Annotated in this window: 75 protein-coding genes and 5 pseudogenes; 40 read left to right on the forward strand and 40 right to left on the reverse strand. The window is 70.2% G+C overall.

The window, feature by feature from the left end; genetic code table 11:
* The 5 genes and pseudogenes from BBK14_RS40250 to BBK14_RS18335 all read right to left on the reverse strand — a co-directional run.
* Positions 1-157: pseudogene (locus BBK14_RS40250) on the reverse strand (crotonyl-CoA carboxylase/reductase); the annotation flags it as partial.
* Between the two features lie 18 nt (positions 158-175).
* A complete protein-coding gene (locus tag BBK14_RS18320) occupies positions 176-1327 on the reverse strand; it encodes an acyl-CoA dehydrogenase family protein (RefSeq protein ID WP_071064181.1) in 1152 nt (383 codons plus the stop codon).
* Positions 1328-1379: 52 nt separating this feature from the next.
* Positions 1380-3464, reverse strand: coding sequence for an ATP-binding protein (locus BBK14_RS18325; protein WP_071064183.1), 2085 nt, complete (start codon positions 3462-3464; stop codon positions 1380-1382).
* 6 nt (positions 3465-3470) lie between these two features.
* Positions 3471-5132: a carboxyl transferase domain-containing protein gene (locus BBK14_RS18330; protein WP_198541331.1), complete on the reverse strand. Its 1662-nt coding sequence runs from the start codon at positions 5130-5132 to the stop codon at positions 3471-3473.
* 409 nt (positions 5133-5541) lie between these two features.
* Positions 5542-6303 carry an IclR family transcriptional regulator gene (locus BBK14_RS18335; protein ID WP_071064185.1) on the reverse strand — a complete coding sequence of 254 codons (762 nt, stop codon included), beginning with the start codon at positions 6301-6303 and terminating at the stop codon, positions 5542-5544.
* Positions 6304-6660: 357 nt separating this feature from the next.
* On the opposite strand from BBK14_RS18335, the gene BBK14_RS18340 reads away from it, so the two are divergent.
* Together BBK14_RS18340 and BBK14_RS18345 are read left to right on the forward strand one after the other, a co-directional pair.
* Positions 6661-7056, forward strand: a complete 396-nt coding sequence (locus tag BBK14_RS18340; protein WP_071064187.1) for a hypothetical protein — start codon at positions 6661-6663, stop codon at positions 7054-7056.
* A 5-nt stretch (positions 7057-7061) separates the two neighbouring features.
* The gene (locus BBK14_RS18345; protein WP_071064189.1) at positions 7062-7403 is read left to right on the forward strand and encodes a DUF1036 domain-containing protein; all 342 of its coding nucleotides are present in this window, start codon (positions 7062-7064) and stop codon (positions 7401-7403) included.
* 200 nt (positions 7404-7603) lie between these two features.
* On the opposite strand, the gene BBK14_RS18350 is transcribed toward BBK14_RS18345, so the two are convergent.
* Together BBK14_RS18350 and BBK14_RS18355 are read right to left on the reverse strand one after the other, a co-directional pair.
* Entirely contained in the window at positions 7604-8272 is a 669-nt protein-coding gene (locus tag BBK14_RS18350) for a TetR/AcrR family transcriptional regulator (RefSeq protein WP_071064192.1), read from the reverse strand.
* A 50-nt stretch (positions 8273-8322) separates the two neighbouring features.
* Positions 8323-9058, reverse strand: a pseudogene (locus tag BBK14_RS18355) (SDR family oxidoreductase).
* Positions 9059-9572: 514 nt separating this feature from the next.
* On the opposite strand from BBK14_RS18355, the gene BBK14_RS18360 reads away from it, so the two are divergent.
* Entirely contained in the window at positions 9573-10259 is a 687-nt protein-coding gene (locus tag BBK14_RS18360; protein WP_071064194.1) for a TetR/AcrR family transcriptional regulator, read from the forward strand.
* A gap of 188 nt (positions 10260-10447) precedes the next feature.
* Positions 10448-11050, forward strand: coding sequence for a DUF899 family protein (locus tag BBK14_RS18365; RefSeq protein WP_071064196.1), 603 nt, complete (start codon positions 10448-10450; stop codon positions 11048-11050).
* Between the two features lie 112 nt (positions 11051-11162).
* On the opposite strand, the gene BBK14_RS18370 is transcribed toward BBK14_RS18365, so the two are convergent.
* From BBK14_RS18370 to BBK14_RS18420, 11 genes are all read right to left on the reverse strand, one after another.
* The gene (locus BBK14_RS18370) at positions 11163-11873 is read right to left on the reverse strand and encodes an ABC transporter ATP-binding protein (RefSeq protein ID WP_071064198.1); all 711 of its coding nucleotides are present in this window, start codon (positions 11871-11873) and stop codon (positions 11163-11165) included.
* Positions 11870-12640, reverse strand: a complete 771-nt coding sequence (locus tag BBK14_RS18375; RefSeq protein ID WP_071064200.1) for an ABC transporter ATP-binding protein — start codon at positions 12638-12640, stop codon at positions 11870-11872. Before BBK14_RS18375 ends, BBK14_RS18370 begins: the two co-directional genes overlap by 4 nt.
* The gene (locus BBK14_RS18380; RefSeq protein ID WP_241831635.1) at positions 12637-14907 is read right to left on the reverse strand and encodes an ABC transporter permease; all 2271 of its coding nucleotides are present in this window, start codon (positions 14905-14907) and stop codon (positions 12637-12639) included. Before BBK14_RS18380 ends, BBK14_RS18375 begins: the two co-directional genes overlap by 4 nt.
* 292 nt (positions 14908-15199) lie before the next feature.
* On the reverse strand, positions 15200-16393 hold the full coding sequence (locus BBK14_RS18385) for a thiolase family protein (protein WP_071064205.1): 1194 nt from the start codon (positions 16391-16393) through the stop codon (positions 15200-15202).
* Positions 16394-16908: 515 nt separating this feature from the next.
* The gene (locus tag BBK14_RS18390; protein WP_071064207.1) at positions 16909-17775 is read right to left on the reverse strand and encodes an acyl-CoA thioesterase; all 867 of its coding nucleotides are present in this window, start codon (positions 17773-17775) and stop codon (positions 16909-16911) included.
* Positions 17776-17778: 3 nt separating this feature from the next.
* Positions 17779-18552, reverse strand: a complete 774-nt coding sequence (locus tag BBK14_RS18395; RefSeq protein ID WP_071064209.1) for an SDR family NAD(P)-dependent oxidoreductase — start codon at positions 18550-18552, stop codon at positions 17779-17781.
* Positions 18553-18843: 291 nt separating this feature from the next.
* Complete coding sequence (locus BBK14_RS18400) at positions 18844-20034, reverse strand: amidohydrolase family protein (protein ID WP_071064211.1); 1191 nt, start codon at positions 20032-20034, stop codon at positions 18844-18846.
* A gap of 189 nt (positions 20035-20223) precedes the next feature.
* On the reverse strand, positions 20224-21045 hold the full coding sequence (locus BBK14_RS18405; protein WP_071064213.1) for a crotonase/enoyl-CoA hydratase family protein: 822 nt from the start codon (positions 21043-21045) through the stop codon (positions 20224-20226).
* 70 nt (positions 21046-21115) lie between these two features.
* Complete coding sequence (locus BBK14_RS18410) at positions 21116-21622, reverse strand: MaoC family dehydratase (RefSeq protein ID WP_071064215.1); 507 nt, start codon at positions 21620-21622, stop codon at positions 21116-21118.
* Positions 21623-21755: 133 nt separating this feature from the next.
* Complete coding sequence (locus BBK14_RS18415; RefSeq protein WP_071064217.1) at positions 21756-22955, reverse strand: acyl-CoA dehydrogenase family protein; 1200 nt, start codon at positions 22953-22955, stop codon at positions 21756-21758.
* Positions 22956-23006: 51 nt separating this feature from the next.
* The gene (locus BBK14_RS18420; protein WP_020461552.1) at positions 23007-23957 is read right to left on the reverse strand and encodes an HpcH/HpaI aldolase/citrate lyase family protein; all 951 of its coding nucleotides are present in this window, start codon (positions 23955-23957) and stop codon (positions 23007-23009) included.
* A gap of 491 nt (positions 23958-24448) precedes the next feature.
* On the opposite strand from BBK14_RS18420, the gene BBK14_RS18425 reads away from it, so the two are divergent.
* Complete coding sequence (locus BBK14_RS18425; protein WP_071064219.1) at positions 24449-25645, forward strand: cytochrome P450; 1197 nt, start codon at positions 24449-24451, stop codon at positions 25643-25645.
* A 293-nt stretch (positions 25646-25938) separates the two neighbouring features.
* Positions 25939-26961 carry an NAD(P)H-dependent amine dehydrogenase family protein gene (locus tag BBK14_RS18430; protein WP_071064221.1) on the forward strand — a complete coding sequence of 341 codons (1023 nt, stop codon included), beginning with the start codon at positions 25939-25941 and terminating at the stop codon, positions 26959-26961.
* Positions 26962-27034: 73 nt separating this feature from the next.
* On the opposite strand, the gene BBK14_RS18435 is transcribed toward BBK14_RS18430, so the two are convergent.
* Positions 27035-28498 carry a class I adenylate-forming enzyme family protein gene (locus tag BBK14_RS18435; RefSeq protein WP_071064223.1) on the reverse strand — a complete coding sequence of 488 codons (1464 nt, stop codon included), beginning with the start codon at positions 28496-28498 and terminating at the stop codon, positions 27035-27037.
* A gap of 303 nt (positions 28499-28801) precedes the next feature.
* Here BBK14_RS18435 and BBK14_RS18440 point away from each other — a divergent pair, with 303 nt between their 5' ends.
* On the forward strand, positions 28802-29551 hold the full coding sequence (locus tag BBK14_RS18440) for an SDR family oxidoreductase (protein ID WP_071064225.1): 750 nt from the start codon (positions 28802-28804) through the stop codon (positions 29549-29551).
* 21 nt (positions 29552-29572) lie between these two features.
* Entirely contained in the window at positions 29573-30205 is a 633-nt protein-coding gene (locus BBK14_RS18445) for an alpha/beta fold hydrolase (RefSeq protein ID WP_241831636.1), read from the forward strand.
* Here the strand turns inward: BBK14_RS18445 and BBK14_RS35500 are convergent.
* From BBK14_RS35500 to BBK14_RS18475, 8 genes are all read right to left on the reverse strand, one after another.
* Positions 30123-30686 carry a DUF3558 domain-containing protein gene (locus BBK14_RS35500; protein ID WP_241831637.1) on the reverse strand — a complete coding sequence of 188 codons (564 nt, stop codon included), beginning with the start codon at positions 30684-30686 and terminating at the stop codon, positions 30123-30125. The genes BBK14_RS18445 and BBK14_RS35500 overlap by 83 nt on opposite strands.
* Before the next feature lie 115 nt (positions 30687-30801).
* On the reverse strand, positions 30802-31329 hold the full coding sequence (locus BBK14_RS18450; RefSeq protein WP_241831638.1) for a PH domain-containing protein: 528 nt from the start codon (positions 31327-31329) through the stop codon (positions 30802-30804).
* A gap of 394 nt (positions 31330-31723) precedes the next feature.
* Complete coding sequence (locus tag BBK14_RS18455) at positions 31724-34981, reverse strand: ATP-binding protein (RefSeq protein WP_083391055.1); 3258 nt, start codon at positions 34979-34981, stop codon at positions 31724-31726.
* Positions 34982-35372: 391 nt separating this feature from the next.
* The gene (locus BBK14_RS18460) at positions 35373-36062 is read right to left on the reverse strand and encodes a DNA alkylation repair protein (RefSeq protein WP_071064227.1); all 690 of its coding nucleotides are present in this window, start codon (positions 36060-36062) and stop codon (positions 35373-35375) included.
* A 94-nt stretch (positions 36063-36156) separates the two neighbouring features.
* Positions 36157-36318, reverse strand: a complete 162-nt coding sequence (locus tag BBK14_RS42885) for a hypothetical protein (RefSeq protein ID WP_235014069.1) — start codon at positions 36316-36318, stop codon at positions 36157-36159.
* Positions 36315-38342 (reverse strand): alpha-amylase family protein, encoded by a 2028-nt coding sequence (locus BBK14_RS18465; RefSeq protein ID WP_241831639.1) that lies wholly within the window; start codon positions 38340-38342, stop codon positions 36315-36317. Before BBK14_RS18465 ends, BBK14_RS42885 begins: the two co-directional genes overlap by 4 nt.
* Before the next feature lie 173 nt (positions 38343-38515).
* Positions 38516-40495 carry a pyruvate kinase gene (locus BBK14_RS18470; protein WP_241831640.1) on the reverse strand — a complete coding sequence of 660 codons (1980 nt, stop codon included), beginning with the start codon at positions 40493-40495 and terminating at the stop codon, positions 38516-38518.
* Positions 40496-40613: 118 nt separating this feature from the next.
* Positions 40614-41198, reverse strand: coding sequence for a SixA phosphatase family protein (locus BBK14_RS18475; protein WP_083391056.1), 585 nt, complete (start codon positions 41196-41198; stop codon positions 40614-40616).
* A 57-nt stretch (positions 41199-41255) separates the two neighbouring features.
* On the opposite strand from BBK14_RS18475, the gene BBK14_RS38410 reads away from it, so the two are divergent.
* The gene (locus BBK14_RS38410; protein ID WP_157904293.1) at positions 41256-41405 is read left to right on the forward strand and encodes a hypothetical protein; all 150 of its coding nucleotides are present in this window, start codon (positions 41256-41258) and stop codon (positions 41403-41405) included.
* Between the two features lie 443 nt (positions 41406-41848).
* On the opposite strand, the gene surE is transcribed toward BBK14_RS38410, so the two are convergent.
* Positions 41849-42613: a 5'/3'-nucleotidase SurE gene (gene surE, locus BBK14_RS18480; RefSeq protein WP_071064231.1), complete on the reverse strand. Its 765-nt coding sequence runs from the start codon at positions 42611-42613 to the stop codon at positions 41849-41851.
* Positions 42613-43536, reverse strand: a complete 924-nt coding sequence (locus BBK14_RS18485) for a PfkB family carbohydrate kinase (protein WP_083391057.1) — start codon at positions 43534-43536, stop codon at positions 42613-42615. Before BBK14_RS18485 ends, surE begins: the two co-directional genes overlap by 1 nt.
* A 427-nt stretch (positions 43537-43963) precedes the next feature.
* On the opposite strand from BBK14_RS18485, the gene gvpO reads away from it, so the two are divergent.
* From gvpO to BBK14_RS18530, 9 genes are all read left to right on the forward strand, one after another.
* On the forward strand, positions 43964-44224 hold the full coding sequence (gene gvpO / locus BBK14_RS35510; RefSeq protein ID WP_083788288.1) for a gas vesicle protein GvpO: 261 nt from the start codon (positions 43964-43966) through the stop codon (positions 44222-44224).
* Positions 44225-44294: 70 nt separating this feature from the next.
* Entirely contained in the window at positions 44295-44819 is a 525-nt protein-coding gene (gene gvpJ, locus BBK14_RS18495) for a gas vesicle protein (protein ID WP_020461535.1), read from the forward strand.
* The gene (locus BBK14_RS18500) at positions 44794-46137 is read left to right on the forward strand and encodes a GvpL/GvpF family gas vesicle protein (RefSeq protein ID WP_241831641.1); all 1344 of its coding nucleotides are present in this window, start codon (positions 44794-44796) and stop codon (positions 46135-46137) included. The genes gvpJ (BBK14_RS18495) and BBK14_RS18500 overlap by 26 nt, the downstream gene beginning before the upstream one ends.
* A complete protein-coding gene (gene gvpJ, locus BBK14_RS18505) occupies positions 46130-46402 on the forward strand; it encodes a gas vesicle protein GvpJ (RefSeq protein ID WP_071064235.1) in 273 nt (90 codons plus the stop codon). Before BBK14_RS18500 ends, gvpJ (BBK14_RS18505) begins: the two co-directional genes overlap by 8 nt.
* A complete protein-coding gene (locus tag BBK14_RS18510; protein WP_071064238.1) occupies positions 46399-46893 on the forward strand; it encodes a gas vesicle protein K in 495 nt (164 codons plus the stop codon). The genes gvpJ (BBK14_RS18505) and BBK14_RS18510 overlap by 4 nt, the downstream gene beginning before the upstream one ends.
* The gene (locus tag BBK14_RS18515) at positions 46890-47321 is read left to right on the forward strand and encodes a gas vesicle structural protein GvpA (RefSeq protein ID WP_071064240.1); all 432 of its coding nucleotides are present in this window, start codon (positions 46890-46892) and stop codon (positions 47319-47321) included. Before BBK14_RS18510 ends, BBK14_RS18515 begins: the two co-directional genes overlap by 4 nt.
* A 3-nt stretch (positions 47322-47324) precedes the next feature.
* Positions 47325-48182 (forward strand): GvpL/GvpF family gas vesicle protein, encoded by an 858-nt coding sequence (locus BBK14_RS18520; RefSeq protein WP_071064242.1) that lies wholly within the window; start codon positions 47325-47327, stop codon positions 48180-48182.
* Positions 48179-48868 carry a hypothetical protein gene (locus tag BBK14_RS18525; RefSeq protein WP_071064244.1) on the forward strand — a complete coding sequence of 230 codons (690 nt, stop codon included), beginning with the start codon at positions 48179-48181 and terminating at the stop codon, positions 48866-48868. Before BBK14_RS18520 ends, BBK14_RS18525 begins: the two co-directional genes overlap by 4 nt.
* Positions 48865-49881 carry an SRPBCC family protein gene (locus BBK14_RS18530; protein WP_071064246.1) on the forward strand — a complete coding sequence of 339 codons (1017 nt, stop codon included), beginning with the start codon at positions 48865-48867 and terminating at the stop codon, positions 49879-49881. The genes BBK14_RS18525 and BBK14_RS18530 overlap by 4 nt, the downstream gene beginning before the upstream one ends.
* Before the next feature lie 81 nt (positions 49882-49962).
* On the opposite strand, the gene BBK14_RS42890 is transcribed toward BBK14_RS18530, so the two are convergent.
* The 4 genes and pseudogenes from BBK14_RS42890 to BBK14_RS18545 all read right to left on the reverse strand — a co-directional run bounded on the left by BBK14_RS42890 (position 49963) and on the right by BBK14_RS18545 (position 52773).
* Complete coding sequence (locus BBK14_RS42890) at positions 49963-50598, reverse strand: Orn/Lys/Arg family decarboxylase (RefSeq protein WP_338045481.1); 636 nt, start codon at positions 50596-50598, stop codon at positions 49963-49965.
* Positions 50581-51410 (reverse strand): annotated as a pseudogene (locus BBK14_RS42895) (aminotransferase class I/II-fold pyridoxal phosphate-dependent enzyme); the annotation flags it as partial. The pseudogene BBK14_RS42895 and the gene BBK14_RS42890, both read right to left, overlap by 18 nt.
* 63 nt (positions 51411-51473) lie before the next feature.
* Positions 51474-51791 (reverse strand): hypothetical protein, encoded by a 318-nt coding sequence (locus tag BBK14_RS37810; protein WP_131627578.1) that lies wholly within the window; start codon positions 51789-51791, stop codon positions 51474-51476.
* A gap of 481 nt (positions 51792-52272) precedes the next feature.
* Positions 52273-52773, reverse strand: a complete 501-nt coding sequence (locus BBK14_RS18545; RefSeq protein ID WP_071064250.1) for a hemerythrin domain-containing protein — start codon at positions 52771-52773, stop codon at positions 52273-52275.
* An 892-nt stretch (positions 52774-53665) separates the two neighbouring features.
* Between BBK14_RS18545 and BBK14_RS18550 the strand changes: the two genes are divergently transcribed.
* The 3 genes and pseudogenes from BBK14_RS18550 to BBK14_RS40270 all read left to right on the forward strand — a co-directional run.
* Positions 53666-54628, forward strand: coding sequence for a Rieske (2Fe-2S) protein (locus BBK14_RS18550; RefSeq protein ID WP_071064252.1), 963 nt, complete (start codon positions 53666-53668; stop codon positions 54626-54628).
* Positions 54629-54935: 307 nt separating this feature from the next.
* Positions 54936-55349 (forward strand): DUF2267 domain-containing protein, encoded by a 414-nt coding sequence (locus BBK14_RS18555; protein ID WP_020461522.1) that lies wholly within the window; start codon positions 54936-54938, stop codon positions 55347-55349.
* Between the two features lie 586 nt (positions 55350-55935).
* A pseudogene (locus BBK14_RS40270) lies at positions 55936-56127 on the forward strand (IS3 family transposase); the annotation flags it as partial.
* A 42-nt stretch (positions 56128-56169) separates the two neighbouring features.
* Here the strand turns inward: BBK14_RS40270 and BBK14_RS18560 are convergent.
* The 4 genes from BBK14_RS18560 to BBK14_RS18575 form a co-directional block, all read right to left on the reverse strand.
* A complete protein-coding gene (locus BBK14_RS18560) occupies positions 56170-56706 on the reverse strand; it encodes an FHA domain-containing protein (RefSeq protein ID WP_071064254.1) in 537 nt (178 codons plus the stop codon).
* Between the two features lie 65 nt (positions 56707-56771).
* Positions 56772-57239 carry a Rieske (2Fe-2S) protein gene (locus tag BBK14_RS18565; RefSeq protein WP_071064256.1) on the reverse strand — a complete coding sequence of 156 codons (468 nt, stop codon included), beginning with the start codon at positions 57237-57239 and terminating at the stop codon, positions 56772-56774.
* A gap of 84 nt (positions 57240-57323) precedes the next feature.
* Positions 57324-57893 carry a DUF6529 family protein gene (locus BBK14_RS18570; RefSeq protein WP_071064259.1) on the reverse strand — a complete coding sequence of 190 codons (570 nt, stop codon included), beginning with the start codon at positions 57891-57893 and terminating at the stop codon, positions 57324-57326.
* Between the two features lie 140 nt (positions 57894-58033).
* The gene (locus tag BBK14_RS18575) at positions 58034-58294 is read right to left on the reverse strand and encodes a hypothetical protein (RefSeq protein WP_071064261.1); all 261 of its coding nucleotides are present in this window, start codon (positions 58292-58294) and stop codon (positions 58034-58036) included.
* A gap of 129 nt (positions 58295-58423) precedes the next feature.
* Between BBK14_RS18575 and BBK14_RS41355 the strand changes: the two genes are divergently transcribed.
* From BBK14_RS41355 to BBK14_RS37155, 10 genes and pseudogenes are all read left to right on the forward strand, one after another.
* Positions 58424-58717 carry an AAA family ATPase gene (locus BBK14_RS41355; protein WP_275078500.1) on the forward strand — a complete coding sequence of 98 codons (294 nt, stop codon included), beginning with the start codon at positions 58424-58426 and terminating at the stop codon, positions 58715-58717.
* On the forward strand, positions 58671-61508 hold the full coding sequence (locus BBK14_RS41360; protein ID WP_275078501.1) for a helix-turn-helix transcriptional regulator: 2838 nt from the start codon (positions 58671-58673) through the stop codon (positions 61506-61508). Before BBK14_RS41355 ends, BBK14_RS41360 begins: the two co-directional genes overlap by 47 nt.
* Before the next feature lie 131 nt (positions 61509-61639).
* The gene (locus tag BBK14_RS18585) at positions 61640-62542 is read left to right on the forward strand and encodes a tetratricopeptide repeat protein (protein ID WP_241831642.1); all 903 of its coding nucleotides are present in this window, start codon (positions 61640-61642) and stop codon (positions 62540-62542) included.
* A complete protein-coding gene (locus BBK14_RS18590; RefSeq protein WP_071064265.1) occupies positions 62539-63495 on the forward strand; it encodes an MbnB/TglH/ChrH family RiPP precursor modification enzyme in 957 nt (318 codons plus the stop codon). Before BBK14_RS18585 ends, BBK14_RS18590 begins: the two co-directional genes overlap by 4 nt.
* On the forward strand, positions 63461-63754 hold the full coding sequence (locus tag BBK14_RS18595; RefSeq protein ID WP_235014073.1) for an Os1348 family NHLP clan protein: 294 nt from the start codon (positions 63461-63463) through the stop codon (positions 63752-63754). Before BBK14_RS18590 ends, BBK14_RS18595 begins: the two co-directional genes overlap by 35 nt.
* A complete protein-coding gene (locus BBK14_RS18600) occupies positions 63751-64854 on the forward strand; it encodes an MvdC/MvdD family ATP grasp protein (RefSeq protein ID WP_071064269.1) in 1104 nt (367 codons plus the stop codon). Before BBK14_RS18595 ends, BBK14_RS18600 begins: the two co-directional genes overlap by 4 nt.
* Positions 64851-67703, forward strand: a complete 2853-nt coding sequence (locus BBK14_RS18605; RefSeq protein ID WP_071064271.1) for a cyclic nucleotide-binding domain-containing protein — start codon at positions 64851-64853, stop codon at positions 67701-67703. Before BBK14_RS18600 ends, BBK14_RS18605 begins: the two co-directional genes overlap by 4 nt.
* Positions 67704-67783: 80 nt before the next feature.
* Positions 67784-67948, forward strand: coding sequence for a hypothetical protein (locus tag BBK14_RS35520; RefSeq protein WP_198541332.1), 165 nt, complete (start codon positions 67784-67786; stop codon positions 67946-67948).
* Positions 67945-68850: a hypothetical protein gene (locus BBK14_RS18610; RefSeq protein ID WP_071064273.1), complete on the forward strand. Its 906-nt coding sequence runs from the start codon at positions 67945-67947 to the stop codon at positions 68848-68850. Before BBK14_RS35520 ends, BBK14_RS18610 begins: the two co-directional genes overlap by 4 nt.
* Before the next feature lie 152 nt (positions 68851-69002).
* Positions 69003-69080: pseudogene (locus BBK14_RS37155) on the forward strand (IS6 family transposase); the annotation flags it as partial.
* A gap of 352 nt (positions 69081-69432) precedes the next feature.
* Here the strand turns inward: BBK14_RS37155 and BBK14_RS18615 are convergent.
* Together BBK14_RS18615 and BBK14_RS18620 are read right to left on the reverse strand one after the other, a co-directional pair.
* The gene (locus BBK14_RS18615; protein WP_235014074.1) at positions 69433-70227 is read right to left on the reverse strand and encodes a recombinase zinc ribbon domain-containing protein; all 795 of its coding nucleotides are present in this window, start codon (positions 70225-70227) and stop codon (positions 69433-69435) included.
* Positions 70228-70464: 237 nt separating this feature from the next.
* The gene (locus tag BBK14_RS18620; RefSeq protein WP_241831643.1) at positions 70465-71979 is read right to left on the reverse strand and encodes an AraC family transcriptional regulator; all 1515 of its coding nucleotides are present in this window, start codon (positions 71977-71979) and stop codon (positions 70465-70467) included.
* A gap of 192 nt (positions 71980-72171) precedes the next feature.
* On the opposite strand from BBK14_RS18620, the gene BBK14_RS18625 reads away from it, so the two are divergent.
* The 8 genes from BBK14_RS18625 to BBK14_RS18660 all read left to right on the forward strand — a co-directional run bounded on the left by BBK14_RS18625 (position 72172) and on the right by BBK14_RS18660 (position 82205).
* Positions 72172-74037 carry a siderophore-interacting protein gene (locus BBK14_RS18625; protein WP_071064277.1) on the forward strand — a complete coding sequence of 622 codons (1866 nt, stop codon included), beginning with the start codon at positions 72172-72174 and terminating at the stop codon, positions 74035-74037.
* Positions 74038-74108: 71 nt separating this feature from the next.
* Positions 74109-74399: a transposase gene (locus BBK14_RS18630; protein ID WP_083391062.1), complete on the forward strand. Its 291-nt coding sequence runs from the start codon at positions 74109-74111 to the stop codon at positions 74397-74399.
* Positions 74396-75691: an ABC transporter substrate-binding protein gene (locus BBK14_RS18635; protein ID WP_241831644.1), complete on the forward strand. Its 1296-nt coding sequence runs from the start codon at positions 74396-74398 to the stop codon at positions 75689-75691. The genes BBK14_RS18630 and BBK14_RS18635 overlap by 4 nt, the downstream gene beginning before the upstream one ends.
* On the forward strand, positions 75688-76734 hold the full coding sequence (locus tag BBK14_RS18640; protein ID WP_083391063.1) for a FecCD family ABC transporter permease: 1047 nt from the start codon (positions 75688-75690) through the stop codon (positions 76732-76734). The genes BBK14_RS18635 and BBK14_RS18640 overlap by 4 nt, the downstream gene beginning before the upstream one ends.
* 152 nt (positions 76735-76886) lie before the next feature.
* A complete protein-coding gene (locus BBK14_RS18645; RefSeq protein ID WP_241831645.1) occupies positions 76887-77840 on the forward strand; it encodes a FecCD family ABC transporter permease in 954 nt (317 codons plus the stop codon).
* The gene (locus tag BBK14_RS18650) at positions 77837-78715 is read left to right on the forward strand and encodes an ABC transporter ATP-binding protein (protein WP_071064281.1); all 879 of its coding nucleotides are present in this window, start codon (positions 77837-77839) and stop codon (positions 78713-78715) included. The genes BBK14_RS18645 and BBK14_RS18650 overlap by 4 nt, the downstream gene beginning before the upstream one ends.
* Positions 78715-80469 (forward strand): ABC transporter ATP-binding protein, encoded by a 1755-nt coding sequence (locus BBK14_RS18655; protein WP_071064283.1) that lies wholly within the window; start codon positions 78715-78717, stop codon positions 80467-80469. The genes BBK14_RS18650 and BBK14_RS18655 overlap by 1 nt, the downstream gene beginning before the upstream one ends.
* A gap of 65 nt (positions 80470-80534) precedes the next feature.
* Positions 80535-82205, forward strand: a complete 1671-nt coding sequence (locus BBK14_RS18660; protein ID WP_241831648.1) for an ABC transporter ATP-binding protein — start codon at positions 80535-80537, stop codon at positions 82203-82205.
* A 13-nt stretch (positions 82206-82218) separates the two neighbouring features.
* Here the strand turns inward: BBK14_RS18660 and BBK14_RS18665 are convergent, their stop codons facing one another.
* Positions 82219-82401 carry a hypothetical protein gene (locus tag BBK14_RS18665; RefSeq protein ID WP_020460611.1) on the reverse strand — a complete coding sequence of 61 codons (183 nt, stop codon included), beginning with the start codon at positions 82399-82401 and terminating at the stop codon, positions 82219-82221.
* A gap of 195 nt (positions 82402-82596) precedes the next feature.
* Between BBK14_RS18665 and BBK14_RS37815 the strand changes: the two genes are divergently transcribed.
* Positions 82597-84583: AMP-binding protein (locus BBK14_RS37815; protein WP_157904295.1), on the forward strand; the 1987-nt coding region annotated here is incomplete at its 3' end.

An 84583-nucleotide genomic window follows, 5' to 3' on the forward strand; every position in this document is an offset into this window, starting at 1 on the left:
CCTTCTCCCGCGACACCCGCCCCTCGAACATCCCCACCTCGTCCTTGCGCACCACCACACCCCGGTACGACTCCGGCACCGCCAACGCCCCAAACTCCGCCCGCCGCTCCGGCGAACGCGCGTCGCCGGCCATGATCGCTTCGACAATCCGCTTCACAGCTGGCTGCTCCGTCCGTCAGACGCCGAGGTGGCGCGCGATCAGCATCTTCTGCACCTCGCTGGTGCCCTCACCGATTTCGAGAATCTTGGAGTCGCGCCAGTGCCGTGCCACCGGGTACTCGTTCATGAATCCGTACCCGCCGTGGATCTGGGTCGCCTCGCGGGCGTTCGTCACCGCCGCCTCGGAGGAGAACAGCTTCGCCATCGCCGCCTCCTTCTTGAAAGGCAGGCCGGCGAGCATCCGCCACGCGGCGTCGTAATAGGCCGTCCGGGCTACGTAGGTCCGGGTCTCCATCTCGGCGAGCTTGAACGCGATGGCCTGGTTTCGGGCGATCGGCGCGCCGAACGCCTCCCGTTCCTTGGCGTACTTCACGCTCTCGTCCACGCAGGCCTGCGCCAGGCCGACGGAAAGCGCCGAGATGGCGATGCGGCCCTCGTCGAGAATGGACAGGAAGTTCGCGTATCCGCGGCCCCGCTCACCGAGCAGGTTCTCCGCCGGGACCCGCACGTCCTGGAACGACAGCGGCCGGGTGTCCGAGGCGTGCCAGCCGACCTTCGAGTAGGGCGCGCCCGCGCTGAAGCCCGGCGTCGGCACCGGGACGATGATCGAGGAGATCTGCGGCCGGCCGTTCACCGGCTCCCCGGTCACCGCGGTCACCGTCACCACCCGGGTGATGTCCGTCCCGGAGTTCGTGATGAACGCCTTCGACCCGTTGATCACCCATTCGTCACCGACGAGCTGGGCCGTGGTGCGGGTGCCGCCGGCGTCGCTGCCGGCGCCCGGCTCGGTCAGCCCGAAGGCACCCAGCGCGCGGCCGCTGGCCAGTACCGGCAGCCACTCCTCGCGCTGCGCCTCGGTACCGAACCGGTAGATCGGCATCGCACCCAGGCCCACCCCGGCCTCGAGGGTGATCGCCACCGACGAGTCGGCCCGTGCCAGCTCCTCGATCGCCAGGCAGAGCGCGAAGTAGTCGGCGCCCTGGCCGCCGTAGGACTCCGGGAACGGCAGGCCGAACAGGCCCATCTCGGCCATCTGCGCGATGATCTCGTACGGGAAGGTCTTCGCCTCGTCGTGCCCGGCGGCCGCCGGGGCGACCACCTCCCGTGCGAACTCCTCGACCGTCTTGCGCAGGGTCTCGTGTTCTTCACTCAGCCGGTTGTCAGACATGGCCCGTCTCCTTCTCGTGCTTCACTACATCCGTTCGACGGGTCAGGGCGGATCAGAGGCGGGGCGGGCCGGAGTCCGCGGCCTCGTCCGCCGTACCGTCGGGGGCCGGCTCGACGACCGCGAGCAGCGCGTCCAGCGCGACCGAGTCGCCGACCCGGACGAGGACGTCCTTCACCTGGCCGGCGACCGCCGCGACCACGGTGTGTTCCATCTTCATGGCCTCGACGACGACCAGCGGGGCACCGGGCTCGACGACGTCGCCGGGGGCCGCCCGCACGTCGACGACGGTGCCCGGCATCGGGCTGCGCGCCTCGCCGCTGTGCTCGCCGGCCGCCGCGTCGGCGCCGCTCTCCGCCCGCCGCTCCGCGAGCGCCCAGGTGAACCCGTCGGCGCCCACCCAGATCGTGCTCCCGCTCGCGGCCACCTGCCACCGCCTGGTCCGGCCGTCGACCGTGACCAGCGCGTCCGCGGGCTGACCCGGGGTGGGCGCGGGCAGCCAGTCGAGCTCGGCCGCGCGTGGCCCGCCGCCGTCCAGGCGGACCAGCAGCCGGCCGTCGGCGGCGCGTTGCACCGCGACCTCGCGTGCCGGCGAACCCCCGGCCCCGCCGGGAGCGGCGACCGACCAGCGCGACCAGGCCCGCTCGCCCAGCCGCCAGCCCGACGGCACGTCCCAGGGGTCGACGACCGATCCGGTCGGCACCATCCCGACCGCGCCGACCAGCCCGAACACCTCCAGGGCGTCGTCCGCCGTGGGCTCGCCGGGCAGGGCGTGCCCGGCGGGATCAGTGAGTGCTTCGAGGTGCCTCTCGACCAGACCGGTGTCGAGGCGGCCGGAACGGGTGTCGGGATGGCCGATCAGGCGGCGCAGGAAGCCGATGTTCGTGGTGACGCCCAGCAGCGTGGTGCCCGCGAGCGCGGCGTCGAGGCGGGCCAGCGCACCCGCCCGGTCCGGCGCCCAGGCGACGATTTTGGCCAGCATCGGGTCGTAGGTGGCGGCGACCTCCGTGCCCGCCCGCAGGCCCGAGTCCGTGCGTACCCCCGCGCCCGTCGGCTCCCGCAGGACGAGGACGTCCCCGCCGGTGGGCAGGAAGCCGCGGGCCGGGTCCTCGGCGTACACCCGGGCCTCCACGGCGTGACCGGTCAGGCGCACCTCGTCCTGGGTGATCCGCAGCGGCTCGCCGGCGGCGACCCGCAGCTGCTCGGCGACCAGGTCGACGCCGGTGACCAGCTCGGTCACCGGGTGCTCGACCTGCAGCCGGGTGTTCATCTCCATGAAGAAGAACTCGTCAGGCCGGTCGGTGCCCACGACGAACTCGACCGTGCCGGCGCCGACATACCCGACGGCGGCGGCGACGTCGACGGCCGCACCGCCGATGCGCGCCCGGGTCGCGGCGTCGAGCAGCACCGACGGCGCCTCCTCGACGATCTTCTGGTGACGGCGCTGCAGGCTGCACTCCCGCTCGCCGAGGTGGATCACGTTGCCGTGTGTGTCGGCGAGGATCTGCACCTCGATGTGCCGGGGGGTGTCGACGAACCGCTCGACGAACAGCGTGTCGTCGCCGAAGGACGCGGCGGCCTCCCGGCGGGCCGAGCGCAGCGCCTCGGCGAGCGCGGCGGGCTCGCGGACGAGCCGCATGCCCTTGCCACCGCCTCCGGCGGCCGGCTTGACCAGCACCGGGTAGCCGATCTCGGTCGAGGCCGCGACCAGGTCGGCGTCGGACATCCCCGGCTCGACGCGGCCGGGCACGACCGGGACGCCGGCCGCGGCGACGGTGCGCTTGGCCGCGATCTTGTTGCCCATCAGCTCGACGACCCGCGCGGACGGGCCCACGAACACCACACCGGCATCGGCGCAGGCCTGCGCGAACACCGGGTTCTCGGCGAGGAAGCCGTAGCCGGGGTGCACCGCCTGCGCCCCGGTCGCCGCCGCGGCGGCGAGCACCCGCTCGATGTTGAGGTAGGAGTCGAGCGCGCGGGCCGGGCCGAGGCGCACCGCGACGTCCGCCTCGGTCACGTGGCGGGCGCCCGCGTCGGCGTCGGAGAACACCGCCACCGAGCGGACGCCGAGCTCACGCAGGGTCCGGATGACCCGGACCGCGATCTCACCCCGGTTGGCGACGAGCACCGTGTGGAACATCGACCCTCACATCCGGAAGACGCCGTAGCCGACCGGTTCCAGCGGCGCGTTCGCCGCCGCCGAGAGCGCCAGGCCCAGCACGGTGCGGGTGTCCGCCGGGTCGATGACGCCGTCGTCCCAGAGCCGGGCGGTGGCGTAATAGGGGTTGCCCTGCTGTTCGTACTGCTCGCGGATCGGCGCCTCGAAGGCCGCCTGCTCGTCGGCGGACCACTCGCCGCCGCGGGCCTCGACGGCGTCGCGGCGGACGGTCGAGAGCACGGCGGCCGCCTGGTCGCCGCCCATCACCGAGATCCGGGCGTTCGGCCACGTCCACAGGAAGCGCGGCGAGTAGGCCCGGCCGCACATCGAGTAGTTGCCGGCGCCGAACGATCCGCCGATCACCACGGTGAACTTCGGCACCCGGGCGCAGGCCACCGCGGTGACCATCTTCGCGCCGTGCTTGGCGATGCCGCCGGCCTCGTAGTCCCGGCCGACCATGAAGCCGGTGATGTTCTGCAGGAACAGCAGCGGGATGCTCCGGCGGTCGCACAGCTCGATGAAGTGGGCGCCCTTGAGCGCCGACTCGCCGAACAGCACCCCGTTGTTGGCGATGATGCCGACCGGATGCCCGTGCAGCCGGGCGACCCCGGTGACCAGCGTCGAGCCGTACTCCTTCTTGAACTCCGCGAACCTGCTGCCGTCCACCAGGCGGGCGATCACCTCGCGGACGTCGTAGGGCGTGCGCGGGTCCGCCGGCACCACCGAGTACAGCTCGGAGGTCGGGTACAGCGGCTCCTCGGTCGGGGTGACGTCCCACGGGCGCGGCGCGCGGGGCCCGAGGCCGGCGACGATGCGCCGCACGATCGTCAGTGCGTCGGTGTCGTCGGCGGCCAGGTGGTCGGTGACGCCGGACTTCCGCGAGTGCAGCAGGCCGCCGCCGAGGTCCTCCGCGCTGACGACCTCGCCGGTCGCCGCCTTCACCAGCGGCGGGCCACCGAGGAAGATCGTCCCCTGGTTGCGGACGATCACCGCCTCGTCGCTCATCGCCGGGACGTACGCCCCGCCGGCGGTGCACGACCCGAGCACGGCGGCGATCTGGGCGATGCCCCGTGCCGACATGGTCGCCTGGTTGAAGAAGATCCGACCGAAGTGCTCGCGGTCCGGGAACACCTCGTCCTGCCGGGGCAGGAACGCGCCACCGGAGTCGACCAGGTAGACGCACGGCAGCTGGTTGTGCAGCGCGACCTCCTGGGCGCGCAGGTGCTTCTTCACCGTAGTCGGGTAGTAGGTGCCGCCCTTGACGGTGGCGTCGTTGACCACCACGACGCACTCGCGGCCCGAGACGCGGCCGACCCCGGTGATGATTCCCGCGCCCGGCGCCTCGCCGTCGTACATCCCGTCGGCGGCCAGCGGGGAGAGCTCGAGGAACGGGCTGCCGCGGTCGAGCAGCGTGTCGAGACGGTCGCGGGGCAGCAGCTTGCCGCGCTCGACATGCCGGCGGCGGGCAGCCTCGGACCCGCCCAGCGCCGTGCTGGCCAGCCGGCCCCGCAGTTCCTCGACGAGGTCCGCGAACGCGGCGGCGTTGTGACGGGCGGGATCGCCCTTGGCATCGACCAACGTCCGGAGCGGCTCGGCGGGCTCCGCGCGCCCCCCGGGCACCGGGCGGTCGATGTTAGCGTCGACTAACATGCGACGGAGGCTAGCGGTCGTGAGCCCCCCTGTCGAGCGGTGCCGACTTCCGCAGCTTTGACGGCCCGTTCCGGGGGACGACGGCAGCCGAGGCGAGTTGTCTCAACCCCCCGATATGCGGCTCTTCGCTGTTGAGCGGATGCCGTGTTTGGTGGCCGACTGCCCGCGATGACCTGTGGTGACGTTGCGTAGTCGCCGGTCGGGTTTCGGAAACCTCCTGGTCGGTCCGGCCCTGCGCCGACATCTTCGTCGTCGCAACGGTGAGCCGGGACGGCGACGACGGCCCGCACCTGCGTCGGGCTCGTCCTGACCCTGACCGGCCTCGGCTGACACTGAGGCGCCCCCAGGGCGCCGCACTCGCCGAATGGAGTCGTCAGGTGCGCCGGCACCACCCGTGGGGCGGGACCGTTCAGGAGCAGCCGGCGCTGGTGGCCAGTTCCCGAGACAGGTCGGCCGCTGCGGCGGCGAGGGGGCGGGTCAGCCGCGGAGCAGCCAGGGTGGCGGTGCGGCCGGTGATGCCGATCACCCCGACCAGCGACCCATCCCGTCCGCGCAGGCCGGCCGCGACGCAGCTGTGCCCGAGAGAGCACTGCTCGTGCTCGACCGCCGTTCCGGTGTCCCGGACGGCGGCGATGTCCGCCGCGATCCGCGGCCACGAGGTGACGGTGCGCCTGGTCAGCGGCGGCAGCCGGCGCCCGCGCAGCCGCGCGGCGAGATCGGGCCGGTCGGCCAGCAGGATCCGGCCGGCGGCCGTGGTGAGGAAGGCGGGGCTGTGGACGTCCATCGACCAGCTTCCGCGCCGCATGTCCTGCGCCCGGTTGGCGCCGAACACGTGGTCGATGATCGCGACCGAGTTCCTGGCGAGCGCCATGACCCAGACTATTTCTCCGCTGCGGGCGAAGAGATCCTGCACGTAGGGAGTCGCGATGTGGCGCAGGCCGTGGTGCGCGGCCGCGCGTGTGCCCAGCTCCAGGAGGCGGCAGCCGAGCCGGAAACCGTTGTCTCCCCTCTCCAGCAGGTGGCGGGCGACAAGGTCCGCCGTGATGCGACGCACCGTCGGCTTGGGGATGCCGGTGCTGCGGGTCAGCTCCGCCAGGGTCACGGCGCCGTTCCCGGCTGCGACGGCGTCGAGGACGGCGACGACCCGCCCGGTGACAGTGTGGTCATCCATACGGTCCATGGTCCCGCCGGGCGGCGGAAAAGTTCACGGGACGCGGAAGAGAAACGTATGTCTCGGCGGCGGTTGTTGCTCATCAGCAGTAAAGGGTGCTCATCGGGTCGGCAGCGGCGTCCGTCGCAGCTGCACGGGGCGCCTGGCCGGAAATCCGCTATCGGCGGTGACGGCGGCGCCATCAAGTGAGTGGGCGGGCGGGTCACTCAGTGACACGGAGAGCTGGAAAACGCGACCATTGCCGTCCATCGTGGTCATGGCGAAGCCATCACTTTTCCGTTGTTTCCGCGGCTTTCTCGACGCCTGCGTGTCCTTTTCCCGGAGGGCTGCGGCCCACGCTCATGAGGAGGACGAAGAGTGAACGAACCTGTTGACCCGGTCGACGGTGAACCCGAGGGGGAGTCGGTGGACCGCCGCTGGCTGCTGCGTACAAGTGGGCTGCTGGGCGTGGCGGCGGGTGTGGTTGCCGCCGGGGCCGCGGGCACGGCTGCCGGCGCCGCCACCCCCGCCGCGCCGGCCGGTGGGCCTGACGCCCCGGGCGCCTTCGGCCGCCCGCCCGCCGCACGGGCGGCCCGCAGCGTCGGCGCCGGTGTGGCCGGGCAGAGCAGCTCGCAGGTCAGGCCGGGTGTCGCGACGGGACCGGAGGCGTCCACCGGTGCGGGTGCGCGGCTGACTCCGAGCAAGGCGGCCATCGATACCACTCCACTGGCCCGGCGGACCTCCGGCGGCGAGATCTGGGCGACGGAGGGCTGAGCGCGATGCAGCTGAATTTCCGCAACAGCTACGGCCCACGCATCTGGGTCGCCATCATGTTCTACGACCCGTCCGGCTGCGGCGCGTACGGTTCCTGGGGAACCCGGGGATGGTGGGCGATCGACTACGGTGCGAGCGCCTACGTGCTCAACACCAACAACAGATACGCGTACTACTACGCCGAGGCGGCGGACGGGGCGGTCTGGGCCGGTTCATACGGCCCGATCTACGTGCCGCAGACCGCCTTCAGCTCATGTCTCGGCATCGGCCAGACCAACGCCCGGATAGTCGGACTCCGGGAGGTCTACATCGCCAGCGACAACCACACCGTCAACCTGACCCCGTAGACCGTCCCCGCGGCCGCGCGGCAGGCAGACCACGCGGCTGCGGGTTGGGTCGGGCGGCCCGTGGGGTTGGGTCGGCGTAACCGGCGGCGGATGACCGAGGAGGACCGGATGCGGCGCCCGTCGGTGGTGGAGGTCCAGCATGCCCGGGGACAGGTGGTTCGTCGCGAGACGTACGTCAAGGTCGCCTGCCGGTGGGGACGTCAGTCCGGGCGCAGGCTGCGAAGGAAGAGGCGGACCGCGACCTGGGTGTGGCGCTCCAGCAGCGCGGGGTCGCGGACGATGCCGAACGAGGCCAACCGGGCCGGTGCCGCGGAGACCATGCCGAGGAAATGCTCGGCGAGGATCTCGGGGTCGTCCGCGGCGATCGCTCCGGTGGCCGCGTGCCGGTTCAGCAGCTCGGCCACGAGCCGCCGGCGCGGGAAGGCGCCGGCGGCGTGGGTGCGGCGGGCGAGCTCGGGGAACCGGGAGGCGTGGGCGATGGCGATCCGCCCGAGCCTGACCATCGACGGGTCGAGGGCGCGACTCAGCGCGGTCTGCGCGATCGCCGTCAGCGCCCCCTCCAGGTCGTCGAGGTCCGGCGGTTCCGGGTCCGGCGTCGGCCAGTCACGGCGCAGCGTCGCCCACTCGAGGACCGAGCAGAAGACCTCTTCCTTGCTGGTGAAGCGGGCGTAGAGCGAGGCCTTGGTCGTGCCGGCCGCGCGGGCGATCGCGTCCATCGAGGTGCCCTCGTAGCCGTGCTCAAGAAACAGCCGCAGGGCGCTGTCGCGGACGGCGTCGTCGAGCCTCGCCGTCTCGTCGAGGGTGGGCCTGCCACCGCGGCGCGGCCGTGCCGGGCCGGCGGGCTGGGTCTCGGAACGGACCGGCGGCATGGGGAAAGTCTGCCAGATCCCGACGCGGGCGGGCAGCCGGCGGGCGGCTGTCAGCGGAGGGCCGCCACGACCGAGGGGACTCTTGTGGCGTCCCCGTTGCGCAGCACGGCGTGTACGACGCGGACGAGTTCGTCGGGGGCAGCAGGGGTCGGGTAGCCGTGGGCAACCCAGACCGGATGCATCTCGGCCGCGAGGCCGCGTTCCCACCGGAGGAGAACTCCGTCATCGAATTTCCCTCGCCGCCGGAGCAGTTTCCGACGACGACCCGGGTGAATCCGACCGCGGGATGCTCGACCCGCCAAGCCTCGACCACTTGTCGAGCGCCGTCTTGCTCACCGCGTAGGAGCCCAGACCCGGCCATGGATCCGTCGACGAGGCGCTCACCGTCGAAAGATACGCCGCCGTTCCGCCGGACTCGGCGAGACAGGGAATCGCCGCGGCGGTGATCCGCGCCGCGCCGATCACATTCGTGTCGAAAGCGCGCCGCCAGGTCTCGGCATCGACATCGGTGAGCCGGGCGAGCGGGCCCACAGCCGGTGTGTAGACCAGGGCGTCGATACCGCCGAGGCCCTTTGCCGCCTCAGTGCTCGCCTCCTGGCAGGACTCCTCCCGCGTCACGTCACACTCGATGGCGAGCGTTCCCGGACCCGCCTCCTCGGCGGCTTCGACGAGCCGGCCGCGGCGCCTGGCGAGTAAGGCCGTCCGCTCGCCGCGCTACGCAAGACCGATGCCGATGCCGATGCACCGGCCCAGCCCACTCGACGCTCCGACAACGACTGTTCGCATCGCTGCACTCCCGGCTCGGTCGACGACGTGGCAGGTGCCGCCACCAGGGCGGACGGTGTAGCAGTGGCCTCACGCGGACCTGCCGTCCGGCGCCAGCCGGCACCGGGCCCGGCCCCGGCCCCGGACCGCCCGGGCGCGCCGGCGCCCCGCCGTCCGGTGGACGGGCCGCCGGACGCCCAGTGGGTGGGCCGGAAGCCGCTCAGCAGACCCACGCCCCCGAGGCCGGCGGGCGGAGGGGACACACTCCGGTACACACCGGTTGATCGACGGAACAGGCTCTATAGCCGATCACCGGCTAGTATGGTCGGCACGCCTGGCCACCACGCATACCTCCGAGACCGTTACGACACCCCGCCATACAACATCCCGTCATACAGCACCCCGCGCAACATCCCGCCGATACAGCAAGCGCCGATACGGCACCGCGCCGAAACAGCACCGACACGGTCGGGCCGCCCGAATATCGCTCMGGTATACCACACGGGCACGGATACCGCACGAATAGGAGAAGGAATTGTCGACGGCCGCGCCGGTTGATCGCGAGAAGCCGAACGGGCCTCGCTCGCGCAAGGGCGCCGCGACGCGCGCACGGCTGCTCGACGCGGCCAAGGCCGTCTTCGAGAAGGACGGATTCCTCGAGGCCCGGATCTCGGACATCGCCGAGCAGGCCGGGCTTTCCCACGGATCGTTCTACCACTACTTCGACTCCAAGGAGCAGATCTTCCGCGAGGTCGCCATGGAGATGACGGACCTGCTGAACGCTCCGCTGAGCACGTCGATCTTCCTGCCGTCCTCGACCGCGGTCCCCCGGGAGCGGATCAGGGCGGGCATCCGCACCTACCTCGAGAGTTACCGCGCGGAGGCGCAGATCATCGGGGTGATCGAGCAGGTGTCCCGCTACGACGCCCATCTCACCGACGAGCGGTTCGAGCACCAGCAGCGCGACCGGGAGCGCGTCGTCGGCTCGATCCGGCAGCTACAGCTCCTCGGCCTGGCGGATCCGGACGTCGACCCCGCGATCGCCGCACACGCGCTCGGCGCGATGATCTCCCGGTTCGCCGAGATGTGGTTCGTCCAGGGGTTGGTCGACTGCGACTTCGACGAGGCCACCGACCAGCTCGCCAGACTTTTCGCGAGCGCGCTGCGGCTGCGCGACCGGCCGGACGAGGACGGCCGGCCCTCCCCCGCTTCCACGGAGTAAGAGCTGCTTTCAGTTTGCGAGGTGCGTTCAGCCTGCGGGTGCGCTCGGGTCGTCAGGGGCTCGCAGCCCGCGAGTGTTCCTCGGCCGAGGGCCCCCGCCGCGATGAGTTCCGGCCGGGTCGCGGGTCTGTTCTCGTGTCGTAGGACGTCGTACGACGCTGCCCGGCACGAGACACCACGGAGGACACCATGACGACCACGCCGGACGACCCGACCACCGCGCTGCCCGGCCGCCCGCCCGTCGTTGACCTAGCCACCTGGCAGACCGCCCGTGACGAGCTCCTGGTCCGCGAGAAGGCCCACACCCGCGAGGGCGACGCCCTCGCCGCGGCCCGCCGCCGGCTGCCGATGGTGGAGCTCGACGGGACGGTCGAGGTCGTCGGACCCGACGGCCCGGTCCCGTTCCTGGACCTGTTCCAGGGCCGCGACGAGCTCGTGGTCTACAAGCACATGTGGTACGACGGCGCGCCGCACCAGGGGCAGTGCGAGGGCTGCACCACCACGGCCTGGCACCTGAAGGACGCTGTCTACCTCAACGCCCGCGGCGTCTCGTTCGCCATCCTGACCACGGGCCGGTGGGACGAGGTGGTCGACATGACACCCTACGGCCGCGGCGAGGCGTGGGAGGACAACCCCGAGGGCTGGCCCGAGGGGCGCAGCTCGTGCTGGTTCTGGCGCTCGGACGCGGACGGGAACGCCACCTGGGGCCCGACCAGCCGCCCCGTGCCGCAGTGGACCCGCCACGGCGCGACCCCCGTGGAGTCCCTCGGCCGGCACGGCCACCGCCGCTGACGCACCTTCGTCGACGGCATCGGCAAAGTGGTGATCGGGCTGTTGGAACCGGCCGTCTGAGGACCAGAGCGGGCTGCCGGACACGACCCCGCGCACGGCAGCCCCTTCGGGGTCAGTGCACCGGGTCGAAGGCCTGCGTGACCACTCCCGTGGCCTCGGCGCTGCTGCCCGTCCAGGAGACCGAGCCGTGGTCGAGGACGATCACCCGGTCACACAGGTCCAGCGCGTGGCCGACCTGCTGCTCGACGATGAGCAGCGACGTCCCCTCCCCGCGCAGCCGGCGAAGGGTGTCGTAGAGCTCGGCGACGATGATCGGCGCGAGGCCCAGCGACAGCTCGTCGGCCACGAGGACCTTCGGGATCTCCACCATGACCCGGGCCATCGACAGCATCCGCTGCTCGCCACCGGACATGCTGCCCGCGAGCTGCCCGCGGCGCCGGCCGAGCACCGGGAACATCTCGTAGGCCAGCTCGAGGCCGCTGCGGACACCACGGCGGCCGCGGACCCGCCGGAACGACAGCGAGAGGTTCTCCTCCACCGTCAGCGTCGCGAACACCGAGCGGCCCTCGGTGGCGTGCGCGACGCCGGCCCGGGCGAACCGGTACGGCTTTGAGCCGGTCATGTCCCTGCCGGCGACGAGAACGGATCCCTCGGTGGGGACCACCAGGCCGGAGGCGACCCGGGCGACGGTCGTCTTGCCCACCCCGTTGGAGCCGACGAGGGCGAGCGCCTCGCCGGGCGCCAGGGTGTACGAGACACCGAACAGTGCCCGGAACGGRCCGTAGGCAGCGGTGACGGACCGGAACTCCAGTACTGGTGTCATTGGGCCACCTCGAAGTTGCCGAGGTAGGCGTCCCGGACCTCGCTGCTCGCCATGACCTCGCGCGTCGGGCCCTGCGCGATCAGCCGTCCGAAGTCGAGGACGTAGGAGCGGGTCGTGAAGCTGGTGACCAGCTCGACGTCATGCTCGACCAGCAGGATGGCGAACCCCTGGGTGCTCTGGACCTCCTCCAGGGTCTTCGCCAGCGCCGTGGTCTCGGACCGGTCGAGGCCGGACGACGGCTCGTCGAGGAGGAGGAGCTTCGGTTCGGTCATCAGCGCCCGCCCGACCTCGACGAGGCGGCCCTGGCCGAGGCTGAGCCGTTCGATGGGCTCCTCGGCCAGTTCGACGAGGCCGAGCAGCTCGAGCACCTCGTCGCAGCGGGCGACCTCGGCCGGCCGGGGCCGGCCGAGCCCGATGATGTCCTTCCACAGCCGGCCGTCGCCGCGCCGGATCCGCTCGGCGATGACGAGATGGTCCCGGACGGTGCAGTCCGGGAACAGCTCGATCCGCTGGAACGTCCGGCCGATTCCCGCCTTGGCCCGCCGGTAGGCCGGCGCGCCCGTGACGTCCCTGCCGGCGATCTCCACCGTGCCGCCGTCGGTCTGCAGCACGCCGAGCAGGCAGTTGAAGAACGTGGTCTTGCCCGCTCCGTTCGGCCCGATCAGGCCGACGCGCTCACCCTCGTCGATCTCCATGGTGACCTCGTCAAGGGCGGTGATGCCGGCGAACCGCTTGGTGACGCCCTGTGCCTTCAGTACCCGATTCACGAGACCGCGTCCTCCGTCCGCGCGGGCGAGGAGGCCGCCGGGCGCTCAGACCCTCCGTTGGCCGCGGCCTTCGGCGACCCGTCGCCGGCCGCGGGTTCAGCTGTGGCAACCGGGGCGGCGGGCTGCGCCGCCGCCTTCGCCGAGGTGCCCGTGGGTGGGGTGGTGTCCGGCTCGGGAGCCGATCCCGCCGCGCCCGCGCCGACGGCCACCGGCACCGCGGCCGGGGTCGCGGGGCGGGCCAGTGCCACCAGCTTGGTGATGAACTTCGGCATGCTCGCCGGCCGCTCCACCAGGCCCTCCGGATGCCGGGCGAACTGGATGGCCGCCAGGCCGAACAACACGTAGACCCACTTGCCGGAGATCGGGAAGAAGTCCGGGATGGCGGTCGGGCTGCGCAGGATCCAGGCGAACACCGTCCCCTTGAGGATCAGCTGGTCGAACACCGCGAAGGACGCGGCAGCGTTCAGCGCGCCGCGCACCGTGCGCGAGCCGAGCGTCACCACGATCACCACCCAGAACAGGGCGGTGAAGGGAACGAAGTTCGTGCCGTAGTTGACGTTCTCCTGCTGGATCGCCAGCAGCGCGCCACCGAGTCCCGCGATGAACGCGGAGACCGCGAAGGCGACCAGGCGGGCCCGGCCGGCGGAGATGCCGATCGACTCGGCGCCGACCTCGCTGCCGCGCAGGGCGACGAGGGTGCGGCCGAAGGTACCCTTGCGGAGCTGGAGGACGACCATGGCGACCACGATGAGGATCACCGAGGCGAACACCAGGTAGTACTTGTCGTCCGCCAGGTCCCAGGGCCCGATGACCGGGCGCGGCACGGCGGTGCCCTGCAGCAGCGCGGAGTCCCCGCCACCGATCCAGGAGAGCTTCACCAACACGGCGTCGAAGAAGTAGGCGAACGCCAGGGTCGCGATCGCCGTCCAGATGCCGCCCAGCTTGCGGATGGGCAGCGACAGGACCGCGCCGACCACGGCCGCGACGGCGGCGCCGATCAGCGCCGCCATCAGGACCGAGAGGTTGTAGCGGTCGACGAGCTGGAAGACCGTGAACGCCCCGATGGCGGCGAACGTCCCCTGGCACAGCGAGATCTGCCCGGCCATGCCGGTGATCACGGTGATCGACAGGAAGATGATGCCGATCACCACGGCCTGCGTCACCAGGAAGACCCACAGCTGGTCGCCGCGGGCCAGCACCACGATGGCGACGACGCCGAGCGCGGCGAAGCCGATCAGCCTCGTGATCAGGGCCCGGCGCGGGTCGCGCACCTCGCCGCCGAGCGACGGCGGCGGCGGCTCGACCCCGGCCAGCGGGTCACCGGTCTCCCGGGAGCGCCGGATGCTCGGGACGAGCACGACGACGCCGAAGAGCACCACGAACGGCACCGACGGCGTCAGGTTGTCCTGGATCGTCGAGACCCAGGCGTGGTCGTCGGACCAGCGCGGGAGGAAGGTGTTGAGCTGGGCGATGATGATGCCGAGCAGCAGGCCGCCGGCCATCGCCTTCGGCAGGCTCGTCAGCCGGCCCACCGCGGCCGCGGCGATCGCGACCACCATGAGGCTGAAGAAGTCCGCGGCCGCGAGCGTGTTGAAGCGGGGCGCGATGAGCACGCCGGCGACACCGGCGAACAGCGACGACAGCGCCCACGACAGGGCCGAGACCCGGTCGGCGGGGATACCGTTGAGCTCGGTCATCTTCGGGCTCTCGACCACCGCGCGCATGCGGACGCCGATGGCGCTGAAGCGGAACAGCGCGACCAGCCCGGCCATCGCGACCAGGGCGACGCCCATGCTGACGAGTTCGTTGCGGCTGTACGCGTAGACCCCGAACGGGTCGTAGAAGACGTTGGCGCCGTCGGGAACGACACCGACCGGCGTCACGCCGGCGACCGCGGTGAAGTCGGCCAGGATGTCGAACAGGTAGGGAATCGCGACCGCGAGGCCGGCGGCCACGACGAGCCGCGCCACCGCCGGTGCCGTCCGCAGCGGCCGGAAGATCAGCCGTTCGAGGATCAGCCCGATCAGCGGGGCCATCACGAAGACCGCGAGGATGACCGACGGGACGGTCGGCCACTCCCAGATGACCCGGGCCTTGAAGTACATGGCTGCCGAGACATAGGCCTGGGCGCCGAAGGCGAGGTTGAAAACACCCGAGGTCTTGTACGTCAGGACGAAGCCCAACGCGACGAGGGCATAGACCGCTCCCGGCGGTACTCCCTGAAGGAGGGCCTGGAAGAAGTCATGTGAGACGGAGGTCTGGTTCAAGTCAGCAGCCGCCCGTCTGCTGGGCGACAAAGCCGACGGGCCTTGGATCAGGGCGCACCGGAGCCCCGTGTCCGGCCGGCGCCGTCGGGCATGCTAATCGCCAGTAACAGATACCCTGATGCATCACTGTATGCGCCATTCCGTTGGCTTCAACGTGCCAGAAATGCATGTCGCCACCCGCGATCCCGGTGGCAACCGTTTATTCATTTGTTTTCCGGCCGCTCACGGCGGCCGAAAAGAAGACCACCGCCGAGGCCCGGTGGGCGCCCACCGGGCCTCGGCGGTGCGAACCTCAGCTCGAGCGCGGAGCGGGAACCTCCAGCACGAGGGCGCTTGCCATGCCCCCGCCGGCGCACATCGCCGACACCGCCACTCCGCCGCCGCGACGGCGCAGCTCGTGGATCAGCGTGATGATCTGCCGCGCGCCGGTCGTCGCGATCGGGTGCCCGAGGCTGCAGCCGCTACCCAGGAAGTTGACGCGGCTGTCGTCGATCTCCAGGAGCTTGGACGCCGCGACCGCCACGGACGCGAACGCCTCGTTGATCTCCCACAGGTCGACGTCGGCCACGGTGAGGCCGGCGCGCTTGAGGGCCTTCGGGATCGCCAGCGTGGGGGCGATGCCGGTCTCGGCCGGGGGCACCCCGACCGACGCCCAGGCCCGGACGATGCCCAGCGGCTCCAGGCCGTGCTCCGCGGCGTAGCCGCCGTCAGTGATGACCATGGCGGCGGCGCCGTCGTTCGCACCCGCCGCGTTGCCGGCCGTGATGCTGAAGCCCTCGATCTCGGGGTGCAGCGGCTTGAGCGAGGCCAGCTTCTCCAGGCTGGTGGAGCGCCGCGGGTGCTCGTCCACGGCGAAGGTGAAGCTCGTGCCGTCCCGCCGGGGCACCTCGATCGGGAAGATCTCGTCGGTGAAGCTGCCCGCGTCGATACCGGCGATGGCCCGCTGGTGCGAGCGCAGCGCCCACGCGTCCATCTCCTCGCGGCTGACGCCGGCCTTGACGGCCGCGTTCCACCCGACGGTGATGGACATGTCGAAGTTCGGGGCCTCGGCGGTGTTCCGGTGGGTCGGGGAGTACCAGTCCTCGACCTCGTCGGTGCCGGGCCGGCGCCGCTTCGCCCGTGGCGAGGTGGAGGAGGAGTTCGTCCCGCCCGCGACGACGACACGGTCCATCCCGGAGATGATCGAGGCGGCGGCGGTCTGCACCGCGACGAGCCCCGACGCGCAGTGCCGGTTGTGCGCGACGCCGGCGGCGTTCGCGAAACCAGCCTCGATGGCCGCGTAACGCGCGATGTCGCCGCCGCCGTAAAGCGATTCACCCAGGACGACGTCATCAATGTCCGCGCTGTCGATACCGGACCGCCGAACTGCCTCCGCGACGGCCTGCGTACCCAGCTCGAAAGCGTCGACGTCGACGAGGGAACCCTTGCCCGCGGTGCCGATCGCCGTCCGTGCGGTCGAGACGATTACCGCTTCATGCTCCGACAAGTTCGCTCCTCTGATGGGTACCACGAACCTCGCATGGCCGGAGCACACGTCCCGCCGCTGTGAGGTGCCTCATATTACTGAGGTCGACGTCGGAGTCAAGGCATGCAAAGACTCGCGACGTCGACCCACCTCGAGCCCTGCAGGTGAAGGAGTCCGGGCCGAAATCGACGCCAGCGCCGGCGTTGACAGAAATCCGGCGCCCACCATCGAAGTCTCCCGTTCCGCGACCACATCCTCACCCTGCGTTGCCGGGCGAGGGGCGGTCAGCGACGCCCGGCACGCGCTGCCTGATCCAGGACGCCGGTCGCTCACCGCCACCATGCGAAATTCTCTCAGAAGGGGCTCGAAGGTGTCGACACATGTGTTATCGCCTGGCGAGAGGCCCAGATCCCCCTGGGGAGAACACCTGGCCCACCGCATCGCGCCCTGAACGGGGAGGACCGGGCCGCCCGGGGACCACTGGTCCCGGGGCGGCCCGGTCGATCACGACGACCGGGGGTGGATCACGCCTCGGCTCACAGGTGACGGCTGCCAGAGGCCGCCATCGCCCTGATCATGTTGTCCTGGACGAAGGACGCCACGAGAGCGCCCCCGCCGCGGTACGCGCTGCCCTGGCCGTAGCTGCGGCCGTGCCCCGCGTACGGGCTGCGGTGCGACAGCAGCACCCATTCCGACGCCGGTCCGGGCTGGTGGAAGGTGATCGTGTGGCTGAGCACCCCGGTCGACAGTGACACGTGGGCCAGCGCCTGGCCGACACCGGGGTGCGGCCGCATCGCGGTCCCGATGAGGAAGCTGTCAGTGGACAACGCCAACAGCGCCTGCGAGGTCACCCGGTCATCGGACGCCCCGGGCCAGCGGATCCAGACGTCGAGCTCGGGCGGGCCCACCGCGTCGGGGTCGCTGATGTCCACGTCGCCGACGACGCGCACCTGCCAGCCGCCGGAGCCGTTCGCCGCGCCCGCCGTGCCGTTCGCGCCCTCGGCGCCCGCCGGCTCGGTCGGCGGGACAGGAGGCGGCGCCGGGTGGGTCTCGGCGTAGCTGATGAAGTCGGGCTCGTCGCCGGTGAGCAGCACCTGCGACTGCACGCAGAGCCGCCCGCCCTGGCTGATCGACACCGCGCTGGCCGCCAGGCTCCGCCCGGAGTGCTGGCGGGTCACCGCGATGTCGAGCGGCGTGTCCGGCCGCGCCGCCCGCGCGAACACGGTGTGCAGGGTCTTGACCTTCTTGCCCTCCTGGCCGACCAGCGCCGCCACCAGGGACTGCGCCAGGAGCTGCCCGCCGTGCGCCACCGGGCCGCCGAGCTGGATGCTGCCGGCGCGGTAGCGGTCGGTGTCGACCGTTTCGAGCTCGAGGGACGCGAGGACCGAGTCGAGGGAGAACATCGTCTACCGGGGGCCGAAGCGCAGAGCGCCGTCGAGGCGGATGTTCTCGCCATTGAGATAGGAGTTGCGGGCGATCGACTCGACCAGCAGCGCGAACTCCTCGGGCTTGCCGAGCCGGCGCGGGAAGATGATGTCCTGGACGAACTTCTCCCGCATCTGCTCCGGCACGCCCATCATCCGCGGGGTCCCCATGGTCCCCGGCGCGATGGCGCAGACCCGCACGCCGATCGGGGCCAGGTCACGGGCCATCGGCAGGGTCATGCCGAGGATGGCCGCCTTGGCCGCGCTGTAGGAGACCTGGCCGATCTGGCCCTCGATCCCGGCGATCGAGGCCGTGTTCACCACGACCCCCCGCGCGCCGTCCGCGTCCGGCTCGTTGCCGGCCATCGCGGCGGCGGCCAGCCGGGTCACGTTGAAGGTGCCGAACGCGTTCATCTCCATGGTCTTGATGAACGCCGGCTTGTCGTGCGGCGTCGCGTCGCGCCCGACGGTGCGCCCGGCTCCCTTGACGCCACCGCCGGCCACGTTCGCGACGACGGACAGCGGGCCGCCCGCCTGCGCGGCCTCGATCGCGGCCTGCACGTCCTCGTCGCTGTTGACGTCACCACCGACGGCGGAGGCCGAGTCACCGAGCTCCTTGGCCAGGGTTGCCGCGGCCGTGTCGTCCTGGTCGAAGATCACGACGTGCATGCCGACCTCGGCCAGGTGGCGCACCGTCGCGGCGCCGAGGCCGCCGGCACCGCCCGTCACTATCGCTGAACGTCCGCTCAGRTCCAACGGTCATCACCTTTCGTCGACGCGGAACTGACAACTCTGTCCACCGGCCGGCCGTTCACTGCCGGTCCGGTCTTTCTACCGCCGGGCCGACGACCGCTCTGTCTGCGGATGTCTCGAGGTTCCCTGGGTGGGGCGCCGCGGGCCGTCTCCCCCGTCCCGGACGGGTTGCGCATGTCACCTGAGGACCTGTCCCAGCATGGCCGTAACAGGTCCGCACTGTCGACCGCTCCGCGACGGGGCACACCCGCCGGCCCCTGCCGGGCAGGGCCAAGCCGAGCAGGGGCCGAAACGTCAGACCGGGACGGCGATTCCGGTGAGACGGGCGAGGTTCTCGCCCATGATCTTCCTGACGTCCTCCTCCGGCATGCCGGCCGGCAGGTGGTCGACGTAGCTGCACGGCTCGGCGAGACCCTCCGGGTGCGGATAGTCAGAGCCGAAGAGGACGCGGTCCACACCGATGGCCTCGACGAGCTTCTCGATGTTGTCCTCGTGGAACGGGCTGATGTAGATGTTGCGCCGGAACGCCTCCACCGGGTCCTCGTCGAAACCGTGCGGCATCTTCGTGTAGGCGTCGGCGAGGTGCTCGAGCAGCGGCACCACCCAGTCCCCGCCGGCCTCGATCGAGGCGACCCGCAGCTTCGGGAACCTGGCGAAGACGCCGCCGCAGACGAACGCCGTCATCGAGTCCTCGGCCGGCCGGTGCCCCATCGTGACCATGCGGAACGGGTCCGGGCGGAACGGCAGCATCTCCTGCGGGCCGGTCCAGTCACTCTGGTACCGCGAGTAGCCGCTGTCGGAGGAGTGCATCGCCACCAGGATGTCGGCGTCCACCACCGCCTGCCAGAACGGGTCGAACTCGGGGAGCGCGAACGAGCGCGAGCCGCGCAGGCCCGGCACCGGCGCCGGGCGGATCAGGACGGCCCGCGCGCCGCGCTCGGCCGCCCACTCCAGCTCCGCGATCGCCTTCTCGACGATGGGCAGGGTGATCACCGGAGTGGTGAAGATGCGGTTCTCGTAGTTGAACGACCAGACCTCGTGAATCCACTCGTTGAGCGAGTGGACCACGGCATGGGTCAGGTCCGGGTCGTCCCGCATGCGCTCCTCGAGGAGGCTCGCGAGCGTCGGGAACATCAGCGCACGGTCGACGCCGAGCTCGTCCATGAGCTGGATGCGCGGCGCCGGCTCACGGAACGCCGGAATGCTGYGCATCGGGTCCCCGACGATCTCGCGGTAGGACTTCCCCTCGGGGTTCCCGACACGGAAGTACTCCTCCTGAGCGCCGGGCCGCGCCACCACGTCGAACGTCGGATTCGGGATGTAATCGCTGATCTGGCCACGGATGGCGATCTTCGTCCGGCCGCGGACCTCGACATAGTCGACGGCGCCGCGGTAACGGTCCGGGAGATGCCGGGTGAAGGCGTCACGTGTCTCGTAGAGATGGTTGTCCGCGTCGAACACCGGGAAGGTCAGTCTCTTGGCCATGTCAGCATGTTAGTCAGTATTGATACTGACGTCAATATTGGTTTGGGGGGTGAGCCGGAGCCGGGCGGGGCACGGCGTGCCAGGTCAGGGCACATGCCGCGGCACGGCACGACCAGGTCCGGACATGACGAAGCCTCCGCCCTGCGGAGGGCGGAGGCTTCGTCTACTGCTGGTGGTGGTGGTGCCGGGTTACTGGCCGGTCCAGCGCGGCGGGCGCTTCTCGGCGAACGCCACGGCACCCTCCTTGGCATCCGCCGAGGTGCGCACCACCGCGACGTACTCCTCCTGGCGCTCGAACGCCTCCTCGAGCGGCCAGTCGACCGATCGTGACAGCACCTGCTTGGAGGCCGCGAGCGCCAGCGGCGCGTTCGCGGAGATCTCCTCGGCGAGCTCGAGCGCGACCCCGAGCGCCGCGCCCGGCTCGGTGAGCCGGTTGACGAGGTGGACCTCGGCCGCCTCGGTCGCCGGCCACATCCGGCCGGTCAGGACGAGTTCCATCGCCAGGTGGTAGGGGATGCGGCGCTGCAGCCGCAGCAGTCCGCCGGCCGCCGCCGCCAGGCCGCGCTTCACCTCGGGCAGGCCGAACTTGGCGTCCCGCGCGGCGACGATCAGGTCGCAGGAGAGCACGATCTCGAACCCGCCGGCGAGCGCGTAGCCCTCGACCGCTGCGATCAGCGGCTTGCGGGGAGGCTGGCGGACCAGCCCGGCGAAGCCGCGCCCGGGCACGATCGGACGCTCGCCGCGGGCGAAGCCCTTCAGGTCCATCCCGGCGCAGAACGTCTTGTTCGCGCCGGTGATGATGCCGATGCTCAGGTCGTCACGGGCGTCGAGCTGCTCGAGCGCGGCCGCGATCGCGGTCGCCAGGCTCAGCGACATGGCGTTGCGCGCCGCCGGCCGGTTCATGGTGAGGACGAGCACCCGGCCGTGCTCGGTCAGGACGAGCTCGTCGGACGCGCCGGGAGGGGCGTCCTGCAGGGAGCCGTCCGGACGGGAGGTCTGCAGATCAGCCATGATGCTCTCTCTGGTGATCGGGTCAGGGGCCGCGGAGTCGGTCGCCGCGGCAGCGGACGGACGGGGTGGGTCAGGAGGTCCGGGGCTCGGGCCGGCCGGGCTGTTCTCCCCCGCGGGCCTCGCCGTAGGACCGCTTGGGGACCATCACCTTGCGCCGGTAGACGCAGACCAGGGTGCCGTCCTGGTTGAGGCCGCGGGTCTCGACCGTCACGATGCCGCGGTCGTCCTTGCTCTTCGACTCCACCTTGTCCAGCACCGTCGACTCGCCGTAGATCGTGTCCCCGTGGAAGACCGGCGCCACGTGCCGCAGCGACTCGACCTCCAGGTTGGCGATCGCCTTGCCGGAGACGTCGGCGACGGACATCCCGAGCAGCAGCGAGTAGACGTAGTTCCCGACGACCACGTTGCGCTTGAACTGGGTGTTGTGCTCGGCGTAGTTGGCGTCCAGGTGCAGCGGGTGGTGGTTCATCGTGAGCAGGCAGAACAGATGGTCGTCGTACTCCGTGACCGTCTTGCCAGGCCAGTGCCTGTAGACCGCACCGACCTCGAACTCCTCGTAGTACYGGCCGAACTGCATGACGACCCCTGTTCCTTCCCGCGAGCGCCCCTGGCGGGCGGATCCGTCCACGTACACCACCCGCACGCGCGCGGGGCCCCACCTGGCGGCCAGCCGTCCCGGCCGGGCCGCCGACTCAGCCGCAGCCGCAGCCTCAGCCTCGCAGCTTGTACTCCTTGAGCAGGGCGCGGCTGATGATGCGCTTCTGCACCTCGGACGTCCCCTCGCCGATGAGCATGAACGGGGCCTCCCGGTAGAGGCGCTCGATCTCGTACTCCTTGGAGTACCCGTAGCCACCGTGGATCCGGAACGACTCGGTGGTCACCTCATGGCAGTACTCACTGGCGAGGTACTTGGCCATCCCGGCCTCGACGTCGTTGCGCTGCCCGCTGTCCTTCTTACGCGCGGCGTTGACCATCATGAGATGACCCGCCTCGACCTTGGTCGCCATGTCCGCGAGCTTGAACGCGATCGCCTGATGATCGGCGATCTGATGGCCGAACGTCCGCCGCTGCTGCGCGTAGGCGATCGCCAGCTCGAACGCCCGGATCATGATCCCGCAGGCGCGGGCCGCGACGTTGACCCGCCCGACCTCCACCCCGTCCATCATCTGGTAGAAACCACGACCCGCCGCCCCGGGACCACCGAGGATCGAACCCGCCGACGCCCGATGACCATCCAGGATCATCTCCGTGGTCTCGACACCCTTGTACCCGAGCTTCTCCAGCTTGCCCGGAATCGTGATACCACCGTCGGTACCAAACCCCGGCTCCTTCTCCAACAGGAACGTCGTCATGTTCCGATAGACCGACTCCGCACCCTCATCCGTCTTCACCAACGTCGCGACCAGACCGGCACGGGCACCGTTGGTCAGCCACATCTTCTGCCCGGTGATCGTGTACTCGTCGCCGTCACGGTCAGCCCGGGTCGTGATCGCCGACACATCCGAACCACACCCCGGCTCACTCATCGAGAACGCCCCACGCAGCTCACCGGTCGCCATCCGCGGCAACAACCGCTCCCGCTGCTCATCGGTACCGTGCTGCAGCACCAGATACGCCACGATGAAATGAGTGTTGATCACCCCGGACACACTCATCCACCCACGGGCGATCTCCTCCACCACCAGCGCGTACGTCAGCAACGACTCACCGAGACCGCCGTACTGCTCCGGGATCGTGATCCCGAACAGGCCCATCTCCTTCATCGCCTCGACGATCGCCTCGGGATACTCGTCCTTACGCTCAAGATCACCCGCGTTCGGCAGGATCTCCTTGTCCACGAACGACCGCACCGCCGCGAGGATGTCGGACTGCACCTCGGTCAGCCCGTCGGTCTGCGCGATCCTGCCCATAGCGGCTCCTGTGTCCTTGAGGTCTCGACGGGGAAAACAGCCAGACCGGGGTCAGCCGGCCGGCGGCTCGAAGGCCGCGGTGCGCGCCATACCCGCGGCACGACCCTTGCCCGCGATCACCTCGGCCATCTTCCGGCTCGCCTCATCGATCATCTCGTCCCCGAGCATCACCGCGCCCCGCAGCCCACCCTCATCCGAGGTGTGCCAGGCATAGGCGTCCAGGATCAGCTCGGCGTGGTCGTAATCCTCCTGCCGGGGGGCGTACACCTCGTTCGCGGCGTCGATCTGCCCCGGATGCAGCACCCACTTACCGTCATAACCCAACGCCGCGGACTTCTTCGCCACCCCACGGAACGCCTCCACATCCCGGATCTGCAGGAACGGCCCGTCGATCGCCTGCACCCCCCGCGCCCGCGCCGCCTCCAGGATCTTGAACAGCACGTAGTGGAACGGGTCCCCCGGATAATCCGGGTTCAGCGCACCCACCACCAGCGACGGCATGTTCATCGACGCCATGAAATCCGCCGGACCAAAGATGATCGTCTCGATCCGCGGGCTGGCGAACGCGATCTCCTTCACGTTCGACAGACCCAGCGCGTTCTCGATCTGCGCCTCGATACCGATCCGCCCGACCTCGAAACCCATGACCTCCTCGATCTGCGTCAACAGCAGATCCAGCCACTGCACCTGCGCGGCGGTCTGCACCTTCGGCAGCATCACACAGTCCAGGTTCGCCCCCGCGCCCTCGACCACGGTCACGACATCACGGTAGGTCCACTTCGTCGTCAGATCATTCACCCGCACGACCCGGGTCTTACCCGCCCAGTCACCCTCGTTCAACACCGACACGACGTTCCCCCGCGCCGACTCCTTCGCCCCCGGAGCGACCGAGTCCTCCAGATCACAGAAGATCTGGTCGGCAGGAAGCCCCTGCGCCTTACCCAACATCTTCACGTTCGAAGCCGGAACAGCCAGACACGACCGGCGAGCACGCAGAGGCATTCTGGTCAGAAACTCCTTCGTCGGGCCGGCTCTCCGAGGCGGCTGGAGAACCGGTGGTCATGGCTGGTCGGGCAGCGCCCGGGCCGGCGCGGCGAGTGGCCTCGCCACGGTAGTCCATGGCGGCTGGGCATCCATGTCGATCGTCACCGACGTGGGACGGGGCACCCGCCGGCCGGGAACAGCCGACGGACCGCCGGCGGCACCGGCACCCGCGGCTCGCTCCACACGAAAGCAGGACATCCAAGCACCGTCGTCTCGGTGTGCGGGCAGTCACAGAGCCGGCGGAGATCGCCGGGAGCGGGCACCGAGCCGGCGGTGGAGCGGCGCACGTTGTCGACGGGGCACCCTCGGCACCGGCCGACCTGCCGTGTCGCATCCCGCCGGCGGCGAGCGTGGGCGGTCGCCCCGGTACGGTCGGTAGCAGTGGTGGCAGGGCTCACACGCGCGGCGGCGCGCCGGGCGCGTCGTTCGATCGCACGGAGGAGTGGAACATGCCGTTAACCAGCCCCAGCGACGTCTACTACGATCCCTACGACGCCCAGATCGACGCCGACCCCTACCCGGTCTGGCGGCGCATGCGCGACGAGGCACCTCTCTACTACAACGAGAAGTACGACTTCTACGCCCTCAGCCGCTTCGAGGACGTCGAGCCCTGCCTGAGTGACTGGAACACCTACCGGTCCGGCCGGGGATCCATCCTGGAGCTCATCAAGGCCAACATCGAGCTGCCCTCGGGAATCATTCTCTTCGAGGACCCGCCGATCCACGACATTCACCGCAGCCTGCTCGCCCGGGTCTTCACCCCGCGGAAGATGAACGCGCTGGAGCCGAAAATCCGCGAGTTCTGCGCGCGTTCCCTCGATCCCCTTGTCGGGACCGAGCGCTTCGATTTCATCCGGGACCTCGGCGCGCAGATGCCGATGCGCACGATCGGCTTTCTCCTGGGAATCCCGGAATCCGACCAGGAGGCGATCCGGGACCGTCTCGACGAGGGCCTGCAGCTGCGCGAGGGTGAAGAGCTCTCGGTCTCGGCCGAGGACTTCAACTCCGACGAGTTCGGCGCCTACATCGACTGGCGGGCCGAGCATCCCTCCGACGACCTGATGACGGAGCTCCTGAACGCCGAGTTCGAGGACGAGACGGGCACCGTCCGCAAGCTCCATCGAGAGGAAGTGCTCACTTACGTCACGATGCTCGCCGGGGCCGGGAACGAGACGACCACGCGGCTCATCGGCTGGACCGGAAAGATTCTCGCCGAGAACCCCGATCAGCGGCGCGAACTCGTCGCGGACCGCTCGCTCATTCCGAACGCGATCGAGGAGCTGCTGCGTTTCGAGGCGCCCTCACCGGTGCAGGCGCGCCATGTCGCCCGCGACGTCGAACACCACGGCCACACCGTGCCCGAGGGCAGCATCATGGTGCTGCTGAACGGCTCGGCGAACCGGGACGAGCGCCGCTTCGCCGACCCTGACCGCTTCGACGTCCACCGCGACGTCGGCCGCCACCTCAGCTTCGGCTATGGCATCCACCACTGCCTCGGGGCCGCGCTGGCCCGACTCGAGGGCCGGGTCGCCCTGGACGAGGTCCTCAACCGGTTCCCGACCTGGGAGATCGACTGGGACAACGCCGTCCAGGCCCGCACCTCGACGGTCCGCGGCTGGGAGACGATGCCCGCCTTCGTCCGGTAGGCCCCGCCGCCATCGACTAGGGAATTGGCAACATTAGACTGCCTTCAACATGGACGATGATTTAGCGAAGGCAGATGATTTAGCGGCGGTATGCGCCGCTGGGTCTTTTCCGTCCTCCCCCGTGCCAGACCCGCCCGTGTCAGCGCGTGACCGGTCCCGCCGACCCCGGCCGGAGGCTGAGGGTATGCACGCGCTCGACGGCGTCCGGATCTACGTGACCCGCGACGGCTGGCGGCGGAAGGACGACCACCACTTCGCCGTCCAGTGCGGCCACCCAGCGATCGGAGAAGAGCATGAGCATTCGAGTCGTCCAGTGGACCACCGGAGGTGTCGCGCGCAGCGCGGTGCGCGCCGTCCTCGCGCATCCGCGCCTGGAACTCGTGGGCTGTTTCGCGTGGAGCGACGAGAAGGACGGCAAGGACGTCGGTGAGCTGTGCGGCTTACCGCCGCTCGGCGTCCAGGCCACCAGCAGCTTCGACGCGATCATCGCGCTGCGGCCCGACGTCGTGCTCTACATGCCGTTGCTGTGGGACGTCGACGACATGGTGCGGCTGCTCGAGGCCGGCATCAACGTCATCTCCACGGCGAACTTCCTCACCGGTCGGTCCTACGGCGAGAAGGACATGAACCGCCTGCACGAGGCCGCGCGGCGCGGCGGCGTGTCCCTGTACGGAACCGGGATCAACCCTGGCCTGGCCGGCGTCGTGGGCCTCACCGCGGCCGCGCTGTGCCGCGAGGTGGAGAAGATATCGATCTTCGAGGCGGCCGACTGCACCCACTACGCGTCGGCCGAGACGTGGCAGGCGCTCGGCTTCGGGTCACCGCCGGACACCCCGGGGCTGGCCGACGCGGCGAAGCAGCGCCAGCTCGTCTTCCAGGACGCGGTCGAGGTGATCGCGAAGGCCCTCGGCGCCGATCTCGACGAGGTGCGCTACGCACCCGAGTTCGGGCTGGCGACCAGGGACCTCGACCTCGGCTACATGACGATCCCGCGGGGCACCGTGTGCGGGCTGAAAGGCCGCTGGCAGGGCATCGTGCGGGGCCGGCCGCTGATCGAGCTGGGCCTGCTGTGGCGGCTGGGCAACGCCATGGAGCCCGACTGGCCGATCGAGGAGGGGTACGTCATGGAGATCCGCGGGCACCCCAACGTGCGGCTCCGCTACGAGTTCGAGTACTCCGCGGACGCCGTGGACCGCGACGCGCACACCGCCAACCCGGCGGTGAACGCCGTTCCGGCCGTGGTGGCCGCGCCCCCCGGCCTGGTCACGGCGGACGACCTCCCACTCGTGACGGCCGGATCCATCGCCGCACCGTGATCTCACCCCGGCCTCGGCGGCGCCCTCGCCGCCGAGGCCGGCACCGGGGCCGGGGCCCTTCGCCCTGGCGGGGTCAGCCGCCGCGGGCCTCGACGAGCGCGCCACGGTTGATCTTCGTCGCCTCGCTGCGCGGGAGCGCCTTGACGATCTCGATCGTCTTGGGCACCTTGTAGGCGGCGAGCCGGCTCTTCGCGTAGGCGATGACCTCCGCGGACGACGGAGGCTGGGCCGGGTCGGCAGGCTGCACGACGGCGTGCACCCGCCGGCCCCACTCCGGGTCCCGCAGCCCGATGACGACGATGTCAGCGATCTTGGGATGGTCGATGAGCGCCGTCTCGACCTCGGCCGGGAAGACGTTCGCCCCGCCGGTGATGATCACGTCGACCCGGCGGTCCACCAGGTACAGGAAGCCGTCGGCGTCGAGGTAACCGAGGTCGCCCACGGTCTCGAAGCCGTCGTCGGTGCGGCGCAGCCGCGGGGCCTGGCCGAGGTAGGTGTAGCCGCCGTAGCTCGATCGCGGCGCGCGCAGGTAGATCTCGCCGATCTCACCGGTCGGCGCCGGTTCGCCGTCGGCGCCCAGGATCCGGACCTCGGTGCCCCGGAAGCCACGTCCCACGCTGCCCTGCCTGGACATCCACTCGTCGCCGCGCAGCGCGGTGATGCCGAGTGCCTCGGTCATCCCGTAGGCCATCACGATGCGCTCGGCGCCGATCAGCCCGGCCCACCGGTGCACCAGCGACGGCGGCATCGGCGCCGCACCCTGCATGATCCACTCGATGCTGGACAGGTCGCGGCCGTCGACGTCCGGCAGGTCGCCGATGCGCTGCAGCATGGTCGGGGTGGCGGTGAACGTGCTGATCCGGTGGCGCTCGATCACGCCGACGACCCGGGCGGCGTCGAACTTCTCCATCACCACCAGCCTGTCCCCCGCCAGCAGGTTGTACAGGGTGGAGAACCCGTTGGCGTGGTACATCGGGGCGAGTACCAGGATCACCTGCGGCCGCGGTACCGGGCTCCACTGGTCGACGAACGGCGCGGTGGCACGGGCGTCGAAGACGGCCGGCCGCGCGTTGAGAATCACCTTCGGCGTGCCCGTCGAGCCGCTGCTGCAGATGCCGTTGGTCTGCGGCGACGTCGCGTCGGGCAGGTCCGGGACGGCGAGGTCGGCCGTCGCGTCGATCCACGGGATGTCCTCGGGTCCGAGGAACACCGGCGCGTCGACGGTCTCCCGCAGCCGGGTGAACTCCCAGTCCGGCAGGTCCCAGCGCACCGGCACCGGCACGGCGCCCAGCTTCCAGGCCGCCAGCGCGCTGAACACGAACTGCGGCGAGTTGCGCAGCCCCAGCCCGAGCAGGTCGCCGGGGCCGAGCCCGCGGGCCGCGAGGGCACCGGCGAGCTGGCCCGAGCGCCGGTCGAGCTCGGCCCAGGTGAACGCCGGTTCGGTGCCGTCCAGCGCGATGTGGCGTAACGCGATCTCGTCGGGGCGCTCACCGACGAGCTCTCGAATCCGCCGTGCGTAGCTGACCGTGTCGTCCACGGCGTGTCCCTCCGTAGGTCCCGCCGGCTCCCACGGAGGGACGAGTCCGAAACCGACTCCAATAATTAACCGTGTCCGGCGTCGGGCGAAACCGTTGGACGCGATCCGGCCCGTTTCACGGTCCCGGGAGCGCCGCCCGGGCCCGGGTCCGGCTGCCTCCCGCGCGTCGTCGCGGGTACGCGCCAGCGGACGTCCAGGCTGGGTGCGCGGCGGTGGCCCCGACCGGACGGAGCCGGGCCCGGGGCCCGCGGCCGGATCGGGCGAGTCGGAACTCGGCGCTCGGAACATCGCGAGAGGGTCATCATGAAGATCGTTGTGATCGGTGGCGGCGGGCTCGTCGGCTCCCGGGTCGTGGCCCGGCTGGCCGGGATCGGGCACCAGACGGTGGCCGCCTCGCCCCGGACGGGCGTCAACACCCTCACCGGCGAGGGCCTGGCGGCCGCTCTCGACGGCGCCGCCGTGCTCGTCGACGTGTCGAACTCACCGTCGTTCGAGGACGACGCGGTGCTGCGCTTCTTCGAGACCTCGACCGCCAACCTGCTCGCCGCCGAGGCGGCCGCCGGGGTCGGGCACCACGTGGTGCTCTCGGTGGTCGGCACCGAACGCCTCGCCGCCAGCGGGTACTTTCGCGCGAAGAGCGCCCAGGAGGCACTGGTCGCGGCCGGCCCGATCCCCTACTCCGTCGTCCGCGCCACCCAGTTCTTCGAGTTCGTCGGCGGCATCGCCGACGCGGGCACCGAGGCCGGCACCGTGCACGTCCCCCCGGTGCGCATTCAGCCGATCGCGGCGGACGACGTCGCCGCCGGGGTCAGCGGCGCCGCGCTCGGGACACCGACGAACGGCGTCACGGAGATCGCGGGCCCGGAGCGGTTCCGGCTCGACGACCTCGTCCGCACGGTGCTGTCCGCCCGCGACGACCCTCGCCCCGTCGTCGCCGACCCCCGGGCACGCTATTTCGGCGCGCCGCTGGATGATGAAACCCTGGTGCCCGGCGACGACGCCGCGCTCAGCGAGACCCACCTCGTCGACTGGCTGAAGGAGTCGACTGGCTGAAGGAACGGTAGGTACCACCCGGTGACGACCTTCGCGCTCATCCCCGGCGCCGGCGGCGCCGCGTGGTACTGGCACCGCGTCATCCCGCTGCTGACGTCGCGGGGCCACCAGGCCGTCGCCGTGGACCTGCCGGGCGACGACGAGTCCGCCGGGCTGCCGGAGTACACCGCCCTCGTCCTCGACGCGGTGCGCGGGCAGGACGACGTGGTCGTCGTCGCCCAGTCGCTCGGCGGGTTCACCGCGCCGCTCGTCGCCGCGCGGACACCGGTGCGCGGCGTCGTCCTGGTGAACGCGATGGTCCCCGCGCCGGGTGAGACACCGGGCGACTGGTGGGGCAACACCGGCGCCGAGGAGGCGCGGGCCGCCACGGCGCGGGCGGCCGGGTACGGCACCGAGTTCGATCTGGAGGTGTACTTCCTGCACGATCTGCCGCGCCAGGTCGCGGCCGACGGTGAGGCCCACCAGCGGGCCGAGAGCGCCGCGGTGTTCGCCTCGACGTGTGACCTCGACGCCTGGCCCGACGTCCCGACCCGGGTCGCCGCCGGCGCCGACGACCGGTTGTCCCGGGTGGTCAGATCCGGTCGGAAACCGTGCGCGCCAGGTCCTCGAGTGGCCCGTTGTTTTCCGCCGGGTCGTTGCTGCGCACCAGTTTGACCGATACCCAGCGGCCAGCCTTGTTGACAAAGATCCCCCCATCCTCGATATATGCCTCGTCGCCGACTCCTGACAACGGGCGGAGATCGTGGCCTATGCCACGCTCGGCGGTAAGATAATTCTTGGCGGTTTCCCCGACGAAGACCTCAACCTGGGCCGTTGGCCCGCTGGGTGGCGCTGTGTAGGTGCACGTCTCGGCCAGCAAAACGGGGCTGTTGAGCGACGTGCCGGCAAGTTTCTCGGCCTCCGGCCTGGACACGAGCGCGCAGGGGTTCGCTCCCACGCCGGCCGACGGCAGCGCCGGTTCCGCAGGCTTGTTTCCGCTGGTGGCCGGCGTGCGCTGTTGCCCGGGTGCGGGCGAAGGCGTCGCCTCCGCGCCCGGGGTACCGCACCCGGACAAGCCGAGCGTCACGAGGACCGCGAGTAGGGGCAGCACCGCGCGGCCTCCGACGTAAATACGATTCAGTACAGGAAGATCCACGCTGGCCCCCATTTGTCGGCGCCCGCCCCCGGGAAGCAGCGGCCCGAAATCCGATAGCGACATTCGCGGGGGATCTTCGAGTTCCTCCCCCGCGAGGCTGTCATCGACGCGGGCCTCACCCGGGTCGGAGCAGGCGGGCCATCTTGCCCTCGAACTCCTCACGGGTGAGAACGCCTGCTTCTCGCAGCTCACCGAGCCTGCGCAGCCGATCATTGAGGTCCGGATCGTCAGGCGGAACGGCGACGGGAGTCGGAGCGGGTGACGCCAGGCCAAGACGGTTCCGGATCAGATCCGCGATCTCCCTGCCGGCACGCTTGTTCACGTTCGTGATCTCCGCCTGGCCATCCGATGCGAGGACGACAATTTTTCCCAGTACCAGCCCGGCAGCCCACTCCACCGAGGAGACGTTCCTCAGCGGGAATTCCTCGCTGGCCCTCCGCTTCCGACCTTCCAAAACGAACAGCAGGCGGCGATCAGTAAGTACCACAAGTCCACCGCCCTTACCGCACGAGCCCCTGGCCAGGCGCTCGACGCGTTCACCCTCCCACAGGTGTTCCGCAAGGTATTTGATCTCTCGGCTGCTCCTGCTCCTGAGCCGCATCTTCTGTTTGGCCTGCTCGATGTCCTCACGCAGCTGCGACATGCCCGGATCCCCCTGACCGACACGTTATGATTCCTCACCCTCCGCGACAGCGTGAGGAAAGCCGACCAGTGGGCAGCGCGGGCCCCCGTCGGCGAGTTCCGTCCCGCGGACGAGACTGGGCTCGGGTAAGGGCCCGAGCCGACGTTGGTTCATGGGGACATGGTGGCTGTCGTTCGTTCTGTCCGGCGATCTCACCGGACGCATCCGCCGTGAGAGACCGTCCGGAACCGCCGGGGGGCTTGACGGCCGTCAGCAGGAGTGTCCGGCGCGGCCGGACGCCGGGCGGGCCAACTCGTGGGGCACCGTGTCGTATTGCGTCAGGCCGAACCTCAGCGGCCTTCTGCGCCACGGCCGACAGGTGGCGGGTCAACGCAGACGGGAGGGAACAGCCCGATCAGTCGGGCTGGACGAGACCCGCATCGGCGTGGTCCGGCTGGGAGACGCCGCCGGCGGCGAGGAGCCTGCTGGCCAGCTGGGTCCGCGCCGTCACGTGCAGCTTCCCGAACACGGCGCGCAGGTGGTGTTCGACGGTCTTCTCACTGAGGACGAGCTCCCGGGCAACCTGACGGTTGGTGAGACCCGCGGCGACCAACTTCGCGACGGCGAGCTCCAGCGTGGTCAACCGGGATGCGTCCCGTTCCCGGCGACGGCCCTCCCGAGGTGTCCATCCGCATGCGACCAGTTCGCTCTCGCAGCGGTCCAGATATGGACGGGCATCCAACAGGGTGAAGGTGTCGTGGGCGGCCTGTAGCTGCCTGACCGAGTCCGCGGGGCGGCCTGCCCCGCGTAGGAAGCTGCCGTAGGAGTGGCGGAGCAGCGCCCGTTCAAAGGGCAGCTCGATCTGCTCTGCCTCTGCGAGGCCCGCGCGAAAGGCTGCGTCGGCCGCGCCCGGGTTGTCGCGGAGCGCTTCCAGGTTGCCGCGGTTGCGGGCAGCGGCTGCCATCGCGGAGCGGCGCCCTCGCCGCCTGGCCGCCGTCTCGAACCGGATCAGAACCTGCTCGGCCCGGTGGAGGTCGCCGACCTCCACCAGCGCGTCGACAAGGATGTCCTGCCATCCGGATATGCCAGGCTCGGCATCGAGGTCCAGTAGCCCGGACCGGACCGGTGGTTCGAGGACGGCGACGATCTCGGCGGACCGGCCACGGGCCCGTGCCAGGTGTGCCATAGCGATGGCCGCGCTCGCGATGAGGTGGGGAAACCCGCTTTCGGCGAAGACCTGCGTTGTCCCGACGTGTTTCTCAGCCTGTTCCCACTGGCCGCGGGCTGCGGGAACCAGGACGCCGATCTGGTGGCAGTACGGGACCAGCGCGCCGTCGTCGGAGTCGGCCATCAGCGACAGCGCGAGATCGCAGTGGATCGCGGCGTCGTCCCAGAGCCCCGCCCGGTACTCGGCCTGAGCGAGTGTGGTCGTGACCAGTACCCGGAACAGCAGCGAGCGGCCCCGGCTGGCAGCCAGGACTCCGCCGAGATCCCGGCGGGCGTCGGCGAGATTGTCGACCAGGGCGTAGATCTGTCCCCGGCCGGCGAGCACGTCCAGCTCGGCCACGGAGGCGACAGCGGGGTCCGGCAGGTCGGCGACCGACTCAAGCACCGCGTCGAGCTGCCCGCTCGCTGCCAGCCCGCTCATCCGCATCTGCCCGATGAGGTCGAACGCCGCGTGGCCGGAACTCAGCTCCAGCGCCCGCCCGGCCCACTCGGCGGACTCGGCGCCACGGAGTTTCGTCGAGTAGAGAGCGGCAAGCCATCCGGCGACCCGAGCACCAAGCAGCGGGTCGACGTCGGTCCCGCTGTCGGGGGCACAGCGCTTCCAGGCGTTCCGCAGCAGCGTCTCGGCCTCGTCCGCATCACCGCGTTGGAAGGCGAAGCGGGCCAGCAGGTAGTCGCGCCAGGCGGTCGGCCGGAAACCGCGGACCTCGGCCTCCTTCCCGAAGAGATCAGGCAGGTCACCCGTAAGCAGTTGACAGTCCGCCGCCTCCAACATCAGCTGCTCGTACTCGGTACGCGCCGGAGCGAGCCGCGCAGCGGTGGACAGATGGCCCGCGGCGGCGGCCCAGGCCCCCGCGGTCGCCTCCTCCCGGCCCAACCAGGCCAGCTCCGTGGCCAGCGCGCCGTCCGGTCCGGTGGCGGCACGGGCCAGGTGGTGCAGCCGCAGGGCCTCCTCTTCCACGAGAGCCGCCGCACGGGTGTGCAGCTCGGCCCGCCGCGCCGGTCCCGCCTGCTCGTAGATGGCGGCGTGCACCAGGGGATGCGGGAACCGCAGTCCCCGCGCGGCCGGCTGCTCCACCAGCAGCCCCGCCTCGATCGCCTGCTCCAGAGCACGCAGCGGCTCGTCCAGCCCGCCGACCGCCGCGGCCTGGGACAACGTGGGATGCGCGCCGAGAACGCTGGCGGCGGTCGCCAGCTCCCGGCCCTGGACCGGTGCCGCCGCGAGCCTCGCCACGACGAGCATCGCGAACGAGCGCGGCACCGGAAGCGGCGCCTCGAGATTGTCGAAGGCCTCGGCCGGGACCTGTTCGAGCAGCGCACGGGCGTGCAGCGGATTGCCCCCCGTGTGGGCCCGCAGGCGGACGCACGCCCGCCAGGACAGCGGCCCGGTGGCGTGCGCGGAGCTCAGGGCCCGCAGCTCGGTGTCGTCCAACCCTTCGAGCAGGATCCGGACAGTCCGCTCGTCCATCAGCAGCCGGCGGAGCCCGTCCGGCAGCTGCGCGTCCACCAGATCCCGGACCATCAGCACGGCGAAAACCCGGTCGGCCCGCAGCCGCCGCAGAGCGAACGTCAGCGCCTGCAGGGACGGCCGGTCGGCCCAGTGCGCGTCGTCGACGACCAGCACGACCGGACCGGAGCGCTGCAACTCGCCGAGCAGGTCGACCAGAGCCTCGCCGGCGACCAGCGGGTCGGGCGACGGGACCCGGCCGGCGGCCACCGGCCCGCCCGGGAAAACCGGATCCGGCCCGACGACCCTGGCCGCTTCGGCCGTCAGCTGGTCGAGCACCCCGAAACTGAGTCCCGTCTCGTCCTCCTCGCCGCTCGCCCACAGCACGCATCCCACGTCCGCGTCGCCGAGGAGATGGCGGACCAGCGCCGTCTTACCGATTCCCGCCGGCCCCTCGAGCAGTGCGACCCGCGGCCGCCCGCCCTGAACCTCGGCGACCGCGCGGCGTAGTTGACTCAACGCGTCCGGCCGCCCCACGAACAGCGCCCGGCCGCCATCCACCAGCCGGGCGGCCGGTGCCGCGGCGGCCGGCGGGGCGGCGGACGCCGGTTCGACCCGTCTCAACCGTCTGGCCGCCTCCGTGGCCGAGCGGTTGACGCTGCGCAGGCCGGCCATCCGTATCAATAGATTGTGGTAGGCGTCTTCCCATGCCTGCCTGTCCCGCAGATCGTCAGGCAGCGGCCTGCCAGACTCCTCAGCGATCCGGATACAGGTGTCGACGAACACCTCGACGTGATCCTGCGCGGGACGCACCGGCCGGCTTCTGCTGATCATTCCGTCGATGGTGCTGCGCTTCAGACGCAACGGAGGTACCCCGGGCCGCCGCCGCGGGGTCTTCGCACTGGCGGCCACCAAGTCACGGATCGACAGGCCCGCGGCGTCCCGCAGTGTCCGCAGCCGCTCCGCGAACTCCGGCCGCGGATCCGGTCCACCACTCACCCAGCCCCCCCACCCGAGGTGATCTCGGGGTGTCCGACGTCGCCGGACACCCCGAAAATGAACAATAACCCGCGCCGTGACCGGACAGTCGGGAGCCGTGACATGCGTCGATCGCCACACCGGTCGGTGGGCGGCATGTGCCGCATTCGTCGGCAGCGCGAGCTCCGGCCCGGGCGGTTCCGCGGAACCGCCGGCCGGCCTGCACAGTTTCGTCGTCGAGGAGGCGGTGTCCGCTGTTCTTGGACCTGTCGGCGAACGCCGGGGCGGGGATCGCGGCGGCCGGATGGCTGCTGCTCACCCCGCTGCTGTGGTGGGGCACGTCGATCCGCTTCGAGCCCGTGTGGCTCGTCGTCGCCCGCCCGTGGCACCGGCGGCGCAGGTACGAGACGGATCAGCCGATGTTCTTCAGCGCCTCGCGACGAGACAAGGGCGACAGGGCGTCGCCGCGAGCGGTGACGAAACGGCGGACCTCCGCCGGGTCGGTCCAGGCGTACTGGCGCAGCGCCCAGCCGATCGCCTTGCGGATGAAGAAATCCCTGTCGTCGAGGTTCGCGTCGATGCAGGCGTACAGGAGGTCGAGGTCGGTCGCTGCCTTGAACGAAAGCTGGCAGATGATCGACGTGCGGCGCCGCCACAGGTCGCCGTCGCGGCTCCAGCGCAGTACCACGGGACGGATCGCGGCGGGGTCGGCGGCGAGCAGTGGGCCGACCCGGTGGGAGGCGATCTCGTCCACGTAGTCCCACCAGGCGCCGGTGACGACCATTTCCTCGTACATCTCCAGCGTCCCCGCCTGCTGGTAGGCGCGATAGGCGCGGTGACCGGTCAGGTCGATCGCCGCGTACCGCTCCTCCCGGTATGCGGCCTCCCGCCACAGCGCGAGGGCGGTCGCCGTCCAGCCGAGCGGGTCCGTCAGCGTCCGCGCGGCGAAGACGGGGCGCAGCACCCGCGTCCGGACAGGTTTCGGCACACCGCGGTAAGGCATGTCCGACTTCATGTACGCCTGCATGCCGGGCGCCCTCGCCGGATCGGCGGCACCCGCGAGCGCTGCCCGCACTTCCGCCACCAGCCAGCCATCGACCACACCGTCACCTTGCCTGTCCACGGCTCGACATACTGCCCGCCATGACCGACCAGCAGCTCGCGGCCATCCTCACCGGTTCGGCCGACGCCCCCGGTCAGGCTGCCGACTCGCCGACCGTCGGTCGCACCTGTCCATCCGTCCCGCCGCGACGAACTCGCAGCCAGCGGAAGCCGTAACCGTCCAGGTCGAGCTCGACGGCGCCGCCGTCACCGGCGACCAGGTCACCGCCGGCCTCATCCGCTCCGGCCAGTCTCACCAGCCGGTCGCCGCGCTCGACACCGGCGAGCGCGAGGCGTATGCGGCAGGCTCCCTGCCGAGGTTGTGCACCGCGACGACGGTCTGGCCGTTGAGATCGGTACGGTGCGCGAACACGGACGGGAGATCGGCGCAGTCGAGCACCGTGCAGGTGCCCCAGGCGAACTCCGGGCAGCGCCGGTACGCGCGGATCATCGCGGTGAACCAGGACAACAGTGAGCCGGGGTCGTCCCGCTGGGCCGCGACGTTGACATTCGCCGGCCCGAAGTCGCCTTCGACGTCGGGTCCGACCAGTCGGTCGGGCCCGGCGGTCGAGAACCCGCCATTGGGACCACCGGTCCACTGCATCGGGGTGCGCACCGCGAGGCGGCCCTCGGCGGCCAGGTTCTCGCCCATGCAGATCTCCTCGCCGTAGAAGAGGGTCGGCGTTCCGGGCAGCGAGAACAGCAGGCTGTAGACGAGGCGGAGGCGCGCCGGGTCCCCGCCGAGCATCGACGGCAGCCGCCGGCGCAGCCCGCGTCCGTACAGCTGCGTCGAGGGGTCGGGACCGAACGCGGCGAACACCTCTTTACGCTCGTCGTCGCTCAGCTTGTCAAGCGTCAGCTCGTCGTGGTTGCGCACGAAGGTCGCCCAGTGCCCGTCCTTCGGCGCGACCGGCCGCTCCCGCAGGGCCGTGGCGAGCGGGGTGGCGTCCTCGCGGGCCAGGGCCAGGTAGAGCTGCTGCATGCCGGGGAAGTCGAAGCACATCGTCAGTTCGTCGCCGTCCTCGTCCCCGAAGAACGTTCGCAGGTCCGCGTACGGCAGGTTGACCTCGCCGAGCAGGATCGCCTCGCCGCTGCGCCGGGACAGGAACGCCCGCAGGTCACGAAGGTAGTCGTGGGGATTCGGCAGGTCCTCGGCGTCCAACAAGCCGGCCGTCTCCAGCAGGAAGGGGACCGCGTCGACCCGGAAACCGGAGATCCCGAGTTCCAGCCAGAAACCGATCACCCGGGCGATCTCATCGCGCACGTCGGGATTGGCGACGTCGAGGTCGGGCTGGTGCTTGTAGAACCGGTGCAGGTAGTACTGGCCGGCTTCCTCGTCGTACTGCCAGACGCTGTCCTCCTTGTCCGGGAACACCACGTCGGACGGGCCGTCCTCGGGGGGCTCGTCCCGCCACACGTAGAAGCCGCGGTAGCGCGAGTCGCGGTCGGAACGCGCTGACCGGAACCACGGGTGCTGGTCGGAGGTGTGGTTCACGACCAGGTCGGCGATCACGCGTATGCCCCGGTCGCGGGCGAGGCGCAGGAACTCGACCAGGTCGCCGTGGGTGCCCAGGCGAGGGTCCACCCCGTAGAAGTCGGTGATGTCGTAGCCGTCGTCGCGGTCGGGGGACGGGTAGAACGGCATCAGCCACAGGCAGGTGACGCCCAACTCGTGGAGATAGTCGATGCACTGGGCCAGCCCCTGGAAGTCGCCGCAGCCGTCGCCGCCGGAGTCGAAGAAGGTCTCGACGTCCAGGCAGTAGACGACCGCGTTCTTCCACCAGAGGTCGGCTGTCCTGGTCAGCCTCACGCCCGCACCGCTTCCGGCTGCGCCGCCGCCGCGCGGGGGGGAGTCCGTGAGTTCCGGCAGCACCGAGCCCGCGAACACCTCGATGAACTCGTCGAGCTGCTGGCCGACGTGGTGCAGGAAGATCTCCTCGAAGCCGAGCTCGGTGTAGCGGGCGAGCCGATCGGCGTGCCAGCCCGGTTCGCTGGAGATGTTGACGGTCTCGGCGACGACGGCCGGCGGGACGTGCGCGGACACCGCGTCGAACGTGTCGACGTGGTCGATGTCCCAGCATGCCGGTGGCGGGAACACGTTGGAGCGCCACTGGTCGTGGGCGAGGCGCCTCGCCTCGTCGGCGTCGGGAGCGTAGCTGAGGTGAACCTGCAGGCGCAGGGGGCCGCGTCCGCCCGCGTCGCGGTAGGCGTCGGCGACGGCGCGCAGCAGCTCGCCGGGCGCGATCTGCTCATGGGACGCATGAATGCCGAAAAGAGTCACATCGCGCTCTTTGCCCGTCGAGTGGGTCCTAATCATCCGATGCCCGAACACCTGACGAACTGGCTTGAACACCGCCAGGAGTTCGACCCGGCCGCCGCCCGGATCAGCGCCTGGTGGGCAGCAGTACCAGCACCGCCCTGGGTTCGCGACCTGTGGGGTGGGATGGCCTGGCACTACAGATGTGTCAGGCCGATCCAGGACCGCAACGGGCGGAAGATCGGGGTCTTCTTCTGCTGGTGGCCGGCCATCCGGCGCAGGATGTCGTCAAGTGCGGTGATGGCCTCGTCGATGTGCGGGCCCTTGTTCAGCATCACGCACTCGGCGCGCTGGCCCATCGCCGCGTCGGTGATCTCCGCGCGCGCCGGTGTGCCGGTCTTCGCCAGCTGGTCGAGGACCTCGGTCGCCCAGATGGTCGGCACGTGCGCGGCGGCGGCGAGCCAGAGGATCTCCTCCTGGAGCTCGGCGAGTCGCTGGTAGCCGCCCTCCACCGCGAGGTCGCCACGGGCGATCATCACCCCGGCCCGCGGGGCCCGCAGCGCCGCCAGCAGCAGCTCCGGCAGGTTCACGAACCCTTCGGTGGTCTCGATCTTCAGGACCAGGCCGAGGTCGTCCCAGCGCCCGGCGGCGCGGATCGCCTCCTGCGCCTGCTCGACGTCAGCCCGGCTGCGCACGAACGAGATCGCGACGAGGTCGGCGATCTCGACAGCGACGGCCAGGGCCGCCTGATCATCCTCGGTCAGTCCTTCATGTGGCACTCGGGTCGCGGGCAGGTTCACGCCCTTGTCCGCGCGCAGCTTCGCGCTCCGGCCCGAGGCGTGCAGCACTCGGACGTCGATGCTGTCTGTGTCGACCCGCTCGATGACGCCGGAGATCTTGCCGTCGTCGAGGGAGACCGGGTCCTGAGGGCGGGCTGCGTCGAAGACGGCCGGGAAGGTACAGCCGATCGTCGGCGGGCCGGCCGGGTCGTCAGGAGAGGTCGGGGCCGGGCGGGCCGGTCGTGGCGACAGATCGCGGGTGAGCCGCAGGAGATCGCCCTGGCTCACCAGGTGGTAGGGCGCCTGACGCGGCAGCGGTCCCACCTGGCACCGGCGCTCGCCGTGCCGGAGTTCTACGCCGGTCTCCAGATAGGTCGTCTTCCACGCCTGCACGGTGACCGTCGGCAGCCCCTGGCGGGCCGCGACGTCGGGGCCCTCGGTTCCGGAACATTCGTGTACCGCCACCACCTGCAGGCGGCGCTGTGACGAACGGGCATCACGCAGCCTGAGTTCGTCGCCCACCCGCACGCCGGCCAACCACCCGCCGGCGCCGATCAGCGGTACCCGTACGACCCCGTCGCGGGAGTCCATCACCGCCGTGTCGACCGCGCCCGCGGCGTCGTCACCCGTGGCATCGTCGCGTACGGCGACCAGTTCGGCGGTGGCCGGCGTGACGGCGACGCCCTGCAGATCCCGCACCGGGCGAAGCCGCACCACCGCCGGCCCCGACTCGAGCGGCCCGGTGCGGATCTTCGGACCGGCCAGGTCCATTGACACCAGGCAGATCCGGTCGAGATCACGGGCGGCCGCCCGGACGTGCTCGGCCATCGCTCGCCACTCCCGCGGGCTGTCGTGCGCGGTGTTGATCCGGGCCACGTTCATCCCGCGGGCCACGAGGCGACGCACCAGGGCCGCGTCAATCGCGGCCTCGCTCGGCAGCGTCACCATGATCCGCACATCATGCTTGGGTGGCGGCGGGCCCAGCAGCGCGCCTGCGTTCGCCTCGATCCGGTTCCAGCCCTCGTCGTAACCCGGGATGCCGGGCTCGACATCGACAGCATCAGCAGCGAGGGCGGTACCTGACCCGAGTGAGCCACGCAGACTGTCCATGGCAGCGTGCAGGCTGGCCGCGACGCACGGCTCGCACCGGCCGAGTGAAGAAAGGCCGCGCCGTGTGAGCTCCCCCTGAACGGCCCGAATGTCGCGGCTGCGCAGCGCCAGATAGTGGAGCATGTTGCGGGCGCTGCCCCGATGCCGCGGGTGCACCGTCTCGAGGTCAGCGCGCCGCGCCCGCTCCGCCCGGTACAGATCCGCCTGGATGGCCGCCAGTTCGTCGAGCAACAGCAACCCGGCGTCGTCGCCCTGCTGCCTGCCGTCGCCGCGCCTCGTCCCATTCACCGAAGTCATCCGTCGCCGCTCCCCGCTTGCCACCCCCGCCTGCTGGGACCGCTGGGCCCCGCGGTCAGGTCGTCCACCACACATTAATCGTGGGCTTCACCAGAGGCCGTTCCCGTCTTTATCGGTCTTGACCTCGCTGTTCCGGCGTGGCGAGATACTCCACCGTCACACCGAGGGGCGGATGCCCACGCAGCAGCCACCCGTCGCCCTTGCGGGTACGGCCGTCCGCGCTCGGCCAGCCGTGCCACCCGCGTGCCTGCCAGGCCTGGAACAGGTCTCTGATCCGTTCGCCGTGCGTACACAGCACGCTGTCCTCGGCCTCGTCCGAGGCGAGTAGATCCAGCAGGCTCTCCGTGGAGCCCTCGACACCGAGCACCGCGCAGCGGCGCAGGGGCAGTGCCCGGTCCACGGCCAGCGGGGCAACCGTCTGCTCGCAGCGCAGGGCCGGGCTCGTGAGCACTCGACGGACCGGCAGGTCACGGACCACGACGCCGGCGAAGGCCTTCGCCTGGCGGATTCCACGCGCGGTGAGCGGCCGGGCGGCGTCCACCCCCGTCCAGCCGTTCTTCGGCAAGGCCAAGGCATGCCGGACGATCACCACGGTGCGGGGATGAGTCGCACCACCGGTATCGACAGCGCCGCGGCCAAGGCACGCGGGGGCGAGCGCGACGAGCCCGACCAGGGAGACGGTCGCCAGATCCATACCACACGGCTACCCGCCGTCAGGTTAAGCCCATCCGACGAACGCCCGAACAACAGGATGCGACCGCAAGACCGCCCCCGCCCAGTTCCCACACGCCCTGTCAGCGCGACGAGGAAGGCCCGCCAGGCCGCGCTCGACCGGTACGGCCTCAACCGCTTCCTGCGGGACTGGGATGCCCTGCTCGGCGACGCCGCCACGGACTGCTGACCGACTGCCCTGCGCCGACAGCGAGTTCCCGCGCCAGCTCCACACGCAGACTGTCTCGTCCCGGACGTCTGTCTCGACGCACAGGATACGAGACTCTCGACAATGCCGCCACGACACCTGGCGCGACGCGGAATACGCTCGTGAAATGCATCAGGGAAGTCAGCGACCCGAGGAGTTTCAGCCAGATTCCGTGGCTTCGCCAGGTCGAAAAAAGGGATCCTTCCAGGTAAACCCGGTAGAACAGATGCTGATATTGCTCGGCATAGAACAGGATTTTCCGGAGGAGGACCCACCGATAGCCCGGCCTCGGTAGTCAGTCGCTCCGCCGAGGCCGGTGGGCCCGTGGTCTCCGGGCCGGGCGGCGGGGCTCCGTCACCCGCGGTGGGACAGTGCGCCGAACACCTCATCAGCTCACAGGTCTCGGCGCCAGGGCATTCCGACGCTCAGGCTCCCGTGTCCCAGGCGAGCTGCGTGAGGTCGACGGCCTCGGACCCCGTGGGCCCTTCGAGGGCTGTGATCGTCGCCCAGCCCTGCCGGAGCAGGGCGACGTCGCTGCCCGGACCGGCCTCCTCCGAGGTCTCGCTGAAGGTGGTGGTGAGGTAGCCGCGTCCCCGCTCACCGATCCGGGCCTGCACCGCCCCGAAGGAAGCCAGAGCCGCGGGCCGCACGCCGCGCAGCCGCCCGGGCGGCAGGTCGGGCACATTCACGTTGAGCACGAACGGCGGGCCGCGGTATGCCAGCAGCCAGGCGATGGCGCGGCCCGCGACCAGCGCCGGCGACTTCCAGTGGACGGGCTGCGCTGCGGCGCACGAGACGGCCAGCGCGGGCAGGTCGTGGGTGACCGCCGTGAGAGCCGCCCCGACCGTGCCGGAGTGCAGCACGGCCTGCCCCGTGTTCGGTCCGTGGTTGATGCCCGCGAGCACGACGTCGGGCGCCGGACCGAAAGCACCGCGGACACCCACAAAAACGATCAGAGCGGGAGAGGCGTGGACGGACAGAGCCGTCATACCTGGGACGCCGTCGAGCACGCGTTCCTCAATCAACAGGCGGCCCTGCGACTCCAGCGCGGACAGGGATGCGCTGCTCCCGCTCCGTTCGCCGTCCGGCGCCGCCACGGTCACCTCCAGACCGCACGCCACGGCGGTCCGGACAAGGGTGCGCAGACCACCGCTGTCGATACCGTCGTCGTTGGTGATCAGCGCGCGCATCAGTGGGTGACGTCTTCGCTGGCGGGACAGATGTCCACCCGGGCCGCCAGGCGTTCGATCAGGTCCCGTTCGCCGGTGGCGAGCCCGTGTCGGGTCGTGTTCAGCGCACCGGCCGCGGCCCCGAGGCGCAGCGCCTGGTCCATGTCCGCGCCGCGCGCCAGGGCGGCCGCGACACCTGCCGTCATCGAGTCACCCGCGCCGCGGTGGTCGAGCATGGTGAACCGGGGCGTGCGGACCTCGGCCGTGCGGTCGCCGACCAGCGCCAGCGCCGGCTGCTCCGCGCGAGACACGATCACCGTCTCGGCACCGGAACGGGCCAGCTCCCCCATGACCGCCCGCAGCTCGTCCGGGTCGTCGGAGCCGGCGTGCCCGTCCCGGACGAGATCGTCGTGGCTGACCTTGAGCACCGCGACCCCGCCCTCCAGCGCCGCCGTCAGGCACTCCCCCGACAGATCCGCCACCACCCGGGCACCCGCCCCCGTGAGGTCCGCCGCCAGCCGCCGGTAGGTGTCGACGGGAAGCACGCCCTCACCGTCAGGGCCGCCGAGAACCGCCACACCGGCGTCAAGCCCTTCGACCAACGCCGTGTCGTACAGCCCGTCGAGTTCGTGGCGGGTCAGCGGCGGTGCCGGAGCCGTCGCCACGACCTCGCGCCCTCCCGCGCGCCGGTCGTGCACATAGCCCCCGTTCTCGCCACCCACCGCGACCGGCCGCACGACGACACCGCTGCGTCCCAACAGGGTCGTGAGTACCTCGCCGGTCTCCCCGCCGAACGGTGCGCACAGCCGGGCCTCGACGTCCAGAACCATCATCAGGTGCGCGATCCACACCCCCTGACCGCCGGCGTGCAGGTGGATGTCGCTCGCCCCGTCCGGTCGCGCCTCGATCGTCACCGTCAGCAGCGGCGACGGGGCGAACACCATAACCCGCGGTGATCGGGATCGCTCCCCGCCGATCTTCCGTGGTTCCGGGCGCTTCATGACGGATGCCGTCACGCCCTGACTGTTCCCGCCGGCCGGGCCCCGACACGCCCTGCCGACCACCACGCCCTGCCGACCACCGGTCGGCCGACCGCGCCCGATCAGGCCAGGAGAACTCGCGGCGCGGGGCGCAGGAAAACACCCAGACCTCGGGAAAGACCCGAACCACCATCCAAGGCTAATTCGGCCAGCATCCGGAAGAGAAGTCTCATCGTGGGCCGCGGGTTTGCGGCGGCTTCCGCCGGGCAAGGCGGCCACACGTAGGAATTTTCGTCGGCCGCCGCCATGAACCCGAGGAGCGGCCGACAGATCACATGTAGGTGTCATGCCACGCGACGACTCGGCGGATGCCGGCGGGCGAACGCGACAGATGGCTGGAAATGACGGACTCGCGGCTGTCGTCAGTCGTTCACTGGCGGAGTTCGGAACTCTCGTGGGGCAGGATCCCGAGCGGGTCACCGGGGCACGCCGGACGGACTCTGGATGGTCGTTGCTGGTCGATCTCACCGAGCTGGAGCGCATCCCGTCGACGACCAGCGTGCTCGCCACCTACCGGCTCGACGTCGACGAAAGGGGCTGCCTGGTGGGTTATGAGCGGCTGCGGAGGTTCGTACGCGGCGCCACCGACTGAGCACGTACACGGCCGATATGGGTCGGTAAGCCGGAGACCCGGCACGGCGGAATTCGGAAGAACGTGAGTCATGACGGTCGATCGCGGTTCTCTTGCCGGTCCCCCGCGGTTGCGCGCGCTGAGCGGGCCGCGCTCGGACTCTCTCGCCGATGTACTGGAGAGAGTTCTCGACAAGGGAGTCGTGATCGTTGGCGACGTCGTCATCAGCGTCCTTGACGTCGAGTTACTCACGCTCAAACTGCGGCTTTTCATCGCATCAGCCGACACCGCACGCGAAATGGGTCTGGACTGGTGGACCACCGACCCCTTCTACAGCCGTGAGGCGCGATCGTTGCAGCAGGAGAAGGAGCGGGAACTGCGCGACGAGACCATGCGGGCGCTCCATGCGGAGAACGAGGAACTGCGCTCCAGACTCGCCGTTCTCGAGAGTTCGGTGCGGGAGCGTCTCCCGTTCCGGGAGGCGGCCGCGGTCGAATCCCGGGCAGAGCCGTCCACCGGAGCCCCGGTGGAGGTGGCCGCCCGCCGCGACGAGCCGCGGCCGTTCTGGGCGCGGGACGCGGAACGGAGGCATGACGGTGGCCCCGGAAGACGCTGACTTCGGCAGCCTCGGCGAACTGGCTGTCCAGCTCGCGCCTGGCGTCCTGGACGAAGCTGTGGCCGAAGCCCGCGAGGTCGCGCGTGGGCAACTCGCCCGACTCCTGGCGCGGGAGATCACCAGAGCCGCCTGCGAGCGGGGGGTGGCGGGCGCGGGCTCCTCGCCGGCGGGCGCGGGCCGACGGGAGCACAGTGAGCACCGCCAGGCCCACCGCGACGGCCCGGTGCCAGCCGGCCACGGCGGCCCCGGGCCAGGCAGCCGCGACGGGCAGTCGCCCGGGGGCGTCGAGCGGGCCCGGGCGCTCTACGCCTACGGGATCGTCCCCGCCGGTACCGACGTTTCGGGCCTGCCAGGCCTCTCCGAGGGAACGACTGTCTGTGCCGTCACTCGCGGCCAGGTCTCGCTCGTGATCTCGGCCATCGACCCGGAGCTGCTGCGAGACGTCGAGGAGGACCTGTCGGAGACGGGACGTCTCGCCACCCTGGCCCGCGGCCACGATCAGGTCCTGCGGGAACTGCAGGATCTCGCGCCCGTGCTGCCGCTTCGGTTCGGAACCGTCCTCCCCGGCGAGAGCGAGGCAGCCGTCATCCTCGACGATCCCGACACCGAGCTGCCGCGCGCCCTCGACGCGCTCCGCGACGCGCGCGAGTGGGGATTCCGGATCGACGCCGCGGGACCGACCGAACCCCCCGCGAGCGGCGTCCTCCGGTCCACCGGCGCGGGCGAGTCGACCAGGGCCACGCCCGCGCCGGCCCCGCCCTGCGCGGCGGGCGTCGCGGACACGGGGAACACCGCTCGTCCGGGTGCGGGCACCGCGTACCTCTCGGCCCGCCGGGACGAGCTGCGTGAGCAGGAGCGACGACGCGAGGAGACAGCCCGGCTGGTCGAGTGGACGCACCGGGAGCTGCTCGTCCACGCGCGTGACGTGGCCCGCCGTCCTGGCCGGCCGGACAGGGTCTTCGACTGCGCTTACCTCGTCGACCGCGGCGAAGAGGATGGATTCCTCGACACGGCGGAGCGGCTGGGTCCGCCGCTGGAGGAGGCCGGGTACGTCGCCACGGTGACCGGGCCGTGGCCGCCCTACTCCTTCGTTCATCTGACACTGGGCGGGGACGGCGGGAGCGGCTCCGACCGCGGGTCGGGTTCCGCCGAGGCGGGCCCGGCGGAAGCGCTCCGCGCGACAGCATCCCGTGCGACAGCGACCCGCGAGGGAACAACTCGTGTTGCGGCGGGAACGGCGCCCGTCCGGTTCTCCGTCCCGACCGGGGATCGGCCGGGTGACGATCCAGAGTTCGAACCAGGTGAGGAGCGTGGCTGATCAGCGATTCGTCCCGACACCGCGGTACCGGGGCGGTGGCGTCGGTACCCGGCGGCGGCCGGGGGACCGCCCGGGAGGGCGGCCCGCCCGCAACTCGGCGCAGCCGCTCGCGGACCTGCTGGACAGGCTGGTCGACACCGGCGCGGTCGTCAGCGCCGACGTGGTCGTCGCCCTCGCCGGCGTGGACCTCCTGAGGATCGATCTTCGTCTGCTTCTGGTGGGCGTCCAGACCGCACTCGAGGGAACCGGCGAGGTCTGGCCATGACGACCGCCGGGCGCGGTGACGACCGGCGCCTGCGGCTCGACGCGGACCCGCAGGACGTGGGGCGCGGGCTCGGTCAGCTCGTGGTGGTCGTCCTGGAACTGCTACGCGAGGTGCTGGAACGACAGGCCATCCGCCGGATGGAGGGCGGGGGGCTGACCGCCGCGCAGATCGACGACCTCGGCCACGCGCTGCTGGAGATTCGCGCCAGCCTGGTACAGGTCCGTGAGTCGCTGGGCCTGTCGGCGCAGGAGGCCGAAGCCGCCTTCGCGCGTGCCGGCCAGCTCCTGGCCGCGGACGACGACCGGGCCGCCCGCGGGCCGCAGGCCGCGGCACCGGAGTCCCACGGGAAGCCGACCGACAAGGACATGTCCCGCCAGGAACAGGCCGGTCCGGGCAACGCCAGAACCAGGTCAGCCGTCCCGGAGGCGGGTGAATCCAGGGCAACCGTCCGGAGGCCGGGCCTCCGGGAGAAGGCGAGGACAGCGCCATGACCGTCGCCAGCTATCCCATGGGACGGGCGCCCAGGCCGAGCGGACTCGCCGACGTCCTCGACGTCGTACTCGACAAGGGCATCGTCATCGACGCCTACGTGCGCGTCGCCCTGGTGGGCATCGAGATCCTCACCATCGACGCGCGCATCGTGATCGCCAGCGTCGACACCTACCTCCGGTTCGYCGAAGCCGTGAACCGGCTGGACATCCAGCCCAAAGAACAGGTGGCAGGGCTGCCGGGGCTCATGCGCGAGGTCACCGAAAGCTCGTCCCGGCACCGCGTCAAGGGAGCCCTGGGCGGGATCAGGGAGACCGCCGAGGACGTCGCCGAGGCGCTGCGCGGATCGTCCTCCTCCGACCAGAACGGGCGCGGGATGCCTGCCGAGCGGTTCGCGCCCGCCGAGCGCCGCGGCGGCCGGGAGGGGTGAGCCATGCCTGTCGTGCTGTACGGAATCGTCCGGGCAGGCCATCCCCTCCCGGACCCAGACCCGGACGCGACGCTCGGCATCGGCCATCCACCCGCGCCACTGCGGCTGGTGCGTTCGGGCCCCCTCGCCGCGGTCGTCAGYGGGACGGCGGACATCGGCGAGCTCGGGGAACAGGAGGCCGTCAGACACCTGGAGATCCTCCAGCGGCTGCTCGTCGACGGCCCGGTGCTGCCGGTACGGCTGGGAACCGTCGCGCCGGACGAGGACGCCGTCCGGACGGAGGTACTCGAACCGGTCCGTGACAGCCTTCCCGAGCAGCTGGACGCGATCGACGGCCTGGTCGAGCTGCATGTCGACGTCGAAGAGGCGGAACAGACCGAGCTCGCGGAGGCGGTGGCCGCCACCTCGCTGGCCCACGCCCCGCCCCCGGAGGACCTGGACGGCCGGATCCAGCTGGGGCAACAGATCGCGGAACTCGTCGTCGCGCGCCGCACGGAACAGGCGCGGGCGATTCTGGACGAGCTGCGCCCGCTGGCACACGCGGACCGGCCACGCAGGCACCACGGGGGGCCGGAGGATCCCGCTTTCAGCTGGGCGTTCCTCGTCCCCGCCGACGCACTGGCCGACTTCGACGCCGCTGTGGAGCGGATCCGTGCGACCCGGCCGCACCTGACCGTCGAGTACGTCGGACCGCTACCCGCGGTCGACTTCGTCGAGTTCCCCGCCCGAGTACTCACCGAAGCCCGCGAGGCCGCCGCGGACGGCGGCTCCTTCGGCGGGTCGGGCCGATGGGGCTGGGGCGAGGACAGAACCGGGTCCGACCGACCGAGCAAGGCCCGGGAGAGAGAGGAGCTTCGATGATCAACGTCAAATGTGCCCTGGCACTCGCGGGAGGTTATGTCCTCGGCCGGACGAGGAAGGCCAAGGCGGCCATCGGCCTCGGACTGTGGATCTCCGGTCGCAACTACCACGCGAAGGACGTCGTGCGCGACCAGGTGGTCCGGCTGTTGCACTCCGCGGACGGCGAACAGCTGATCAACCAGATCAAGGGGCCGGCCACGGAAGCCGGCCGGCGCGCCGCGGTGGCGGTGTACGAGGCCCAGATCGGTCGACTCTCCGATGCCCTGACCAAGCGCACGGAACGGCTGACGGCGACGCTGGGCGACTCGGAGAAGGTTGTCCGGAACTCGGAGAAGGTTGTCCGGGAGGGAGCCGAGGCCGCCGTCGGAGGCCTCGTCGGTGCCGTGACGCCCGGTAAGCTCCGTGATCGCAAAGGCGGCGGTCAGCCGTCCTCGGAGCGCACCGACGAACGTGGCCCGAGCGGCAACGGCCCGGTCGACGAGGACCACGCTGAAACACAGAACGCCACCGGCCGCGACAGGACGGAAGCGGGCCGCGCGGCCGATCAGGACGACAGCGACAAGGGCGGGACGGAGCCGGCCGCCGAGCGGCGGGTCCCGGACAGGTCCGCCGGACCGCGCCGGGACACCAGCCGCGAACCACTCGAGCGGGCGGCGCAGGGATCCACCGGTGGAGGTGCGCGATGACCCGGACGACGGAGCAACCGGACGGCCTGGTCGGCGCCCTCCTGCGCAGTCCAGCGAGCAAGAGGCTCGCCGACCAGGCGGGAAACCTGGCGAAGGCGGGCGGCACCCGGCTGGCCGGGCGGGTCGGTGAGCGACTCACCTCCAGCACGGACAAACTCAACGGTCTCAGCGACTCCGGCGGGCAGATCTCGTCCCTCGCCAAGGGTGCCGGAAGACTGGCCGAGGGCCAGTCTCCACTGAAGGCGGCGGCCGGGACGATCATGTCGAACATCAAGGACAAGGTGAAGGGGGCCTTCGGCGCGGCCAAGGGCAAGGCCGGCGGGAAGAGCGGGCCACCCAAGGCGATGAACATCGAGGAGTCGGTGGACATCGGCGTCCCGGTGTCGGTCGCCTACGACCAGTGGACGCAGTACCCCGAGTTCGCCAAGTTCATGAAAGGCGTCGAGGCGGTCGAGACCAAGAGCGAGACCGATCAGAACTGGCGGATCAAGGTCTTCAAGTCCCGGCGCAGCTGGCAGGCGAAGGTGACCGAGCAGGTCCCCGACCGCCGGATCGTCTGGACATCCGAGGGAGCGAAGGGCTCGGTCAAGGGCGCCGTCACCTTCCACCCGCTCGCCGACGACCTGACGCGCGTGCTGCTGGCGATGGAGTACTACCCCAGCGGGTTCATGGAGAAGACCGGCAACCTGTGGCGCGCCGGTGGGCGACGGGCCCGGCTGGATCTGAAGCACTTCCGCCGCTTCGTCATGTTCAGTGGGGAGGCCACCGGCTCCTGGCGGGGCGAAATCCGGGACGGAAAGGTCGTTCGCTCCCCGGACGAAGAGCAGTCCGAACCCCGCGAAACCCGGCGATCCGAACCCCGCGACACCCGGGAGGAGGCGCGGAGCTCGGAAACCACGCAGGCCGCACAGGACAGTGACGACCAGGGCGCGGCGACGTCCGAGGAATCCGAGGTGCGGGCCGGGTCGAAGTCCGACCAGCCCGCCGGTGCCGACGAGCCTGTCCGAGCCTGAGGCGGCCTCGTGGCCGGGCGTTACGGCCGTGTTCCGGGGCAGGCCTCTTGCGCAGGGCCACATCGTCGCGGACGTCTTCCGTCAGGTTCGAGTGACCTGGATCGTGGCCAGCGCTCGGTCAGCGGCGTCGGGCACGGCCATGCCCGCTGACACACCGCTGAGCAGGTAGCGCAGCACCGGTCCGGTGATGCGCTCACCCGGCAGTACCACCGGGACACCAGGCGGGTACGGGGTGAGTTGTTCGGCCGCGACCCGACCCACCGCCAGCTCGGGTGGGACAGCTTCGGTGGGACCGAAGAAGGCGTCGCGCGGCAGATCGACCGTCTCCAGCTCCAACTCGGTGGGGTCCGGTACCTCGACCGGCGTCGGGCGCTCGAGGTCGGGCGCGGCGTCGACAAGCCGACGCAGCGCGGCCAGCAGACGCCGCCCACTGCGGGCGTCGTCGGCGAAGGTGAACTGTGCGCAGACCCGCCGGTGATCACACATCCCCATGTCCAGCTGGGCGTGCTGGCGTAGCCAGTCCGCGGCCTGATAGCCGCTGATCTCCAGCCCCGCGGTGTCGATGACGATCTGAAGGCGGTCCAGGTCATGGGACGCCTCAGCGCCGCACAGCTCGTCGGTCATGACGTGCAGCCCCGGCAGCTGCTCGATACGAGCACGTAAACCGTCGGCGAGATCGAGAGCGGCCCGCAGCAGGGTAGAGCCCTGTTCCACCATCTGCCGGCGCCAGCCGTCCATCGCCGCGTACAGCAGGACGTTGGGGCTGGTCGTGGCCAGCAGGTCGGCGCAGGCCCGCAGATGCCGGGGGTCGATGAGGTCGCCCTGCAGGTGGAAGACCGACCCCTGTTCGAAGCCGGCGCCCATCTTGTGCACGCTGACCACACAGACGTCCGCACCGGCGTCCATCGCCCACGTGGGAAGATCGCGGTGGAAGGGCAGGTGGGCACCCCACGCCTCATCCACGATCAGTGGACGGCCACGACGATGGCAGATCCCGGCGATCGCGGAGATATCGGCACACGTRCCACAGGGCGTCGGGCTGGTCACCAGCATGCCTGCCGCGTCCGGGTAACGCTCCCAAGCTGCCTCGACATCCCCCGGCGACGGTGGATGAGCCAGGTGCCGCCCGGCGTCCCACCGCGGACGTACCCAGCGCGGCCGCAGACCGGACAGGATCAGCCCGGCGATCACCGACTTGTGCGCATCACGCCCGACGAGGAGATCGCCTCGGCAAGCATCGCCGCCTTGACCGACAGCGAACTGCCGCAGGTGGAGAAGAAAGTGTGTTCGGCCCCGACCGCGTCCGCCATCAGCTCCTCAGCTTCCGCGACGAACCCACCTGAGGTCTGCCGGTCGTCAAGCCCGGACGCCGCGAGGACATCACCACGGAACGCGTCGTCTCCCAGGACCGCGCGGACCCTGAAGTCCGCGCCCCGGCCCTGCTTGTGCCCGGGCGGCGTGAACCCATAGCGACCGAGTCGGTGATAGTCAGCGAGCGCGTCCAGGATCGGTGTCTGTGCGTGATTCATCCCCCACCGATACCCACGACACGCATTGCTCACCCAAGTTCCAGCTCTCCCGATGTGGCCCGCTTAGCGACGGACGCCGGTTCGCCGGTTGATCTCGTTGGCGAATCTGGTGTTTGTGGACAGATTCTCGAACGGCGGATTCGCGGCGTCCTCCGTCGCGATCAGGTCGGGCTGATTCCCGAACCGGACGGGGGAAACCGGATCGGTGGTGTCAGCCCCGGCCATGGCCGGGGCCGCGTCTTCCGGCGGCATCATGGGCAGGGCTTCGTCTGGGCGGCCTGCGCCCCACTCGCCGGCGGACTCGCCAGACGGCGTTGCAACACGACTGCGCATGCGAGCAAGCCGCCCGACGGCAAATCCAGCCCAGAGTGCCGCCACCACGAGAAACGCGACCCTGCCATGAGCGTTCCCGCGAGCCTCCGGACGCTGTTGTGAAAACATCTTTTGCCTCTCGAGATCTTTAGTACCGACAGGAGGTCCCGACTCACGGATTCTCCCGAAACTTTCGGCTGTGCACCGAAAACAGCGGGAATCGTGTCCGGCCCGACCGCGCGCCGCTGACGCATGCCAGGAGAACATCCGCCTGTACCGTTCACCCCGGCTTGGCCTCGCCGATCACAGGTACCAGGAACCGCCCGGCCGGCTGCGGCGTCATCGCAGAAGTTTTACCCGGCCGTTCCTGCACCTGCTCCGGCCGCTGCTGTCCCCTGTCCCTAAAACCTCGGGGCACCGGACGGGACGAGGAAGGGCCCCTCGCCGGCACGGCGGGGTTCGTCCCGCTGCGCCCCGTCGGCGGCGGCCCCGCGACGAGCAGAACCGACGGTCCGCGATGACGCTCCACTGCGGGTGACGAACCCGTCGACTACTTGATGACGGCGTCGATGGTCTTCTTGATCGCGCTTGGCTGGGCCGGGCTGTGTGGGGCCTTCTCCTTCGCCTCCAGCAGACGTTCCCCGATCTCGGACAGCTGCTTGCGACCGAGCTTCTCCCGGACCTTGGGGAACCAGCCCTCTTCCTCCTCCTCGATGTGGCGCGTCACATTCTCGATCAGAACGGTCGTCTTGGCACTGAAACGTTCCGCGTCGGGCGGAAGAGCGGCGAGTTCCACGGCCAGCAGGTCAGCCATGTGGTGCTCCTCATACGACTCGAGGATCTCGTCCTCCAGGTCGGGCAGAAGGCTCCGCACCTCCGGATACATGACCTCGTTCTCGATATAGGTGTGCACGGTGAGCAGCTCGATGATCTTCTCGACGAGCTTGCCCTTTGCGGTGACGGCTCTGTCTCCCACCTGCTGGAACTGCTTGAAGGCGGCCTTGATGTCCTTGTGGTCGGCCTTCAGGAGCACGATCGCGTCCGTCGACATCGAGCTTCCTCCGAAATCTTGTCCTGGGTGGGCGCTCGTTGCGGCGCGTCCCCCCGACGCTGGCCGTCAAACGCACGGCGGCGCTCAGGCTTCGCCTCGCCGCCGGCCCGAAACCCTCTGTTCACCGGTAAGCCTGCCCGGATACTCGACCGTTCACCCCGTGACGGGGCACGATCCACGGCGAAACGTGCACCCGACCCTGACTCGGCTGGTGCGGCTCACGGGTCCCTGATTCGGTCGTGGCGGGCGGGGGACCGTGAGGGACATGGCCCGCGACGCCTCCGGCGGCCCGGAGATCACCGCGAAAGACTTCCGGACCTGGTCGGCGACCGTGCTCGCGGCGGTCGCACTTGACCATGAGCGCGCCGCTGGCTCGCGAGAGGGCCTCCCCGAGCGCGCGCAGACGCGCCGTCACCCGGATGTGCAAGGAGGTCGGTCGACCTGGCCGCGCCAGGCTCCGGTCTCGCTGCCGCGGCTCTCGATGAACGCCTTGAACCGCTTCAGATCGGCCTTCACCCGCCGCGGGAGGTCGCCAGAGACCTCGACATACCCGGCCGTCTCGTCATGTCCACCGCGCCGGCGCCAGGACAGCCCAGCAGGACGACATGCGTCAGGAAGGTGGGCAAGCGCCGCCTTCGTCACCGACCGCCCGCCCGATGTCGGAGGACGCCATTGCCGCACCTCCCGCATCACGGCTGATGCGTCCGTTCTGACCCAGGTCTGTTCGAAAGCCGCCGGAAGCAAACGGGAACGTGTGCCGGGCCTTGGCACGGGTACGCGTCCGTTGCACGCCACCCGGCGCCAGCGGCTCGCCGGCAAGCGCCGATGCCGGTGGCGAGCGGCTGGCGCATCGCAGCTGGCCAGGTCGTGAAGCGTGCGAGAAGAGGTCGACATGCGCGGATCCGAACGGCTGCTCGATCGGCTTGAGCGAGAGCAGAGGCTTGATGCCCCTGCGGAGGCAGTCTCGGGCTTCTGGTCGGCGGCGCTGCGCTCCGAGCGGTTGCGCGATGTGCTCAGCGGCCGGCAGCTCGGGCATCCGCTGCATCCCGCGGCGATCCTCGTCCCGGCGGGGACGCTGCTGAGCGCGACGATGCTGGACACCACTGGTGGCGCCGCCCTCCGCCCGGCCGCGCGACGGCTCGTCGGACTCGGCCTGCTGTCGGCCGGACCGGCCGCGCTCGCCGGGTGGTCGGACTGGCTCGACACAAAGGGCGCCGAGCGCCGGGTCGGGCTCGTCCACGCCGCTTCCAACGTGGTGGGACTCGCAAGCTACGCGATCTCATGGCGCCAGCGTCGTCGCGGCGCGCGTGGGCTGGCCGCCAGTCTCGCGGGTGCGGCCGCCCTCGGCCTCGGCGGCTGGTTGGGTGGTCACCTCGCCTACGCGCTGGGGGTGGGGGTGGACACCACCGCGTTCCAGCGGGGGCCGGCCGAGTGGACGGACGTGCTGGCGGCCAGCGAGGTCACCACGGAACTGCGGCAGGTCGAGATCGATGGGGTGCCGGTGCTGCTGACCAGGGTCGACGGTCAGGTCGTCGCGATCAGTGACCGCTGTACCCACCGGGGAGGCCCGCTACACGAGGGCGAGCGCACCGGCGGCTGCGTGCGCTGTCCCTGGCACGGAAGCCAGTTCGAGTTGGCCTCCGGCGAGGTCGTCCAGGGCCCCGCCACCCGTCCGCAGCCGGTCTACGAGGTCCGCGAGACCGGCGGGCGGGTCGAACTCCGCCGCTCGGAGGTCCGGACGCTACGCGCCAACCCCGTCGGACCGTCGCCCAGCCCGGACGCACGGCTCCGGATCTCGACCGAAGGCCAGGCGGTGACCAGCGCGGCCATGCATCGCACGACCCAGCACATATGACGAACCACACCCCCCGGGTGCGAGACCCGAGCGCCCGTCGCGGTCCGGCCCTCCCGCCGGATCGGCATGCTGGTGACACCTGCCCAAAGGTCTGGAACGCCTCGCAGACCGGCGCTGTCGATGCCGTCGTCGTCGGTGATCAGCGCGCGCAGGCGAGGACTGCGCCGTCCGCGAAGGCGGGACGGTTTCGCGGACGGCGCCGCGGGGAGGGCGATGACGGAAGGAGCAGCTGACGGCGCATGGCCGCCACCGAGGCCGAGATCCGGGTGTCGGGACACCCCACAGGCCCGCTCGGAGCGGGCCGCTGATGGGAGAGGTGAAGCTGTTGAAGCAGGACGAGATCGTCTCCGCCGTTCGCGGGACCGCCCGGATAGACAGCGTCGAGCACGCCGAGGCCGCCGTGCGGGCGACTCTGTCGGTACTCGGCGAGCGGTTGTCCGGCGGGGAGACCAAGGACCTGGCCTCCCAGCTCCCGTCGCCGTTCGCCCAGGCGCTGCCGCCAGCCGGCCGTGGCGAACGGTTCGGGCTCGACGAGTTCTATCGGCGCGTCGCCGAGCGGGAAGGCGAGGGCTGCGACGAGGCGCATGCTCGCCAGCATGCCCGGGCGGTGGTCGCGGCGCTGAAGGCGTCGATCAGTCCGGACGAGTTCGAGGACGTCGCTGGACAGCTCCCCAGCGACTACGCCGACCTGCTGGGCCGCGAGCCGGTCATCCACTACTGACCACGGACCGCACGCCCCTGTGCGCTACTCGAATCGGAGAGGCCTGCCGTGCTCGCGGCGGTGCGTATCGCAGCACGGTTCCCGTCGAACTCGTGCTGTCGCACTGTGACGTCTCCGTCCGCTGCGATCGCGACGAACACCTCGCCGAGCCGGAGCGCTTGCACCCGCGGCTTCTTCTTTGGTTCTCACAAACTATGGAGAATCACGCGGTGGCCGCCCCCACTTCACGCCACGCCGTATCTACGCATAGAGACCACACGGCGATCACTGGGGCTGTAGTGCTAGTTGATCTCAACGGGGAGAAAAGGCCCGATCAGAGGTGGTGGACAGAACCGGGCACAATACGAACCGCCACCTCACCATCCCCGGCCCTACGATCATCCCCCGGCCCTATGATCATCATCCCCGACCACAGGAACAGGCCGTCTACCAAGAGCCAGTAGCCGGACACTCCCACGCTCCACGCGACGATCCCCAGCACGGGGCGTTCCTGGACCGGGTGCTGTCGCACGGCCGCACGCCGGGGCGCTTCAGGGCACGCGTCGCCCGACCTCGGCGCGCAGCGCCCATTCCCGGGCCGCCGCGCGAGCGTCTCATGCGCGCCGCCGGGCTGACCGGGGCGCCGCTCGGCGGGGCCAGCCCCGGACCATCCGCGCCGATCCGGTCGCGGTGAGGCCGGCGGACCTGGTGGACCGGCAGTTCGCCGCGGACCGGCCGAACGCTCTGTGGGTGGCTGACTTCACTTAATGTTCCGACGTGGGACGGGATGGCCTATGTCGAGGCTGACGCCCGCACCCAGCTGACGCCCTGTCAGAGTTGATCAGGTAAGCGCGATCAGTGCGCCGACGGCGAAGGCGGCTGCCGCCAGCCACGCCAGGGTGGGGAACGCGCGAGCCCAGCGCGGTGGCGCTGCCGTCTTGACCGGGGCCGGGACGGCGGCTGGTCCGGGTCCCACCGGGCGCAGCCGCCCGGCTGCCAGCGGGCCGCCGCCGGCCAACACGGTCGCCATGTCGCCGACGTCGCGACCCGGTCCGGGCTGGGCTGGTGGTCTGGCCGCCGAGCGTTGCGGGACGAGCACCAGTTCCGGGCCGTCGGCCGCGCCGAGCCGCACTCGGACCTCGTCGAACTGGACGCGCACGGTCGCGGTCCGCCGCCCGTCGCACCACATGCCGTTGGTGCTGAGGTCACGCACCGTCCACCCGTCCCCGCTGGGTTCGAGCTCGACGTGTCGCCGCGACACCCGGCTGTCGGCGACGACGACGTCCGCGTCCCGCCCACGCCCGACGACGGCCAGTCGTTCGCCGGGCAGTATCACCTGGGTGGAGGGCGTCCGGACACGCAGCGGTACCGGGCTCATCGGTTCCCCATTTCTTCGGTCGGCAGGTCGGGCCGGTCGGGCCGGTCAGGGCCGGTTGTTCGAGGTCAGGCGGTGAACACGGTGTCGTCCTGGACGACGACAGCCACCGGCGCCAGCGGGGCCTTCGCCGGACCGGCCACCGGTGCCCCGGTCGCCGCGTCGAACCTGCTCCCGTGGCACGGGCAGTTGATCGTGCCGCCCGCCACCGAGCCGACGGTGCAACCCTGGTGGGTGCAGACGGCCGAGAACGCGAGCACCTCGTCGCCGGCACTGCGCGTGAGCACGACGCCGACGTCGTCAAGAACCAGGCCACCGCCGGTCGGCACCTCGGCGAGGCCGGCAAGGCGCTGCCCGCCCCCCGCCCCGGCGCCGCCACCGCCGTTCGCGGCCGCCGTCGCCGGTTTCGGCTCGGCCGCGTCGCTGCCGCTCGCGACGACGTAGCCAGCGACGCCGGCGACCACAGCCACCAGGCCGGGTACGGCCCGGCGCGACAGCATCCCCGCCGGGGCCGCCGGGTGTGCCGCTTCTGACATAGTGCCCTCCGTGTTCGGTTGTCCGACGACCCACCTGAACGCCGAACGATGATCGAGATGACTCGGCTGATCGAGATGGCTCGGTTAGACGTGCGGGATGCCCGAGCGCGTGAAGAACCACAGTGACGCCGTCAGCCACAGCACGACGAGGGCGGTGAGCACGGCGGAGCCGAGCACCGGCAGTGCCCATCCGGGCAGCCCTTTCGTCCGCAGGCCGATCATCTTCGCCGCGTAGGCGCCGTAGAACGTGCATCCGGCGAGGCTGTGCAGGAACACCCGCGAGTCCGCCGTGGCGAAACCGAGTGACCAGATGCAGTGAAACGCCACCGGCAACGTGAAGATGAACGCCGCGCTACCGCTCCACCGGTGCAGGATCGCCGCCCACGCCGGAGCCGACCCGGCACCGGGCAGTCGGCCCCACATCCACAGTGCCGTGGTCAGTTGCACCACGAGCAGCAGCGCGGCGGCCGTGGTGAACCAGGCTTTCATCGGCAGCGGGCCGGAGAAACCGAGCGTGTACAACGGCCGGCCGGCCGGATCGTGCGTCTTTGTGTACACCCCGAGTGAGACGGCTACCGCGGCGCCGACGAGCAACACGCCGGCGATCCCGATACCGCCCGTCGCCGGTCGAGCCCGTTCACTGGCCGTCGTCATGATCAGCCTCCATTGACGCCCTGATTCACACGGTCCTGGTTCCCACGGTGCCGTGGGAACCAGGACAAACCTGTCGTGCCGGGACAGCGCGAAAACATCGGGGGAACCCCTGGCACGGACAAGGCACGCCGGTCCTCCGATCAGGGGATCGGCACCTCGGCGACGTGCACCACCTCGGTCCGCGACGTCAGGTACGCCGGCAGGTAGCCGAGTGCGGCGCTGGCGTCCGCGGCCTCCACCGTCCAGAAGATCGTGTGCCGGGCGTCGGCGGCCTGGCCGTTCCTGCCGCAGGAGGCGAGCGCCCGGCCGTGGCGCAACGGGCTGTCGAACCCGCGCCAGGCCGCGAACGCGAACCGGCATTCGGCCGGCTCATGTCGGTGACACAGGATGTAGGTCGCCATGAACAACAGCGTGGCGCCGGCGACGCGACCGGGTACATCAGGGAACCTCCTAGGTCCCGACCATCTCGGGCCTGTCGCACCGACGACCCGGGTACTGGATCGCTGGCCGGCAGGGACGACAATCGCCCGATGGGGGAACGGGGTTCGCTGGTCGGGCGTGACCGGGAAATGGCCGCGGTGGGCGCCGCGTTGGACCGGCTCGCCTCGGCGCGGCGCCGGCCAGGTTTCGACTGGATGGAGATCCGTGGCGAGCCCGGCATCGGTAAGAGCCGCCTGATCGGCGAACTCACCGAGCTTGCCGACGCCCGTGGCCATCTCGTACTGCGGGGCCACGGCGCCGAGCTCGAACAGGACATTCCGTTCAACGCCCTCGTCGATGCGCTCGACGACTACCTCGGCGCGGTTGCGCCAGCTCGGCGCTGACCGGCTCGACGAGCTGGCCGCCGTGTTCCCGGCGTTGCGCTCGCTCGGGACCGTGCCGACCGGCAACACCTCCGAGATGCAGCGCTGGCAGACCTACCGGGCGGCGCGAGCGCTACTCGAGCTGCTCGCTGCCGACCGGCCGCTGGTGCTGGCCCTGGACGACCTGCACTGGGCCGACACCGCGTCGGTCGAGCTCGTCGCTCACCTGCTCCGCCGGCCGCCGAAGGCGCGGGTGCTGCTGGTCGTCGCGGTGCGGCCCCGCCAGGTGCCGAAGGCGCTGGCCGCGGCGTTGTCGGCCGCGGAGGCGTCCGCCGTTGTCGCGGCCACCGACGGCCAGGCCGGGACGAACTCACACGCGACCGTGGGCGTTCGACTGGAGCTTGCCCCGCTGTCGCCCGAGGACAGCGACTCGCTACTCAGTCCGGTGACCCGTGACCCGGCTGTCCGGCGTCGCTGGTATCGGGAGAGCGGCGGTAACCCGTTCTACCTCGAACAGCTTGCCCGCACCCGCACCCGCACCCCCACCCGCCCGCTGTCCGCAGCTGCCGGGCCGTCCTCCGTACCGCCGGCGTCGGCGGCCTCGACCGGCCTCGACGGACCGGACGACGTGCCGCCGGCGGTGACGGCGGCGGTCGGCGCCGAGATCGCACAGCTGCCCGAGGTCGTACGGCGGTTCGCGCAGGGCGCTGCTGTCGCCGGCGAGGTGTTCGAGCCGGACCTGGCCGCCGAGGCCGCCGCGCTCCCCGAAACCGACGCCTTCGAAGCACTCGACACGCTGGTCGCGGCGGACGTGGTGCGACCGACCGAGATGCCGCGCCGGTTCACGTTCCGGCATCCGATCGTGCGCCACGCCATCTACATGTCCGCCGGGCCGGGCTGGCGGATCGCCGCTCACGCACGAGCGGCTGATGCGCTCGCCGCCCGAGGCGCCGCGGCCACCGCCCGAGCCCACCACGTCGAGCGTGCCGCCCGTCCCGGCGACGAGGCCGCGATCGCGCTGCTGACCAAAGCGGCCGCGGCCAGCCGGCTACGCGCGCCGGCAGCCGCCGCGCACTGGTACGCCGCCGCGCTCAGACTGTTACCGGGCGGTGAGTCGAGCCCCGGCCAAAGTGCCGACGTCGACGTGGACGCGGACGGCGGGTTGCGGCGACTGGAGCTGCTGTCCCGGCTGGCTGCCGCACTCGACGCGAGTTACCAGCCGCAGCAGGCCCGCGTGGTACTCGACGAGATCATGGGTCTGATTCCGCGGGAATTCGGTGCCGAGCGGGCTCATCTCGTCGCGCTGCGCTCGGCGGTCGACCACGTGCTGGGCCGGCACGGCGAGGCGCGTGCCCTGGTGTTGGACGCCGTGGCGAGCGCCGAACCGGGCACCCGAGAGAGCTGTCTGCTGCGGCTTCAGCTTGCCATCGACCATTTCTACACCGGTGAATACGATGGGATGCGCCGCTGGCAGCAGGAAGCGCACGCGCTCGCTGGCACGCTCGACGACGCCCCGCTGCTGGCCGCCTCGGCCGGACTGCTGGCGGGTGCCGAATACATGGTCGGTGACGTCCCGGCCGCGATCGCCGAGGCCGCCGGCGCGGCCCGCCGCTACGACCTGCTCTCGGACGACCAGGTCACCCCGCACCTCGACAAGCTCGCGTGGCTGGGCTGGACCGAGGCGTTCCTCGAACGGTTCACCGACGCGCTACGCCACCTCGACCGGGTCGACGCGCTGGCGCTGCGCAACGGCCGGGGCAGCATCGGCACACTGACGGCAGTCGCACGGTCGCTGGTCCTGACATTGCGGGGACGGTTGCCGGAGGCCTCGGCGGCGGCCGAAGCCGCGGTGGAGGCGTGCCTGCTCACCCCGCACCTGCCCTTCCTGTCCTGGGCGCTGGCGGCGCGGTGTGCCGCGGCGACGCTGGCGGGGGACCTCCCCGAGGCGCTGCGGTCGGGCGCGCAGGGAGCGCGGGCGGCCAACCCGGAGACTGACGCCGTCTCGGTGATGGCCGGTTCCTATTTCGCGGAGGCGCTGGTCGAGGCCGGTGAGCCCGACCGCGCCGTCGATGAACTACTGGGTGCGGCCGGCGGCGCCGAGCTGCCGCGCATCGAAGCTCCCATTCGGCCGTACTGGTACGAGGTGCTCACGCGGGCCGAACTGGCTCGCGGGATGCCGGAGGCCGCCGCCGGCTGGGCGGTGCTCGCCGAGCGGACGGCCGCCGACGCCGGCGGTGGGCTCGCGGGACGGAAGGCCTCGGCGATGCGAGCGAGAGCAGCCGTCGAGTTCGCCAGGGGACAGTCGTCGGCCGCCGCCGCGTCGGCGCTGGTCTCAGCCGCCGAGGCCGAGCGGGCCGGCCTGCCGATCGAGCTCGGCCGGTCGCTGATCGTGGCTGGGCGGGCGCTGGCCGCCGACGGGCAGAACGCGCGGGCGGTCAGCGAGCTGCGCCGGGCCGAGGCCCGACTCGACGCGTGCGGTGCCAACCGTCCCCGGGACGAGGCGGCCCGGCTGCTGCGCCAGCTCGGCGAGCGGGTGTCCCGGGGCGGTCGACCGTCGACGCGGACCCAGGCACGGGCCGCTCAGACCCTGGCTCATCACCAGACCCAGGCGGTCGTCCTCAGCGTGGCAGCCGGCACGCTCAGCACCCGAGAACGTCAGGTCGCCGAGCTGGTCGCCGCCGGCCAGACGAACCGCCAGATCGCCGCCGCGCTGTTCGTCAGCGAGAAGACCGTCGAGAGCCATCTGACGAAGGTGCTCGCCAAGCTCGGCGTCCCCACCCGAGCCGGCGTCGGTTCCGCGCTCCGTTCCTGACCGGCCCATTCACGAACCACTGCGTGGCGCTGGCCGGCACTAGGGGTTTCCCTGATGTTCGGGTGCCTCCCCGGAACCCGAAAGTGACCTTCGTGCCACATGGCACGTCGGGTCACCAGGGAGGGGACGCCGTGTGCGTTTCGCAGGGCTCGTCGAGGCTGGCCGGTTACATGGCCGACCTGCTCGACTGCAACCGGCTTGTCGCTGGCGGCGACCGGCGGGCCGAGACCTACCTTCGCCGCGGCATCGCGTTCTGGATGGTGCGTGACCACCACCGGGCCATCGCCGACCTGAGCGCCGCGATCGAGGCGGATCCCCGACTGCCCGACGACCGGCTGGCCTACGCGCACTACCGCCGGTCGGTATGCCGGCACCAGGTGTTCGACCTGGCCGGCGCCGAGGCCGACGCGTCGGCGGCGATGGCGCTCGGCCCCGTCTCGTACGTCTACACGGCACGGGCCATCGCCCGCTACTTCGACGGCGACCCGCACGGCACGCTGGCCGACGCCGAGTCGGCCCTGTTGCGCGACCCGAACGACTGGGAGGCCCGCGCGTTCCGGGCCCGGGCCCGGTTGGAGCTCGGTCTGCTGGCCGAGGCGGTCGAGGACTTCGGCTGGGTCATCGCCGACGGCCGGTGCGAGAAGTACGCCTCCGAACTGCACCTGCAGCGTGCCGAGGCGTTGCTCGCACTGGGCCGGCCCGAGGCGGCGGCGGCCGACTGCACGACCGCGATCGACGTCAGCGCGCACGAGCAGTCGCACTGGCCGTTCATCGTGCGGTCCCGCGCGCTGCGCGCCCACGGCCCCTACCTGCTGCGGGCCCGCGCCTGGCTGGCAACGGGCGACCTGCCGACGGCGCTGGCCGACTGCTTCCACGCCGCGACGATCGTGCCCGAGGACCCGGCTGTCTACGAACTGCGGGCGCAGGTCTACCAGGCCGCCGGCCTGTTGGACGAGGCGATCCACGACCTGGCGCGCGCCGCCCACCTCCATGCCGCCTACCCGGACTCGGATCTGCTGCCGGCGGCCGCATGATGATCGCCGATCTGCCCTTCCTCGGTGTCGGGCTGAACTACGAACCGCCGATGCACGACCAGTACCTCGCCCACTACGACGAGATCGACTACCTCGAACTGCCGACCGACGCGTTCCTGCTGCGGATGCAGTGGGACGACGAGGACGGCCGGACGGCCTGGCGGGACCGGGCGGTCGAGATCGCCGGCGCCTTCCCCGTCGTGGCGCACGGCATCCGGATGGGGCTGGCCGACGCCGCGCCGTACCGGACGTCCTACCTCGACCGGCTCGAGCCGTTCCTGGACCTGATCGACCCGGTGTGGTTCAGCGACCACCTCGACCAGGGGTCGGTGTCGGACGGAGCGCAGCGCACCGAGCTGATGCACGGCATTCCGATCGCCTTCACGGCAGAACAGGCGCAGGCTGTCCGCTGCAACATGCAGACCGTCACCGACCGGGTCCGGCGGCCGCTGCTCGTCGAGAACACCTGGTACGACTACATGATCAAAATTCCGGGTGCGATGGACGAACCCGAGTTCGTCCGGCAGGTGCTCGACGGCACCGACCACGGCCTGCTGCTCGACCTCACCAACACCTGGATCAACGCCCAGAACTACGGCTTCGACGTCGATGCGTGGCTGGCCGCCGCACCACTGGACCGGGTCGTCGAACTACATGTCGCCGGCGGCGAGCTGCGCACCCGGGGCCCGAAAGCGGGCACTTGGCACGACAGCCACAGCCGTCCCGTTCCCGAGCAGGTGTGGGCGCTGGTTGCGGATGTCGTCGCCGCCGCACCGGTTCGCGCGATCACCCTCGAATGGTCCAACGACGTGCCGCCGATGCCCGAGCTGCTGGGCCACCTCAGCCGGGCCCGGCAGCTTCTTCACGCCTCGCCCTTTTACCAGAACAAACATGTCGCCGCCCCGGAAGGAATATCGCATGTCACTCCAGGCAATGCAGTTCGTCATCGGTAAGGCAGCCACAGACCAGGCTTTCCGGCAGCGGCTGAAGGCCGATCCACTGGAAATGGTCGTGCACATCTCCGCGCGTTATGCCTACGAGTTCACGCCGGAGGAGGTGCAGGCGCTCGCGGCGATGGACTGGGACGGCCTTGACGGCGTCGCGCAGGACCTGGACGAGCGGATCTCGCGCGTCCGGCTGGGCGGAAGCAGTTCGCTGACGAACCCGACCTGCTCCTGCACGCCCGAGTCGGGCAGCAACCCGGACAAGTGAGCCGGCCGAGTCGGCCGTTCCTGCTCCACTTCGCCGAAGCCGAACCGTCGCCGTCGCCGTCGCCGTCGCCGGCTCGGGCGGCGGTGGACGTGCGGGACCTGGTCGCCAGGCTGATGCCGGCGTTGGCTGACCGGACAGCGGCGGAACCGGAGCCGGTCGTGCTGCTGCTGGCCTATTCGCGCAACCCGGACACGGTGCTGCTCGAGCGTGCCCTGCTCGCCCGGGGTGTGCCGTGCCGGCTGCTCGGGGCGGACGACTTCCCCACCGACGTCACGGTGACCTGGCGCGGCGACGGGAAGCGGACGGGCGGCGACGTGTTCGGCCTCGACTCGGCGCAGGTCCGGAGCGTGTGGTTCGGGCTCGCCGGGCCGACCGGTGTACCGGCCCGGCGCCTGCCACCGTTCGAAACGGGCGAATGGGCCGACGCGCTCGCTGGCTGGTGGCGGAGCTGCCCGGCGCCGTTCGTCAACGACCCGGACGCCGGCAGCCGGGCCGGCAACAAGATCACATCATTGGAGCACGCCGCGGAGGAGGGCCTGACGGTGCCGGACACGCTGGTCACCAACGACCCGGATCAGGCCTTGGCGTTCTGCCACGCCTACGGCAGCGCCGGGGTGATAGCCAAGTCGCTGAACAGCCACTACGTCGAGCTGGACGGGCGGCGCCACAGCCTGTTCACCCGCGTCCTGAGCGCCGCCGACCTCGCCCTGCTGCCGGCGACGCTGGCCGCCGCGCCCTGCGTGTTCCAGCCGCTGCTCGACAGCCGGCTCGAACTGCGGGTGACGGTCGTCGACGAGCAGGTCTTCGCCGCCTCGACCGCTACCGCCGACCTCGCGGCGGCGGGGCTGGCGGGCAGCGGTGACGTGCGGCGGGTGCGGCGCGCCGTGCCGATGACGGCTCACTGTCTCGACGACGACGTTGCTCACCGCTGCGTGCGGCTGGTCGCCGGCCTCGGCCTGCGCTACGCGGCGCTCGACCTGATCGTGACACCGGACGGCGACCACGTGTTCCTGGACCTCAACCCGCGAGGCGGCTGGTGGTTCGCCGAGCAGCGGGCCGGTCTGCCGATCAGTGACGCGGTTGCGGGGTTGCTGTCATGACGGTCAGCACGCAGGCCCAGCAGCGGCAGGCCGCGCCGGCACCCGCGGACACGGACACAGACACAGACACAGACACGGTCTGGGACCGGCTTGCCGACGCCGCCAACCCGGCCCACTACCGGCCGAAGCGGCAGAACGGGCTGATCTGGCGCGAGCTGCGATCCGCGCGGGGCGAGGAGTACGTCGTCGTCCAGAACCCCGACGCCGCGACGTACCGCAAGATCACGATGGCCGAGTTCTACCTGTTCGAGCTGATGGACGGCAGCCGCAGCGTCCAGGACCTGGTCGTCGCCTACATGATGAAGTACCACCGGTTCGCACTGCCGCTGGTCCTTCGCCTCGTGCGCAACCTGAAGGTCGGGCAGATGCTGACCGACCCGCCCCGGTTCGTGTTCGGGCCGTTGGGCGAACAGCTGCGCCACCGGCCGGTGAGCTCGTTCGCCACCGGGTTCGCGAAGTCCTTCGTCCGGCGCGAGTTTCCGCTGCACGGGCTCGACGGCCTGGTCGGCCGCGCCTACGACCGGGGCGTGTGGGTGCTTTTCACCCGGCCAGCAAAGATCGTCATGTTCGCGGTGGCGGTGCTCGGCGTGCCGCTGCTGGCCTGGTCGCTGTCGTCCTCGGCGTCGGGGCTGGCCGACCAGTCCCTCGTCGTCACGGTTCCGACGTTGTACGGCTGCCTGCTGGTCGTCGCCGTACTGCACGAACTGGCGCACGCCTTCGCGGCCAAGTCCTACGGCCGGGTGGTTCGGCGCGGCGGACTATCGATCTTCTACGGCTCGCCTGGGATGTTCGTCGACACCCAGGACATGTGGATGGAGCCGCGCGGGCCGCGCATGGTCTCGGCCTGGGCCGGGCCGTTCTCCGGGTTCGTGCTCGCCGGGCTTTCCGGCATCGTCCTGGTGGCCACGCCGGACGCGCCGTGGGCGGCAGTGGTGGCGATCTTCGGCACCGCTGCCCTGGCCGTGAACCTGGCCCAGCTCACGCCGCTCATCCAGCTCGACGGCTACTACATGCTGATGGACTGGCTGGAACTGCCGAACCTGCGAGCCAGGGCGCTGGGGTTCGTAAGGGGGGAGCTCGCCGGCAAGGTCCGTCGCCGGGAGCGGTTCGACCGCACCGAACGCGTCTTGACGATCTTCGGACTGGCCGCCGCGGCGTACACCGGCTACGTGCTCGTCCTGGCAGCCGGGTTCGCCTGGGTCCGGGCGAAGACGATGGTGAGCGACGCGGTCGCCGTGCCGAGCCTTGGCCGGGTCCTTGCCGCCACGGTGGTTCTGCTCCTGACCCTTCCGCTGCTGTACGTGCTCGGGCAGCGGCTGTGGCGGGGTGGCTCGTCGCTGGTGGTGGCGAGCCGGCGGCTGCGCCGGTTGGCCGCGGAGCGCCGCTACCGGGAGCGGGTCGCGGTGCTCGCGAACGTACCGCCGGTCGCCGACCTGGGGAAGGCGTACGTCCAGTGGATGGCGCGGCGGACCACCGAGAAGGTGTTCCGGGCCGGCACCATGGTGGTCGCTCCGGACGAGGTCGCCGAGGTCTTCTGCCTGGTGCTGTCCGGCGAGGCCGAGGTCGTCGAATCGGGTGCGAATGCCGGGACGGGGCCGGGCGCGGGAAGTGCGCTGCCCACGCTCGGCCCTGGCGATTACTTCCCGCCGCCCGGATTGCCAAGGTCGCCCTTGACCGTGCGGGCGCTCACCGACGTGCACGTGTTGCGGCTGGCCGGCGCCGATTTCTCCGACCGACTCGCTCCGCTGCTGGCCCGGCGGGCCGAGAACGACACGCGGGCCGACGAACGGGCGGAACTCGAGGGCTTCGCACTGTTCGACGGCCTCCGCACCCGTGACAAGGACACGCTGCTGGCCCACCTGCGGGCACGGAGCTGCGTGGACGGCGAGGTCGTCGTCGCCGAAGGCGACCCCGGTTCGGCCTTCTACCTGGTCCGTAGCGGGGCCGTCACACTGACACAGACCTGCGCCGACGGGCCGCCGCGAACCCTGGGCGCCGGGGACTTCTTCGGCGAGAGCGCACTGCTGCACGACGAGCCCCACGCCGCGACGGCCACGTCGGTCGGCGGGACCAGGCTGTGGGAGCTGGACCGGACGACGTTCGACGACGTGGTGTGCCGCTATTTCGGGCTGTCCCACGCCGTACGCGCATCCGCCGAAGCGGACGAAGCGGCACGTGCCGCCGAGGCGCTGGCGGGCACGGTGGCCGGCCGCTGGCTTGAGATCGAGGTCGGCGACCCGGCACCCGAGTTCACCCTCGACACCGTCAGCGGGCCGTCGCCGGTGTCGTTGTCGGACTACCGGGGCCAGGTGGTGATGCTCTGGTTCTCCCGCGGCTACAACTGCCCGTTCTGCCGGGAGTACATGGCCCGGTTGGCGCCGGCGGTCGGCGATTTCGAGCGGGCCGGCGTGCAGATCCTGCAGCTGGCGCCCAACCTCGTCGATTCTGCCCGCGAGTTCTGGCGCGACAAGGACCTGCCGTTCCCGTTCCTGTGCGACCCGGAGAAATCCGCCTACCGGCTGTGCGGCCTGCAGGACATCGGCGCCGGCGAAGCGCAGCGCAACTCGGTGCGGGGCTTCACGCGGGCGTTCACCACCGGCCAGGGCCGTACGACGATGCACGCACTCTGGCTTGACGTGGTGAACCCGTCGATCGGCGAACGGCTCGGCCACCACACGATGACGGCGATGCAGCAGGGCGTCTTCCTGGTCGGCCCGGACGGCGTGCTGCGCCGCAAATACGTCTTCGGCCCACTCGACGAACCGCCGTCGAACACCGAACTCCTCGAAGCGGCCGTCGAACTGGGATCGATCGAGCTGGCGACAACACAACTGGAGGCGGGCTCGTGAACTGTTGGGTGTGCAATCTTCCTGGGCACGCGGTCTGCCGATTCTGCGGCCGATGCGTCTGCAAGGACCACGCGAAAACGATGCCGTTCCTGCTCGAGGCCTTCGCCACCAGCCGTGGGCTGGAAGGGTTGGCCGTCGACGAGGCGATCTCGTGTGGCGTCTGCCGGCCGGCGCCCGAGCCGATCAGACTCGACTTTCTGGACCCCGGAGCGCCCGCGCCGCTGTCGCATGAGCCGACCCGATGACAGACATCGCGTCGGAACCTCGTACCGAGGCCGACCACGACTCCGCCACGGTCGCCGCAGCGGCCGATTTCCCGGTTCCCCGGCCGCTGCTCACCATGACCGGTATCGAGTTCGTCGTGCTGTTCTTCACCGGCACCGGCCTGGCGTTTCAGTACAAGCTCACGGCGAGGTTGTGGCCGTGGGACGACCTCACACTGTTCAACAGCCGGTTCCTCGGCGCCATCTACCTGACGTCGCTGGTCGCCGTGGCCTGCCTGCTCGCCACCAGGCGCTGGTCGCCGGCTCGGGTCGTCGCCCCGATGATCGGCGTCTTCACGTTGTGCGTGATCGTCGTGTCGACTGCCTACCCGTCGAGGTTCGCCTTCTCGGACCGGCCGCTGCCGGTGATCGGCTGGTTCGTCCTCTACGTCGCGCTGCCCGTCTGCGCTTTCTGGTACACGTGGCGGCTGCGTGGGCGCGCCCGGGCGGCCGGCGTCGCGACTCCGGTGGCGTGGCGCTACTGGCTTCGGCTGTTCGCCGTCCTGATGACCGGGCAGGCCGTCGGTCTGTTGGCGGCGCCCGAGCAGGTCACCGAGTTCTGGCCGTGGACTGTCGACGCGTTCCACGGCCAGCTCTACGCGGCGACGTTCCTGGCCGGCGGCGTGGGCGCGTGGCTCGTCTCGGTCCGAGCGACACGCGCCGAACTTCTCACTGTGGGGTTGACGCAGGCGTCGTTCGGCCTGTTCGCGATCGGCGGCGCCGCACTGGTCGACCTCGACACCGGTGTCGTCGAGTGGTCCGACCCCGGCACCACCGCCTGGCTCGCGATGATGTTGTTCTGCGCCGCGAGCGGCTTCGCCGTCATAGCCCGTTCACTCCAGACAGCTGGAGACAGCGAACGAGAGCTGAAGCAGGGGCACTGATGCATCGGCGAAGTCCGCCAGCGCCCGGCTGCCGATCGGTCATGATCGGGTCATGCGCCCACGGCGTGTCCGTCCACCGGCTCCGACGTCGGAGTTCGCCGGATTCCGCTTCCCTCCCGAGGCGATCGTCCTGGCGGTCCGCCGGTACCTACGCCTGCCATGTCGACGCGGCCCAGGAGAAGAACCGGATCGAGGCCGATCACGGCCGTTTGAAAGCCCGGCTCCGGCCGCAGCTGCGGTCCGGCAACATCACGGCGCGGCAGGGATGCCGCCGACAGACCATCCAGCACGCCGCCGTATGTCGACACCCGGGGCCCCGGCGGCAGCCACCGGATGACGCCCACGGTTGGGGCTACGGCCACGGCGGCCCCAACCACCATCCATCGACGCTGACGCCATCACGGCGGATACATGTATCCGCCGTGATGACCTGGTTGGGCACGGTACACAGCGCCCAACGGCGCCGATGTCACGCCGCGGCCCCCACTTGATCCTCGCGGCACAGATTGGACGGCGGACCGGCATGGACGACCTTCTCGGCAAGTCAATCTACAGAGAGCAACCGGCTCTTAACCGGTGAGTTCAGGGTTCGAGTCCCTGACGGCCCACCAATGTAGGCATTGCGCGAACCGCTCCCTTCGGGGGCGTTGTGGCTGGTAGGACGGCTGCGGCGCCCCTGTGGGGGGCGGGGGACGTGGCTGGTTGGGTCGGCTTCGGCTGGCTGGTGTCTCCAGTGTCTACGTTGGCGATGTCCCTTGGAGCGTCGGGTCCGAGGACCTTGAAGATCGGTATGAGCCGGTCAGGTCCCGTGACTTTGACTTCGGCGACCAAGGCTTCGATGAGGGTCTTGCGCCCGAGGTCGTCGCCTGTCTCGATGATCGTTTCGATGTGTCGGGCGACTGCGCGAAGGCTGGAGCGGGCGGGCATGACGGGTTCGTGGTCGATCTCGTTGGTGAGTTCGGCCTGCCGTTGGCGGAGCTGCTTCTGCTTGGTGCGTAGTGCTTCGAGGCGTGTGGCGAGGGTCTCGTCGTCGAGGGTACCGCGCTCGAAAGCGCCCAGGTAGCGGTCGATGGCCTGGTCGGTTTGGGTGAGTTCGGTCTCGATCGTGGTGAGTTCGGCCGTGTGGTCGGATCGGGCGTTGCGGTGGCTGCGCTGGGCTTCGGTGACGGCGTCGGCGATGAGCTGCTGGTTGTCGCGGTAGAAGCTGGCGAGGGCGGTGAGCACGGCGTAGTCAACGGCGTCGGCGTCGAGGCGGGGGGCGTCGCATTCGTTGCGGTTGTAGCGGTTGCGGGTGTGGCAGGTGTAGTAGCGGTAGGTGTGGTTGCGGCCGGTGGCGCGGGTGCCGATGAGGGCTGTGTTGCACTGGGGGCAGCGCATCCGGCCGGTGAGGGAAGGCCACCCTCGAGACCTGGTGCTGGGCCGGCCAGGCCCGCGACGCCCTCATCGACCTGCAGCGCCTGGCCGCCGGCGCCGCCGCGACTCACAAACGACTTCGGTGTCGCCCTTGGATCACCAGTCGGTCTCCCAGTAAGACAGAATCGTGGCCCGTCAAGGGTGAGGGTGCGACCGAGTCGCATGGTCGCGGTGAACGGCAGCTCACATCCATGGCGTTGATCAAGCGGTGCCGATCTCACGCTCTTGGTATTCGCGCGGTGAGAGTCCGTGGAAGCGCGTGAAGGCGGCGCTGAAGGTCGATAGGTGAGCGTAGCCAACGCGGTGGGCAACGGCGCTGGGCTTGGCGCCGCCGACGAGCAGGTCGCGAGCCACGCGCATGCGGGCCGCGTAGCGCCAGCGGGCGAAGGTCATTCCGGTCTGCTCGTGGAACGCTCGGTGGACGTCGGCGGGCAGGTCGAAGTCGGTCGATCCAGCAGAGACCCCGATGCGGCGCAGGTAGTCCGTGGCAGCTTCACGCCCACGCGGGTCGGTGGGCATCGGCACCGATAGTGCCCGCTGCGCGGCGACCTGCTCGGCGAACAGGTCGATGATGCGGGCCGGGTCATAGTCGACCGGACGCAGCAAGGTTCGGGCGCTGATGGAGCAGAACATCAGGTAGTCGTCCCACGCTCGCGGGAACTGCACCTGGATGGGTTCGGTCAGTTGGAGATCGGCGGTGCTGGCGTTTCCGAGCGGCAGCGAGATGGAGTCCTGGCGAAGCCCAGTAATGTGCTCGGCTCCCGCCGGTATCCAAGTCGCGACGCCACGCAGTCGTTCGTAACGCCTAACGCCGATGTCGAGGTAACCGCTGCCGCGATACATCCAACTGAGCACGTGACTGTCCGTGGCGTGCAAGGGTGTGCGGGCTGCGGGCAGCAGATCGGGCGCATGGGCAGCAGCACCGTCTCGCCGCATCAAGCGCACGAACTTGTCAGCCTGGCGTGCCGCGCTGGCGCGCCCGGTCAGGCCGCCGGCGAGAGCGCGGGCGGCGAGCTCCCTGGCGAACTCGTGAGGGGTCGGCCCGAACTGCTGCTGGAACGCGCGCCGGAAACCGCCGCGGCTGGCGAAGCCCACTCGCGCTGCCACCTGATCGACGTCGTACCCGGCGGCCAGAAACTCGACGGCGGCGGTCAGCCGGCAGCGCAGTCGCCACTGCTCGAAGGTGAGCCCGGTATCGGCGAGGAACTCGCGCAGCAGGGTGCGCGGACTGGAGGGCACCCGGGTCGCCCATTCCTTGACGGTGAGGTCGAGCGCGGGGTCGCGGATCAGTTCCTCGGCCACTGCTCTCGCCCCGGCGGCCTTCGGCATGGTGGGGGGATCGAGCAGTGCCGAAGGAGCGGTGGCCCCGCCGCGCGGAGGTGAGGTTGGGCGTGTGCCGAGACCACGGAGGAGATCGGCTACCCCGTCAGGCGAATACCCGTGACCGGTGAACGGTGTGACCTGAAGGTTGAAGTACTGGATCAGCCAGTCCTGCCAGTCATCGGGGACGTCGAACCGCGTCGGACTGGTCAGCGCCCAGGCCCCGACGCTAGCGTCGGGCCAGTAGGGGAAAGCGACCGTGCCGGGCTCGGTGATCGTCAGAGTGCGGTTTCGGTAGCTCTGAGGCACCCAGATGCCTTCGCCGCCGGCGAGAGAGAACTCCGGTCCGCCGTCCAGAAGCACCCGCGCGCGACCGGTGCGGACCCAGATCAGCATGTGACTGGGGCGCTCCACCGGAACCATCCGTGCTCCCGGTATCGGCGGTGGAGACGAGCCAATCATGTCATAACTATATGGCGACCTGCGTACCAGGTGTGGGTGAGGTTTACCGTACCTTAGCAGTGGCCCTCCGCCGCTGGTGGCGCGGCCTTCTCACCCCAGACACGACCGGAAGGGGCTTCCCTCAGCATGCCGAAGACCTCACGTGGGCTCACAGTGCACCCGCTGACCCTGCGAGAGGTCGAGGTGGTTCGGGTGGTGGACCTGACGCCGGGGATGYGACGGGTCACGTTGAGTGGCGACCAACTTCGTGCGTTCACCTCGGCGAACGGCTTCCCGCAGCCGGCGTTCGACTCGACGGGCTTCGACGACGACATACGGTTGGTGTTCTGCTACCCCGATCAGGCCGAGCCGGTGCTGCCAGTGCAGAAGGAGAAGGGCCTCGAGCTGCCGAGGGACCCCCGGCCGTTGTCAAGGAGCTACACAGCCCGTCGCTGGAACCCCGCGACCGGGGAACTGGACGTGGACTTCGTCAAGCACGGTATCGGTGTCGGCAGCACCTGGGCGTACCGCACCCAACCCGGCGACCGCATCCACATCCACGGCCCGAGCGCATCGCGGGCGCTGCCGCAAGACGCGGACTGGCTTCTTGTCGCCGGCGACGACACAGCGATCCCCGCGATCGCCCGCCTGCTTGACGAGTTGCCCGATGACGCGCGGGCACAGGTGTTCGTCGAGGTCGCCGAAGACGCTCATCGGCTGGAGCTGAGGGCTCTGCCGCGCGTTGAGGTGACCTGGTTGGTGCGCGGCGGCGCCGAGGCGGGCACGACCACGCTTCTGGTGGACGCGGTCAAGAACAGTGGCTGGTGGGACGGTCGACTGTTCGCGTGGTTCGCGGGAGAGCGCTCGGCGGTGCGGGATCTGCGTCGCCATCTGGTCGAGGACCGGGGTGTGCCCAAGGAGGACATCGAGTTCACCGGGTACTGGCGTCGTGGCGAGGTCATTGCCCTGGAGGCCGACGGAGCGGTGCCCGACCCCGAGAAGTCGATCACTCCCTTCGAGAAGCTCCATCAACTGACCGAACTGGTCCCGCCGATCGCGATCCGCACCGCCGTCGAGCTGGGCATTCCCGAGCTGATCTCGCGTGGTGTCAGCAACGTGGCGGACTTGGCCATCAGGGCGGATGCCGACGAGCGGGCGTTGGGCAAGCTGCTGCGCTACCTGCATGCCCTGGACGTGCTGACCGAGACCGAACCGGGCCGCTACGGTCTGACGCCGGTGGGTGAAGTCCTAACCGTCGAGTTCGTCGCAGACTCCTTGCACCCGTCCGGGGTGGGAGGCCGGGAGATGCTCGGCGTCTACGGACTCATCGAGTCGATCCGCACTGGCCGGTCGTCTTACGCCTCCGTCACGGGTCAGACCTTTGCTGAGGTGCGGGCCGAGCAGGACTACGAGGACCGCTACCTGGAACGTCTGGCCGAGTTCCAGCACGCGCTGGCTATGTCGATCGCCAAATCCGACCTGCTTACTGGCGTCCGGCACCTGGTGATCCACTCCGGTGGCGCGGGCGTGCAGGCCCGCGAGTTCGTCGCCGCTCATCCTGATCTGCGGGTCACGATCTGCGCGCTGCCCGCCCAGGCCGACTGGCTACGCCGCGACCTGCCCGTCACGATCCCCGACGAGCAGCAGCGGGCACGGGTCAGCGTGGTCGAGCAGTCGCTATTCGAGCCCAGCCCCGAATCGGACGTCGTGTTCATCAGCCGCGCTTTCAAGGCGCTACCCGACGCCGACGCCGCCCACGCTCTCCGCCGAGCGTCCGAGAACCTCCTCCCGGGTGGGCGGGTGCTGCTGGTCGAGGAGGTCTTCGACACCGACGACCTCGATGAACATGACGGCGAAGCCGACCTGATCGGACTCGCGGTACATGGCTCCGGTCTACGCACCGCCGAGGAACTGGACACCGTGATCACCCGGTCAGGGCTCACCCGCACAAAGACGCACATCGTCGRCTGGGGCACCACCGTCCACGAACTCGTCCGCAACGACACCAACTGACCCTGAGGTGCCCCTTTCCTTCCGAGTAGCTGCCCCTACTAGAATTAGGGGCAGCACGGAAGATGCAATAGTTGACACAGAAGCGCAGGAAATACTCGCCTGAATTCAAGGACGAGGTGGTAAAGATGGTAATCGAGGCGCCTCGTCCGATCGCCGACGTCGCACGTGAACTCGGCATCGTCGAGGGAAAACTCGGAGTCTGGGTCGCCGCCTACCGGCGCGCCCACGCCGGCGAGGCGCCCTCACCGGCCGCCGCGGACAACGCACGGATACGCGAACTCGAACGGCAGAACCGTGAGCTGGCCATGGAGAACGCCTTCCCGAAAAAAGCCGCGGCGTACTTCGCCAAGGATCATCGGTGAGCGACACGTTCGAGTTCATCGATGCGGAGTATGCCGCCCGCACCACCACGAACACCGCCACACCCGCGCCGTCCATCACCCAGATGTGCGCCTGGCTGCAGGTCTCTCGCTCCGGGTCCCATGAATGGCGCGGCCGTCTCGCCTCCGCGACCGCGACCCGCCGAGACGAGCTCACCGGGCTGGTTCAGCGGTCGTTCACCGTCATCGACACCGCCATCACCCTAGATCACCTTAATAGTGACTGTCCGGATTTAACGGGGCACACCACCCCCACTCGAATGAAGAACAGAAGGAAGAACGCGTCCATGACCTTTACCAGACCACGACGCCGCAGCGCGGCCCTTGTCGCCGCGTTGCTGAGCACCGCGATCCTCCTCGCGGGGTGCGGCAGCGACGACAAAAATGATCAAGGTGACGCGGTCGGAGCGACCCGCGCTGTGGAGGCCGACAACGGCACGGTCGAGATCCCGGCGCACCCGCAGCGGATTGCAACGCTCGGGAGACTAACCGTGTCGTTCCTCGACCTCGGCGGCGAGCCAGTGGGCGTCACGGAGGTGGACGCTTCCGTGCTCGATCTGTTGCCCGAGGAGCAGCAGGCCGCGTACAACGCGGCCAAGCTCCTCGGCTCCGGCGCCAGCGAAGCCGACCTCGAGCTGCTGGCCAGCCTCAAGCCCGACCTCATCTTGTTCTCCGCACCTGACTCCGACTTCGAGCAGATGAAGTCGCAACTGGAATCAATCGCGCCGACGATCTTCTTCGGATTCAGCTCGGACTGGAAGACCCGTCTGTCCGTGACCGCGGATGCCACTGAGCTGACGGATGCTCTCAACGAGCAGAAGACCGAGTATGAAGAGAAACTCGCCGGATTCCAGGGCAAGTACTCGAAGATCATCCAGGACACCACGTTCGGCGAAGTCAACAGAGGTTCCTGGCAAGACGCGGGAATGTTCACCCTCAACGGCTCGCAGTGCTCGGAGATAGCTCGCGCGGACATTCCGCTCGACATCCCCGATCTGGGTGAAGGGGGCGAGGAGCGATCATTCGAGAAGATCGGCGAACTGTCTGAGTACGATGTGCTCCTGTACCCCGTGGACGCTGAGGGTCAGGTCGCGGAAGGTTTCGTCCCCGTGGCGGATTCGAACGCGTGGAAGGCCCTTCCCGCCGTGACATCCGGGAAGGCCCTGGGTGTCCACTGCTTCGGCGATGTCAGCTTCACCAGAAGCTATCGAACCTACTCTCAGTACCTGGATTCACTCGACAAGGCGCTGGCGACGCTCGCGACGGCGGGATGACGGCGCAGACCAGTGACGTCGAGGTCCGGGTGCCCGCCGCGGCGGCATCCGGACCTCGACTGCGCGTCGTCGGTCTGCTCGCAGTGCTGGTGACACTGCTCGTACTGCTGGTGCTGAGCCTGTTGGTTGGCTCGAAGGCGATTGCGCCGTCGGTGATATGGGATGCGCTGTTTCATCCGTCGGCCGACATCGATCAGTTCTCGATCCGCGACTACCGTCTGCCGCGCACGGTCGTCGGGCTCGTCGTAGGCATGGCGTTGGGGGTCGCGGGGGCGTTGATCCAGGCATTGACGCGCAATCCGCTGGCCGACACCGGTATCCTCGGCGTGGGCGCGGGTTCCTCCTTCGCGGTGACCATGGCCGTCGGCGTGCTCGGAATCCGCGATATCAGTGGCTACATGTGGTTCGCGTTCGCCGGGGCGCTGATCGTCACGATCATGGTCTTGCTCCTGGGATCGACCCGACGCGGCCAGTCGCCGGGAGTCATGGTGCTCGCCGGGGTCTGTGTCAGCGCGGTGCTCGATGGCGCCGGGTCGGCACTTCAGCTGACCAACCCGGACGCGTTCGATGCGATGCGGTCGTGGACTGCCGGTTCGATCCTGGGGCGCCCCCTCGACGTGGTGTGGCCGGTCCTGCCGTTCTTCGCCGTGGCGCTCATTCTGGCCTTTGCGGTGTCGGGTCCACTCAACGCGATGGCTCTCGGCGACGAGATCGCCGCCGCCCAGGGCGTCCGTCTGGCCCGTACCCGCGTCCTCGCGATCATCGCGATCACACTGCTCGCTGGAGGCGCGACCGCCATCGCGGGCCCCATCGGATTCGTCGGGCTCATGGTGCCGCACGTGGCCCGCTGGTTCGTCGGACCGAACCAGCGCTGGGTCTTCGCCTACAGCATCCTCCTCGCCCCGAGCCTGCTGCTGGCCTCCGACGTTCTCGGGCGAATCGTCATGCGGCCCAGCGAGATCCCCGTGGGTATCGTCACCGCCTTCATCGGCGCCCCCGTTCTCATCGCACTGGTGCGGCGGAAGAAGGCGAGCGGACTATGAGTATCGGCGTTACTTCTCGGTCCGGACTAACGCGCCATCGCTCAACAGGTGGGGCTCCCGGGGGGCGGCTGGACTTCGGGCGGCGGGTGCTGGTGCTGCGGCGATGGAGGATCGCGGTCCGGCTCGAGTGGCGCTCGGTCATCGTCTGCGCGGTGCTCGCGGTCGCGGTCGCCTGCATGGCGGTGCTCGCGCTGATGACGGGCTCGTACCAGCTCAGCCCTGGGCAGGTGGTCCCCGCGCTGGTCGGCGGGGAGACCGGGCTGGTCCACGACATCGTGGTCGAGTGGCGGGCGCCCCGGGTGGTTGCGGCGCTGGTGTTCGGTGCCGCGTTGGGGGTGAGCGGGGCGGTCTTCCAGTCGATGTTGCGCAACCCTCTCGCTGACCCCAGCATCATCGGATTCTCCCAGGGCTCCTACACCGGCGCGTTGATCGTGATCCTCCTCATCAACGGCACCTACGTGCAGTTGATAGGCGGGGCGTTGCTAGGGGGGATGGCCACCGCCATCGCCGTGTACGTGCTCGCCTACCGGCGAGGGGTGCAGGGGTTCCGGTTGATCATTGTCGGCATCGGCGTCTCGGCGATGCTCGGCTCGCTCAACACCTGGTTGATACTCAGAGCCGACCTGGAACAGGCGATTGCAGCCGCCGCGTGGGGCGCCGGATCACTCAACGGGGTGTCCTGGGATCAGGTGGCCATCGGCGGTGTGTGCATCGCTGTGCTTCTGCTGTTGGCTGCGATGTTGAGCCGGCCGATGCGGCAGATGGAGCTGGGTGATGATACCGCCGCCTCCCAAGGGGTGCGGGTCTCGCCCGCCCGCCTCGGCATGGTCGTGGTGGGGGTGGCGTTGACGGCGATTGCCACGGCTGCATCGGGGCCGATCGCGTTCATCTCCCTGGTCGCGCCGCAGATCGGACACCGCCTTGTCCGCACTGCGGGGATAACCCTCGCACCCGCCGCCTTCGTCGGCGCGCTGCTGTGTCTGGTGGCGGACTACCTCGCCCAGCACGTCGCCCCAACTCCCCTGCCGGTGGGGATCATCACCGTCATGCTCGGCGGTGGGTACCTCGGGTATCTGCTTTTCACCGAAGCCAGGAGACGCCTATGAACACCAACACCATCACCGATCTTGCGGAGGCGAGAGACGTACCCACTCCTGCTCCGCCGCCCGGCGGCTCACGCCTCCGCGTGGAGTCGGCGACGATCGGTTACGACAAGCGCATCATCAGCGAGGGCTTGTCGGTGTCCATTCCGGACGAGTCGTTCACAGTCATCGTGGGCCCGAACGCGTGCGGGAAGTCCACTCTGCTGCGCGGCCTGTCGCGGCTGTTGAAGCCGTCCGCGGGTCAGGTGGTCCTCGACGGTGTAGCTATCCAGTCGTACAAGACGAAGGAGGTGGCGCGGCGGGTCGGCCTGCTGCCGCAGACCTCGATCGCCCCGGACGGGATCACCGTAGCCGACCTGGTGGCTCGGGGCCGGTATCCGTATCAGGGGTTCATCCGGCTGTGGACCGAGGCCGACGAGCGGGCCGTAGTCAGGGCGATGGACCAGACCGCGGTCACCGACCTGTCGGGCCGCTTGGTGGACGAGTTGTCGGGAGGCCAGCGACAGCGGGTGTGGGTGGCGATGGCGCTCGCGCAGCACACCAGCATCCTGCTGCTGGACGAGCCGACCACCTTCCTCGACATCACCCATCAGATCGAGCTGATGGAGCTGTTCACCGACCTGCACCACGTCGGCCACACCCTGGTCGCCGTGCTGCACGACCTGAATCATGCTGCTCGCTACGCCACGCACTTGATCGCCATGAAGGACGGCGCCGTGGTCGCCGAGGGGCCACCGTCGGAGATCGTGACGGCCGAGCTGGTCGAAGAGGTGTTCGGTTTGCGCTGTCTGGTGGTGCCCGATCCGGTAGCGGGCACTCCTCAGGTGGTGCCGCTGGGCCGTGACCGCGGTGGCGAAGGCGTGCGGGAGGGCCGTTGATGCGCACCGATCCGATGGAGCTGGGGCGAGGACCGCTGACGCGGTGGCTACCGGTGCTGGGACAGGCTGCGCCTGAGCCTCCTGATGTCCGGTCATTCGAGGTCAGGGAGGGTGATCGTCCCGGACAGTTCGTGGCGCGCGTCATCTTCTCGCTGCCACGCATCACGATCCCCGCGATGCTGTTGGCGATCGTGTGGCAAGTGGGCGAGTCGGCTGTCCCGGTGGTGATGGGGCTCGCGATCGACCGGGCGCTCGTGACCAGGGATGCCGGGCAACTGGTGCTTTGGCTCGGTGTGCTGGTGGCCTTGTACGTCGCGCTGACGGCGGCGGCCAGGTTCACGAATCGGCTCAACACGTATGCGGTCCAGTTGTTGCAGCACCGACTGCGCGCGACACTCTCGACCAGAGTGCTGCATTCCGACGGCAGCGCGGTGCGGGCGCCGGCGGACAATGTGGTCTCGGCCATGACCAACGACGTCTTCCGCCTGGCCAACGCTGGGCTGCTCGTGGTTCTGCCGATCTCGAGGATCGCCGCCATAATGTTCATCGCTGTCTCGTTGCTGGTGATGCACTGGCCGCTTGGGGTCATGGTGCTGCTCGGYGCGCCCGTGGCGGTCTGGTTGATGGGCCTCCTGAGCGAACGTCTCTCCCGCGACACCCGCGAATACCAGGATCTCCTCGCTGACACCGTTGGACGGGCTACCGATCTGGTCGCCGGATACCGGGTGATCAAGGGCGTGCGCGCCGAGGCCGAGGCGACCAGGCGATACCGGCAGGCCAGCCGGGAGACCCTGGTCGGCGCCGGGCGCAACGCCGGGCTACTCGGCAGGTTTCTTGTGGGCTCCGGTGCGGTAAATGGCGTGTTCGTCGCCGCGGTGACGGGGCTGGCGGGCTGGTTCGCGGTGAATGGGCAGCTGAGCGTCGGCGAGTTGATCGCCGCGGGTGGCCTCACCCAGGCGCTGCTGCCACAGATGCAGGCGATCGCGAGTTATTCCATCCCCAATCTCGCGGGCGCCCGCGCCTCAGCCGCGCGAATCATGGACACGCTCAGGAACGCAGGCACCGCCGCATCCGGACACGATGACGCGATACGACAGCGGTGCACGCCGCCGCCTGTGCAGGACGTGTCCGCGCCGTATGTCGGCGTGCTGGATGTCGGCGTGCCCAGTGCGTCAATCCGGGTAGAACCCGGTGAGCTGGTGGGGGTGCACGCCGATGATCGGATTGCCGCCCGCATCGCTGACGCGCTGCTGAACCCGTGGGCCGCCAACGACATTGAGGTGCGTCTCGACGGCCGGCCGGCGCACGAACTGACCCCAGCGGAGTACCGTTCCCTGGTCACCGCCGCACCTCATCGGGCAACGTTGTTCACCGGCACCATCCGCGACAACCTCGCCGTCACCGCCTGCCTGCCCGAGCGAATGGACAGTGCAGTGTGGGCGGCTGCCTGTGAGGACTTCGCAGCCGATCTCGACACCCCCGTCGGTGAGAACGGCAACCGCCTGTCCGGTGGCCAGCGTCAACGGGTTGCGCTCGCTCGAGCCTTCGCGACCGATACTCCGGTGCTGGTGCTGCACGACCCGACCACCGCCGTCGACTCGGTGACCGAGCAGACCATCGCCAAGCGGCTGGTCGGTATCCGTACAGATCGCTCAACCCTGCTGATCGCCTCGTCCCCGGCCCTGCTTGGCTGCTGCGACCGTGTCGTCGACCTCCTCGACAACATGCCGGTGCTTGGAAAGGCGGCGCTGTGACCGGGGGATCCGTGACGACAGAGCACGCGCTGCCGGTCGCGGGCGGACGTGAGACCGCTCGGGAGGTGTGGCGGCTCAGTCGTGGGCATCGACGCAGTCTGGCCGCCCTCGTGGTGCTGGGAATCGCAAGCACCGCCATCGACCTGATCGGACCCGTCGCGATCGGGTTCCTCATCGATCGGGTCCAGGAAGGCGCCGCCGACCTCGGTACCGTGCTGACCGTCATCGCGATCATGGCGGTCTCGGCCATTCTCGGTGCCGCTGGCACGGCGGCGACGATCGTCCTGGCTACTCGCATGTACCACACCGTCCTCGCCGGGCTGCGGGAGGAGCTGGTCTCCCGTGCCCTGACGCTGCCGCAGCATGTCGTCGAGTCTGCCGGCACCGGGGATCTGATCTCGCGGTCCAGCGACGACGTCACCGCGGTTGCCGATGCGGCCCCCGCGGTGATCCCGGCGCTTACCGTTACGTCCTTCACCATCGTCATGTCGCTGGGCGGGCTGGCCGCGGTGGAATGGCCCTACGCCGCCGCCCTTGCCGTCGCGCTGCCTGTCTACGTGCTCTCCATGCGGTGGTACCTGCGAACAGGCCCGCGGGTATACCTGGCCGAGCGTGCAGCGATGAGCGCGCGTGCTCAGCAGATTCTGGAGTCGCAGCGCGGCTACGCCACTGTGCTCGGATTCAGGCTTGCCGAGCAGCGGCACCGCGCCGTGACCACCACCTCCTGGGGCGTATCGGTGCAGGCGTTGCGGGCGCGCACCGTGCAGAGCATGCTCAACACCCGCCTGAACCTCGGCGAGTGCCTGAGCCTGGCCGCCGTGCTCGTCGTCGGCTTCGTCCTCATCGACCACGGAGCCTCGACTGTCGGGGGCGCGACCACCGCCATGCTGCTCGTGCTACGCCTGCTGAACCCGGTCAATCAGCTGCTGTTCGTCATCGACACTCTCCAGTCCGCCCTCGCGTCGCTGAACCGCATGGTCGGAGTCACCACCATCCCCGTCGCGGACGCGCCAGGCATCGCAACGAGCAGCAGCGTCCACCTCCGCGAGGTCTCCTTCCATTACGGGGTCGGCCCCCGTGTGCTCGTCGATGTCACGCTCGACATCCCCACCGGTCAGCGTGTCGCCGTCGTAGGTTCGTCGGGTGCCGGCAAGTCCACGCTGGCCACGGTGGTCGCCGGCATTCACCAGCCCGACGCCGGGACCGTGGCCCGACCGGAGCGCACGGTGATGATCACCCAGGAAGTACACGTGTTCGCGGGGACATTGCGAGACAACCTCACCCTCGCCGCACCGGATGCCACCGACGGTCAGGTAGGGGCTGCGCTGGAAGTGGCCCAGGCTGTAGGGATGCTCGACCTGCTGCCCGATGGCCTTGACACGGTGCTCGGTGGTGGCGGGTACGAGCTGACCGCCGCACAGGCACAACAGGTGGCGCTCACTCGCCTGGTGCTGGCCGACCCGGAACTGGCGATCTTCGACGAGGCCACCGCCGAGGCAGGTTCCGCGTACGCCGGACTGCTCGACCGCGCCGCCGACGCTGCGCTGACCGGACGCACTGGACTGGTGATCGCGCACCGGCTCTCGCAAGCCGCCGCCTGCGATCTKGTCGTGGTGATGGAGCACGGACGTATCGCCGAGCGAGGAACCCATACAGAGCTGATCGCCGCCGGCGGGGTGTATGCCGCGCTTTGGTCGGCATGGCGGGCCGGGCAGGAAGCTGGAGCGAATGGGTAGGGATGATCGGACGTCAAGCCTCGTTGACCTGTCGTCCGGGGCGGGGTTGGAGGTTGAGCGGGCCGAACTCGTCCATGCAGAAGATCACGATCGGCTCGCCAGTCTCGGGGGTGACCTGGCCGTCGGCGATGGCGTAGAGATGCTCGACGCGGGCCTTCTTCGGCTCGTAGTCCGGCCAGAACAGCCCACCGCACACCTATCACTCCAGCTCAGCGCGTTAAGTGATCATCAAAGCCGAACTGGTGATCAAAATCAGGTGCTCCGCAGACATTCTCTTGTGAGGTACGCGGCCGCTCTCGGGCATCTCTCGCGAGTCTCGTCGATCCGCGCAAATTTAGGTTAGGTTACCCTACACTGGTGGTATGGATGGTCAGCGCGGTGAGGGTTCGCGATGAGCGGGGGCGGGGATGCCCGTGAGGATGCGGGGAGTCCATCGGCTGCAGAAGAAGTGCCCTCTGATCAGGGGGTGAGTGGTGGGAAGCGGCTGCCTCTCTCGTTTGCTCAGCGCGGGAACTGGGCGGCRCAGCGGTTGTTCCCCGGTTCTGCTGCGTTCTGTGTGTGCGACCTGGTGTGGCTTGACGGGGCCATCAATGCCGKGGCGTTCGCCGATGCGGTGAGCGGGGCGTTCGCGGAGACGGAGGCGCTGCGGGCGGTCATCCATGACGATGACGGKGCTCCTTCGCAGTCGGTCGGCGGGAGGCTGTCTCTGCGGACGGTGGTTCCCGAGGAGGTGCTCACAGACGAGGAGATCCGGTCTGTGGTCCGCGCCGGGGTGAGTGCGCGGGAGTCTTCGGCGGCTGAGGATCTCACATCGTCGACGCTGTTTAAGCGTGTCGGTGGTGGGTGGGTGTGGTCGTTCACGACGAATAATCTCCTGCTTGACGGGTATAGCACGTCTCTCTATATCCGCCGGGTCGCGGAGCTGTACTCGGCTGCGGTCGATGCAACCCCCGCGCCGCCGAGGTGGTTTGGTCGCCTGGAGGATCTCGTCGCGGGGTCGGCATCGACGCCGGGTGGGTCCGGCATCGTCGGTCACTGGCGTGATGTGCTTGCTATCGACGCGTTTTCCGAGCCCACGGGAAGCACGCCCGCTGATCTGTTTTCGTTCTCGTACCGGCCTGTTCCCGTGGCGTTTCCGGCGGGGGCCGATGATCGCCTGCGTATGCTGGCGCGCCAGGCAAGGAGCACGTGGACGGATCTCGTCATCACCGCGTGGGGGCTGTATACGGCTCTTGCCGGGAACCGGGACTACCTCGCGGTGCGGGTACCGTCGATGATGCGCGGCGAGCCGGAGTCGCTGCGCGTGCCGGGCGCGGTCGCCCGCGCGCTGCCCGTCGCGACCGCCCTGCGCCCGGGCGCCACATTCGCCGAGGTGCTGTCGGTGGTGGGATCGCAGGTCCGGGATCTACGGGACAACTCCGCGATCGAGGATCATCAGCTCGCCCGTCTCTGGAAGGGAGGAGAGCTCTCCTACCTGTCGCTGCCCTCGGTCAACATCAAGATGTTCAGGACGACACCGGTCTTCGGAAAGGTCGCGGGGATCACGGAGCTGATCAACCCCGGCCCGACCGGCGCGCTGKATCTCTCCGTCTACGGGAGCCCGGGACGGGGCCTGCGGATGGATATCTCCGGCCGGTCTCCGCTCGTGCCGACAGACGCGGCCGGCCAGCACGCAGCGGCGTTCACCGTGTTCCTCGGCCACCTCCTCGGCGGCCCTGCGGGCATGACGCTCCACGAACTCGCGGATCTCACGATCACTCCTTCTTCGGTCGATGCCGGGTCGGTGGGTGTGTGGTCGGTGGGTGCGGGGGTGGTGGTTCCCGCGGTGACGGTGGATGCGCTGATCCGGGATCAGGTAGCACGTACTCCCGGGGCGGTCGCGGTCGTGGATGACGCGGATGGTGCGGAGTGGGCGTATGYGCAGTTCGACGCGCGGGTGAACGCTCTGGCTCATCTCCTGACCGAGCGGGGCGTGGCGGTGGGTGGCCGGGTCGCGGTGGCCCTGCCGCGCTCGGCGGACCTGGTGACCTCCCTCGCCGCGGTACTCCGCGCCGGCGCCGCGTATGTCCCCGTCGACCCGGGATATCCCGCCGAGCGCATTGCCGCGATCCTCCAGGACTCCGGTGCCCGTGTGGCCATCACCGATGGTGCGACGGCGGTGGCCCAGGCGGGTGTGCTCACCGCCGCGGGCGTCGTCACCGTGGTCCTCGATGAGGACGCTGTTCGTGGCCGGATAGAACACGGGGCGCCCGACGCACCCGTGCTGCCGCGTCCCCTCACCCCCGACGACACCGCGTATGTGATCTTTACTTCCGGTACCACCGGACGACCCAAAGGCGTCGCCCTGTCCCATGCCGCAGTCGTGAACCGGCTTGTCT

The organism is Parafrankia soli, from assembly GCF_001854695.1.
Classification (GTDB): domain Bacteria; phylum Actinomycetota; class Actinomycetes; order Frankiales; family Frankiaceae; genus Parafrankia; species Parafrankia soli.

Bases quoted from the DNA above. Each gene is read 5' to 3' on its own strand.
- BBK14_RS18320 (WP_071064181.1), bottom strand. From the start codon at position 1,327: ATGTCTGACAACCGGCTGAGTGAAGAACACGAGACCCTGCGCAAGACG.
- BBK14_RS18325 (WP_071064183.1), bottom strand. From the start codon at position 3,464: ATGTTCCACACGGTGCTCGTCGCCAACCGGGGTGAGATCGCGGTCCGG.
- BBK14_RS18330 (WP_198541331.1), bottom strand. From the start codon at position 5,132: ATGTTAGTCGACGCTAACATCGACCGCCCGGTGCCCGGGGGGCGCGCG.
- BBK14_RS18335 (WP_071064185.1), bottom strand. From the start codon at position 6,303: ATGGATGACCACACTGTCACCGGGCGGGTCGTCGCCGTCCTCGACGCC.
- BBK14_RS18345 (WP_071064189.1), top strand. From the start codon at position 7,062: ATGCAGCTGAATTTCCGCAACAGCTACGGCCCACGCATCTGGGTCGCC.
- BBK14_RS18350 (WP_071064192.1), bottom strand. From the start codon at position 8,272: ATGCCGCCGGTCCGTTCCGAGACCCAGCCCGCCGGCCCGGCACGGCCG.
- BBK14_RS18365 (WP_071064196.1), top strand. From the start codon at position 10,448: ATGACGACCACGCCGGACGACCCGACCACCGCGCTGCCCGGCCGCCCG.
- BBK14_RS18390 (WP_071064207.1), bottom strand. From the start codon at position 17,775: ATGTTCTCCCTCGACTCGGTCCTCGCGTCCCTCGAGCTCGAAACGGTC.
- BBK14_RS18405 (WP_071064213.1), bottom strand. From the start codon at position 21,045: ATGGCTGATCTGCAGACCTCCCGTCCGGACGGCTCCCTGCAGGACGCC.
- BBK14_RS18415 (WP_071064217.1), bottom strand. From the start codon at position 22,955: ATGGGCAGGATCGCGCAGACCGACGGGCTGACCGAGGTGCAGTCCGAC.
- BBK14_RS18420 (WP_020461552.1), bottom strand. From the start codon at position 23,957: ATGCCTCTGCGTGCTCGCCGGTCGTGTCTGGCTGTTCCGGCTTCGAAC.
- BBK14_RS18425 (WP_071064219.1), top strand. From the start codon at position 24,449: ATGCCGTTAACCAGCCCCAGCGACGTCTACTACGATCCCTACGACGCC.
- BBK14_RS18430 (WP_071064221.1), top strand. From the start codon at position 25,939: ATGAGCATTCGAGTCGTCCAGTGGACCACCGGAGGTGTCGCGCGCAGC.
- BBK14_RS18440 (WP_071064225.1), top strand. From the start codon at position 28,802: ATGAAGATCGTTGTGATCGGTGGCGGCGGGCTCGTCGGCTCCCGGGTC.
- BBK14_RS18450 (WP_241831638.1), bottom strand. From the start codon at position 31,329: ATGTCGCAGCTGCGTGAGGACATCGAGCAGGCCAAACAGAAGATGCGG.
- BBK14_RS18475 (WP_083391056.1), bottom strand. From the start codon at position 41,198: ATGGATCTGGCGACCGTCTCCCTGGTCGGGCTCGTCGCGCTCGCCCCC.
- BBK14_RS38410 (WP_157904293.1), top strand. From the start codon at position 41,256: ATGCGACCGCAAGACCGCCCCCGCCCAGTTCCCACACGCCCTGTCAGC.
- surE (WP_071064231.1), bottom strand. From the start codon at position 42,613: ATGCGCGCGCTGATCACCAACGACGACGGTATCGACAGCGGTGGTCTG.
- BBK14_RS18485 (WP_083391057.1), bottom strand. From the start codon at position 43,536: ATGGTGTTCGCCCCGTCGCCGCTGCTGACGGTGACGATCGAGGCGCGA.
- gvpO (WP_083788288.1), top strand. From the start codon at position 43,964: ATGGCTGGAAATGACGGACTCGCGGCTGTCGTCAGTCGTTCACTGGCG.
- gvpJ (WP_020461535.1), top strand. From the start codon at position 44,295: ATGACGGTCGATCGCGGTTCTCTTGCCGGTCCCCCGCGGTTGCGCGCG.
- BBK14_RS18500 (WP_241831641.1), top strand. From the start codon at position 44,794: ATGACGGTGGCCCCGGAAGACGCTGACTTCGGCAGCCTCGGCGAACTG.
- BBK14_RS18510 (WP_071064238.1), top strand. From the start codon at position 46,399: ATGACGACCGCCGGGCGCGGTGACGACCGGCGCCTGCGGCTCGACGCG.
- BBK14_RS18525 (WP_071064244.1), top strand. From the start codon at position 48,179: ATGATCAACGTCAAATGTGCCCTGGCACTCGCGGGAGGTTATGTCCTC.
- BBK14_RS18530 (WP_071064246.1), top strand. From the start codon at position 48,865: ATGACCCGGACGACGGAGCAACCGGACGGCCTGGTCGGCGCCCTCCTG.
- BBK14_RS42890 (WP_338045481.1), bottom strand. From the start codon at position 50,598: ATGGTGGAACAGGGCTCTACCCTGCTGCGGGCCGCTCTCGATCTCGCC.
- BBK14_RS18545 (WP_071064250.1), bottom strand. From the start codon at position 52,773: ATGTCGACGGACGCGATCGTGCTCCTGAAGGCCGACCACAAGGACATC.
- BBK14_RS18550 (WP_071064252.1), top strand. From the start codon at position 53,666: ATGCGCGGATCCGAACGGCTGCTCGATCGGCTTGAGCGAGAGCAGAGG.
- BBK14_RS18555 (WP_020461522.1), top strand. From the start codon at position 54,936: ATGGGAGAGGTGAAGCTGTTGAAGCAGGACGAGATCGTCTCCGCCGTT.
- BBK14_RS18560 (WP_071064254.1), bottom strand. From the start codon at position 56,706: ATGAGCCCGGTACCGCTGCGTGTCCGGACGCCCTCCACCCAGGTGATA.
- BBK14_RS18565 (WP_071064256.1), bottom strand. From the start codon at position 57,239: ATGTCAGAAGCGGCACACCCGGCGGCCCCGGCGGGGATGCTGTCGCGC.
- BBK14_RS18570 (WP_071064259.1), bottom strand. From the start codon at position 57,893: ATGACGACGGCCAGTGAACGGGCTCGACCGGCGACGGGCGGTATCGGG.
- BBK14_RS18575 (WP_071064261.1), bottom strand. From the start codon at position 58,294: ATGGCGACCTACATCCTGTGTCACCGACATGAGCCGGCCGAATGCCGG.
- BBK14_RS41355 (WP_275078500.1), top strand. From the start codon at position 58,424: ATGGGGGAACGGGGTTCGCTGGTCGGGCGTGACCGGGAAATGGCCGCG.
- BBK14_RS41360 (WP_275078501.1), top strand. From the start codon at position 58,671: ATGCGCTCGACGACTACCTCGGCGCGGTTGCGCCAGCTCGGCGCTGAC.
- BBK14_RS18590 (WP_071064265.1), top strand. From the start codon at position 62,539: ATGATGATCGCCGATCTGCCCTTCCTCGGTGTCGGGCTGAACTACGAA.
- BBK14_RS18595 (WP_235014073.1), top strand. From the start codon at position 63,461: ATGTCACTCCAGGCAATGCAGTTCGTCATCGGTAAGGCAGCCACAGAC.
- BBK14_RS18605 (WP_071064271.1), top strand. From the start codon at position 64,851: ATGACGGTCAGCACGCAGGCCCAGCAGCGGCAGGCCGCGCCGGCACCC.
- BBK14_RS35520 (WP_198541332.1), top strand. From the start codon at position 67,784: ATGCCGTTCCTGCTCGAGGCCTTCGCCACCAGCCGTGGGCTGGAAGGG.
- BBK14_RS18610 (WP_071064273.1), top strand. From the start codon at position 67,945: ATGACAGACATCGCGTCGGAACCTCGTACCGAGGCCGACCACGACTCC.
- BBK14_RS18615 (WP_235014074.1), bottom strand. From the start codon at position 70,227: ATGCGCTGCCCCCAGTGCAACACAGCCCTCATCGGCACCCGCGCCACC.
- BBK14_RS18620 (WP_241831643.1), bottom strand. From the start codon at position 71,979: ATGCTGATCTGGGTCCGCACCGGTCGCGCGCGGGTGCTTCTGGACGGC.
- BBK14_RS18640 (WP_083391063.1), top strand. From the start codon at position 75,688: ATGACGGCGCAGACCAGTGACGTCGAGGTCCGGGTGCCCGCCGCGGCG.
- BBK14_RS18650 (WP_071064281.1), top strand. From the start codon at position 77,837: ATGAACACCAACACCATCACCGATCTTGCGGAGGCGAGAGACGTACCC.